General features: G+C 72.8%; 98 protein-coding genes, 2 tRNA genes and 1 pseudogene (1 of these 101 only partly in view). 62 read left to right on the top strand and 39 right to left on the bottom strand.

Features of this window, described 5'->3' with window-relative positions:
- Window positions 1-263: 263 nt before the first annotated feature.
- From rsfS to holA, 14 genes are all read left to right on the top strand, one after another.
- Window positions 264-731, top strand: a complete 468-nt coding sequence (gene rsfS / locus IF99_RS0108585; RefSeq protein WP_007827137.1) for a ribosome silencing factor — start codon at window positions 264-266, stop codon at window positions 729-731.
- A 2-nt stretch (window positions 732-733) separates the two neighbouring features.
- Window positions 734-1,387 carry a histidine phosphatase family protein gene (locus IF99_RS0108590; protein WP_030995772.1) on the top strand — a complete coding sequence of 218 codons (654 nt, stop codon included), beginning with the start codon at window positions 734-736 and terminating at the stop codon, window positions 1,385-1,387.
- Between the two features lie 818 nt (window positions 1,388-2,205).
- Window positions 2,206-2,278: transfer RNA gene (locus IF99_RS0108595), tRNA-Ala, on the top strand.
- 286 nt (window positions 2,279-2,564) lie between these two features.
- Window positions 2,565-2,798, top strand: coding sequence for a hypothetical protein (locus tag IF99_RS0108600; RefSeq protein ID WP_009065228.1), 234 nt, complete (start codon window positions 2,565-2,567; stop codon window positions 2,796-2,798).
- Between the two features lie 184 nt (window positions 2,799-2,982).
- A tRNA-Ala gene (locus IF99_RS0108605) sits at window positions 2,983-3,055 on the top strand.
- Between the two features lie 346 nt (window positions 3,056-3,401).
- The gene (gene leuS, locus IF99_RS0108610; protein ID WP_030995773.1) at window positions 3,402-6,302 is read left to right on the top strand and encodes a leucine--tRNA ligase; all 2,901 of its coding nucleotides are present in this window, start codon (window positions 3,402-3,404) and stop codon (window positions 6,300-6,302) included.
- A gap of 218 nt (window positions 6,303-6,520) precedes the next feature.
- The gene (locus IF99_RS0108615; protein ID WP_030995774.1) at window positions 6,521-7,267 is read left to right on the top strand and encodes a hypothetical protein; all 747 of its coding nucleotides are present in this window, start codon (window positions 6,521-6,523) and stop codon (window positions 7,265-7,267) included.
- Between the two features lie 132 nt (window positions 7,268-7,399).
- The gene (locus IF99_RS0108620) at window positions 7,400-8,245 is read left to right on the top strand and encodes a DegV family protein (protein ID WP_030995775.1); all 846 of its coding nucleotides are present in this window, start codon (window positions 7,400-7,402) and stop codon (window positions 8,243-8,245) included.
- A gap of 377 nt (window positions 8,246-8,622) precedes the next feature.
- Window positions 8,623-9,417, top strand: coding sequence for a ComEA family DNA-binding protein (locus tag IF99_RS0108625; protein WP_234340626.1), 795 nt, complete (start codon window positions 8,623-8,625; stop codon window positions 9,415-9,417).
- Between the two features lie 50 nt (window positions 9,418-9,467).
- On the top strand, window positions 9,468-12,083 hold the full coding sequence (locus IF99_RS0108630; RefSeq protein WP_420705655.1) for a ComEC/Rec2 family competence protein: 2,616 nt from the start codon (window positions 9,468-9,470) through the stop codon (window positions 12,081-12,083).
- A gap of 418 nt (window positions 12,084-12,501) precedes the next feature.
- Window positions 12,502-12,732 (top strand): hypothetical protein, encoded by a 231-nt coding sequence (locus tag IF99_RS34775; RefSeq protein ID WP_234340627.1) that lies wholly within the window; start codon window positions 12,502-12,504, stop codon window positions 12,730-12,732.
- A gap of 466 nt (window positions 12,733-13,198) precedes the next feature.
- Window positions 13,199-14,083: a YceI family protein gene (locus tag IF99_RS0108640; RefSeq protein WP_030995778.1), complete on the top strand. Its 885-nt coding sequence runs from the start codon at window positions 13,199-13,201 to the stop codon at window positions 14,081-14,083.
- A gap of 32 nt (window positions 14,084-14,115) precedes the next feature.
- On the top strand, window positions 14,116-14,406 hold the full coding sequence (locus tag IF99_RS0108645) for a hypothetical protein (RefSeq protein ID WP_051703414.1): 291 nt from the start codon (window positions 14,116-14,118) through the stop codon (window positions 14,404-14,406).
- A gap of 330 nt (window positions 14,407-14,736) precedes the next feature.
- Window positions 14,737-15,720 carry a DNA polymerase III subunit delta gene (gene holA / locus IF99_RS0108650; protein WP_030995780.1) on the top strand — a complete coding sequence of 328 codons (984 nt, stop codon included), beginning with the start codon at window positions 14,737-14,739 and terminating at the stop codon, window positions 15,718-15,720.
- Between the two features lie 713 nt (window positions 15,721-16,433).
- On the opposite strand, the gene rpsT is transcribed toward holA, so the two are convergent.
- Window positions 16,434-16,700, bottom strand: a complete 267-nt coding sequence (gene rpsT / locus IF99_RS0108655) for a 30S ribosomal protein S20 (protein WP_030995781.1) — start codon at window positions 16,698-16,700, stop codon at window positions 16,434-16,436.
- A 256-nt stretch (window positions 16,701-16,956) separates the two neighbouring features.
- Between rpsT and lepA the strand changes: the two genes are divergently transcribed.
- The 4 genes from lepA (at window position 16,957) to hemW (ending at window position 23,156) form a co-directional block, all read left to right on the top strand.
- Window positions 16,957-18,822, top strand: a complete 1,866-nt coding sequence (gene lepA, locus IF99_RS0108660) for a translation elongation factor 4 (protein WP_030995782.1) — start codon at window positions 16,957-16,959, stop codon at window positions 18,820-18,822.
- Window positions 18,823-19,478: 656 nt separating this feature from the next.
- On the top strand, window positions 19,479-21,368 hold the full coding sequence (locus IF99_RS0108665) for an AMP-dependent synthetase/ligase (protein ID WP_030995783.1): 1,890 nt from the start codon (window positions 19,479-19,481) through the stop codon (window positions 21,366-21,368).
- A 209-nt stretch (window positions 21,369-21,577) separates the two neighbouring features.
- Window positions 21,578-21,796, top strand: coding sequence for a hypothetical protein (locus IF99_RS0108670; RefSeq protein ID WP_030995784.1), 219 nt, complete (start codon window positions 21,578-21,580; stop codon window positions 21,794-21,796).
- Window positions 21,797-21,926: 130 nt separating this feature from the next.
- On the top strand, window positions 21,927-23,156 hold the full coding sequence (gene hemW / locus IF99_RS0108675; RefSeq protein WP_030995785.1) for a radical SAM family heme chaperone HemW: 1,230 nt from the start codon (window positions 21,927-21,929) through the stop codon (window positions 23,154-23,156).
- Between the two features lie 22 nt (window positions 23,157-23,178).
- Here the strand turns inward: hemW and IF99_RS0108680 are convergent, their stop codons facing one another.
- The 3 genes from IF99_RS0108680 to IF99_RS0108690 all read right to left on the bottom strand — a co-directional run bounded on the left by IF99_RS0108680 (window position 23,179) and on the right by IF99_RS0108690 (window position 25,844).
- Window positions 23,179-23,793: an HAD-IA family hydrolase gene (locus IF99_RS0108680; RefSeq protein WP_030995786.1), complete on the bottom strand. Its 615-nt coding sequence runs from the start codon at window positions 23,791-23,793 to the stop codon at window positions 23,179-23,181.
- A 293-nt stretch (window positions 23,794-24,086) separates the two neighbouring features.
- Window positions 24,087-24,911 carry a DUF3097 domain-containing protein gene (locus tag IF99_RS0108685; protein WP_030995787.1) on the bottom strand — a complete coding sequence of 275 codons (825 nt, stop codon included), beginning with the start codon at window positions 24,909-24,911 and terminating at the stop codon, window positions 24,087-24,089.
- Window positions 24,912-25,115: 204 nt separating this feature from the next.
- Window positions 25,116-25,844, bottom strand: a complete 729-nt coding sequence (locus IF99_RS0108690; protein WP_030995788.1) for an MBL fold metallo-hydrolase — start codon at window positions 25,842-25,844, stop codon at window positions 25,116-25,118.
- 288 nt (window positions 25,845-26,132) lie between these two features.
- Between IF99_RS0108690 and hrcA the strand changes: the two genes are divergently transcribed.
- From hrcA to IF99_RS0108710, 4 genes are all read left to right on the top strand, one after another.
- Window positions 26,133-27,149 carry a heat-inducible transcriptional repressor HrcA gene (gene hrcA / locus IF99_RS0108695; RefSeq protein WP_030995789.1) on the top strand — a complete coding sequence of 339 codons (1,017 nt, stop codon included), beginning with the start codon at window positions 26,133-26,135 and terminating at the stop codon, window positions 27,147-27,149.
- Window positions 27,150-28,295, top strand: coding sequence for a molecular chaperone DnaJ (gene dnaJ / locus IF99_RS0108700; protein ID WP_030995790.1), 1,146 nt, complete (start codon window positions 27,150-27,152; stop codon window positions 28,293-28,295). It abuts the gene before it with no gap.
- Window positions 28,296-28,700: 405 nt separating this feature from the next.
- On the top strand, window positions 28,701-29,762 hold the full coding sequence (locus IF99_RS0108705) for a nitronate monooxygenase (RefSeq protein ID WP_030995791.1): 1,062 nt from the start codon (window positions 28,701-28,703) through the stop codon (window positions 29,760-29,762).
- A 125-nt stretch (window positions 29,763-29,887) separates the two neighbouring features.
- Window positions 29,888-30,643: a 16S rRNA (uracil(1498)-N(3))-methyltransferase gene (locus tag IF99_RS0108710; RefSeq protein ID WP_030995792.1), complete on the top strand. Its 756-nt coding sequence runs from the start codon at window positions 29,888-29,890 to the stop codon at window positions 30,641-30,643.
- 229 nt (window positions 30,644-30,872) lie between these two features.
- Here IF99_RS0108710 and IF99_RS0108715 read toward each other — a convergent pair whose 3' ends face one another.
- The gene (locus IF99_RS0108715; RefSeq protein ID WP_030995793.1) at window positions 30,873-31,265 is read right to left on the bottom strand and encodes a pyridoxamine 5'-phosphate oxidase family protein; all 393 of its coding nucleotides are present in this window, start codon (window positions 31,263-31,265) and stop codon (window positions 30,873-30,875) included.
- 185 nt (window positions 31,266-31,450) lie between these two features.
- On the opposite strand from IF99_RS0108715, the gene IF99_RS0108720 reads away from it, so the two are divergent.
- The 4 genes from IF99_RS0108720 (at window position 31,451) to IF99_RS0108735 (ending at window position 38,382) form a co-directional block, all read left to right on the top strand.
- Window positions 31,451-34,675, top strand: a complete 3,225-nt coding sequence (locus IF99_RS0108720) for a S41 family peptidase (RefSeq protein ID WP_030995794.1) — start codon at window positions 31,451-31,453, stop codon at window positions 34,673-34,675.
- Window positions 34,676-34,849: 174 nt separating this feature from the next.
- On the top strand, window positions 34,850-35,206 hold the full coding sequence (locus tag IF99_RS0108725; RefSeq protein WP_030995795.1) for a histidine triad nucleotide-binding protein: 357 nt from the start codon (window positions 34,850-34,852) through the stop codon (window positions 35,204-35,206).
- 9 nt (window positions 35,207-35,215) lie between these two features.
- On the top strand, window positions 35,216-36,121 hold the full coding sequence (locus IF99_RS0108730; RefSeq protein ID WP_030995796.1) for a ribonuclease Z: 906 nt from the start codon (window positions 35,216-35,218) through the stop codon (window positions 36,119-36,121).
- 1,253 nt (window positions 36,122-37,374) lie between these two features.
- Window positions 37,375-38,382 carry an adenosine deaminase gene (locus IF99_RS0108735; protein ID WP_030995797.1) on the top strand — a complete coding sequence of 336 codons (1,008 nt, stop codon included), beginning with the start codon at window positions 37,375-37,377 and terminating at the stop codon, window positions 38,380-38,382.
- A gap of 480 nt (window positions 38,383-38,862) precedes the next feature.
- On the opposite strand, the gene IF99_RS0108740 is transcribed toward IF99_RS0108735, so the two are convergent.
- Complete coding sequence (locus IF99_RS0108740; RefSeq protein WP_030995798.1) at window positions 38,863-40,176, bottom strand: MFS transporter; 1,314 nt, start codon at window positions 40,174-40,176, stop codon at window positions 38,863-38,865.
- Between the two features lie 576 nt (window positions 40,177-40,752).
- A complete protein-coding gene (locus tag IF99_RS0108745) occupies window positions 40,753-42,054 on the bottom strand; it encodes a 6-phospho-beta-glucosidase (RefSeq protein WP_030995799.1) in 1,302 nt (433 codons plus the stop codon).
- A gap of 91 nt (window positions 42,055-42,145) precedes the next feature.
- On the opposite strand from IF99_RS0108745, the gene IF99_RS0108750 reads away from it, so the two are divergent.
- A complete protein-coding gene (locus tag IF99_RS0108750; protein WP_030995800.1) occupies window positions 42,146-43,309 on the top strand; it encodes a carbohydrate kinase family protein in 1,164 nt (387 codons plus the stop codon).
- 28 nt (window positions 43,310-43,337) lie between these two features.
- On the opposite strand, the gene IF99_RS0108755 is transcribed toward IF99_RS0108750, so the two are convergent.
- Complete coding sequence (locus tag IF99_RS0108755) at window positions 43,338-43,913, bottom strand: hypothetical protein (RefSeq protein WP_158716582.1); 576 nt, start codon at window positions 43,911-43,913, stop codon at window positions 43,338-43,340.
- Window positions 43,914-44,112: 199 nt separating this feature from the next.
- On the opposite strand from IF99_RS0108755, the gene IF99_RS0108760 reads away from it, so the two are divergent.
- From IF99_RS0108760 to era, 6 genes are all read left to right on the top strand, one after another.
- Window positions 44,113-45,189: a PhoH family protein gene (locus tag IF99_RS0108760; protein WP_078655028.1), complete on the top strand. Its 1,077-nt coding sequence runs from the start codon at window positions 44,113-44,115 to the stop codon at window positions 45,187-45,189.
- A gap of 13 nt (window positions 45,190-45,202) precedes the next feature.
- On the top strand, window positions 45,203-45,700 hold the full coding sequence (gene ybeY / locus IF99_RS0108765) for an rRNA maturation RNase YbeY (RefSeq protein WP_030995803.1): 498 nt from the start codon (window positions 45,203-45,205) through the stop codon (window positions 45,698-45,700).
- Window positions 45,701-45,857: 157 nt separating this feature from the next.
- Window positions 45,858-47,180 carry a hemolysin family protein gene (locus IF99_RS0108770; protein WP_030995804.1) on the top strand — a complete coding sequence of 441 codons (1,323 nt, stop codon included), beginning with the start codon at window positions 45,858-45,860 and terminating at the stop codon, window positions 47,178-47,180.
- Entirely contained in the window at window positions 47,177-47,533 is a 357-nt protein-coding gene (locus IF99_RS0108775) for an MmcQ/YjbR family DNA-binding protein (RefSeq protein ID WP_030995805.1), read from the top strand. The genes IF99_RS0108770 and IF99_RS0108775 overlap by 4 nt, the downstream gene beginning before the upstream one ends.
- Before the next feature lie 168 nt (window positions 47,534-47,701).
- Window positions 47,702-48,055, top strand: coding sequence for a hypothetical protein (locus IF99_RS0108780; RefSeq protein ID WP_030995806.1), 354 nt, complete (start codon window positions 47,702-47,704; stop codon window positions 48,053-48,055).
- A gap of 251 nt (window positions 48,056-48,306) precedes the next feature.
- On the top strand, window positions 48,307-49,248 hold the full coding sequence (gene era, locus IF99_RS0108790; protein ID WP_010274448.1) for a GTPase Era: 942 nt from the start codon (window positions 48,307-48,309) through the stop codon (window positions 49,246-49,248).
- 428 nt (window positions 49,249-49,676) lie between these two features.
- Here era and IF99_RS0108800 read toward each other — a convergent pair whose 3' ends face one another.
- From IF99_RS0108800 to IF99_RS0108810, 3 genes are all read right to left on the bottom strand, one after another.
- Entirely contained in the window at window positions 49,677-50,552 is an 876-nt protein-coding gene (locus IF99_RS0108800) for a GNAT family N-acetyltransferase (RefSeq protein ID WP_030995807.1), read from the bottom strand.
- Between the two features lie 103 nt (window positions 50,553-50,655).
- A complete protein-coding gene (locus tag IF99_RS0108805) occupies window positions 50,656-50,931 on the bottom strand; it encodes a protealysin inhibitor emfourin (RefSeq protein WP_030995808.1) in 276 nt (91 codons plus the stop codon).
- Window positions 50,932-50,991: 60 nt separating this feature from the next.
- Window positions 50,992-52,041 (bottom strand): M4 family metallopeptidase, encoded by a 1,050-nt coding sequence (locus tag IF99_RS0108810; RefSeq protein ID WP_030995809.1) that lies wholly within the window; start codon window positions 52,039-52,041, stop codon window positions 50,992-50,994.
- 463 nt (window positions 52,042-52,504) lie between these two features.
- Here IF99_RS0108810 and leuA point away from each other — a divergent pair, with 463 nt between their 5' ends.
- From leuA to IF99_RS0108825, 3 genes are all read left to right on the top strand, one after another.
- On the top strand, window positions 52,505-54,202 hold the full coding sequence (gene leuA / locus IF99_RS0108815; protein ID WP_030995810.1) for a 2-isopropylmalate synthase: 1,698 nt from the start codon (window positions 52,505-52,507) through the stop codon (window positions 54,200-54,202).
- Between the two features lie 437 nt (window positions 54,203-54,639).
- Window positions 54,640-55,392 (top strand): TerB family tellurite resistance protein, encoded by a 753-nt coding sequence (locus IF99_RS0108820; RefSeq protein ID WP_030995811.1) that lies wholly within the window; start codon window positions 54,640-54,642, stop codon window positions 55,390-55,392.
- A 227-nt stretch (window positions 55,393-55,619) separates the two neighbouring features.
- Window positions 55,620-56,594, top strand: coding sequence for an SDR family oxidoreductase (locus tag IF99_RS0108825; RefSeq protein WP_030995812.1), 975 nt, complete (start codon window positions 55,620-55,622; stop codon window positions 56,592-56,594).
- A 125-nt stretch (window positions 56,595-56,719) separates the two neighbouring features.
- Here the strand turns inward: IF99_RS0108825 and IF99_RS0108830 are convergent, their stop codons facing one another.
- A complete protein-coding gene (locus tag IF99_RS0108830) occupies window positions 56,720-57,382 on the bottom strand; it encodes an NUDIX domain-containing protein (RefSeq protein WP_030995813.1) in 663 nt (220 codons plus the stop codon).
- An 81-nt stretch (window positions 57,383-57,463) separates the two neighbouring features.
- On the opposite strand from IF99_RS0108830, the gene IF99_RS0108835 reads away from it, so the two are divergent.
- Window positions 57,464-58,222 (top strand): DeoR/GlpR family DNA-binding transcription regulator, encoded by a 759-nt coding sequence (locus IF99_RS0108835; protein WP_030995814.1) that lies wholly within the window; start codon window positions 57,464-57,466, stop codon window positions 58,220-58,222.
- A 104-nt stretch (window positions 58,223-58,326) separates the two neighbouring features.
- Here IF99_RS0108835 and IF99_RS0108840 read toward each other — a convergent pair whose 3' ends face one another.
- On the bottom strand, window positions 58,327-59,130 hold the full coding sequence (locus IF99_RS0108840; protein ID WP_030995815.1) for an AraC family transcriptional regulator: 804 nt from the start codon (window positions 59,128-59,130) through the stop codon (window positions 58,327-58,329).
- 55 nt (window positions 59,131-59,185) lie between these two features.
- Between IF99_RS0108840 and IF99_RS0108845 the strand changes: the two genes are divergently transcribed.
- Window positions 59,186-60,472, top strand: coding sequence for a CynX/NimT family MFS transporter (locus IF99_RS0108845; RefSeq protein WP_234340628.1), 1,287 nt, complete (start codon window positions 59,186-59,188; stop codon window positions 60,470-60,472).
- A gap of 220 nt (window positions 60,473-60,692) precedes the next feature.
- Here the strand turns inward: IF99_RS0108845 and IF99_RS0108850 are convergent, their stop codons facing one another.
- The 3 genes from IF99_RS0108850 to IF99_RS0108860 all read right to left on the bottom strand — a co-directional run bounded on the left by IF99_RS0108850 (window position 60,693) and on the right by IF99_RS0108860 (window position 62,692).
- Entirely contained in the window at window positions 60,693-61,133 is a 441-nt protein-coding gene (locus tag IF99_RS0108850) for an SRPBCC family protein (protein WP_030995817.1), read from the bottom strand.
- A gap of 96 nt (window positions 61,134-61,229) precedes the next feature.
- Complete coding sequence (locus tag IF99_RS0108855; protein ID WP_030995818.1) at window positions 61,230-61,844, bottom strand: TetR/AcrR family transcriptional regulator; 615 nt, start codon at window positions 61,842-61,844, stop codon at window positions 61,230-61,232.
- Window positions 61,844-62,692, bottom strand: a complete 849-nt coding sequence (locus tag IF99_RS0108860) for an oxidoreductase (RefSeq protein ID WP_030995819.1) — start codon at window positions 62,690-62,692, stop codon at window positions 61,844-61,846. Before IF99_RS0108860 ends, IF99_RS0108855 begins: the two co-directional genes overlap by 1 nt.
- Window positions 62,693-62,832: 140 nt before the next feature.
- Here IF99_RS0108860 and IF99_RS0108865 point away from each other — a divergent pair, with 140 nt between their 5' ends.
- The gene (locus tag IF99_RS0108865) at window positions 62,833-63,270 is read left to right on the top strand and encodes an MFS transporter (protein WP_030995820.1); all 438 of its coding nucleotides are present in this window, start codon (window positions 62,833-62,835) and stop codon (window positions 63,268-63,270) included.
- Between the two features lie 111 nt (window positions 63,271-63,381).
- Window positions 63,382-63,546 (top strand): annotated as a pseudogene (locus IF99_RS35710) (ISL3 family transposase); the annotation flags it as partial.
- 111 nt (window positions 63,547-63,657) lie between these two features.
- Here the strand turns inward: IF99_RS35710 and IF99_RS35715 are convergent.
- Window positions 63,658-64,296 carry a DUF6461 domain-containing protein gene (locus IF99_RS35715; RefSeq protein WP_420705656.1) on the bottom strand — a complete coding sequence of 213 codons (639 nt, stop codon included), beginning with the start codon at window positions 64,294-64,296 and terminating at the stop codon, window positions 63,658-63,660.
- A 399-nt stretch (window positions 64,297-64,695) separates the two neighbouring features.
- Here IF99_RS35715 and IF99_RS0108870 point away from each other — a divergent pair, with 399 nt between their 5' ends.
- Complete coding sequence (locus IF99_RS0108870) at window positions 64,696-65,271, top strand: DUF6461 domain-containing protein (RefSeq protein ID WP_030995821.1); 576 nt, start codon at window positions 64,696-64,698, stop codon at window positions 65,269-65,271.
- 338 nt (window positions 65,272-65,609) lie between these two features.
- Here IF99_RS0108870 and IF99_RS0108875 read toward each other — a convergent pair whose 3' ends face one another.
- Together IF99_RS0108875 and IF99_RS0108880 are read right to left on the bottom strand one after the other, a co-directional pair.
- Window positions 65,610-65,996, bottom strand: coding sequence for a VOC family protein (locus IF99_RS0108875; protein WP_030995822.1), 387 nt, complete (start codon window positions 65,994-65,996; stop codon window positions 65,610-65,612).
- Window positions 65,993-67,423 (bottom strand): CoA transferase, encoded by a 1,431-nt coding sequence (locus IF99_RS0108880; RefSeq protein WP_234340629.1) that lies wholly within the window; start codon window positions 67,421-67,423, stop codon window positions 65,993-65,995. The genes IF99_RS0108875 and IF99_RS0108880 overlap by 4 nt, the downstream gene beginning before the upstream one ends.
- 66 nt (window positions 67,424-67,489) lie before the next feature.
- Between IF99_RS0108880 and IF99_RS0108885 the strand changes: the two genes are divergently transcribed.
- From IF99_RS0108885 to IF99_RS0108900, 3 genes are all read left to right on the top strand, one after another.
- The gene (locus tag IF99_RS0108885) at window positions 67,490-68,230 is read left to right on the top strand and encodes a helix-turn-helix domain-containing protein (protein WP_030995824.1); all 741 of its coding nucleotides are present in this window, start codon (window positions 67,490-67,492) and stop codon (window positions 68,228-68,230) included.
- A 642-nt stretch (window positions 68,231-68,872) separates the two neighbouring features.
- On the top strand, window positions 68,873-69,424 hold the full coding sequence (locus IF99_RS32160) for a hypothetical protein (RefSeq protein ID WP_234340630.1): 552 nt from the start codon (window positions 68,873-68,875) through the stop codon (window positions 69,422-69,424).
- Window positions 69,425-69,505: 81 nt separating this feature from the next.
- Complete coding sequence (locus IF99_RS0108900; protein WP_030995827.1) at window positions 69,506-70,327, top strand: hypothetical protein; 822 nt, start codon at window positions 69,506-69,508, stop codon at window positions 70,325-70,327.
- Between the two features lie 427 nt (window positions 70,328-70,754).
- On the opposite strand, the gene IF99_RS0108905 is transcribed toward IF99_RS0108900, so the two are convergent.
- Both IF99_RS0108905 and IF99_RS0108910 read right to left on the bottom strand, forming a co-directional pair.
- On the bottom strand, window positions 70,755-70,952 hold the full coding sequence (locus tag IF99_RS0108905; protein ID WP_030995828.1) for a DUF397 domain-containing protein: 198 nt from the start codon (window positions 70,950-70,952) through the stop codon (window positions 70,755-70,757).
- The gene (locus IF99_RS0108910; RefSeq protein ID WP_030995829.1) at window positions 70,933-71,790 is read right to left on the bottom strand and encodes a helix-turn-helix domain-containing protein; all 858 of its coding nucleotides are present in this window, start codon (window positions 71,788-71,790) and stop codon (window positions 70,933-70,935) included. The genes IF99_RS0108905 and IF99_RS0108910 overlap by 20 nt, the downstream gene beginning before the upstream one ends.
- 119 nt (window positions 71,791-71,909) lie before the next feature.
- Between IF99_RS0108910 and IF99_RS0108915 the strand changes: the two genes are divergently transcribed.
- The 3 genes from IF99_RS0108915 (at window position 71,910) to IF99_RS0108925 (ending at window position 74,061) form a co-directional block, all read left to right on the top strand.
- The gene (locus IF99_RS0108915) at window positions 71,910-72,143 is read left to right on the top strand and encodes a hypothetical protein (RefSeq protein ID WP_030995830.1); all 234 of its coding nucleotides are present in this window, start codon (window positions 71,910-71,912) and stop codon (window positions 72,141-72,143) included.
- Window positions 72,140-72,355 carry a hypothetical protein gene (locus IF99_RS0108920; RefSeq protein WP_030995831.1) on the top strand — a complete coding sequence of 72 codons (216 nt, stop codon included), beginning with the start codon at window positions 72,140-72,142 and terminating at the stop codon, window positions 72,353-72,355. The genes IF99_RS0108915 and IF99_RS0108920 overlap by 4 nt, the downstream gene beginning before the upstream one ends.
- Window positions 72,356-72,654: 299 nt before the next feature.
- Window positions 72,655-74,061 (top strand): DUF7507 domain-containing protein, encoded by a 1,407-nt coding sequence (locus IF99_RS0108925; RefSeq protein ID WP_030995832.1) that lies wholly within the window; start codon window positions 72,655-72,657, stop codon window positions 74,059-74,061.
- A 112-nt stretch (window positions 74,062-74,173) separates the two neighbouring features.
- Here the strand turns inward: IF99_RS0108925 and IF99_RS30645 are convergent, their stop codons facing one another.
- Window positions 74,174-75,409 carry an MFS transporter gene (locus IF99_RS30645; RefSeq protein WP_030995833.1) on the bottom strand — a complete coding sequence of 412 codons (1,236 nt, stop codon included), beginning with the start codon at window positions 75,407-75,409 and terminating at the stop codon, window positions 74,174-74,176.
- A gap of 246 nt (window positions 75,410-75,655) precedes the next feature.
- Here IF99_RS30645 and IF99_RS0108935 point away from each other — a divergent pair, with 246 nt between their 5' ends.
- Complete coding sequence (locus IF99_RS0108935) at window positions 75,656-76,567, top strand: LysR family transcriptional regulator (protein ID WP_030995834.1); 912 nt, start codon at window positions 75,656-75,658, stop codon at window positions 76,565-76,567.
- Window positions 76,568-76,661: 94 nt separating this feature from the next.
- Here the strand turns inward: IF99_RS0108935 and IF99_RS0108940 are convergent, their stop codons facing one another.
- Complete coding sequence (locus tag IF99_RS0108940) at window positions 76,662-77,573, bottom strand: aldo/keto reductase (RefSeq protein WP_030995835.1); 912 nt, start codon at window positions 77,571-77,573, stop codon at window positions 76,662-76,664.
- Window positions 77,574-77,685: 112 nt separating this feature from the next.
- Here IF99_RS0108940 and IF99_RS0108945 point away from each other — a divergent pair, with 112 nt between their 5' ends.
- The 4 genes from IF99_RS0108945 (at window position 77,686) to IF99_RS0108960 (ending at window position 80,418) form a co-directional block, all read left to right on the top strand.
- Window positions 77,686-78,288, top strand: coding sequence for a TetR/AcrR family transcriptional regulator (locus IF99_RS0108945; RefSeq protein WP_030995836.1), 603 nt, complete (start codon window positions 77,686-77,688; stop codon window positions 78,286-78,288).
- Between the two features lie 13 nt (window positions 78,289-78,301).
- Window positions 78,302-78,751 (top strand): hypothetical protein, encoded by a 450-nt coding sequence (locus IF99_RS0108950; protein WP_037826634.1) that lies wholly within the window; start codon window positions 78,302-78,304, stop codon window positions 78,749-78,751.
- 4 nt (window positions 78,752-78,755) lie between these two features.
- Window positions 78,756-79,505 carry a DNA repair protein RecO gene (gene recO / locus IF99_RS0108955; RefSeq protein ID WP_030995838.1) on the top strand — a complete coding sequence of 250 codons (750 nt, stop codon included), beginning with the start codon at window positions 78,756-78,758 and terminating at the stop codon, window positions 79,503-79,505.
- Window positions 79,506-79,575: 70 nt separating this feature from the next.
- Entirely contained in the window at window positions 79,576-80,418 is an 843-nt protein-coding gene (locus IF99_RS0108960; protein ID WP_030995839.1) for an isoprenyl transferase, read from the top strand.
- A 134-nt stretch (window positions 80,419-80,552) separates the two neighbouring features.
- Here the strand turns inward: IF99_RS0108960 and IF99_RS0108965 are convergent, their stop codons facing one another.
- The 5 genes from IF99_RS0108965 to IF99_RS0108985 form a co-directional block, all read right to left on the bottom strand.
- Window positions 80,553-81,329: a VOC family protein gene (locus IF99_RS0108965; RefSeq protein WP_030995840.1), complete on the bottom strand. Its 777-nt coding sequence runs from the start codon at window positions 81,327-81,329 to the stop codon at window positions 80,553-80,555.
- 131 nt (window positions 81,330-81,460) lie between these two features.
- Window positions 81,461-81,886 (bottom strand): Fur family transcriptional regulator, encoded by a 426-nt coding sequence (locus IF99_RS0108970; protein ID WP_030995841.1) that lies wholly within the window; start codon window positions 81,884-81,886, stop codon window positions 81,461-81,463.
- Window positions 81,887-81,897: 11 nt separating this feature from the next.
- Window positions 81,898-82,848: a metal ABC transporter permease gene (locus tag IF99_RS0108975; RefSeq protein ID WP_030995842.1), complete on the bottom strand. Its 951-nt coding sequence runs from the start codon at window positions 82,846-82,848 to the stop codon at window positions 81,898-81,900.
- A gap of 24 nt (window positions 82,849-82,872) precedes the next feature.
- The gene (locus IF99_RS0108980) at window positions 82,873-83,691 is read right to left on the bottom strand and encodes a metal ABC transporter ATP-binding protein (protein WP_030995843.1); all 819 of its coding nucleotides are present in this window, start codon (window positions 83,689-83,691) and stop codon (window positions 82,873-82,875) included.
- Between the two features lie 163 nt (window positions 83,692-83,854).
- Entirely contained in the window at window positions 83,855-84,853 is a 999-nt protein-coding gene (locus IF99_RS0108985) for a metal ABC transporter substrate-binding protein (RefSeq protein WP_030995844.1), read from the bottom strand.
- A gap of 288 nt (window positions 84,854-85,141) precedes the next feature.
- Here IF99_RS0108985 and IF99_RS0108990 point away from each other — a divergent pair, with 288 nt between their 5' ends.
- On the top strand, window positions 85,142-86,524 hold the full coding sequence (locus IF99_RS0108990; RefSeq protein ID WP_007827298.1) for a glycine--tRNA ligase: 1,383 nt from the start codon (window positions 85,142-85,144) through the stop codon (window positions 86,522-86,524).
- A 310-nt stretch (window positions 86,525-86,834) separates the two neighbouring features.
- Here IF99_RS0108990 and IF99_RS0108995 read toward each other — a convergent pair whose 3' ends face one another.
- Together IF99_RS0108995 and IF99_RS0109000 are read right to left on the bottom strand one after the other, a co-directional pair.
- Window positions 86,835-91,112, bottom strand: a complete 4,278-nt coding sequence (locus IF99_RS0108995) for a discoidin domain-containing protein (protein WP_030995845.1) — start codon at window positions 91,110-91,112, stop codon at window positions 86,835-86,837.
- Window positions 91,113-91,791: 679 nt separating this feature from the next.
- Complete coding sequence (locus IF99_RS0109000) at window positions 91,792-92,979, bottom strand: acyl-CoA dehydrogenase family protein (RefSeq protein ID WP_030995846.1); 1,188 nt, start codon at window positions 92,977-92,979, stop codon at window positions 91,792-91,794.
- 202 nt (window positions 92,980-93,181) lie between these two features.
- Between IF99_RS0109000 and IF99_RS0109005 the strand changes: the two genes are divergently transcribed.
- Together IF99_RS0109005 and IF99_RS0109010 are read left to right on the top strand one after the other, a co-directional pair.
- On the top strand, window positions 93,182-93,442 hold the full coding sequence (locus IF99_RS0109005; RefSeq protein WP_030995847.1) for a DUF6243 family protein: 261 nt from the start codon (window positions 93,182-93,184) through the stop codon (window positions 93,440-93,442).
- 174 nt (window positions 93,443-93,616) lie between these two features.
- Window positions 93,617-95,845, top strand: coding sequence for an APC family permease (locus IF99_RS0109010; protein WP_030995848.1), 2,229 nt, complete (start codon window positions 93,617-93,619; stop codon window positions 95,843-95,845).
- A 61-nt stretch (window positions 95,846-95,906) separates the two neighbouring features.
- Here the strand turns inward: IF99_RS0109010 and IF99_RS0109015 are convergent, their stop codons facing one another.
- Entirely contained in the window at window positions 95,907-97,361 is a 1,455-nt protein-coding gene (locus tag IF99_RS0109015; protein ID WP_030995849.1) for an MFS transporter, read from the bottom strand.
- A gap of 97 nt (window positions 97,362-97,458) precedes the next feature.
- On the opposite strand from IF99_RS0109015, the gene dusB reads away from it, so the two are divergent.
- From dusB to IF99_RS0109035, 4 genes are all read left to right on the top strand, one after another.
- Window positions 97,459-98,658, top strand: coding sequence for a tRNA dihydrouridine synthase DusB (dusB, locus tag IF99_RS0109020; protein ID WP_030995850.1), 1,200 nt, complete (start codon window positions 97,459-97,461; stop codon window positions 98,656-98,658).
- Window positions 98,659-98,845: 187 nt separating this feature from the next.
- Window positions 98,846-99,628: an SAM-dependent methyltransferase gene (locus tag IF99_RS0109025; RefSeq protein WP_030995851.1), complete on the top strand. Its 783-nt coding sequence runs from the start codon at window positions 98,846-98,848 to the stop codon at window positions 99,626-99,628.
- 136 nt (window positions 99,629-99,764) lie between these two features.
- The gene (locus tag IF99_RS0109030; RefSeq protein ID WP_030995852.1) at window positions 99,765-100,271 is read left to right on the top strand and encodes a helix-turn-helix transcriptional regulator; all 507 of its coding nucleotides are present in this window, start codon (window positions 99,765-99,767) and stop codon (window positions 100,269-100,271) included.
- Window positions 100,272-100,281: 10 nt separating this feature from the next.
- Window positions 100,282-100,692 (top strand): VOC family protein, encoded by a 411-nt coding sequence (locus tag IF99_RS0109035; protein WP_030995853.1) that lies wholly within the window; start codon window positions 100,282-100,284, stop codon window positions 100,690-100,692.
- Window positions 100,693-100,864: 172 nt separating this feature from the next.
- Here IF99_RS0109035 and IF99_RS0109040 read toward each other — a convergent pair whose 3' ends face one another.
- From IF99_RS0109040 to IF99_RS0109050, 3 genes are all read right to left on the bottom strand, one after another.
- Window positions 100,865-102,049, bottom strand: a complete 1,185-nt coding sequence (locus IF99_RS0109040) for a macrolide family glycosyltransferase (RefSeq protein WP_030995854.1) — start codon at window positions 102,047-102,049, stop codon at window positions 100,865-100,867.
- 252 nt (window positions 102,050-102,301) lie between these two features.
- A complete protein-coding gene (locus IF99_RS0109045) occupies window positions 102,302-104,248 on the bottom strand; it encodes a glycogen debranching N-terminal domain-containing protein (protein WP_030995855.1) in 1,947 nt (648 codons plus the stop codon).
- Window positions 104,245-105,528: an MGH1-like glycoside hydrolase domain-containing protein gene (locus tag IF99_RS0109050; RefSeq protein WP_030995856.1), complete on the bottom strand. Its 1,284-nt coding sequence runs from the start codon at window positions 105,526-105,528 to the stop codon at window positions 104,245-104,247. Before IF99_RS0109050 ends, IF99_RS0109045 begins: the two co-directional genes overlap by 4 nt.
- Window positions 105,529-105,909: 381 nt before the next feature.
- On the opposite strand from IF99_RS0109050, the gene IF99_RS0109055 reads away from it, so the two are divergent.
- The gene (locus IF99_RS0109055; RefSeq protein WP_030995857.1) at window positions 105,910-107,172 is read left to right on the top strand and encodes an ROK family protein; all 1,263 of its coding nucleotides are present in this window, start codon (window positions 105,910-105,912) and stop codon (window positions 107,170-107,172) included.
- Window positions 107,173-107,277: 105 nt separating this feature from the next.
- On the opposite strand, the gene IF99_RS0109060 is transcribed toward IF99_RS0109055, so the two are convergent.
- Together IF99_RS0109060 and IF99_RS0109065 are read right to left on the bottom strand one after the other, a co-directional pair.
- A complete protein-coding gene (locus tag IF99_RS0109060) occupies window positions 107,278-108,903 on the bottom strand; it encodes a phytoene desaturase family protein (protein ID WP_030995858.1) in 1,626 nt (541 codons plus the stop codon).
- Complete coding sequence (locus IF99_RS0109065; RefSeq protein ID WP_030995859.1) at window positions 108,903-109,391, bottom strand: SRPBCC family protein; 489 nt, start codon at window positions 109,389-109,391, stop codon at window positions 108,903-108,905. The genes IF99_RS0109060 and IF99_RS0109065 overlap by 1 nt, the downstream gene beginning before the upstream one ends.
- A gap of 160 nt (window positions 109,392-109,551) precedes the next feature.
- Between IF99_RS0109065 and IF99_RS0109070 the strand changes: the two genes are divergently transcribed.
- Window positions 109,552-110,430, top strand: coding sequence for a short-chain dehydrogenase/reductase (locus tag IF99_RS0109070; protein ID WP_030995860.1), 879 nt, complete (start codon window positions 109,552-109,554; stop codon window positions 110,428-110,430).
- A 110-nt stretch (window positions 110,431-110,540) separates the two neighbouring features.
- On the opposite strand, the gene IF99_RS0109075 is transcribed toward IF99_RS0109070, so the two are convergent.
- The 3 genes from IF99_RS0109075 to IF99_RS0109085 all read right to left on the bottom strand — a co-directional run bounded on the left by IF99_RS0109075 (window position 110,541) and on the right by IF99_RS0109085 (window position 112,576).
- Window positions 110,541-111,548 carry an iron-containing redox enzyme family protein gene (locus IF99_RS0109075; protein WP_030995861.1) on the bottom strand — a complete coding sequence of 336 codons (1,008 nt, stop codon included), beginning with the start codon at window positions 111,546-111,548 and terminating at the stop codon, window positions 110,541-110,543.
- Window positions 111,532-111,792 carry a CDGSH iron-sulfur domain-containing protein gene (locus IF99_RS0109080; protein ID WP_051703415.1) on the bottom strand — a complete coding sequence of 87 codons (261 nt, stop codon included), beginning with the start codon at window positions 111,790-111,792 and terminating at the stop codon, window positions 111,532-111,534. The genes IF99_RS0109075 and IF99_RS0109080 overlap by 17 nt, the downstream gene beginning before the upstream one ends.
- A gap of 97 nt (window positions 111,793-111,889) precedes the next feature.
- The gene (locus IF99_RS0109085) at window positions 111,890-112,576 is read right to left on the bottom strand and encodes a HemK2/MTQ2 family protein methyltransferase (protein WP_030995863.1); all 687 of its coding nucleotides are present in this window, start codon (window positions 112,574-112,576) and stop codon (window positions 111,890-111,892) included.
- 682 nt (window positions 112,577-113,258) lie between these two features.
- Between IF99_RS0109085 and ppdK the strand changes: the two genes are divergently transcribed.
- A protein-coding gene (gene ppdK / locus IF99_RS0109090; RefSeq protein ID WP_030995864.1) for a pyruvate, phosphate dikinase crosses the window boundary here: on the top strand, window positions 113,259-113,673 show its 5' end (the start). Its footprint extends 2,381 nt past the window's final position; the window shows 415 of its 2,796 coding nt (coding positions 1-415); its start codon is at window positions 113,259-113,261; its stop codon lies off the right edge, out of view.

Below are 113,673 nucleotides of genomic sequence, written 5' to 3' on the forward strand. Positions count from 1 at the left end.
GGGCAGGGGCGTCCGGCGGGTGAGGGGTGGGGGCTCGGCGTGGCGGGTGAGGGACGGGTGTTCGGCGTGGTGGGTGAGGGGAGGGCGGGTTCTCGGCGCGTGGGCGGGGCGGGGATGACCGGCCTCGGGTCCGGCGCTGTTCCGGTACCGGCTGTCACGTCCTCCGGCCCGGCTCGCGTGACCGCCGTGAAATCCGCCGAGAGGGGGAGGCGGACGGCGTGAGACCCTTGAGGTTGTATGCCCGCCTACCCGAAAGCTGTGCAGTGACCGCCACGGACCGCTCCATCGAGCTGATCAAGGCCGCCTCCCAGGCCGCCGCCGACAAGCTCGCCCACGACATCATCGCGTACGACGTCAGCGATGTGCTGTCGATCACGGACGCCTTCCTGCTGGCCTCCGCCCCCAACGACCGCCAGGTCAAGTCGATCGTCGACGCGATCGAGGAGCGGCTCGCCAAGGACCTCGGGGCCAAGCCCGTCCGCCGCGAGGGGGACCGCGACGCCCGCTGGATCCTGCTCGACTACGTCGACATCGTCGTCCACGTCCAGCACTCCGAGGAGCGTGTCTACTACGCGCTCGAACGGCTCTGGAAGGACTGCCCGGAGATCGACCTGCCCGAGGACGCCAAGGCGACCAAGGGCAAAGGCGCCGAGTACGCGGCCCAGCTCGCCGCCGCTCCCGAGGAGCCGGAGTTCGCGGACTTCGACCGCATCGGCATCGAAGGGGAGTAGCGGTGACCATTCCGGCCGCGCCGCGCGGGCGCCGCATCATCCTGTGGCGCCACGGCCAGACCGCATGGAACCTGGAGCGCCGCTTCCAGGGCGACACCGACGTCCCGCTCACCGAGACGGGCCGCGCACAGGCCAAGCGCGCGGCCCGGCTGCTCGCCTCGCTACGCCCGGACGCGCTCATCGCCTCCGACCTGGGCCGCGCCGCCGAGACGGCGGGCGAACTCGCGGCGCTCACCGGCCTGGAGATCACCTTCGACAGGGGCCTGCGCGAGACCTACGCGGGCAAGTGGCAGGGCCTCACGCACGAGGAGATCCTCGAACGCCACGGGGACGAGTACACGGCGTGGAAGCGCGGTGAGCCCGTACGCCGGGGCGGCGGCGAACTGGAGACGGAGGTCGCCGAGCGCGCGGCCCCCGTCGTCCTCGCCCACGCCGAGAAACTTCCCGAGGACGGCACCCTCGTCGTCACGAGCCACGGCGGCACCATCCGCACCACGATCGGCCGTCTCATCGGACTCCACCCGTACCAGTGGGAGGGCCTGGGCGGCCTCTCCAACTGCTGCTGGTCGATCCTGGGTGAGGGCGCCCGGGGGTGGAGGCTGCTGGAGCACAACGCGGGCACGCTGGCCGAGCCGGTGCTGGGGGATGAGGTTTGAGGGAGTTGGGGGCGGGGCCCGATGGGGGTTGGGGCGGGGTGCCCCCGCTGGGGGTTGGGTGAGGGTGTCCCCGTTGGGGGCTGGGGGAGTAGTGGGTGCCCCGCTGGGGGCTGAGGGCTGAGCTGGGCTCGGGAGGGGGAGGTGGCTGGTGCGCCTGGGTGCGCCGGGGCAGCCCCCACCCTCCCTGGGGGGGCGACCCCGATTCCATCCTTTCGCAGTTCGCAACCCTCTCCGCACCACCCGCCAAAATCTGTGGATAACTCCGGCGAACCCGCGACGCGGCTCACCCTCAGGGGTGATGAGTGTCGGCGCCTGTCCGCTACAGGGAGAAAACGGAACCCGTACGGGGCACAACAGCGCTCGTCGGACGCCGCCCGGGCGGCGTCAGCGCGTCCGGCTTTCGGAGCCCCGCGCCCGCCCCTCCCGCACTGTGTCCGGGCTTCGCGCCCTGCCCCGCGCATCGCGTCCGGCCCCCGCCCCCGGCTCGCACGCTCAGCCCTTGGGCACTCCGCCTGTGCCTCGGGCCCTGCGCCCGGCCCCTGCCGCCCCGCGCCCGGCCCTCCCTTCCCACGCCCAACCCTCGCCGCCCGCGCGTTCGCACCCGGCCCGTACGCGAAGCGCCCCCTCCGCTGACGCACCCCCTGGCGTGCCTGGCGCACCGCCCCCATCAACGACGGGGTCCCCCGCGTCGCCCCGGCTGCCCCCGCCGGTGACCCGCCCCGCACCCCTCCTGGGTGGGGCCCGGACCGGATTTCACTTTCCGGCTGGTCACAGGCTAAAGTTCTTCTTGTCCGGCCCGCGGAGCGGGACGAACGTGCGGGGCTATAGCTCAGTTGGTAGAGCGCTTGCATGGCATGCAAGAGGTCAGGAGTTCGATTCTCCTTAGCTCCACAGGAAAAGGTCCCACCCTCGGGTGGGACCTTTCGCGTTGCCGGGCGCGTACGGCCTCCCGGTCCGGCGGCGTCTCCCGTCGCCGAGCGGAGGACCGTGTCCGTACCGGTATTCCCGCAGGACTGACCCCGCGGCCCGGCCCATGGCAGAATCGGACGTCCGGCAGGGGAGACGGGCCTCAGGAGGGAGCGCGGCATGCCTGTGCACGTCTGCGGGGAGCCCTCTCGCTCTCCCGGAGGCACCCCGGCCTGTGCCGCCCCTCGCGGCGAAGGGCGGAGGTGACCGCTTGGGCGCGCACAGGAGGACGTGCGACTGGTGCGGCAGCGGGACGCCGATCGTCCGCGACATGGAGCCGGTCAGCAGCCGCTACCAGTACTGGTGCGAAGAGTGTGCCCGGGCGCTGATCATCACCGGTGACCCGATCGAGACGTACCGCGAGCTGGAGGGCGAGCCGATCTACGGCCGCCTCCTCGACGAGCACTGCACGCTGAAGCGCTTCTACTCCTTCGCCTCCGCCTGACCTCGGCGTTTCCACCGGAGTCGGTTGCTGGAAGCGGCCCGAACCGGGCATCGCGTCGCTGCCGACAGTGGATTTGGTGGACGGCCGGGGGACCCGCTAAGGTTCTCGATGTCGCCAGGGAAACGGCCCGACCGGCCCGGTGGCACCGACTGTGAAGCATCTCTTCGGAGGTGTCGAAGAGTGCGGGGCTATAGCTCAGTTGGTAGAGCGCTTGCATGGCATGCAAGAGGTCAGGAGTTCGATTCTCCTTAGCTCCACAGTGATTCATCGAGCGGGTCACCCGGTAAGGGTGGCCCGCTTGCCGTTTGTGCTGAGAGTCGGAGTCCCGGGCTCATCTCGGCGCAACCACTTCCCTGCCCCGCGCGGTCCCGCCCCGTCCACGGGCCGGGCATTCCGTGCGAGCGTCGCGGGCTCTGCGGTACCCTGACGCCATGCGTGCCGTACGCCTTCTGCTTAGCGAGCCGCGCTGATCAGTCCCCGCCACCCTTGCTCTCGGTGAGAACCCACCGGGCTTTGTGGCCGGAATCGGCGCGGCGTCCCCTCCTGTGCGAGGGGTTTTTTCGTTTCCGGGAGCAGATGCGATCGATGGAGTCTTGAGAACCGATGAGTCAGACGAACCCCTCCGCAGCCGGGCCCGCCGGCGCCGCCGAGACGGCCGCGCCGCACCGCTACACGGCGGCCCTCGCCGCCGACATCGAGGCACGCTGGCAGGACTTCTGGGACGCCCACGGCACGTACGAGGCCCCCAACCCCACGGGTGACCTGGCCGGTTCCCCCGAACTGGCCGCACGCCCCAAGAAGTACGTCATGGACATGTTCCCGTACCCCTCGGGCGCCGGGCTGCACGTCGGCCACCCGCTGGGCTACATCGCCACCGACGTCTTCGCCCGCTACCAGCGGATGACCGGGCACAACGTCCTCCACACGCTGGGCTTCGACGCCTTCGGGCTGCCCGCCGAGCAGTACGCGGTGCAGACCGGCACCCACCCCCGTATCTCCACCGAGGCCAACATGGCCAACATGCGCCAGCAACTGCGCAGGCTGGGCCTCGGTCACGACAAGCGCCGCTCCGTCGCCACGATCGACCCGGAGTTCTACCGCTGGACGCAGTGGATCTTCGTCAAGATCTTCAACTCGTGGTACGACACCGAGGCCGGCAAGGCGCGCCCGATCGAGGAGCTGATCGAGCAGTTCGCCGCCGGTACCCGCCCCACCCCCGACGGCCGCCCGTGGGCGGAGCTGGACGCCACCGAGCGCGCCGACCTGCTGAGCGAGTACCGCCTCGCCTACGCCTCCGAAGCGCCGGTCAACTGGGCGCCGGGCCTGGGCACGGTCCTGGCCAACGAAGAGGTCACTGCCGACGGCCGCTCCGAGCGCGGCAACTTCCCCGTCTTCAAGGCGAAGCTGCGCCAGTGGAACATGCGCATCACCGCCTACGCGGACCGCCTGATCGACGACCTGGACGGGCTGGACTGGCCCGAGGCGATCAAGCTCCAGCAGCGCAACTGGATCGGCCGCTCCGAGGGTGCCCGCGTCGACTTCCCCGTCACCACCGCCACGGGCGAGGCGCGGGACATCACCGTCTTCACCACCCGGCAGGACACCCTGTTCGGCGCCACCTACATGGTCCTCGCCCCCGAGCACGAGCTCGTCGAGGAGATCACCGCCGCGAGCTGGCCCGAGGGCACCCGCGAGGCGTGGACCGGGGGGCACGCCACCCCCACCGACGCCGTCGCCGCCTACCGGGCCCAGGCCGCGGCCAAGTCGGACGTCGAGCGCCAGGCCGAGGCCAAGGACAAGACCGGTGTCTTCACCGGCACCTTCGCGACCAACCCCGTCTCGGGCGAACGCGTCCCCGTCTTCATCGCGGACTACGTGCTGATGGGCTACGGCACCGGCGCGATCATGGCCGTGCCCGCCCACGACAGCCGTGACTTCGCCTTCGCCCGCGCCTTCGAGCTGCCCCTGCGCTGCGTCGTCGCGCCCACGGACGGCCGCGGCGAGGACCCCGCCACGTGGGACGACGCCTTCTCCTCGTACGAGGCGAAGCTCGTCAACTCCGCGAACGAGCACATCAGCCTGGACGGCCTCGGTGTCACCGATGCCAAGGCGCGGATCACCTCGTGGCTGACCGCGCGGGGACTCGGCGAGAGCACCATCAACTACCGGCTGCGTGACTGGCTGTTCAGCCGTCAGCGGTACTGGGGTGAGCCCTTCCCGATCGTCTACGACGAGGACGGCATCGCCCACTCGCTGCCCGAGTCGATGCTGCCTCTCGAACTGCCCGAGATCGAGGACTACTCGCCGCGCACCTTCGACCCGGACGACGCCACCGCCGAGCCCGAGACCCCGCTCTCGCGCAACGAGGACTGGGTCAACGTCACCCTCGACCTGGGCGACGGGCCGCGCACGTACCGCCGCGAGACCAACACCATGCCCAACTGGGCCGGTTCGTGCTGGTACGAGATGCGCTATCTCGACCCGCACAACGAGCGGCAGTTCGTCGACCCCGAGATCGAGCAGTACTGGATGGGGCCGCGCGAGGGCATGCCGACCGGCGGCGTCGACCTCTACGTCGGCGGCGCCGAGCACGCCGTGCTCCACCTGCTGTACGCGCGTTTCTGGTCCAAGGTGCTCTTCGACCTGGGCTACGTCTCCTCCGCCGAGCCGTTCCACAAGCTCTACAACCAGGGCATGATCCAGGCCTTCGTCTACCGCGACAGCCGCGGCGTCGCGGTGCCCGCCGCCGAGGTGGAGGAGCGCGACGGGGCGTACTACTACCAGGGCGAGAAGGTCTCGCGCCTGCTCGGCAAGATGGGCAAGTCGCTGAAGAACGCGGTGACGCCCGACGAGATCTGCGCCGAGTACGGGGCCGACACGCTGCGCCTGTACGAGATGGCGATGGGTCCCCTGGACGTCTCGCGTCCCTGGGACACGCGCGCGGTCGTCGGCCAGTTCCGGCTGTTGCAGCGCCTGTGGCGCAACCTCGTGGACGAGGCGAGCGGTGCCCTGACGGTCACCGAGGACGCGCCGGACGAAGCCACGCTGCGCGCGCTGCACAAGGCGATCGACGGCACGCGCCACGATCTGGAGGCGATGCGGTTCAACACGGCGATCGCGAAGATCACCGAGCTGAACAACCACCTGACGAAGGCGGGCGGCCCGCTCTCCCGCCCGGTCGCCGAGGCGCTCGTACTGATGGTCGCGCCGCTCGCGCCGCACATCTCCGAGGAGCTGTGGCGGCGCCTCGGGCACGAGGACAGCGTCGTCCACCAGCCCTTCCCCGTCGCCGACCCGGCCTATGTCGTGGACGAGACCGTGACGTGCGTCGTGCAGATCAAGGGCAAGGTCAAGGCGCGCCTGGAGGTCTCCCCGGAGATCACCGACGGCGACCTGGAGAAGATCGCTCTCTCCGACGAGCGCGTCGTGGCGGCCCTGGGGGGCGCCGATGTCCGCAAGGTCATCGTGCGGGCCCCGAAGCTGGTCAACATCGTGACGGCCTGAACCGGGACCGTGCGAAGCGGTAGGCGCCCGGACGGCGCGAAGGACACCGGCGACACGGTGCGTGATCACGTTCATGCACACAGCGTGCGTGATGTTCACGCACCGTGTCTATAGGGGTTTTCCCCTAGGGGGTGGATCAGGGTTCGCGAGGCCCCTGATCCACCCTTCGCCGTTTACCTTGGAGAAGTACCGCGTGACCGCCGGTGGAAGGGGACCCGATGTCAGCCGTGCTCATCGTCCTAGCGTTGCTCTTCGTGCTGTTCGTCGCCACCGGCGCCTACGTGGTCGTCAAGGTGGCGGGCGCGGCCAAGCGCGGCGTGGACCGCACGGTGCACCAGGCCCGCAGGGCGGTCGAGGACTCCACGCTCAAGGCGCGCTCCTACGCCCGCCCCGGCCCGCACGGGGAGATCGCCGGGCTGCGGCTCTCGCTGCGGAACTCGATGAGGGCGACGCAGGAATCCCTCGCCGCGCGGGCGGGCGACGACGGTGGTCTCGCCGAGTCCCGCGACCTCTTCCGCCGCCTGAGCGTGCACGGGCACGCGCTGGACGACGAGTTGCGGCGCCTGGAGAACGACCCGGACCGCGCGGCGCTCGCCGCCGAACTGCCCGCGCTCCGCGACCGTACTCAGAAGATCGTGCGAGCGGCGGACGGCCTGCGCCACGCCCTCAGGGACCGCGCGCACCACGAAGCGGACGACGAGCTGGACGCGCTGAGCCGGCAGATCGACATGGAGACCGGTGCCCTGCGCCACTGGGCGCCCGCGGAAGGCCCCGAACCGGCCCCGCAGCCCTGGCCGGCCGCGCCGGCAGTGCCGGACGCCGACACGGTGGCGCAGCGCTGGGACGACGGTGCCGCGCCGACTTCCGGGCAGGCCCCGCCGCCCTCGCTCGACCGGCCGCGGCCCGCACCGCACCCGTGGGAGCGTCTCCTGAAGAAGCCGCAAGAGCAGCCCCGCCCGGAGTGACATACGGGCGGCCTCGCCCCGCCTGCCCGCTGTGGCCCTCACCGTCCCTGTCACTCCCTTTGCCCCTCTCACCCTCCTAGCTGGGTGGGGGCGGGCTGCCAGGGGCTGCGCGGGCCAGGTAACCTCCGAGCCATGTCACGCCATGTCGCGATCGTCACTGATTCCACGGCCTACCTGCCGCCCGGGACGAGTGCGCGACACGGCATCACCTCCGTGCCCCTGACGGTCGTGCTCGACGGCAGCGCGTACGAAGAAGGGGCGGAGATCTCGCCCGGGGCGCTCGCTCAGGCCCTGCGCAAACACCGTCCCGTGACGACGTCGCGGCCCGGCCCCGAGGCGTTCGCGCGCACCTACCATCGGCTCGCGGAGGACGGGGCGTCCGCCATCGTCTCGCTGCACCTGTCCTCAGAACTCTCCGGTACGTACGACGCGGCCGCCCTCGCGGGACGGGACGCCGCGGTGCCCGTGCGCGTCGTCGACACCGGTGCGGTCGCCATGGCGCTCGGCTTCTGCGCGCTCAGCGCCGCCGAGCAGGCCGCGGCAGGCGGTACGGCCGAGGAGATCGTGGCGGCGGCCGAGAAACGTGCCGCCGGCACCTCCGCGTACTTCTGCCTCGACACCCTCGACCACCTGCGGCGCGGCGGCCGGATCGGGACCGCGCAGGCGCTCCTCGGTTCCGCTCTGGCGGTGAAGCCGCTGCTCCAGCTGACCGGGGGCCGGGTCGAGCCGCTGGAGAAGGTCCGCACCACGGCCAAGGCCGTCGCCCGTCTGGAAGAGATCGTCGCAGAGCGCGCGGGGGCGGGGCAGGTGGATCTCGCCGTCCATCACCTGGACGCCGCCGACCGCGCCGAGGCCCTCGCCGAGCGGTTGCGCGCCCGCGTGCCGGGGACGGTGTCGCTGTACGTGAGCGAAGTGGGCGCCGTGATCGGCGCGCACACCGGGCCGGGGCTGCTGGGGGTCGTGGTCTCTCCCCGCTGAGCGACTCTTCCCCGCTGATTGGTCACTCCCCGTGCTCGGCCGCTGAGTTGCGCATCAGGGGAAGTTATCCACAGGGGAGTTGGTCTCTGCCGCGGGTCGTCGCTCACTCTCATCACTCTCTTGCGTGAGAGAAAAATCGGGTTGCGCGAAGTTATCCACAGATTTCGTTCTCGGGGCGAGCGGTGTCGTAGGCGTCGATTACGTTCGGTGACATGGAACGACGTACAGACACCAACGCTGCGCTCGCACTCGGAGCTTCCGGACCGACGTACGCGGGGCTCGGGGAGGCGCCGTGGGCCCGGCACGCGGCAAAGGCACCTCCGCGAGGGGCGCCGGGACCGGGAACCTCCGCCGCCGGTTCGCCGTTCCGGCGCGGGATGAGTGCGGTCGCCGACCACCTCCCGTTGTGGCTGCGGTCGCGCTTCGCGCTCGAACGACGAGGAGCGCTGGCCCTGGCAGTCGTGCTGCTCGGCCTTCTCGCTTTCGCCGTCCAGCACTGGTGGTCCGCCCGTCCGCAGCCGGTCGCCGTTCCCGCGGCCGAGCACGCGACGCCGGTCGGGGCGACAGCCGTGGACGGGGCGCAGGCGAAGGCCACGCCTTCCGGTGGCCGGACGGAAGGGGGCGGGGGCACGGACGAGGGCGGTGGCACGGAGGGGGATCGGGGTGCCGGTCCGGCTCCCGGGGCGGATCGCGGCGCGCTGGTCGTGGATGTGGGCGGGGAGGTGCGGGAGCCCGGGGTACGGAGGCTGGCGCAGGGTTCCCGGGTGGAGGACGCACTGCGAGCGGCCGGAGGGGTGCGGAAGGGCGCGGATCTCCAAGGGCTCAATCGCGCACGCCCGTTGGTCGACGGTGAGCTGGTCTGGGTCGGCTCCCCGCCGTCGGGGGGCTTCGCCGCCGGGCCGGGGGCGAAGCCGGGACAGGCGCCCGCCTCGGACGGCGCGGGTACGGGTGGTGCTACGGGCGCGGGCCCGGCTCCGGGGGCGCCCGTCTCGCTCAACGCGGCCTCGCTGGATCAGCTCGACGGTCTCCCCGGGGTCGGTCCCGTCCTGGCCCAGCGCATCCTCGATCACCGTGTCACGCACGGTGGGTTCGGCTCGGTGGACGAGTTGCGCGAGGTGACCGGTATCGGTGAACGGCGCTTCGCCGAACTGCGGGAGTACGTGCGGCTGTGAACGGGGTCAAGGAACGCGGACGACGGAAGGAGGCCGTCGCGAGGGAAGTGATGGGGACCAGAAGCGTCAGGGGTGCGGGTGCGACCGCGCCCGGGGAGGAGGAGGGGTCCGGTGAGGTGTTGGCCGGGCCTGGGACCAAGAGCGAGGTGTCGGCCGGGCCCGGGAGCAAGGGGGCGGGTCGCCAGGAGGGTGTGGATCTGCGGCTTGTGCTCCCCGCGCTGGGGGCCTGGGGCGCGGCAGCCCTCGTGCTGGGGCTGTCGGCTTGGGCCGGGATCTGGATCGCGGTGGTGTGCGGGGCGGTCGGTGGGGGATTGCTGCTTCTCGGTGGGAAGGGTGAGAGGACGGGAAGGGGTGAGAGCGGGCGGCGCTGGATGGTCGCGGCCGTGCTCGTGTGCATCGGCGCAGGAGCGGCGTCGGCAGCCGTGGGGAGGGCCGACGTCGAGCGAGGGCCCGTGCCGGGGCTGGCGCGGGACGGTGCGGTGACGGAGGCGGTCGTCGAGGTGACGGGTGAGCCCCGTGCGCGGCCACCGGCGGTGCGGGGAGGCAGGGAACTGCCGGGAGAACTGCTGTGGGAAGGGGAGGTGCGGGAGGTCGAGGTGCGGGGCGGGCGGATGGTCCGGGTACGGACGCCGGTGCTCGTGGTGGTGGACGGTGTCATGGAGCCGGGGCGGGAGAAGAAAGCGCGGGAGTGGTCGCGGTTGCTCCCCACGACGCGGGTGCGGGCCCGCTTCCGGTGGGCTTCTCCGTGGGCACCGGGGCAGCGGGCGGCGGCCGTGGCGCGCGTACACGGCGAGGCGGGGCCCGTCCTGGTGGGACAGCCTTCCGTGGCGGAGCGGCTGGCGGGCAAGCTGCGCGATGGCCTGCGCGGGGCGGTGGCACCGCTGCACCCGGACGCGCGCGCCTTGTTGCCGGGACTCGTCGTGGGCGACACCTCCGGGCTGACGCCGGAACTCGAACGGGTCTTCCAGGCCACCGACTTGACCCACCTCCTCGCGGTCAGCGGGGGAAACTTCGCGGTCCTGCTCGCACTGCTCCTCGGGCCGCAGGGGCGGGCCGCGCTGGCGGAGCGGGGTGGGCTCGCTCCCCGGCTCGGTCTGTCGTTGCGGGGGACGGCGGCGGCAGGGGGTGCGCTGTGCGCGGGGTTCGTGATCGTGTGCGGGGCGGAACCGAGTGTGGTGCGGGCGGCGGGGTGCGGTGCGGTGGCGCTGATGGCGCTCGCGACCGGGCGGCGCAGGTCGATGGTGCCGGCACTCGCGGCGGTGGTCCTCGCGCTCGTGTTGTGGGAACCGTGGCTGGCGAGGAGTTACGGCTTCGTCCTCTCGGTCCTCGCGACGGGCGCCCTCCTGACGGTGGCGCCGTCCTGGAGCGCGGCACTGCGGCGGCGCGGGGTGCCGTCGCGGCTGGCGGAAGGGCTCGCGGCGGCGGCAGCGGCGCAGGCGGTGTGCGCTCCGGTGGTGGTGCTGCTCTCGGAACGGGTGAGCCTGGTCGCCGTGCCGTGCAACCTGCTTGCCGGGCCTCTCGTCGCCCCGGCCACCGTGCTCGGCTTCGGCGCGCTGGTGCTCGCGCCACTGGGACAGACGCCCGCCCAGGCGCTGGCCTGGTGCGCGGGGTGGCCGGTGCGGTGGGTGGCGGGGGTGGCGCGTGCGGGCGCCGCGCTGCCGGGAGCGGGGATCGCGTGGCCCGGTGGCTGGGTGGGGGCAGGGCTGCTCGCGGGGACGGTGCTGGTGCTCGTCCCCCTCGGCAGGACGGTCCTGCGCTCGCGGTGGCTGGTGTGCGGGTGCGCGCTGCTCCTGGTGCTGGTCGTGGTGCGGCCGGCGCCGGTGACGCGGGTGCTGGGAGCTTGGCCGCCGGCCGGTTGGCGGTTCGCCATGTGCGACGTGGGGCAGGGGGACGCGACCGTCCTCGCCGCAGGGGTGGGGACCGCGGTGGTGGTCGATGCCGGGCCCGATCCGGACCGGGTGGCCGGGTGCCTCGACCGGCTCGGGGTGCGGCGGGTGCCGCTTGTGCTGCTGAGCCACTTCCACGCCGATCACGTGGCGGGGCTGGAAGGGGTCCTGCGGGGCCGGGCGGTCGGGGCGGTGCAGACGACGGCTCTGGCGGAGCCCGCGGGACAGGCGGCGGCGGTGCGGCGTACGGCGGCGGAGCAGGGCGTCCCCGTCCTCACCGCGGCGGCGGGCGAACGGCGGGCGGTGGGAGGGGTGAGCTGGGAAGTGCTGTGGCCGCCCGCGGGTGGTGGCCTGGTCGGCGAGGAGGGGCCCAATGACGCGAGTCTCGTGCTGTCGGTGCAGACGGGCGGAGTGCGGCTGTTGCTCGCAGGGGATGTGGAACCGGCTGTGCAGCGGGAGTTGCTGCGGCGCCCCGGCGGTGCCCCGCGCGTGGACGTGCTCAAGGTCCCGCACCACGGGTCGGCCTATCAGGAGGGGGAGTGGATGCGGCGGGTGGCGCCCCGGGTCGCGTTGGTCTCGGTCGGGGCCGACAACGGGTACGGGCACCCGGCTCCTCGTACTCTCGACGCCCTGCGCGCTGGCGGAGCGCTTGTCGAACGGACCGATCAGCACGGGGGCTTGGCCGTGACGGAAGGTCCTGCTGCAGGGCGGAACGGTGGGCGGGAAGGGGATGGTGAGAGAAAGGGGGCGGTGCGGCTGGGGGTGTCCAGGGAGCGGTAAGAGCGGGCGTGGGACGGCGCGGTGGGGAGTGTGGTGGAGGGGAAAAGGGGTGGAAGACAGGGCCGGAGAGTCCGGAGGGACCGGAGGAGCAAAGCACGAGGGAATGACCGCGAGCGGAGAAGTTGCGGTCGCGACGGGTGCGCGGCCTGGCGCGCTGGTGACTGGGGTGGGGTGCGCGGTGGGGAACCGGGTGGTGCGCCGACTGGCGATCTTCGGGGTGGGACATCGCGTTGACCTCGTGTAACGCGTACGGGGCGCGGAGGGAGGGGGGTGAGGAGGAAGAAGCGAGCGAGGCGATCCGGGCGGAACGCGCGGAGTACGGGACGGGCAGGGCGGCGTGCGCAGCGATCGAGGCGGACGCCGCGGACACCGGAACGCAAGAGGGGGCTTCGCGCAGGAGGAGGGCCGGTTCGGCTCAGTGACTGCTCTGGCGCTGTGTCACTGGGAGGCGGCCGAATCGGGGCTGCTCGACGTGACCGTGGAGAGCTTCGACGGGCACTTCGCGGTGCACGCGCGGGAAAGCTGGCTGATGGCGAGGGGGTTCGGGAGGTGGTGCAGGTGGTTCAGGGGCCTGCACGGCAGTGTGCGGATGGTGGCGCTCGCGAGTGTCCCCACGGCTGGCCATCTGCCGGACGCGGCGAACAAATAGGCGCCGGAAAGGATCACTCGTGGCGGCGCGGGGACTGGCCGGGCCCGGCGTCGCGGGAAGGTGCTCACCCCGGAGCTTGTCGGCACCGGGCGGACGCCGGAGGAGACACGGGGCGTGACGGGAGCGTGTGGGCGCCGCGATGCCGCTCGGGCGGCTCGGACTCCCGTACGACACCGCGCAGCTCGTCGACTTCCTGGGTGCGCCGTGCGGGCAGGGGAGCGACGGGCAAGTGCTCATGAGCGACGGTGGGATATACCTGAGGGAGAGGCTGGGATTACCCCACGTAACGGAAGTGAGCTGGGAAGACGCCAACTGGAATGCCAAATTCAGGTCAAAGAGGGGAGCTTGGGGGGTCTCCGGCATTCCTGCGATGTGGTCCCGTGTTGCCTCGAAAGCCTCAGCAGTGGTCGAATGTTTGAGCCTGAAGCGGCTCAAATCGATCACGAAAAGCAGGGGTGTCCGGTAGATGTTCGGCCTGGGGACGAAGAACCGTGTGAGTGGCGGGCGTGGGAGGACGGCGCTCGCGGAGGCGGTTCTCCCGGACGGAGCGGGGCTGTTCAGCTGCCGGGTGCTCGATCCGGTCGGCGAGCCGCTCGCCGGGGCGGAGTGCTCACTCACCGATGAGCGGGGGCGGAAGATCGCCACCGGGGAAGCCGATCCCTTCGGTTCCTTCGTGGTCTCGGTCCGGGAGGGTGGGTACCGGCTCGCGATCGGGAGTGAGGGATACACGCCGCACCGGGGCGATGTCCTCGTACGGGACGGGGAGCACACCGACCTCGGGGCGCTCACTCTCCAGGTGGCGGCGCCGCCCGCGTTGCCGGCGCCGGGGGACTGGGAGATCGACCCGGCGCACTCGTCGATCGCGTTCACCGCGCGGCACATCGGGCTCGCCCGGGTGCGGGGGAGGTTCAACACCTTCGCCGGGGTCGTACGGATCGGCGAACGCGTCGAGGACTTCGCGATGCACGTGCTGATCGACGCGGCCTCGATCGACACGAACGTGCAGATGCGGGACGACCACCTGCGCTCCTCGGACTTCCTCGACGTGGGGGCGTACCCCACGCTGGAGTTCTACAGCGATCGGTTCACGCACCGGGGCGGGGGTCGCTGGGGCGTCACCGGCGCGCTGTCACTCCACGGGGTGACGCGTACGGTGACGCTCGACGTCGACTACCTCGGCCAGGGCAACGGCATGGAGGGGGAGCAGCGGGCGGCGTGCCGGGCGACGACCGAACTGCACCGAGACGACTACACCGTGAGCTGGCAGACGATGCTCGCGCGCGGGATCGCCGTGGTCGGCCCGACCATCACCATCGAGCTGGACGTCCAGGTCGTCCCGAAGCAGGGGTGAGGTGGCGGGCGGTTACGGACCCCGTGGGCGGGATGGCCCGGAGCGTGCGGCAGGATTTCCGCGTGACCGACGAGAACGACCTGAACGTGGCGCACGTACTGGTGCTGCCCGACCGTGACGCCGCCGAGGAGGCGGCCGAGGAACTGGCCCGCCGCTATGAGCTGGGGGCCGAGCCGGAGATCGTGCGTGAGGCCCTGGCCGGTGAGGACGACGCCGAGGACGCCCAGTGGCTGATCGTGCTCCCCGAAGAGGCCGGGGAGTTCGAGGCGCAGGAGCTGGACGAGTTCGCGCGCGAGTGGGACGGCTGGCGCGAGACGCCCTGACGGCGGAGCACGGGCGGCGCTGAGGGGGCACGGGCCGCGCTGAGGGTGGGTACGGGCCGCGCTGGCGGTGGGCACGAGGCGCGCTGACGGCTGACGCGAGACACCTTGACGACGCGCGCGGGCCGCCCTGACTCTCGCAACGAGACGCCCTGACCCCCGCCACGAGGCACGCGGATGGCCTGCGCGGGACGCCCTGATGCCCGGCACCGGGCGCCCCTGTGCGGCCGGTTCGAGGCACCGTGACTGCGAGAACGGGAACCGTGACCGCGGGCGGGTGGCCCTCGGCAGGAGCGGGGTCGTTGTCGGTGGCGCGTGGGATGCTTGGCCCTGATGGCCAGGAAAAACGCTGACGACGACCCGCTCGCTCCGCTCACGCTCGCCGTGGGGCAGGAGGAGTTGCTGATCGACCGCGCGGTGCGGCAGGTGGTGCTCGCCGCGCGGGCCGCCGACGCCGACACCGATGTGCGCGAACTCACGCCCGACCAGCTCCAGCCCGGAGGGCTCGCCGAGCTGACGAGTCCCTCCCTCTTCGCGGAGCGCAAGGTCCTCGTCGTGCGGAACGCGCAGGACCTCTCCGCCGACGCGGTCAAGGAGGTCAAGGGCTATCTGCCCTCGCCCGTGGACGAGGTCGTGCTGGTGCTGTGCCACGCGGGCGGGGCCAAGGGCAAGGGGCTGCTCGACGCGGCGCGCAAGGCCGGGGCGCGGGAGGTCCCCTGCCCGAAGATGACGAAGCCGGCCGACCGGCTCGCCTTCGTCCGCACCGAGTTCCGTACGGCGGGACGTGCGGCGACGCCCGAGGCGTGCCAGACGCTCGTGGACGCGATCGGCAGCGATCTGCGCGAGCTGGCCGCGGCGGTCTCGCAGCTCACCGCGGACGTCGAGGGCACGATCGACGAGGCGATCGTCGGGCGGTACTACACGGGCCGCGCGGAGACGTCGAGCTTCACGGTGGCCGACCGGGCCGTGGAGGGCCGGGCCGCCGAGGCGCTGGAGGCGCTGCGCTGGTCGCTCTCCACGGGCGTCGCTCCCGTCATGATCACGAGCGCGCTCGCGCAAGGAGTACGGGCCATCGGCAAGCTCTCCTCGGCGCGGGGCGGGCGCCCCGCCGACCTGGCCCGCGAGCTGGGCATGCCCCCGTGGAAGATCGACCGGGTGCGGCAGCAGATGCGCGGATGGACTCCGGACGGCGTCTCCGTCGCGCTCCGTGCGGTGGCCGAGGCCGACGCGGGGGTGAAGGGCGGCGGCGACGACCCGGAGTACGCCCTGGAGAAGGCCATCGTGACGATCGCCCGCGCGGCACGCTCCCGCCGCTGAGCCGACCCGGTCCAGCCACGTCGGCGCCAGGTCGCCCCCGGGTCGGCCGGTTCCCCGGGTGCGAGCGCTCGGCGCCGTTCGCGGACAACCGGCGGCGGCACCCGCCCGAGGCCGCAGCCGGAAACCATCAGCAGAGCGGCCGAGATCCGCCAGCAGTGGCCAAGATCTGTCGGCAGGACTCTGACCAGCGAAACTCGTGGTCCTCGGGGTCGCTCAAGATCACGACGACCCCCTCCTCGTACGCGTGGGCCCGGCCTACCCGTGGCCCGGCGTCGAGGGGCCCGGGGCGGGGCGAGACGCGAGTTCCGGGAGACCGTGACGCGTTCCCCGCCCAGGCAGTCGGCGGGGTCGGCCGCCTGGCGGCGGTCGGCCGCTCGTCGGCGGGTTCGGCCGCCCCGGCCCGTCGGCTCGCCGTGCCCGCAGCACCCCCGCGTGGCGACCGGGCCGGTACCCCCGGTGGCCACCTGCCAGTACCCCGGTGGCCGTCGTGCCGACAATGCCGAGAACCCCGCCCCGTCGCGTGGACGGTGGCGGGGTTCTCGGTCGAGTCCTGTGTGCCTTCGGCGGTGAGGAACCGGCGCGATCCCGCACCCGCGTGGCGAACGCTAGGCCGCATACGGGATCTGTCGGGACGGGACGGGGAGCGGTAGAGAGGGCCCGCTGGGTCCCCGCCGTCCCGGGGACGACGGTCGGTGCCGGAAGGCGGAGGAGGCTCAGCCCTGGAGGGAGGCGGCCTTCGAAGCAAGCGCCGACTTCTTGTTGGCGGCCTGGTTCTTGTGGATGACGCCGGAGGAGACGGCCTTGTCGAGCTTGCGCGTGGCGACACGCGTCAGCTCCTGGGCCTTCTCCGCGTCACCCGCGGCAGCGGCCTCGCGGGCCTTGCGGATCGCGGTCTTGAGCGAGGACTTGACGGCCTTGTTGCGCAGGCGCGCCTTCTCGTTCGTCTTGTTCCGCTTGATCTGGGACTTGATGTTCGCCACGAAAGAGCCTTTTCAGCTGCAAGCGCGCGGCCGGAACCGCGCGAATGTTTCGGTTGAGTGCGCGTGTCCCCGAAGCTGAGAGGGCTGGGAGACACACAGTGCACCAGGCTAGCAGTCGCTCCCTGAGCGGCCCAAACCGCCTGTCGCCCGTCGCGCATGGGACGATGGGTGTCTGCATATCCGACCGACTGCCCGAAGCCCGAGCCAGAGGCGGCCGGCCGCTCCGTGCCGGACGCCTCAAGAATCAGGACCCCGCGTGCCCGCGACCCCTCTCCATGTGCCCGAGCCGAGCCGTACCGACCCGGCGCTGATCAGGAACTTCTGCATCATCGCGCACATCGACCACGGCAAGTCCACGCTCGCCGACCGGATGCTCCAGCTGACCGGGGTGGTGGAGCAGCGGCAGATGCGCGCCCAGTACCTCGACCGCATGGACATCGAGCGGGAGCGCGGCATCACGATCAAGTCGCAGGCCGTGCGGCTGCCCTGGGCCCCCAGCGAGGGGGAGGGGCAGGGCAGCACCCACATCCTCAACATGATCGACACCCCCGGTCACGTCGACTTCACCTACGAGGTCTCGCGCTCGCTCGCCGCCTGTGAGGGGACGATCCTCCTCGTCGACGCGGCCCAGGGCATCGAGGCGCAGACCCTCGCCAACCTCTACCTGGCGATGGAGAACGACCTCACGATCATCCCGGTCCTCAACAAGATCGACCTCCCGGCCGCGCAGCCCGAGAAGTTCTCCGAGGAACTCGCGAACCTCATCGGCTGCCGGCCCGAGGACGTGCTCAAGGTCTCCGCGAAGACCGGTGTGGGTGTCGAGGCGCTGCTCGACCAGGTCGTCGCGCAGATCCCGGCCCCGGTCGGGGTCAAGGACGCCCCGGCCCGCGCGATGATCTTCGACTCGGTGTACGACTCGTACCGCGGCGTCGTCACGTACGTGCGTGTCGTGGACGGCCAGCTGAACAAGCGCGAGCGCATCCGCATGATGTCGACCGGCGCGACCCATGAACTGCTCGAAATCGGTACGAACTCGCCTGAAATGCTCGCCGCGGATGGTCTCGGCGTCGGCGAGGTGGGGTACCTGATCACGGGCGTGAAGGACGTGCGGCAGTCCAAGGTCGGCGACACGATCACCAGTCAGTCCAAGGGCGCCGAGGAGGCGCTCGGGGGCTACAAGGACCCGAAGCCCATGGTCTTCTCGGGTCTCTATCCGCTCGACGGCTCGGACTACCCGGAGCTGCGCGACGCTCTCGACAAGCTCCAGCTGAACGACGCCGCGCTCGTCTACGAGCCCGAGACCTCCGCCGCGCTCGGCTTCGGCTTCCGCGTGGGCTTCCTCGGGCTGCTCCACCTCGACGTCATCCGTGAGCGGCTTGAGCGCGAATTCGGTCTCGACCTGATCGCGACCGCGCCCAACGTGGTCTACCGAGTGATCATGGAGGACGGCACCGAGCACACCGTCACCAACCCGAGCGAGTTCCCCGAGGGGAAGATCGACGAGGTGTACGAGCCGGTGGTGCGGGCCACGATCCTCGCGCCGAGCGAGTTCATCGGCTCGATCATGGAGCTGTGCCAGGGCCGCCGCGGCGTCCTCCTCGGCATGGACTACCTCTCCGAGGACCGCGTCGAGATCCGCTACACGCTGCCGCTCGCCGAGATCGTCTTCGACTTCTTCGACCAGCTCAAGTCCAAGACGCGCGGCTACGCCTCGCTCGACTACGAGCCCACGGGCGAGCAGACCGCGCAGCTCGTCAAGGTCGACATCCTCCTGCACGGCGACAAGGTCGACGCCTTCTCGGCGATCACCCACCGTGACGCCGCGTACGCCTACGGGGTCCGGCTCGTCGCCAAGCTCAGGGAGCTGATCCCGCGCCAGGCCTTCGAGGTCCCGGTGCAGGCCGCGATCGGCTCCCGGGTCATCGCCCGCGAGACGATCCGCGCCATCCGCAAGGATGTCCTCGCCAAGTGCTACGGCGGCGACATCTCCCGCAAGCGGAAGCTCCTGGAGAAGCAGAAGGAGGGGAAGAAGCGCATGAAGATGGTGGGGTCCGTGGAGGTTCCGCAGGAAGCCTTCATCGCCGTCCTCTCCAGCGACGAGCCCAGCGGCAAGAAGAAGTAGCCGCGAGCGCCCGCCCTCCGGCGGGACGGTCGCCGAACCGGTTCCGGCCCGACGGGCCCCGCACGCCTTGTGGCGCGGGGCCCGTTGTCGTACGGGGGTGCCTGTGAGCCGTGCGGAGCCGCCCTCCGGCGCGCGAGGCGAGCAGCCCTGCGGTGCGTGCTGGGGCTGCCCCGGCCTGGGAGGGGCAGCCCTCTCCGGCCCGTGCGGGGTGCCGGTGGGCTCCTCCGGCCCGTACGACGGCTCCTCCGGTCCGTACGAGGCCTCCTCCGCCCCGTACGAGGGCTTCCCTCCGCCCGCGCTGCGGCCTCCTCCGCTCCTCACGGCGCCCCCCTCCAGCCCGTCCCGCGCCCCCCTCGCGCGCCCCGTCCTGTGCTGCCGCGCCCCAATGCGCCCTCGCCCGCCGTGCGCCGGAAGCCCGGTACCTGGCCACCGCGCCGGATGCCCCGTACCGAAAGCGGAGCCGGGGCGGAAGGGGTGGGAGGGGCGGGTGTCGTGAACAGAGCGAGTGTCAGGCCCTTACGCGCAGGCCAGGCTCGTTCTACTCTGATCACCGTCCCTTAGTTACTCGCCAGTTAAACAACGCGCAGGAACGCTCAGTACACGTCTCGAACCATTCACTACCAGTCGCACGCAGAGTCGCGGGCCCGGAGGATGTCGTGAGCGACACACAGACCATGATCGAGAACCGTCCGCCCTCCGTGGCGCACCTCTTCCTGGAGCGGGTCGCCGCGACCCCGGACGCGGAGGCGTACCGCTACCCGGTGCCGCCCGCCTCCGGCGAGGGGCCGTCGGACTGGGCCTCGCTGACCTGGGCGCAGGCCGCCGAGCGCGTCGAGCGGATCGCGGCCGGTCTCATCGCGCTGGGCATCGAGCCCGAGCAGCGCGTCGCGCTCGCCGCGGCGACCCGTGTGGAGTGGATTCTCGTCGATCTCGGCATCATGTGCGCGGGCGCGGCGACCACGACCGTCTACCCCTCGACGAACACCTCGGAGTCGGCGTTCATCCTCGCCGACTCCGACAGCCGCGTGGTCTTCGCGGAGGACGCGACGCAGCTCGCGAAGGTCCGCGAGAGCCGCGCCGGGCTCCCGGCGCTGCACCACGTCGTCGTCCTCGACGAGGAGGGTGTCACGGCGGACGCCGCGGACCCGGACGGCTGGCTGCTCACCCTCGCCGACCTGGAGAAGCGCGGCCAGGAGCACCTTGCCTCGCACCCGGAGGCGATCAAAGAGCGCGTCGAGGCGATCACGAGGGATCAGCTCGCGACGCTGATCTACACCTCGGGCACGACAGGCCGCCCCAAGGGTGTGCGCCTGCCGCACGAGTGCTGGTCCTACATGGCCAAGGCGATCAAGGCGACGGGGATGATCGTGGAGGAGGACGTCCAGTACCTGTGGCTGCCGCTCGCGCACGTCTTCGGCAAGGTGCTCACCTCCGGGCACATCGAGGTCGGTCACGTCACGGCCGTCGACGGCCGCGTGGACCAGATCATCCTGAACCTGCCCGTCGTCCGGCCCACCTACATGGCCGCCGTACCGCGCATCTTCGAGAAGGTCTACAACGGCGTCGCGGCGAAGGCGCGCGAGGGCGGCGAAGCCAAGTACAAGATCTTCCAGTGGGCCGCCGAGGTCGCCCGCGAGTACGCGAAGACCTCGCAGGACAACTTCCGCCGCACCGGGACAGCGACCGTCCCCTTCGGCCTGCGCGCGAAGCACGCCGTCGCCGACCGGCTCGTCTACGGCAAGATCCGCGAGGCGATGGGCGGCAGGCTGCGCGCCGCGATCTCCGGCTCCGCCGCGCTCGCCCCCGAGATCGGCTTCTTCTTCGCCGGGGCCGGGGTGCACATCCTGGAGGGGTACGGGCTCACGGAGTCGAGCGCGGCCTCGTTCGTGAACCCGGGCGAGGCCTACCGCACCGGCACGGTCGGCAAGCCGCTGCCTGGCACGGAGGTGCGGATCGCGGAGGACGGCGAGATCCTGCTGCGCGGCCCCGGCATCATGGCCGGCTACCACGGGCTGCCCGAGAAGACCGCCGAGGTGCTGGAGCCCGACGGCTGGTTCCACACGGGCGACATCGGAGAGCTGTCCGTCGACGGCTACCTGCGGATCACCGACCGCAAGAAGGACCTCATCAAGACCTCCGGCGGCAAGTACATCGCCCCGGCCGAGGTCGAGGGCCGGTTCAAGGCGATCTGTCCTTACGTGTCGAACATCCTCGTCCACGGCGGCGACCGGAACTTCTGCTCCGCCCTCATCTCGCTCGACGAGGACGCGCTGCTCGCCTGGGCGAAGGACAACGGGCTCGGCGACAAGCCGTACGCGGAGATCGTGGCCGACGCGAAGACCGTCGAGATGGTGGACGGGTACGTGCGGGAGCTGAACGAGGGGCTCCAGCGGTGGGAGACCGTGAAGAAGTTCCGGCTGCTGCCGAGGGACCTCGACATCGAGCACGGGGAGCTGACGCCGAGCCTCAAGATCAAGCGGCCGGTGGTGGAGCGGGAGTACGGGTACCTGCTGGACGAGATGTACGCGGGAACGCGGGAGGCGTGAGTCGCGGGGTGTGGGTGGGGCGCGGGGTGGCAGGCAGGGGCGCGTCCCCTCCGTGACGAAGCTCCTGTTCCGGGCGGAGCTGTCCGGTTTCCGCCGGTAACCGGACAGCTCCGCTCCGCGCTTCCTCACCCCCGGAGGGGCCGGTGATGCGGCCGGCCGGATTTGCCCGTGGGCGTGCATCGCGCATCCGTTCGCTGCATGATCGTCGTATGAACTCCTCCTCCGCGCCTGTCGTCGTCCATCCTCCCGGGAGCGATGGGGGGCGGCGCGTGCAGGTGGACGGGGAGGTCCTGGGAGTGGCGTACGGGGTCGCGGATCTCGTGGAGTTCCTGCGGCGGGCGGGGCTGGAGGACGCCGAAGGGGCCGTCGCCGCCGACAAGGGGTTCATCGAGTGGCGGGGCGAGGGGCCCGGGGAGTGGATCGCCTGAGGCGCGTCCGCAGAGGACTTCGCGGCCCTAGGGGCTGTCTTCAATCTCGCCTCGTCGCCCGCAGGGCGGCCGCGCGGCGTCCGGTGCGTGCTCTCGGCGTGCCGGCCGGAATCCGTCGTACTGGGCGTACTTGTCCGCACTTCCCGACGGTGAGCCCGTGCCCGAGAACGGGGCGCTTCCGGCGCAGGCCCTGGACGGGGCCGCCGCGCGCCCGCTCGGCTTCTACCTGCACGTGCCCTACTGCGCCAGCCGCTGCGGGTACTGCGACTTCAACACCTACACGGCGAACGAGCTGCGCGGTACGGGAGGCGTGCTCGCCTCCCGCGACAACTACGCCGACACCCTCGCCCAGGAGATCCGCCTCGCACGCGAGGTGCTCGGCGAGGACCCGCGTCCGGCCCGTACGGTCTTCTTCGGCGGCGGTACGCCCACGCTGCTGCCCGCCGCCGACCTCGTACGGATGCTCGCCGCCGTACGGGACGAGTTCGGCCTCGCGCCCGACGCCGAGGTGACGACCGAGGCGAACCCAGAGTCCGTCGACCCCGCCTATCTCGCGACCCTCCGCGAGGGCGGCTTCAACCGGATCTCCTTCGGTATGCAGAGCGCGCGCCCGCACGTCCTGCGCGTCCTCGACCGCAACCACACCCCCGGCCGCCCCGAGGCCTGTGTCGCCGAGGCGCGCGCGGCCGGATTCGAGCACGTCAACCTCGACCTCATCTACGGCACCCCCGGCGAGAGCGACGCGGACTGGCGCGCCTCGCTCGAAGCGGCGATCGGCGCGGGGCCCGACCACGTCTCCGCGTACGCCCTCATCGTCGAGGAGGGCACGGGCCTCGCCCGCCGCATCCGGCGCGGCGAGATCCCCATGACCGACGACGACGAGCACGCCGACCGGTACCTCATCGCCGAGGAACTCCTCGCGAAGGCCGGTTTCAGCTGGTACGAGGTCTCCAACTGGGCGACCAGCGAGCCCGCGCGCTGCCTGCACAACGAGCTGTACTGGCGCGGCGCCGACTGGTGGGGCGCGGGACCGGGGGCGCACAGCCACGTCGGTGGCGTCCGCTGGTGGAACGTGAAGCACCCCGGCGCCTACGCCGCCGCGCTCGCCGAGGGCCGTTCCCCGGGCGCGGGGCGCGAGCTCCTCGGCGAGGAGGACCGCCGCGTCGAGCGCGTCCTCCTGGAGCTGCGACTGCGCGAGGGCTGCCCCCTCGACCTCCTCCTCCCGGCGGGTCGCGCGGCGGCGGCACGCCATCTCGACGACGGGCTCCTCGACCCCGAGGCGTACGGCAAGGGGGCGGCCGTCCTCACGCTGCGAGGGCGGCTGCTCGCCGACGCGGTGGTACGGGACCTCGTGGACTGACCCCCGCCCGAGGCCGACCGGCTCAGCTTCCGGTGTACAAGTGTGCGCGTATGCGTGCGAAGGTTTCCGCGTTGCCTGAGGTGCCGGTGAACAAGTGTGCACTCATTCCTGCCGCCTTCGCCGCCGCGATGTTCGCCGCGACGTCGTCGACGAAGAGGCAGTCCCGGGCCCGTACGCCCAGCGCCTCGCACACGGCCGCGTAGGCGCGCGGGTCGGGCTTGGCGAGCCCGGTCTCGTGAGAGTACGAGAGGTGCTCAACGAGCGTGTCGAAGCCGTAGTGCGCCGCCTCGCGCTCGCGCGCGCCGACGAAGCTGTTGCTCAGGATGCCGAGGCGGCAGCGACCGCGCAGGCCCCGGACGAAGCCGATCAGCTCGGTGTTCGGGGTCCCCAGGTACTCCGCCCACAGGTCGCCCATGAAGGCGTCGAGCCCGGCGGTGTCGAGCCCGAGCCGCACGGCCACCTGCTCCCGCACCGCCCACTCGTCGATCCGCCCGACCGCCCCTGCCTCCCACACGTCCGCCATCCGCGCCTCCACCGCCCCGGGCGCGAGCCCGAGCCGCTCCTCCCAGCGCGCCACCCACCCCGTCGCGGGCGTGTGCTCAAGGACGCCACCGATGTCGAGCACGAGCGCTTTCATGCGTGTGTTCCTCCCTCTCGCCGGAGCGACTGCCCGCCCCCTCGTGGCAGCAGACTGGGGTCTGCCCCGGGGGAAAGATCAAGGCCGGGAGGAACTTTCTTCCTGCGAGCGGGTGCCGATCACGAGTCCGTGGGGGCTGATCACGAGGTCCGAGGGGGCCTCGGCCACGAGGTCCGGTTTGCCGAGGAGCCCGGGCGGGCCGTGGCGCTCGCCCGGACACGGGACGTGGGGACTGGGGCAGGAGGCCGGGACCCGGTCACCCCGCACGAGCGCGCCGACGGCCTGAGAAGCGGTCAGGTCTGCTCAGGGGCCGTCACGAAGTCGATCAGTTCTTCCACGCGGCCGAGCAGTTCCGGTTCCAAGTCCTTGTACGAGTGGACACGGGAGAGGATGTGCTGCCAGGCCGCGCCCGTGTTCTCCGGCCAGCCGAGGGCGCGGCAGATGCCCGTCTTCCAGTCCTGCCCGCGCGGGACGCGGGGCCAGGCGGCGATGCCGACGGAGGACGGTTTCACCGCTTCCCAGATGTCGATGTACGGGTGCCCCACGACCAAGGCGTGCGGGCTCGCGACCTCCGCCGCGATCCGCGCCTCCTTCGAACCCGGCACGAGGTGGTCCACCAGGACACCGAGCCGCGCGTCGGGACCCGGCGCGAACTCCTCGACGATCGCCGGGAGATCGTCGACGCCCTCCAGGTACTCGACTACAACCCCTTCGATCCGCAGGTCGTCGCCCCACACCCGTTCCACGAGCTCCGCGTCGTGCCGCCCCTCCACGTAGATCCGTCCGCCTCGCGCCACGCGCGCCCGCGCGCCGGGGACCGCGAGGGAACCGGAGGCGGTCCGCGAGGGGGCCGCCGGAGGCGCGGCGGTGGGCCGCACGAGCGTGACGGCGCGGCCCTCCAGGAGGAAGCCGCCCTCCGTGAGCGGGAAGACCCGCGTCTTGCCGAAACGGTCCTCCAGCGACACCACGAGCCCCTGCGCCGACTTCTCCCAGCCGGTCACCGCGCCGCAGAAGCCGCTTGACACCTCCTCCACGACGAGATCCCGCTCCAGCGGCACCTGGGGGACGGTCCGCCGCTTCTTCCAGGGCGGGGTGAGGTCGGGTGAGTACGCGCGCATTCCTAGGACGATAGGAACGTACGGCCGTCCGGGCGACCACGACACGCCGTACGGACCCGGGGTGCCGCGCACGACACGCCGACGCCGGGCCCTCCCGGCACGCCCATCCCGCCCCGCGCCCGCCCCTGCTCCCGGCACGACGTTCCGCACGGCCGTTCCGCGCCCGACACTCCGCCCCGCGCGCCCGTTCCGTGCCCGCCCCGCTCACGACACGCCGAACCGCCGCGCGAGCGCGTCGCGCTGACGCCGTACGAACGCCGCGTCCACGAGCGCGCCGTGCCCCGGCACGTACACCGCCTCCTCGCCGCCCAGCGCGAGCAGCCGGTCCAGCGCCTCGGGCCACCGCGCCGGCACCGCGTCGGGCCCCGCCTGCGGCTCGCCCGATTCCTCCACGAGATCTCCGCAGAAGACCGCGGTCCGCTCGCCCGGCACCACGAGCACCAGGTCATGGCCCGAGTGCCCGGGCCCGACGTTGGCGAGCAGCACGCGCCGCCCGCCGCCGAGGTCGAGCGCGAACTCGCCGCTCACCGCCTGGTCGGGCCCTCGCAGCAGCGCTGCGGCCTTCCGCGCCTCGACGGCGTCGAGCCCGTGCAGCACCGCGTCCTCGCGCAGCGCGGCACGGCCGGACTCCGTGCCGAGGAGCGACTCGGCGCCCACCGCCGCGTACACCGGGGCCTCGAAGGCCGGTGCGCCGAGCACGTGGTCGAAGTGCGGGTGCGTCAGTGCGAGATGCGTCACGTGCGTACCGTCCCCGAGGAGGCGCTCGGCCGCGCGCCGCACCGCCTCGCCCTGTGCGAGGCTCGCCCCCGGGTCCACGAGGAGCGCCGCGCCCTCGCCCCGTACCAGCCCCGCCGTGCAGTCCCAGCCGGGCAGCCGCAGCCGTGCCACGCCCGGCGCCGGGTGCTCCCACTCCGGCAGTTCGGTCCACTCCATCGCGCTCCCCGCTCGTCGGTGGCGGTCCGGCAGCCGCTGCCGCGCACCCGCCCGCTACGCCGCGTCCCCACTGTCCCTGCCGACACCCTGCCCCGTTCCGTCCCGCTCACCCCGGTACGGGTACCACGCGCGGGCGGCGGGCCCCGGTGAAGTGCCACAAAGCGCTGCCCGGCCTTGCCCGGGGCCCACCGTACGGCCGTACACTGGCCGGGGAAGTTCTGGCACTCAGACAGGGCGAGTGCCAGGCCCGGACCGGAGGCTCCGGCCGGGGGCCAGGGAGGTGGCGGCGTGCTCAGCGAACGCAGACTCGAAGTCCTGCGCGCCATCGTCCAGGACTACGTCGGCACCGAGGAGCCGGTCGGCTCCAAGGCGCTCACCGAGCGGCACAGGCTCGGCGTCTCTCCGGCCACCGTGCGCAACGACATGGCGGCCCTGGAGGACGAGGGATACATCGCCCAGCCGCACACCAGCGCGGGCCGTATCCCCACCGACAAGGGCTACCGCCTCTTCGTCGACAAGCTCGCCGACATCAAGCCGATGACCGCGCCCGAGCGCCGTGCCATCCAGAATTTCCTGGACAGCGCGGTGGACCTCGACGACGTCGTGGGCCGTACCGTACGGCTGCTCGCGCAGCTCACGCGGCAGGTCGCGGTCGTGCAGTACCCCTCGCTGACGCGCTCCACCGTGCGGCACGTCGAGTTGCTCTCGATGAGTCCCGCGCGCGTCATGCTCGTGCTGATCACCGACACGGGCCGCGTCGAGCAGCGGATGATCGACTGCCCGGCGCCGTTCGGCGAGACCTCCGTGGCCGATCTGCGGGCCCGGCTCAACAGCCGGATCTCCGGGCGTCGTTTCGCCGACGTCCCGCAGCTCGTCCAGGATCTGCCCGACTCCTTCGAGCAGGAGGACCGCGGCACGGTCGCCGTCGTCCTGTCCACGCTGCTCGAAACGGTCGTCGAGGAGACCGAGGAACGCCTCATGATCGGCGGCACGGCGAACCTCGCGCGCTACGGGCAGGACTTCCCCCTCATGATCCGGCCGGTGCTCGAAGCGCTGGAGGAGCAGGTGGTGCTCCTGCGGCTGCTCGGCGAGGTCAACGACCCGCGGATGGCGGTCCGCATCGGTCATGAGAACGCCTACGAGGGGCTCAACTCCACCTCGGTCGTGTCGGTCGGCTACGGTTCGGGCGGCGAGGCAGTCGCCAAGCTCGGCGTGGTCGGACCGACCCGCATGGACTACCCCGGAACGATGGGAGCGGTACGCGCAGTGGCTCGTTACGTCGGACAGATCCTGGCGGAGTCGTAAGTGGCCACGGACTACTACGCCGTACTCGGCGTGCGCCGCGACGCCTCCCCGGACGAGATCAAGAAGGCCTTCCGCCGGCTGGCCAGGGAACTCCACCCTGATGTCAACCCCGACCCGAAGACCCAGGAGCGGTTCAAGGAGATCAACGCCGCCTACGAGGTGCTCTCGGACCCGCAGAAGAAGCAGGTCTACGACCTCGGCGGCGATCCGCTCTCGCAGGCCGGTGGCGGTGGCGGGGCCGGGGGCGGCTTCGGCGGCGCGGGCTTCGGGAATTTCTCGGACATCATGGACGCCTTCTTCGGTACGTCCCAGCAGCGCGGACCGCGCTCGCGGACCCGCCGGGGCCAGGACGCCATGATCCGCCTGGAGATCGACCTCAACGAGGCGGCCTTCGGTACCACCAAGGAAATCCAGGTCGACACCGCGATCGTCTGCGCGACCTGCAACGGCGAGGGCGCGGCTCCCGGCACCTCGCCGCAGACCTGCGACATGTGTCGCGGACGCGGTGAGGTCTCGCAGGTCACCCGGTCCTTCCTGGGCCAGGTCATGACCTCGCGGCCCTGCCCGCAGTGCCAGGGCTTCGGCACGATCGTGCCGACCCCGTGCCCCGAGTGCGCCGGTGACGGCCGCATCCGGTCGCGGCGCACGCTGACCGTGAAGATCCCGGCCGGGGTCGACAACGGCACGCGCATCCAGCTCGCGGGCGAGGGCGAGGTCGGCCCGGGCGGCGGCCCCGCGGGCGACCTCTACGTCGAGATCCACGAGACGGCCCACTCCGTCTTCCAGCGGCGCGGCGACGACCTGCACTGCACGGTGACGATCCCGATGACGGCCGCCGCGCTCGGTACGAAGGTGCCGCTCGACACGCTCGACGGGACCGAGGACGTCGACATCAGGCCGGGCACGCAGTCGGGCCAGTCCGTGCCGCTGCACGGGCGCGGGGTCACGCATCTGCGCGGGGGCGGGCGCGGTGACCTCATCGTGCACGTGGAAGTGCAGACGCCGGGGAAGCTCGACGCGGAGCAGGAGCGGCTGCTGCGGGAACTCGCGAAGCTCAGGAACGAGGAACGGCCCACGGGGCAGTTCCAGCCGGGGCAGCAGGGGCTTTTCTCGCGGCTCAAGGACGCGTTCAACGGGCGTAGCTGAGGGGAGTCGGCGGAGGCGGGGCGGCGTCGCGGGACGCTGCCCCGGACTCCGGGCTGCGGGCCGGGGGCTTCGGGGCCGGGGGCTTCGGGTCTGGAGCTCCGGGCCGGGGGCTTCGGCCCTGCCCCGGGGGCCGTTGCTGGGGCGCTGCCCCGAGGCGCCGGTTTTTAGGGCACTGTCCCGGGGGCCAGTTCTGGGGCGCTCTCCCCGGGGGTCCGAGTCTGGGAGGCTGCCCGAGGTGGCGGTTCTGGGGCACTGTCCCGGCGCATGTCCCGGCGCCGATGCTGGGGTGCTGCCCCCGTCCCCGCTCCCCAAGCGCCGGAGGGCTGGACATCGGGGGCCTTCTGAAAGACGCCCCGTGTCGGGTCCCGTGAACGCGGCTGGTGCGGCTCGTGGGACGATTTCGGGATGTCCTCTGTGTTCGGCGAGTTGTTGCGCCATCCCGTTGTGCAGGCTCCCATGGCCGGGGGTGCCTCCTGTCCGGAGCTGGCCGCCGCCGTGTCGGAGGCCGGAGGGCTCGGCTTCCTCGCCGGCGGGTACAAGAGCGTCGCGGCGGTACAGGACGAGGTGCGGCGCACCAGCGAGCTGACCGGGCGTCCCTTCGGGGTGAACCTCTTCCTGCCTCAGCCCGAGGCGGACGCCGACGCCGTCGAGGCGTACGCGGACGGGCTCGCGGAGGAGAGTGAGCGGTACGGCGCCCCGCTCGGTGGCCTCCCGGACGGCGCGCTCGACGACTTCTTCGACGCCAAGGTCGCCGTCCTCCTCGCCGAGCCCGTCGCCGTCGTCTCCTTCACCTTTGGCTGCCCCAGCCGCGACGTGCTCGACGCCTTCCAGCGTGTCGGCACGCTCACGGTCGTCACCGTGACCACGCCCGAGGAGGCGCGCGCCGCGCAGTGGGCGGGGGCGGACGCGCTGTGCGTGCAGGGTGTCGAGGCCGGGGGCCACCAGGGCACCCACCACGACGACCCCGCCACGGACGGCTGCGGGCTCGGGCTCCTCAGCCTCCTCGAACAGGTCCGTCAGACCGTGCCGTTGCCGTTCCTGGCGGCCGGCGGGCTCATGCGCGGTACGCAGATCGCCGCCGTGCTCGCGGCGGGGGCCGAGGCCGCGCAACTGGGCACCGCCTTCCTGCCCTGCCCCGAATCCGGGGCGCACCCGGTCCACAAGACCGCGCTGACGAGCCCGCACTTCACCCGCACGACCCTCACGCGGGCCTTCTCGGGCCGTCCCGCGCGTGGGCTCGTCAACCGTTTCGTACGGGTGCACTCGACCGAGGCCCCGGCCGCGTACCCGCGCGTGCACCACCTGACGGCGGGGCTGCGGCGTGCCGCGGCGGGCGCCGGGGACGCGGACGGCATGGCACTCTGGGCCGGGCAGGGCCACCGCCTGGCCCGTACCGTCGCCGCCGGGCGCCTCGTCGAGACGCTCGCCGCCGAGACGCGCGCGGCGCTCACGCCGTTGGAGCGCTGAGGCCCTTACTCCTGCACCCTTTACCCCTGCCCCCGAACCCCTGCCCCCGAACCCCTGCATCCCGCGTCCCCTGGCTCCGTGCCCCGGTGCTGTGCCCGTGACCTCGTACCGCTGAAAGGAGCGGCATGACCGCCGCCGTGTTCCTCGCCCCCCGGCTCGCCGAAGAGGCCGTGCCCGGCGGGGTCTTCGTCCTCGACGGGCCCGAGGGGCGGCACGCGGTCTCCGTGAAGCGGCTGCGTCCCGGAGAGGAGATCGTGCTCAGTGACGGGGAGGGGCGGTGGGCACCGTGCGTCGTGACGGCGGCCGAGGGCAAGGACCGGCTGAGCGTCGAGGTCGGTGAGCTGCGCGAGGAACCGGTACCGAGTCCACGGCTCGTCGTGGTGCAGGCGCTGCCCAAGGGAGACCGTGGGGAACTCGCCGTCGAGACGATGACCGAGACGGGTGTCGACGCGATCGTGCCGTGGCAGGCGGCCCGGTGCGTGACGCAATGGCGCGGCGACCGGGGCGCGAAATCCCTCGCCAAGTGGCGGGCGACCGCACGCGAGGCGGGCAAGCAGTCCCGCCGCCCCCGGTTCCCGGAGATCGCCGAGGCCGTCTCCACGAAGGAGGCGGCGGCCCTCCTCGCCCGCGCGGCGCTCGCCGTCGTCCTCCACGAGGACGCCGGGACCGCGAGCGCCCCGCTCGCCACGCTGCCGCTCCCCGACGAGGGCGATATCGTCCTCGTCGTCGGTCCCGAGGGCGGCGTCGCCCCCGAGGAGATCACGACCTTCACCGCGGCCGGCGCCCACGTCTGCCGCCTGGGCCCCTCCGTCCTGCGCACCTCGACAGCGGGCACGGCGGCGGTGTCGCTGCTGTCGGGGCGGACGGGGCGGTGGGGGTAGAGCGGGACGGCGCGCGGTGCTGCGTGGGACGTGCGGTGCGGTGTGCTGACTGGGCGGGGAGGCCGGGCGGGAGCCGGGGCGGCCCTCCGCGCCAGGCGCGCCCCGGTCACGGCCCGCGCCCACACCTCCGGGGAGATCCTGGCCGGGGCCTTCCCCGAGGGGAACGTCCGGGAGGAGTACGAGCAGTACGTGGTCAGTCCCGCCGTCGCCGGGCGGCGATCCACGGCCCTCAGTCCGCGAGGGAGGCCGGGGTCCAGTCCCGCACGGCTATCTCCAGGAGCACCCGGCGCTCTCCCGGGCGGGCCGGTATCGCTGGGTCCCAGCCGTATTTGGCGAGGAAGGACTCGCGTACCCGCGCGGGGAAGCCGGTGCGGTGCAGGCGCGCGTCGCCTTCCGCGACCAGTGGTTCGGGGCCGTCCAGGGCGAGCGTGGCCCGTGGCCGTCGTGCGAGCAGGCGCACCAGGGTGCCGCCCGCCGCCGCGCCGATCCACCACACGCCTTCGAGGACGACGAACCACGTGGCGCGCACGAGGGGCGGTCCTTCCGCCCGGGCAGCGCACAGCCACACGGTCCGCGCCGTACGCAGCCGTTCCTGAGCCGGGTTGTTCTCCGTCGTCGTCACGAGATCAATCCCAACCCCTGCGAGGCCCGCGCGGAAGCCTTCGCAGCGAATCTGTGGATAACTCCGAGTAATCGATTAATTCGCTCACTCGAACGAGTAACGGCTGTCGCGACTTCTCCTGAGTTATCCACAGCTTGCCCGGCAGGCCCTGTCCCCTGTCCGTCACCGTGCTTAGGGTGGTTCTTGTGACACAGCCTGCCTACCTACGGTTTCCGCACATCCATGGCGAGTTCATCGCCTTCACCGCCGAGGACGACGTCTGGATCGCCCCGCTCGACGGAGGGCGCGCCTGGCGCGTCAGCGCCGACAACGTTCCCGTCCAGCACCCGCGGATATCTCCCGACGGCGCCACGGTCGCCTGGACCTCGAAGCGCGAGGGCGCCCCCGAGGTGTTCGTCGCGCCCCTGGAGGGCGGACCGGCCCGCCGCCTCACCTACTGGGGCAGCAACAAGACGTCCGTACGCGGGTGGACCCCCGAGGGCGACGTCGTGGCGATCACGTCGCACGGCCAGGCCTCGCTGCGCCGCACCTGGGCGCACGCCCTGCCCCTCGACGGCTCGGCGTCCCGCCGCCTCCCATACGGCCCCGTCGGCGCACTCGCCTACGAGCCGGAGGGCGCACGCGTCCTGCTCGGCTCGGTCTCCATGGGCCGCGAGGCCGCGTGGTGGAAGCGCTACCGGGGCGGTACCGCGGGGAAGTTGTGGCTCGGGCCCGACGCCGAGGGCGCCTGGCAGCGGGTGCACGCGGACCTGGACGGCAATATCGAGGACCCGCTCTGGGTGGGCGGTCGCATCGCTTTCCTCTCCGACCACGAAGGCGTCGGCGCGCTCTACTCCTCGCTTCCCGACGGCAGCGACCTGCGCCGCCACTCGCCGGTCGAGCCCGACGGCTTCTACGCCCGCCAGGCCGCCACCGACGGCACCCGCGTCGTCTGGTCGAGCGCGGGCCGGCTGTGGATTCTCGACGACCTGGAAGGCGCCGAGCCGCGCCTGCTCGACATCGGCCTCGGCGGCCAGCGTGCCGACCTCCAGCCCTTCGCGATCTCCGCGTCCCGCTGGCTCTCCGCCGCCCGTCCCGATCACACGGGTCGCGGCAGCGCCGTCCTGGTGCGTGGCGCCGTGCACTGGGTGACGCACCGCGACGGGCCGGCACGCGTCCTCGCGGGCGAGCAGGGAGTACGGGCCAGGCTGCCGCGTACCTTCCGGCTCGACGGGGAGGAGTGGGTCGCCTGGGTGACCGACGCCGAGGGCGAGGACGCCATCGAGTTCGCGCCCGCCACCGGTACGGCTCCCGGCACCGCCCCGCGCCGCATCGCGCGCGGCAAGCTCGGCCGCGTCCTCTCCTTCACCGTCGCCCCGGACGGCGAGCGGCTCGGCGTCGCGAGTCACGACGGGCGGGTGCTGCTCGTGGAGCGGTCCTCCGGCGAGGTGCGCGAGGTGGACCGCAGCGAGAACGGGGACGCGAGCGGACTCGTCTTCTCGCCCGACTCCACGTGGCTCGCCTGGTCCCACCCGGGCCCCGACCCGCTGCGCCAGCTCAAGCTCGCGCACGTCTCGGACCTCGCGCCCGTCGAGGCGACCCCGCTGCGCTTCAAGGACTACAGCCCCGCCTTCACCCCGGACGGCAAGCACCTGGCGTTCCTCTCGGACCGCGCCTTCGACCCGTTGTACGACGCGCACAACTTCGACCTCGCCTTCATCGGCACGACCCGCCCGCACCTCGTCACGCTCGCCGCGACGACCCCCTCGCCCTTCGGCCCGCAGCGGCACGGCAAGCCGTTCGAGACGCCCGACAAGGAAGGCACCCCGGAGGCCGGCGAAGGCGGTGGTCCGCAGACCCGCATCGACGTGGACGGTCTCGCCGACCGGATCGTGCCCTTCCCCGTCGAGGCCGGCGAGTACTCCTCGCTCCAGGCCGCGAAGGATGGCGTGCTCTGGCTCAGCCACCCCGTCTCCGGCGTTCTCGGCACCTCCGGCGCGGGACCCGACGATGACGGCGCCAAGACGAGCCTGCTCCGCTGGGACTTCCCGCAGCAGCGCGTCGAGGAACTCTCCGGCGACGCCCACTCGTACGCGGTCACGGGCGACGGCAAGCGCGTCCTGCTCCGCGGCGGGGACAAGCTCCGCGTCGTGCCGAGCGACCGCCGCGCTCCGGGCGACGACGACCACGAGAACAACGTCGCCGTCGACCTCGGGCGGATCCGCCAGGTCGTCGATCCCGCCGCCGAGTGGCGGCAGATGTTCGACGAGACGGGCCGCCTCATGCGGGACAACTTCTGGCGCCCCGACATGGGCGGCGTCGACTGGGACGGCGTCCTCGACCGCTACCGGCCGGTGCTGGAGCGCGTCGCGACCCACGACGACCTCGTGGACCTCCTGTGGGAGGTGCAGGGCGAGCTGGGCACCTCCCACGCGTACGTCACCCCGGCGGGCCACGGGCACGGTGCCCTGCGCGCCGGGCTGCTCGGCGCGGACATCTCCCGGCACGAGGACGGGCAGTGGCGCATCGACCGCGTCCTGCCCTCCGAGACCTCCGACCCGCACGCCCGCTCCCCGCTCGCCGGCCCCGGTATCGCGGTACGGGCCGGGGACGCGCTTCTCGCGGTCGGCGGCCGTCCGGTGGACCCGCTGCTCGGCCCGGGGCCGCTCCTCGCCGGGACGGCCGGTCACGTCACCGAGCTGACCATCGGTCCGGCGGACGGCGGCGAGCCACGGCACGTCGTCGTGGAGCCGCTGCGCGACGAGGAGCCCCTGCGCTACCACGACTGGGTCGCGGACCGCCGCGCTTACGTGCACGAGAAGTCCGGCGGACGGCTCGGCTATCTGCACGTGCCGGACATGGTCGGTTCCGGCTGGGCGCAGCTCCACCGCGACCTGCGGGTGGAGATCGCCAAGGAAGGGCTTGTCGTCGACGTCCGCGAGAACCGGGGCGGGCACACCTCGCAGCTCGTCGTCGAGAAGCTCGCCCGGCGCATCATCGGCTGGGACCTGTCGCGCGGCATGCGGCCGACCAGCTACCCGGAGGCGGCCCCGCGCGGACCCGTCGTCGCGGTCGCCAACGAGTTCTCCGGCTCGGACGGCGACATCGTCAACGCGGCGATCCAGGCGCTGAAGATCGGGCCCGTCGTCGGGACGAGGACCTGGGGCGGGGTCATCGGGATCGACAACCGGCACGGGCTCGTGGACGGAACGTCCGTCACGCAGCCCAAGTACGCCTTCTGGTTCGAGACGGTCGGCTGGGGCGTCGAGAACCACGGGGTGGACCCGGACGTGGAGGTCGTCGTGGCACCGCAGCAGTACGCGGCCGGGGAGGACCCGCAGCTCGACGAGGCCATTCGCTTGGCGCTGGCCGGGCTGGAGGAGACACCGGCCAAGACGCCTCCCGCCCTGCCGGGGGGTGGCGGACAGTAGTTGACCCGGACCGGGGTGGGCCTCGCAGCTCCGCCCCGGTCCTCGGTCCCCGGTTTCGGGCCCGGCCCCGTCTCCGGATTCGGTCTCCGCCCCGGTCCCCGGTTTCGAGGCCGTGGCTGGGGACTGGTGTGGCTAACATTTCTTCGATGTCGTTGCGTGAGAGGAGTGTCCTTCATGGCAGGTGAGCCGGAGTCGGATTGCTTGTTCTGCAAGATCGTGGCGGGGGAGGTGCCGGCGACTGTGGTGCGCGAGGACGAGCACACCTTCGCGTTCCGGGACATAAACCCGCAGGCGCCCACGCACGTGCTCGTCGTGCCCAAGGCGCACTACCCCAACGCCGCCGCTCTCGCCGCTGACCCGAAGCTCAGCGCCGCTCTCCTCACGGCGGCCGGTGAAGTCGCCACGCAGGAGAAGGTCGACGAGTCCGGGTACCGGATCGTGTTCAACACCGGTGCGGGGGCGGGGCAGACGGTCTTCCACGTGCACGCGCACGTCCTCGGAGGGCGTGGGTTGCAGTGGCCGCCGGGCTAGGGCGGGGCCATGGCGGGGCGTGAGCTTGTCGTTCTCGGGACCGCGAGCCAGCTGCCCACGCGGCGGCGCGGGCACAACGGTTATGTCCTGCGCTGGGACGGGGAGGCGTTCCTCTTCGATCCCGGCGAGGGCACGCAGCGTCAGATGACCCACGCGGGGATCTCCGCGACGGCGCTGCACCGGGTCTGCGTCACCCACTTCCACGGGGACCACTCGCTCGGCCTGGCGGGGGTGATCCAGCGCATCAACCTCGACCGGGTCCCGCACCCGGTGTACGCGCACTACCCGGCGAGTGGTGAGGAGTACTTCCAGCGGCTGCGGTACTCGACCTCGTACTACGAGAGCGTCGGGATCACCCCCGTCCCCGTGCACGAGGAGGGCGTGCTGGTGACGACTCCCGCGTACACCCTGGAGACGCGACGGCTCAGCCATCCCGTCGAGTCCTTCGGCTACCGGCTCACCGAGCCGGACGGGGTGCGGATGCGGCCCGAGGCGCTGGCGGCGCACGGCATCGAGGGACCGGACGTGGGGCGGTTGCGGCGGGAGGGCGTGCTGCGCGGCGTACGGCTGGAAGAGGTCAGCGAAGTGCGGCGCGGGCAACGCTTCGCCTTTGTCATGGACACCCGTTTGTGCCGGGGCGCCGAGGAGTTGGCCGAGGGCTGCGACCTGCTCGTCATCGAATCCACCTTCGCCGACGAGGATGCGGCTCTCGCAACCGAACACGGCCACCTCACCGCCGGACAGGCCGCCGCGCTCGCCCGCGACGCCGGGGTGAGGCACCTCGTGCTGACCCATTTCTCACAGCGTTACGAGGACCCCAGTGTTTTCGCGCGGCAGGCCCGCGCGGCCGGTTACGAGGGCGGCCTCACCGTCGCCGAGGACTTCGACCGCGTCCCCGTGCCCTCGCGCCTCTGACTCCCCGCGAGGAGGCGACGGGCGCGGGTGCGGCGTCGGTCGACGGCTCCGCTTCCACTCCCAGGCGGGCACCTGCTGTGCCTGGGGACCACGGCACGGCACCGCGATGGGGTGGGTGTCTCCGACCTGGAGGCCGCGAACTCGGCGCGGCGACCCGGGAGCCCGGGGAGTCGGCGGGTGCCGACGACCGGATCGAGCGGCCGCGGACGACGATCGGTGAGTTGCTGCGGCGGACAGGCGTGGCGCGGGCCTCGTTGCGCGCCCGTGGGGGCCCGGGGGTGGTCGAGGCGGAGGACGGCACGATCCGCCTGGGGAGGCGCTGCGGCAGTGGCCGATAAGGTCTGCGGGCCTGCGTCCACTCCCTCGTCGCGAGGGTTCCGCGCCTTGCATCGGCCATCACGACCGGCGTCGGCTGCCGTTCGGGTCCGTGCCGCTGGTGGGGTCTGCGCCGGTGGTGGGGTCCCCGGCCTTGGGCACGGCCGGGCCGTTCGGGTCCGGGCGGCTGATTGGGCCCGTGCGGCGGTGAGGCCTGTGGGCCTGGTCGCGCGCACGCCACCGGGCGGGGGCCCGTGCCACCCCGTGCCGATGGTTGGGCCGTGGCGTTGGTCGCGTGCCGCGCCACCGGTCGGGGGGTTCGTGTCGCTCTTGGGGGGGCGTCGGTGGGTCGTGGTCCTGGTCGTGCCCACACCATTGGTCGGAGGTCCGAGCCGCGGTAGGTTCCCCCTGGTCTTCCCTGGCCTTGGCCGCGGCTGCGCTGCCGCTTGGGTCGGGCCATGGTCCTCGTCACAGCCGCGCCGCCGGTCGCCAACAGGGCGAGCAAGGGCCGGTCACGTCCCCCGTTGAAATCGGACCGCTGGCCCCTTCGTTCGCCGCTGCCCCGTTGGTCACCCGAGGGGGCGCGTCCCGCGTCGGCCCCGGGCCGTTCCATCCCCGGTTCGTTAGGCCCTATCCCTTTGCCAGGCCCCTCCCTTCCTCCAACTGGCTGCCCACCTGGGCGGCAGGCCGCCCGGGCGGCCCAGCTGTAGTCCTGCTGCCCCGCCTCACCCCGTCGCCTACCGCTCAGTCCCTGCCGTCACGCCCCCATCGCTCCGCTCCCCGCCCGTGGCCGCAGCCCCGCCTCCGCGTCCTCTCGCACCTGGCCCGCGACTCACCTCGTGCCACGCCCGTAGCTGCCGCGAGCCACGCCTCGCCCGTCCCCTCGCACGTGGTCCACGCCACGCCTCGTGCACCTGTGATTCCCGTAGAATCTTCGGATGCCCACTTCCATACCCATCCCCAAGGCGGAGCTGCACCTTCACATCGAAGGCACCCTCGAACCGGAGCTGGCCTTCGCGCTCGCCGCTCGCAATGGGGTCACGCTCAGCCACGACGACACCCTCGCGCTGCGCAGCGCCTTCGCCTTCGAGGACCTCCAGTCCTTCCTGGACCTCTACTACGAGCTGATGGCGGTCCTGCGCACGGAGCGTGATTTCGAGGAGCTTGCCGACGCGTATCTGGAGCGGGCGGCCGCGCAGGGGGTGCGGCATGCCGAGATCTTCTTCGACCCGCAGGCTCACACCTCGCGCGGAGTGCCGTTCGGGACCGTCGTGGAAGGGCTCGTGCGGGCGCTCGATCGGTCGGTTGAGCGGTACGGGATGAGCACCCGGCTCATCATGTGCTTCCTGCGCGACCAGCCTGTCGCCTCCGCGCTCGCGACGCTGGCCGAGGCCGAGCCGTATCTCGACCGCATCACCGGCGTCGGTCTCGACTCGGCGGAGCTGGGCAATCCGCCGGGGCCCTTCCGCGAGGTGTACGAGCGGGCCGCCGCGCTCGGGCTGCACCGGGTCGCGCACGCGGGCGAGGAGGGCGGCCCCGAGTACGTCACCGAGGCGCTCGACGCACTCGGTGTGGAGCGCGTCGACCACGGGCGCCGCGTCCTGGAGGACTCCGCGCTCGTCGCACGGCTCGTCCGCGAGCAGATCCCGCTGACGCTGTGCCCGCTCTCGAACGTGCGGCTGCGCGGAATCGACACGATGGAGCAGCACCCCCTGCGGGACATGCTCGACGCGGGCCTGAAGTGCACCGTGAACTCCGACGACCCCTCCTACTTCGGCGGCTACGCGCAGGACAACTTCGACGCCGTCCGAACGGCGCTCGGTCTCACCGAGGACCAGGAGCGCACCCTCGCCCGCAACTCCTTCGAGGCCGCCTTCCTGGAGGACGACGAGGACCTGCGCACGCGATACCTCAAGGCCGTCGAGGAATACCGCTTCCAGGGCTGAGACGGAGACGGCGCGGGGAGGGGGCGGGCTGTCGCTACGGGTACGGACGGCCCCCTTCTCCTCGTATCCTCGCCGCCCTGCGCCGCCGCGCCGCGTCTGTCGCGTCCGCCCCTGCGCCGCCGAGCCCGCCGAGCCCGCCGCGCCGCGCAGCCGCGCCCACGCCCCGCCCTCGCCGTGCTCACCGAGCGGTCGGCGCCGTCGAGTTCGCCGCTGTCGCGCCTGCCGGGTCCGCTCGCGCCCTCGCATCCCCCGTGACCCTCCCGGCCCCTACCCCCACCCCTCCGGTCCACCGCATCTGCCGCTGCGCTCCCCGCTGCCGCGCGCCCGCCCAGCGCCCGGCGCGTCGAACTCACCCGGCGGCGCGCCCGTAGCGCCATCCGCCGTCACGCGCCGCGACGCCGTGCCCGGACTGCCGCGCCTCCCGGCGCCGCCGAGGCCCCCCGCCCCGCCACGCCCGCCGTGTGCCGCCCCCGCCCCCCTTCAACCCCCCACCCGCTCCGCTCCCGCCGTGCCGAAGTCGGCGCGGGCGGGGTCGGGCGCCGGGACAGGGATCTCCGTGATCGTCTGTTCGGGGGCGCCGATCCGCGGGATCGTGCCGGAGGGGGCGCCGGCGCGGGCCGCGACCAGGGCGGCGCTCGGGCCGCCTCTGCGGCGTACCGCGCCCGGCAGGAGCGGGCGCCCGCCCGTGTGGAGCGCGACGGCCGTGAGGGGCACCGCGAGGAGGAGCAGGGCACCCGCGAGTACGAGGCCCATGCCGGTGAAGCCCGCCGACTCGACGAGCAGGCTGCCGGTGACCGGGCCGCAGGCCACGCCGAGCGCGGACGCCGAGCCGACGAGCACCGCCCAGCGCCCGCGCGGGTCGAGCGAGGCGGCGAGGCCGATGAGGTAGGAGAGGACGACCGGGTAGCCGGTGTTCCACAGCACTTCGCCGCCCGCGAAGGTCCCGAGCCCGCGCGCCGACGCGCTCACCGCGATGCACGCGGCGATCACGACCGTGCCGAGTCCGATCGGGGCCGCGCGTCCGGCCCGCGAGCCCAGCGCTCCCGCGCCGAGCACTCCGAGGAGCCCGCCGCCGAGCGCGACGGCGAAGACCACACCGACCGCGACCTCGCCGAGCCCCGCCTGCTCCGTGCCGATCCGCCCGCTCACGCCCCACAGCGCGTTCTGCGCGAGTGACCAGCCCGCGACCGAGAGCGCGAGGACGAGCCCGGAGCGGCGATGGGGGAGCCGCCCTGTGGTCACCGGGACCGTGCTGTCCGCCGGGCGGGAGCCGGCGAGCCCGCGCGTCGCGGGCCACACGAGCAGCGGCACGACGGCGAGCGCGAGCAGCGGAAGCCGGTGGCCCGGGCCGAAGTGGGGGAGTGTCAGGTAGAGCGCCCCCGCGGCGGCCGAGACGGAGAGGAGTCCGGCCGACGAGGCGCGGTGCGGGTCGCGCAGCGACGCGATGCCGGAGGCGGCGACGGTCGTCGCCGTGCCCGAGCCGAAGCCGCCGAGCACGACACCGAGCACGACGAGCGGCAGCACGCCGCTGAGCGCGGCGAGCCCGTAGCCGAGCGCGGACAGGAGCAGCCCGGCGCGCGCGACGCGGCGCGCCCCGAAGCGTTCGACGCGGGAGGCGAGCGTGAATCCGGCGCTCGCCGAGCCGAGCAGCAGTCCGCTGCCGACGAGTCCGGCCTGCGCGGGGGTGAGACCGAGCCCCGAACCGATGCGCGGGACGACGGTGGGCAGCAGGTAGGAGGCGAGATAGCCGCCCGTGAAGAGGGCGACGAGGGGCCTGGGGGAGCGCGGAGACACGGGCGGCTCCAGAGCGGGTGCGAAGCGATGGGGGGAGGGCCCTTCCCGCGGTTCGGGGCAGCACGAGGCAACCCGGAAGGGCGGTATGGGGAAAGGGAGTTCGCCACCGAACGCCGGGGCCTCGGGGCCGGTGGGAGGGCCGGTGCCGGGGCTGTGCGACGGGTGCGCGAGGCAATTTGTATCAAGCGGTTTCGGCACCCGAAAGCCGGGCTGATGTGAGTCAGGTCACGTGATGTTTGCTATGGGGCGGAAGGGGTAAGCGGGCCGGTTCGCTCGCCCAGGACGGCGCGGAAGAGGGGCCGTCAACTCCTCTTTCGCTAGCCCGAGTTGTCGTATGCGCCCGAAGTGCGCCGGGTCCGGGAGCCCTCGTGCGCTGCTCCGCTCCCTCGTGCCTCAGCGGCCGACGACACGCACCGCACCGGGCCCGTCCCGCAGCCCCGGCCTCCGGGCCAGATTTTCGCCACGCAGGCCGGGCTCACCCCACAGCCGCGCCCCCAGGCGCCCCCCACCGCCACGCCCGGGCCCACCCCCCAGCCACACCCCCCGGGCCCACCTCACAGCCGCGCCCCACCCGGCTCAGCCCTTCGCCGCGCACTCCAGGATGCGGGCCGCCACCGCCGGGGAGTCCACCAGCGGATGAAGGGCCAGCGCGCGCAGGGCCGCCGTGCGGTCCTTGAAGAGCGCCGCCTCGATCGTCGCCCGCTCGACCGCCTTGAGCTGGAGCATCAGCCCGAGTTCGGCCTCGCCGAGCGGGGCGCACGGCAGGGGGTGCGCGCCGCGCGCGTCCACCTCGCACACCGTCTCGATGACGGCGTCCGGCGGCAGCTGGGGCACCGTCGTCCCGTTCGGCACGTTCAGGATCAGCCGTGTGCCGCGCGCGTCACCCGCGATCGCCCGCATCAGCGCGAGCGCCACCTGGTCGTAGCCGCCGCCCGCCAGGTCCTCCTCGTCGCGCTCCCAGCCGCCGCTCGCCTCGCGGCTCTCCGCCATGTACGTCTCCTCGCGCTCCCTGCGCGTCGCCTCCCACAGCGCGTACGCGCGGGAGGGCTCGCGCGCGGCGGCCGCGAAGAACGCCTCCTGCTGCTCGCGCAGGAACTCCCCGCGCGTCGCGCCAGCGGCGCGCACCGCGGCGAGCGCCTCGCGGCGGAAGTAGTAGTAGTGCAGGTACTCGTTGGGCAGCGAGCCGAGCGCGCGCAGCCAGTCGGCGCCGAAGAGCCGCCCCTCCTCGAAGGACTCCAGGGCCGTACGGTCCGCGAGCAGCGCTTCGAGCAGGTCCGTGCCGTCCGCCGCGCGCAGGGCGCGCAGCCAGCCGAGGTGGTTGAGCCCGACGTACTCGTACGAGACGGAGCCCGGCGCCGCCCCGGCCGCGCGGGCCGCGCGCCGGACGAGACCGACGGGCGAGTCGCAGATGCCGATGACGCGCTCACCGAGCACCCCCGCCATCGCCTCCGTCACGGTCCCCGCCGGGTTGGTGAAGTTGATGACCCAGGCCTCGGGGGCCACGGCCCGTACCCGCTCCGCGATCTCGACCGCGACCGGCACCGTGCGCAGTCCGTAGAGGACTCCGCCCGCGCCGACCGTCTCCTGACCGAGCACGCCCTCGGCGAGCGGTACCCGCTCGTCGGCGACACGCCCGGCGGTGCCGCCGACGCGGATCGCGGAGAAGACGAAGTCGGCGCCGCGCAGCGCCTCGTCGAGGTCACCGGCGGTGCGGACGCGGGGGCCGCCGCCGGGAAGCTGCTCCAGGACCGCGCGGATCACACCGAGGCGCACCGGGTCGCTGTCGTGGAGCGTCAGCTCGTCGACCTCGCCGCCCGCCAGTGCCCCGTACACGAGCGGCACCCGGAAGCCGCCACCGCCCAGAATCGTCAGCCTCATGATCCGGAACGTACCCCACGGCGCGCTCCTCGCACCCCGCGCCCATCGGGCACACTGGCCGCAATCGCACCGACCAGGGGAGGCACGCACCGTGAGCACCGATCCGTACGGAACCGGTCCCGCCACCCCCCGCGCCGCCGCCCGCCTCGACCCGTGCGCGGCCCCGCGTATCGACCCGCTCGCCGCGATCCGCGACCCCGCCGGGCCCGTCTGCGACGTCTACCTCACCGGGACCGTCTTCCTTGACATCATCTTCACCGGGCTCGACTCCGCGCCCGTGCGCGGCACCGAGTCCTGGGCGCGGGGCATGGGCTCCAGCCCCGGCGGTGTCGCGAACATGGCGACCGCGCTCGCCCGGCTCGGGCTGCGCACCTCGCTCGCGGCGGCGTTCGGCGACGACCACTACGGCGAGTACTGCTGGGACGCGCTCGCGCAGGGCGAGGGCATCGACCTGACGCCCTCGCGGCGCGTCGCGGGCTGGCACTCGCCCGTGACGGTCTCGATGGCCTACGAGGGCGAGCGGACGATGGTCTCGCACGGGCACGACGCGCCGATCCCCGCGCCCGCGCCCGAGGACGTGCCGCCCGCGCGCGCCGCCGTCGCCTCGCTCGCGCCGGGGCGCCCCGCGCCGTGGATCGCGCACACCGCCGCGCGCGGCACCCGTGTCTTCGCCGATGTCGGCTGGGACGAGTCGGGACGCTGGGACCTCGGGGCCCTCGGCGACCTCGGTCATTGCGAGGCGTTCCTGCCGAACGCGGAGGAGGCGATGCGCTACACGCGGACCGAGAGCCCGCGCGCCGCCGCGCACGCCCTCGCCGAACACGTCCCCCTCGCCGTCGTCACACTCGGTACGGAGGGCGCGTACGCGGTCGACGCGCGGACGGGCGAGAGCGCCGACGTCCCCGCGATCCGCGTCCCGGCGCTCGACCCGACGGGCGCGGGGGACGTCTTCGTCGCCGGCTTCCTCACCGGCAGCCTCGCCGGCTGGCCGCTCGCCGACCGCCTCGCCTTCGCGGGTCTGACCGCCGCGCTCTCCGTCCAGGAGTTCGGCGGCTCGCTCTCGGCCCCCGGCTGGGCGGAGGTCGCCACGTGGTGGCGCCACGTCCAGGCGTACGACGACCAGGACCCGGCGGCGCTGCGCCGCTACGCCTTCCTCGACGCCCTCCTGCCGGGAGCGGGCACGAGCGCGACCTGGCCCCGGCGCCGCGCGGTGCCGACGATCGGCTTCCGGGCGGGAGGCGGGGGAGCGGGCTGAGACGCGGCGGCCCGGCGCGCGGGCGGCCTCACGCGCGCGGCCCCCGCTCGGCGCCGCCGTGCCCCGTACCGTCTCCCGCCCGCCGGGCCGCCGTCTCCTCCCGTGCCGCCGTCTCGGCCTGTACCAGCCGGGGCTCCCAGTACCGCGCCTGGGCGGTCGTCAGCAGCGGCAGTCCCGCCCCCACGAGCAGCGCGCCGAGCGCCCACCACCCGGACATCGCTCCACTCACCAGTCCCCAGCACCCGGCGCCCACCGCCAGGACCGCGCAGCCCCGGGCGCCCCACCGCTGGTTGCGCAACAACACGCGGCGCCGGGCCGCGACCCGCGCGAGCAGTTCCGGGCACGCGGTCGCCTCGCCCCGGCGCAGGGCTCGCTCCAGGGCCGCGTGCTTTTCCCGGGGGACCCCGGCGGCACGCGCTCCGAGCCGGTCGGCGAAGAAGGTCTGGCAGACGGCCCACAACGGTGCGTAGACGAGCCACCAGGCTGCGCGCTCCCAGCCCAGCCACACTCCGGCGATCAGCCAGAGGAGGGCGGCGATCCCCAGGTGCGCCCCGAACACCGCCCAGCGGCCCACCTTTTCTCCGCCCCGCCGTCCGTCGCCCATGCGCGTCCCCCCGTCCGGACACCGCAGGTACCCCCTCCCGCTGCCGGAAACCCTCCCGGAAGCCCTTCCGGAAACCCGTGCGCCCCGCGAGGGAAAAGGCCTGCGGTGTTGTCGGCGAGGGGTCGTAGGCTTGGGCCAAGAGGTTTTCGACCGGCGAGGACCTGACACAGGAGGTATGCGCAGGCCACAGTGCCGGCCCATGACTCAGACACCCACAGCCCACAGCCCTGAGCGTTCCACCGCTCGCATCACCGTCCCGGCGAAGCACCCCATGGTGACGGTCCTCGGCTCGGGCGATTCGCTGCTCCGCGTCATCGAGAGCGCCTTCCCCGGCACGGACATCCACGTCCGGGGCAACGAGATCAGCGCTCAGGGACCCGCCGCCGACATCGCCCTCCTCCAGCGCCTCTTCGACGAGATGCTCCTCGTGCTGCGCAGCGGACAGCCGATGACCGAGGACGCCGTCGAGCGTTCCATCGCGATGCTCCGCGCGAGCGGCGCGGGCGAGCCAGGGGGTGAGGAGCACCCCGCCGAGGTCCTCACCCAGAACATCCTCTCCTCGCGCGGGCGCACCATCCGCCCCAAGACGCTCAACCAGAAGCACTACGTCGACGCCATCGACAAGCACACGATCGTCTTCGGCATCGGCCCCGCCGGTACCGGCAAGACGTACCTGGCGATGGCCAAGGCCGTGCAGGCCCTCCAGTCGAAGCAGGTCAGCCGCATCATCCTGACCCGCCCGGCCGTCGAGGCCGGCGAACGCCTCGGCTTCCTGCCCGGCACGCTCTACGAGAAGATCGACCCCTATCTGCGTCCCCTGTACGACGCCCTGCACGACATGCTCGACCCCGACTCCATCCCGCGCCTCATGGCGGCCGGGACGATCGAGGTCGCGCCGCTGGCGTACATGCGCGGTCGCACGCTGAACGACGCCTTCATCATTCTCGACGAGGCGCAGAACACGAATCCCGAGCAGATGAAGATGTTCCTCACCCGCCTCGGCTTCGAGTCCAAGATCGTCATCACCGGCGACGTCACGCAGGTCGACCTGCCCGGCGGGACGAAGAGCGGGCTGCGGCAGGTGCAGGAGATCCTGGAGGGCGTGGACGAGGTCGCGTTCTCGCGGCTCAGCTCGCAGGACGTCGTCCGGCACAAACTCGTGGGCCGGATCGTTGACGCGTACGAGAAGTACGACCATGCCCACGAGCGCGAGCAGGACCAGAGCCGCCGGAGCGGCGGGCGCGCGCGGGGCGGCCACGACGGAAACGGGAAGTAGACCGACCAGCACCATGTCGATCGACGTCAACAACGAGTCCGGCACCGAGGCCGACGAGGAAGCCATCCTCGACATCGCCCGGTACGCCCTCGGCCGCATGCGCATCCACCCGCTCTCCGAGCTGTCGGTGATCCTCGTGGACGGCCCCGCGATGGAACAGCTCCACATGCAGTGGATGGACCTCCCGGGGCCCACCGATGTCATGTCCTTCCCGATGGACGAGCTGCGTCCCCCGGCGAAGGACGACGAGGAGCCCCCGCAGGGGCTGCTCGGCGACATCGTGCTGTGCCCCGAGGTCGCCGAGCGCCAGGGCCGCGAGGCGCCCACGGAGCACTCCATGGACGAGGAACTGCAACTCCTCACCGTCCACGGAGTGCTCCACCTGCTCGGCTACGACCACGAGGAGCCCGACGAGAAGGCCGAGATGTTCGGTCTCCAGCAGGCCATCGTGGACGGCTGGCGCGGGGAGCGCGGGCTCACCGGAGCCTCGCCGGCCCCGACGGTGTCATGAGCGCGCGAACCGACGGCGTGGTGAGCGCCGTCCCCGACCGCGTCCTGAGGCCGGGCCCCGGCGGTGCCCCGCGCGCCACCCGGGCCGACCGTTTCCCGGGCGCCGGGCCGGCCCGCGCCACGCACCGGCGAGAGCCGGGCTGTCCGGGGGGCGTCGCGTGAGCTACCAGCTGATCAGCGGCGCCGTCGCGCTCGTCGTCGTGGCCTGGCTCGCCGCCTGCGCCGAGGCCGGGCTCGCGCGCGTCTCCAGCTTCCGCGCCGAGGAGGCCGTACGGTCCGGGCGGCGCGGCAGCGCGCGCCTCGCCCAGGTCGCCGCCGACCCCACCCGCTACCTCAACGTGGCCCTGCTCGTCCGGGTGGCCTGCGAAATGGCGGCGGCGGCCCTCGTCACGTACGCCTGCCTGAAGGCGTTCGACGAGACGTGGTCCGCGCTGCTCGTCGCCATCGCCGTGATGGTCCTCGTCAGCTACGTCGCCGTCGGCGTCTCGCCGCGCACGATCGGCCGCCAGCACCCGCTCAACACGGCGACGGTCGCGAGCTACGTCCTCGTACCGCTCGCCAAGGTCATGGGTCCCGTGCCCCCGCTCCTCATCCTCATCGGCAACGCGCTCACGCCCGGCAAGGGCTTCCGGCGCGGTCCCTTCGCCTCCGAGGCCGAACTGCGGGCGCTCGTGGACCTCGCCGAGAAGGAGTCGCTCATCGAGGACGAGGAGCGCCGCATGGTGCACTCGGTCTTCGAACTGGGCGACACGCTCGTGCGCGAGGTCATGGTGCCCCGCACCGACCTCGTGTCGATCGAGCGGTTCAAGACGATCCGGCAGGCGCTCACGCTCGCGCTGCGCTCCGGCTTCTCGCGGATGCCGGTCACGGGCGAGAGCGAGGACGATGTCGTCGGGATCGTCTACCTCAAGGACCTCGCCCGCAAGACGCACATCAGCCGCGACGCCGAGTCCGAGCTGGTCTCGACCGCGATGCGCCCGGCGACCTTCGTGCCCGACACGAAGAACGCGGGCGACCTGCTCCGCGAGATGCAGCAGGAGCGCAGCCACGTCGCCGTCGTCATCGACGAGTACGGCGGCACGGCGGGGATCGTCACGATCGAGGACATCCTGGAGGAGATCGTCGGCGAGATCACCGACGAGTACGACCGCGAACTGCCTCCCGTGGAGGATCTCGGCGAGGGTCGCCACCGTGTCACCGCGCGCCTGGGAACGGACGACCTCGGCGAGCTGTACGGCATCGAGGAGTACGACGACGAGGACGTCGAGACCGTCGGCGGGCTCCTCGCCAAGGCACTGGGCCGCGTCCCCATCGCGGAGTCCTCGGCCGTCGTCGCGCTCCCCGACGGGCGCGAGCTGCGCCTGACGGCGGAGTCCTCGGCGGGCCGCCGCAACAAGATCGTCACGGTGCTCGTGGAGCCTGTCGGCGAGGGTGCGGAGCCCCGCGCGGAAGACGCGCTGAGCAAGGAGAACGCGGGATGAAACCGGCGGCGCTGCGCGCGCTGTGCCTGTCCTTCAACGCGGCGGTCGAGGAGTTCCCGTTCACCCCGGAGATCTCGGTCTTCAAGGTCAACGGGAAGGTCTTCGCCCTCACCGACCTCGGCGCCGAGCCCCTCACGGTCTCGCTCAAGTGCGAGCCCGAGGAGGCGGTGCGGCTGCGCGAGGCCCACCCGGATGCCGTCGTGCCGGGGTGGCACCTCAACAAGCGGCACTGGAACACGGTGACGGTGGGCGCACTGCCCGCCGCGCGGGTGCGGGAGATGGTGGAGGACTCGTACGACCTGGTGGTGGCGAAGCTGCCGAGGGCGGAGAGGCTGAAACTGGACCGGCCGTGAGCCACGGTGTCCGGTACGCCTGATCCGGTACGGGGGCGAGGGCAGCCAGCGCACCGGCTCTCGCGGAGGCGGGGGACCGGGACGGGGCGCCGAGGGCGGGGCGCGTGGTCGCGTCGCGCGTCGGGGCTCGCGCGTGGGGGCGTCGCACGGCTCCGTATGCTCGGCGGCATGAGTGAGAGCAGCGCGCTGGACCCCGAGGACGCCAAGATCATCACGCTCGCCCGTTCCGCGCGGGCCCGCAACCAGGTGCCGGAGGGCGCGGCGGTGCGGGACGAGACGGGGCGCACGTACGTGGCCGGGACCGTCGCCCTGCCGAGCCTCGCGCTGAGCGCGCTGCGCACGGCGGTCGCGATGGCGGTCGCCAGCGGCGCGGAGTCGCTGGAGGCGGCGGCGGTCGTGACGGCCGCCGAGTCCCTTCCGGCCGAGGACCTCGCGGCGGTCGCCGACCTCGGCGGCGCCGGTACGCCGGTCTTCCTGGCGGGCCCCGACGCGGTGCTGCGGGAACGGCTCGCGGCGGGCTGAGCGGCGGGGACGGCGGAGGACGGTACGGGGGCCGGGCGGTGGGTGCGGGTAGCGGCTCGGCCCGATCGGGTGGCTGTGCCGGGGCCCAAGTCGGCCCCACCGGAGGGCGGCGCGCGGTTCCGCCGGAGGGCTCAGGTCGGGCTTCGCCGCACAGGCACGGCGGCTCTTCCGCACCGGGCGCGGCGGCTTCGCCGGGAGGTGCGGGGCGGCCCCGGTCGGCGGCACTCGGCGGATCGGGGAGAATGGGCCGTATGAGCGAACCCTCCACCGCCCCCGCCGCCCCGCACCGCGCGGGTTTCGCGTGCTTCGTCGGCCGTCCCAACGCGGGGAAGTCGACCCTGACCAACGCACTCGTGGGGCAGAAGGTCGCCATCACCTCGAACCGCCCGCAGACCACGCGGCACACGGTGCGCGGCATCGTGCACCGTCCGGAAGCGCAGCTGATCCTGGTCGACACCCCCGGGCTGCACAAGCCGCGCACGCTTCTCGGCGAGCGGCTCAACGATGTCGTCCGGGCCACCTGGGCCGAGGTCGACGTGATCGGTTTCTGCCTCCCCGCCGATCAGAAGATCGGGCCCGGTGACCGCTTCATCGCCAAGGAACTCGCCGGGATCAAGCGGACCCCGAAGGTCGCGATCGTCACGAAGACGGACCTCGTCGACAGCAAGCGGCTCGCCGAGCAGCTCATGGCGATCGACGCGCTCGGCCGCGAGCTGGGCTTCGAGTGGGCCGAGATCGTGCCCGTCTCCGCCGTCGAGGGCAAGCAGGTCTCGCTCCTCGCCGACCTCCTCGTCCCGCTCCTCCCCGAGAGCCCCCAGCTCTACCCGGAGGGCGACCTCACCGACGAGCCCGAGCAGGTCATGGTCGCCGAGCTGATCCGTGAGGCGGCGCTCGAAGGCGTACGGGACGAGCTTCCGCACTCGATCGCGGTGGTCGTCGAGGAGATGAACCCGCGCGAGGGCCGCCCGGCCGACAAGCCGCTGCTCGACATCCACGCGAACCTCTTCATCGAGCGCTCCAGCCAGAAGGGCATCGTCATCGGCCCGAAGGGCCAGCGGCTCAAGGACGTGGGCACGAAGTCGCGCCGCCAGATCGAGGCGCTGCTCGGCACGCCGGTCTTCCTGGACCTGCACGTGAAGATCGCCAAGGACTGGCAGCGCGACCCGAAGCAGCTCCGCCGACTGGGGTTCTAGGGCCAACGCCGTTCAGTTAGGGCGGGGCCCGGGACGTCAAGGGCGCCTCCGCGAAGTCCCGCACCGCAGCGCCCACGGCGCCCGGCACGCACTCGCGCCGCACCCGCCCCAGAACCGAGGGGATCCGGAAGCGGCACACCGAGAGCACGCACCGGACACGGCGAGCCCTCCACAGGACTTCGCGGACACCCCCTCACCCCGGACCAGCACGGACGGCCGGGACGGCCCGCTCACGGTCACGCGGGCCTGGACACGGTGCTCACGATCCGAGGGGCTACTCCCGGCCGGGGCGCGCCTCCGCAGCGCGCGGTCCCCGGGGGAAGCCCTGCCCCCGGGGACCGCCGCGCCTGCCACCGCTCCCGCTTCCCCCGCTCACGTCCCCCCGCCGCGTGCCCCGCGCCGACCCCGCCCCCCGGCCCACGGACCCGTCACGCCCCCCGCCCCGCTCCCGCCTCCCCCGCCTCCAGCAGGGTCGCCAGGCGCCGGAAGCCCACCGCCTCGTAGATCCGGGCCACTTCCTCGTCCGCAGCCGTGAGGAACATCGTGCGCAGGCGGCGGGAGCGGGCCTCCGCGATCAGGGTGCGCAGGACGGCGGAGGCGTGGCCCCTGCGGCGGGCCTCGGGGAGGGTGGCCACGGCGATGATCTCGGCGAGGTCGTCCAGCGTGTTGAACTGGCCCGTGGCGACGGGGCCTTCGGAGGTCTCGGCGATCGCGAGGACGCGGGTGCCCGCGTGGATGCGGCGGGCCGCCTCGGCGGCCTCGCGGCGCAGGCCGCCGGAGGCGAGGAGCACCGCGACGGAGGCGCGGCCCTCGGGGCCCCGGTCCGTGCCGGGGTAGGCGAAGCCGACGTGCGCGACGGCGATCGCGTGCTCGACGCGCCAGTCGTTCGACGCGAGGAGCCGGGCGTCGGACGGCGGCACGGGAGCGGACACCGCCGCGCGGGCGTCGTCCCCGCAGGGGTCGATGAGCAGCACCGGGCGCTCCCGGACGACCAGGCCCGCCTCCTCGCAGGCGGCCCGCAGCGCCGGAGCCGTCTCCGCCAGCCACTCCAGGCCGCGCGGCGCCTGCCGTTCCCGCTGGGTGCGCAGCAGGTCCGCCACCTCCGCCGCCGTGAAGGCCCGCCCCCGTTCGGCCGGGTGCGGGCGCGCGGGGAAGGCGCCCTGGTAGGGCTGAAGGTGCAGGACGAAGGGACCGTACCGCTCACGGACGCGGCACAACTGGCGCGCGACTGTCTCGTGGAACCACTCGACGCGCGCCACGACGGGATCGGTGGCGCCGCGCGGTGGTACGGGTCGTGAGGCCATGGAGGACATTCAAGCCCCCGGCCGGCGGACCCGTCGCCCCCCGCCAGCGGAGCCGTCGCCCCGGCCGGCGGACCCGTCGCCCCCGGCCGGCGGACCCGTCCGCTCAGGCCCCTTCCTTGAGCACCCTCCGGAACAGCTCGCGCTGGGCCTCGCCCAGCCGGGGGTCGGCCGCGTGCACGGTGCGGCCGTCGACGGTGAGCGTGTAGCGGAAGCCGTCGGGGACCCCGCTCGGGGGCTCGTCGGCGCCTTCGCGCAGCGCCTGTTCGGCGAGCGAGTGCCACCGGGACGCGTCCTCGGCGCCCTCCGCGCTGTCGGTGTCGATCACCCCCGTTCGCCGTCCGCCCGCGAAGCCGCCCGTCCGTGTCACCTCGATGCGCATACCCATGGACCTACCCCGTCCGCCGTGCCGAGCACCGTCCGCTGCCTGCGAAGCCCTCGCTCACGACAGGGAGACCCCCACCTCCGACCACGCCTTCGTGACTGCCTCCTTCTCGTCCGCGCCGTCCGCCGCCCTGCTCGTGAGCGCCGCGAACTCGGCGAAGTCCGCCGTCGAGGACAGCTCGCCGCCGGTGAGCACGTCGAACCAGATGCGCCCGGCCCGCTCCCAGGCGTAGCCGCCGAGCGAGGTGGCGAGGAGGTAGAAGGCGCGGTTGGGGATGCCCGAGTTGATGTGGACGCCCCCGTTGTCCTCCTCCGTCTCCACGTAGTCGTCCATCGAGGCGGGCTGCGGGTCCTTGCCGAGCACGTCGTCGTCGTACGCGGTGCCCGGAGCCTTCATCGAGCGCAGCGCGGTGCCCTCGACGCCGGGGGCGAGGAGTTCGTCGCCGATGAGCCAGTCCGCGTCCTCGGCGCGCTGCTGCTTCGCGTACTGCTTGACGAGGGAGCCGAAGACGTCCGAGACCGACTCGTTGAGCGCTCCGGCCTGCCCCTGGTACTCCAGGTTCGCCGTGTGCTGGGTGACGCCGTGGGTCAGTTCGTGGCCGATGACGTCGACGGGGAGGGTGAAGTCGAGGAAGATCTCGCCGTCGCCGTCGCCGAAGACCATCTGGTCGCCGTCCCAGAAGGCGTTGTTGTACTCGCGGTCGTAGTGGACGCTCGCGACGAGCGGCAGACCGCGCCCGTCGATGGAGTCGCGGCCGAAGACCTTGCGGTAGAGGTCGAAGGTCGCGCCGAGCCCCGCGTAGGCGCGGTTGACGCTCGCGTCGCGTGTCGGCTCCTGGCCCTCGGCGCGGACCTTGTGGCCGGGGAGGCGGATGCCGTGCCGGGCGTCGTAGATGGTGCGGTCCGGGGTCTCGGAGGCGGTCGGGTCCCCGGCCGGCGCGGCGAGTGTGCGCGCGAGCGCCGTCTGCCGCCGCTGGTGGCGGCGGCCCGCGTCCTCGTCGAGCGTGCGGCGCGCGGTGGCGTGGCCCGCCCGCGCGAGGTGGTCGAGCAGATGCGGGGGGACGATCGTGCAGAAGGGCTGGTGCGGGAGGTGAAGGTGAGTGTTCATGCACTCACGGTTACCCTGACCTTGCGTACTGTCACAAATCGTGCGGGACTTTCGTACGAACGAGGGACATATCACGGATGGAGGTTTGGATCATCCCAGTCCCGAGAGCTGATAATGGGACCGACGGAGCCGGACGATGGAGTCATGCCTCGTCCCGCATGGTGATACGGAGTCTCGCGCCTCGCGGGACTCGGCTAAGGTGCGGAGCATCATGCGTTTCGGGCTGCTTCTTCTTAGCTGCCGCGGCGAGGGTCTGTAGTCGTAGGCCGACCCCCTCCCCGCGGAGTGAGGTGTTGCGGTTTTTCCGCCCCGTCGGCCCCCTCAGCCTCAGCGGACTTCAGAGGAGCCCACGCACATGACCACGAGCGAGCCCACCGCCACCGTTCCCGCGCAGCAGAATGCCGCGGACGGCTCCGGACGGAAGCCCCTCAGCAACACCGCTCACCTCCAGGCCCCCTCCGGGATGCCCTTCCACCGCTACGGCCGCTACGAGCAGGTGGAGATCCCCGACCGCACGTGGCCCGAGAAGCGGATCACCAAGGCCCCCCGCTGGCTCTCCACCGACCTGCGCGACGGCAACCAGGCCCTGATCGACCCCATGTCGCCCGCCCGCAAGCGCGAGATGTTCGACCTGCTCGTCCGCATGGGCTACAAGGAGATCGAGGTCGGCTTCCCGTCCTCCGGGCAGACGGACTTCGACTTCGTGCGCTCCATCATCGAGGACCCCGAGGCGATCCCCGAGGACGTCACGATCTCCGTGCTGACGCAGGCCCGTGAGGAACTGATCGAGCGGACCGTCGAGTCGCTCGTCGGCGCCCGGCGCGCCAACGTCCACCTGTACAACGCCACCGCGCCCGTCTTCCGCGAGGTCGTCTTCCGGGGCAGCAAGGACGACATCAAGAAGATCGCCGTCGACGGCACCCGGCACGTCGTGGAGTACGCGGAGAAGCTGCTCGGCCCCGAGACCGTCTTCGGCTACCAGTACTCGCCGGAGATCTTCACGGACACCGAACTGGACTTCGCGCTGGAGGTCTGCGAGGCGGTCATGGAGGTGTGGCAGCCCGGTCCCGGCCGCGAGATCATCCTCAACCTGCCCGCCACCGTGGAGCGTTCGGCCCCCTCCACGTACGCCGACCGCTTCGAGTGGATGTCCCGGCACCTGTCCCACCGCGAGCACGTCGCGCTCTCCGCGCACCCCCACAACGACCGCGGCACCGCCGTCGCCGCCGCCGAACTCGCCGTCATGGCGGGCGCCGACCGCGTCGAGGGCTGCCTGTTCGGTCAGGGCGAGCGCACCGGGAACGTGGACCTGGTGACCCTCGGCATGAACCTCTTCTCGCAGGGCGTCGACCCGCAGATCGACTTCTCGGACATCGACGAGATCCGCCGCACCGCCGAGTACTGCAACCAGATGGAGGTGCACCCGCGTCACCCCTACGCGGGCGACCTCGTCTACACCGCCTTCTCCGGCTCCCACCAGGACGCCATCAAGAAGGGCTTCGAGGCGCTGGAGAACCGGGCCCGCGCCGAGGGCAAGGATGTCGGCGACGTCGAGTGGGCCGTGCCGTACCTGCCCATCGACCCGAAGGACGTGGGCCGTTCCTACGAGGCCGTGATCCGCGTCAACTCGCAGTCCGGCAAGGGCGGTATCGCGTACGTCCTCAAGAACGACCACAAGCTGGACCTGCCGCGCCGTATGCAGATCGAGTTCTCGCGCATCATCCAGGCGCGCACGGACGCCGAGGGCGGCGAGGTCACCCCGGCCGAGATCTGGGACGTCTTCCAGGACGAGTACCTGCCCCGCCCCGCCAACCCGTGGGGCCGCGTACAGGTACGCGCCGGGCAGACCACCGCGCAGACGGAGAACGGGCTGGACAAGCTCACCGTGCAGGCCGTGGTGGACGGTGTCGAGACCGAGCTGACCGGCAGCGGCAACGGCCCCATCTCCGCGTTCTTCGACGCGCTCCAGGGCGTCGGCATCGACGCCCGCCTGCTCGACTACCAGGAGCACACGCTGAGCGAGGGCGCGAGCGCGCAGGCCGCCTCGTACATCGAGTGCGCCGTCGGCGACCGCGTCCTGTGGGGCATCGGCATCGACGCCAACACCACGCGCGCCTCGCTCAAGGCGGTCGTCTCCGCGGTCAACCGCGCGGGCCGCTGAGCCCCTTGCCTCCGCGGGGGTGACCCGGGCGGTACGGGGATGACCTCCCCGTACCCCGCCACCCCCGCTCCGGGCGCGCCGCACGGGCCGCCGACCGCCTCCGTGCGACGCCCCCGGACCCGGCCGACTATCCCCTCGGCCGTCAACCGCCGTCCCCCACGCCTCACCCCCCGCGCGGGAGTTCGCGCTGTCATGACCACGCAGGCCCCGCAGGGTTCACGTCCTGTCGGGGCCTGCGGTCACTCTCGGCCAGGTATCGACCGAGTAACGCCGGGGTACTGACGTCATCACGGCGATGTGGCTAACATCACGCCAAGGCGTCGGACACCCGGCGCCACCGTGCGGGGCATCCCGGTCCCCGTGCGCACAACGGGTTCGCCCGTGGGCAGGACGAGCGCGGTGCGAGGACGCACGCGCGCCGAACAGGGAGGTGCGCCGTGGCACGAGCCGGAGGCAGGGGCGAGGACCGTCACCAGCGGTCGGGGACCGGACCACACCGCACGCCGCCCGCCCGCTACGGCCCGCTGCGGCTGCGGACGCGCTGGAACGTCGAGAGCGACGGCGAGTTCTTCTGCCCCGACTGCGGCGGCGACCGCGCCTACGTGCGCAAGACCGGGAACCAGTACGTCGCCTTCCTCGGTGTCCCGCTCCTCCCGCGCGGTACGACGGGCCCCGTCGTCGAGTGCGGTGCCTGCGCCGCCGAGTACGGCGTCGAAGCCCTCGAACACCCCACGACGGCCCGGTTCGGCGCCCTGCTGCGCGACGCCGTGCACACCGTCGTCGTCGCCGTGCTCGCCGCGAGCGGCACCGCCTCGCGCTCCACGATGGACGCCGCCGTCGCCACCGTCCGCGGCGCCGGCTGGACCGACTGCGAGGACGACCAGCTGTACGCCCTCATGCGCGCCCTCGCCGAGGACCCCGGCTCCCCGGTCTGTCCCGACGACCCCGCCGAGGCCGAGACCGCTGCCCTCACGCTGGCCATAGAGCTGCACGAGTCCCTCGACCCGCTCGCCCCGCACCTCGCGACACTCGGTCGCGCCTCGATCCTCCTCCAGGGCGCCCGCGTCGCCCTCGCCGACGGTCCCTACACCTCCGCCGAACGCGAGGCGCTGAACGTCGTGGGCGCGGCCCTGCTCCTGGACACGGACGAGGTCGGGCGGCTCCTGGAGGAGGCGAAGACGCCGTCCTGAGGCGGCGGTCCGGGCGGGGGAAGTGGGACATTCCAGGGAATCCGGGATTCCGCGGAGAACGCGTCAGTTCCCTTGTGCTGAAGGGGAGACGGCCGTCGGCGCGCGTTGTCCTGTCCCGCGGGGCGGTCTCGGAGAGCCGGGGGTTTCTCGCCCGGCGCGGCCACCGGCGCGGGACACGTGCGGGTTCCCGGAAAAGGTGACAGGTTCTGGCGGGATGGGCGTCCACGATGGACGGCATGGACCACATCACGCGGGAACAGCAGCAGTCTGCGGCGGCGGGGGAGCGGCCCCTCGCCGACAGGATCGCCCTCGTCGCGGGGGCGACGCGCGGGCTCGGCAGGGCGATCGCCGTCGCGCTCGGCGAGGCGGGGGCGACCGTCTACGTGACGGGCCGCACGACCCGTACGCACACGAGCGAGGTCGGGCGGCCCCAGGAGACGATCGAGGAGACCGGGGAACTCGTCACGGCCGCCGGGGGTACCGGGATCGCCGTGCCGACCGACCACCTCGACGAGGAGCGGGCCCGCGCGCTGTTCGCGCGGATCGAGGCGGACCACGGGCGGCTCGACATCCTCGTCAACGACCTGTGGGGCGGCGAACACCTCGTCGCGGAGCACGTGTTCGGCAAGAAGAGCTGGGAGACGCCGCTCGCGGACGGTCTGCGTATGCTCGATCTCGGCGTCCGCTCGCACGTCATCACGGCGGGCCTGGCGCTCCCGCTCCTGATCCGCTCCGACGGCCCCGTGCACGTCGAAGTGACGGACGGTACCGCCGAGTTCAACGAGCGGTTCCGGGACAACCTGTACTTCGACATCGCCAAGACCACCCCGCACCGCATCGCCTTCGCCCTCTCCGAGGAGCTGGCCCCCTTCAACGGGACGGCGCTCAGCGTGAGTCCGGGCTTCCTGCGCTCCGAGCAGATGCTCTCCTTCTTCGGCGTCACGGAGGAGAACTGGCGCGAAGCCGTCGCCCAGGAACCGCACTTCGCGATCGCCGAGTCCCCCTTCTACCTGGCCCGCGGCCTCGCCGCGCTGGCGGCCGACCCCCAGCGCGCCCGCTGGTCGGGCACCTCGGCGTCGAGCGCCGAACTCGCCAGCGCCTACGACCTGACCGACGTGGACGGCAGCCGCCCGGACTCCTTCGCGTACTTCCGGGACGTGGTGTTCGGGGGGAAGAAGGGGGTGGCGGAGGACTACCGGTAAGGCCCGAAGGGGGGGGCGGTGAGGAGCGGGGCCGCCAGGTGAGGGTGTGGGGGCGCCTGTGGGGCGGGGCGCCCGGTCACCGCCCACTGCCTGGCCGCCCACCGGCGACCGCCCGCCCCGGCCCGTCACCTCCGGAACGGCCCGTCCAGCGCCGCCCACTGGAGCAGCATCACCGTCTTCGCGTCCGCGATGCGGCCGTCGCGGATCATCGACAGCGCCTCCGCGAAGGGGAGTTCGAGTACCTCGATGTCCTCTCCCTCCTCCACGAGGCCGCCGCCGGGAGTCACGCGGTCCGCGGGGGTGTACGGGGCCGCGTAGAAGTGGAGGCGTTCCGTGACCGAGCCGGGGCTCATGTACGTGTCGTAGACGTGGGTCAGGCGGCCGAGGCGGACGCCGAGTTCCTCCTCCGCCTCCCGGCGGATCGCCGTCTCCGGGCTGTCCGCGTCGAGCAGGCCGGCCGCCGCTTCGACCAGCATCCCGTCCGGGTGCTCGTTCACGTAGGCCGGGTAGCGGAACTGACGCGTCAGCAGGACGCGTTGGCGCTCGGCGTCGTACGGGAGGACCACCGCGCCGTCGCCCCTGTCGTACGTCTCGCGCTCCTGGGTCTGCCAGCGGCCGTCCCTGCGGCGGTACGCGAATCGCGTACGGCGCAGGACGTGCCACCCTTGCGAGGTCAGCGCGACGTCCTCGACCACGACGTCCGGGTTGCGGTCGAGACCGCGCCCCGCCTGGTCGAGGCCGGTGCGGCCGCGGTGGTCGGGGATCTCGATGCCGGGGCGTTCTGCCACGGTGGCTCCTGGGAGTGCGTCGGAAGGGCGGACGAGCGGTAGACTACGCGCAGGAACGTGCAAGAGCAGGAGAGAATGTGGATGCTTGCCGCTGAACGCCGCGATCACCTCCTCGGTCTGCTGACGAACGAGGGCAAGGTCATCGCGAAGGACGTCGCCGCGGACCTGGGTATCTCCGAGGACAGCGTGCGCCGCGACCTCCGCGACCTTGCCGCCGAGGGCCTGTGCCAACGCGTGTACGGGGGTGCCCTTCCCGTCTCGCCCGCCGTCGCCGGCTACACCGCGCGGCAGGCCGTCGCCCCGGACGGCAAGCGAAAAGTCGCCGCGCTCGCCGCGAAGCTCATCCGCCCTGGTGGCGCGGTCATCCTCGACGGCGGCACGACCGCCCTCGCGCTCGCCCGCGCCCTCCCGCACGAACTGCCCTGCACGGTCATCACGCACAGCCCCACGATCGCCGCCGCGCTCCTCGACCACCCGCGCGCTGAACTCTTCCTCCTCGGTGGCCGTCTCTTCAAGCACTCGGCGGTCACGTGCGGCGCCGCCGCCGTCGAGGCCGCGCAGAACGTCTCGGCCGACCTGTGCCTGCTCGGCGTCACCGGGGTCCATCCCGAGGTCGGCCTCACGACGGGCGACGCCGACGAGGCGGCCATGAAGCGCGCCCTCGCCTCGCGCGCCGCCGAGACCTACATCCTCGCCTCCTCCGAGAAGATCGGCACGGCCTCCCGCTTCCGCGTCCTGCCCTGGCAGAAGATCACCGGACTCATCACGGACGCCGCCCCCACCGACCCCGTGCTCGCCCGGCTCACGGGCCTGGGAGTGGAGATCCTGCGAGCGGGCTGAGGGCGGGGAGTGGCGGCACGGATTCCGAGTGGAGGTGCGGGTGCGGCTGCGGGTGGCGCTCGGTGCCAGGCGTTCGCGGTGGTGAGCGGGGGCGGGGGACGGATTCAGCCGGTCTCGGTGTGGAGCTGGCGGTTGCGGTAGCGGCCGGGGGTCTCGCCGACGAGGGCGGTGAACGCCTCGATGAAACTCGTCGCGTTGGCCCAGCCGCAGGCGAGAGCGGTGTCGGTGACGGACTTCCCCGCCGCGAGCCGGGCGAGCGCGTGGTGGACACGCAGTTGCGTGCGCCACTGGTGGAAACTCATCCGCAGTTCCTGCCCGAAGAGCCGGCTGAGCGTCCGCTCGCTCGCCCCGACCCGCGTGCCCAGTTCGGCGAGCGTCTGCTGGTTGGCGGGGTCGGCGTAGAGGATGCCGGTCAGCGCCCGCAGCCGGTCGTCGGCCGGCTCGGGCAGGTGGAGCGGCTGCTCGGGCGCCGCGGTGAGCTCGTCGACGACGACCGCCTGGAGCCGGTCGACCGCCTCCGGTGTCCGGCCGCAGGGCTCCGCCTCCGCCGCCCGCCCGCCCGGGCCCGCCTCCTCCGCCGTGAGCGCGAGCAGGGCCTCGCGGGCGAGCGCGGAGACGGTCAGCACGGCCGGATGCGCGGGAAGCCGGGCGGCGAGCGCGTCGAACAGGAAGAGGATTCGCATGTCCGCGTCGCCGTGCGCGGTGTGGTGGTGCGCGAAGGCCGCGGGGGTCCACGCCACCCGGGTCGGCGGGGCGATCCACGTACCGCCTGAGGTGGTCACCGAGAGCACGCCGGTGGCCGGATAGACCAGGTGACCGTGGTCGTGGGCGTGGGTGGGCAGCCGCTGCCCGTGCGCCAGGACGATGCGGCCGCGTTCCACGGGATGAAGATGGCGGGTTTCCCTCATAGGTTGGCATCCTATCGGTAGTCCGCCGTGCGGGCCTCGCCGGAGAGTGGACGGCATGAACAGCCCAGTGACCTCTCAGGCCCCGGTGGCGTCCCTTTCGGCGCCCCGGGAGCCGTCCCTCCCCGGTCCGGCCGGGGCGCGCACCGTGCGCGCCGCGGTCGCGTTCGGACTGGCCGCGCTGAACCTGCGCGTCGCCGTCGCGTCCCTTTCCCCCGTCCTGCGGGAGGTGCGGCACGACGAACACCTCTCGTCGTTCGGCGCCGGAGCCCTCTCGACGGTGCCGGTCGTCTGCTTCGGGGCCTTCGCGTACCTCGCGCCCCGGCTCACCCGCCGCTTCGGTCCCCACCGCCTGCTGTGGTGGGCCCTGCTCGCCATGGCCGGTGGCATCGTGCTGCGCTCGGTCCCGGGGGTGTTCGCCCTGTTCGGCGGGACCCTGATCGCCGGGGCGGCGATCGCGGTCGGCAACGTCCTCATGCCCCAGCTCATCAAGCACGACTTCGCCGGCCGCGCCGGGCTGATGCTCGCCTGCTACTCCCTGGCCCTGTCCGGCGGAGCCGCGCTCGCCGCGGGCGTGGTCGTCCCGCTGGAGTCGGCCACCGGCTGGGGCTGGCGGCAGGTGCTCGCGCTGATGGCGATCCCGGCCCTCGTCGCCGCCCTGGCCTGGCTCCCCGAACTGCGCCTGCCGGAGCGGCGTTCCGCGAACCGCCGACGACAGGGGCCGGTGGAGCGGGGCGGAGCCGACGCCGCCGCCCCCACGCTCAGGGCGCTGTGGCGCGACCGCACCGCCTGGGCGGTGACCCTCTACATGGGCCTCCAGTCCCTCGGCTACTACGCGATCCTCTCCTGGCTGCCGACGCTCCTCCAGGACCACGGCATGAGCGACAGCCAGGCCGGATGGATGCTCTCCTTCTCCAGCTTCCCCGGCATGGTCGCGTCCTTCGCGGCGCCCTGGTTGCAGCACCGGCTGCGCCCGGCCTTCCTCGCGCCGCTGGTGGGCGCCCTGCTGTGCGCGGCCGGTTTCGTCGGCCTGCTCACGTCCCCCGTGTCGGGCGCCTACCTCTGGATGACCCTCCTCGGACTGGGGCAGGGCCTCGCCATCGGCCTCGCCCTCGGCTACATCGTCGCCCGCTCGCCCGACGCGCACCACACGGGCCAGCTCTCGACGATGGCGCAGGGCGCGGGCTACCTCATCGCCTGCCTCGGCCCGCTCGGTCTCGGCCTGCTGCACTCCGTGAGCGGGGGATGGTCGCTGCCGATCGCGGTGCTGCTCGCCCTGCTCGTCGTGCAGACCGCCACAGCCTTCGGCGCGAGCCGCGACCGCCACGTCCTGGAGTCCTCCTGAGGAACCGGGGGCTCGGGGGGTAGTGAAGAGCCGGAACAAGCGGGGGACTTGTGTTCCGAAGGGGCGCGTCCGCCGGAACACGCGGCAGGGCCGCCCGTCTCCTCGCGATCCACGCGAACCCGTCGAGCGGTCTCCTGCCCCGGCGGGAGTGGCCCCGGGGCACCGCCCCGCCGCCTCCCCGCACGGGGGCTCCCGGTCCGCCGGGACCCCCGTTCCGCCTCTACACGTCGTGCCGTTCCCGCCCCGCCTCCAGCTCGGCGAGCTTCTGGAACTCGCCCAGGTCGTAGTTGGCGAGCGTCGAATCGAGATTGGTGAGGGCCCCGACGCGCTCGACGAAGCCCTCGGGCTCGTACTCGATCTGGAGCGTGACGCGGCTCTCCGTGGCGCTCAGCCGGTGGAAGGTGACCACCCCGGCGTGGTGCACGCCCTCGATCGTGCGCCAGGCGATGCGCTCGCCCGGGACGACCTCGGTCAGCTCGGCGACGAACTCCTTGTCCACGCCGGGCAGGGCGAGTTGCCAGACGAAGGTCACCTCGTCGGTGCGCTGGACGTGCTTGACGTGGCTGAGGAAGTCGGGCCAGCGCTCCACGTCCTCCCACAGCGCCCAGCTCACCGCCACCGGGGCCTTGATGTCGACAGCTTCGAGCAGAGAGGACGCCATGGGGAACTCCTTGTTCGCGGGGAGGGCCGGTCGGCCGCTCCCCGCGCGCGTACCCCGTCCCGCCCGGAACTTTCCGGGGCGTTCCTCGCCTCCTGCTCAGGGCGCCAGACCGGCGCTGGTCAGCCAGATGTGGGCGCATGTCGCCGACGCGTCCTGGAGCTTCTCGCCGGATTCCTGTGAGGCGTGGTAGAAGGTCCGCTCGATCATCCAGCACAGGGCGCGTGCCATCGCTGATGCCTGGTCGGGCGCGGTACCCGCCTGGATTCCGGCGCGTTCGAGTACGGCGGTGATGGCCGCGATGAACAGGTCGGCCGTGTGGTTCCACAGCTCGCCGATCTCCGGCACGGTCAACGACAGGTCGATCGCCGTGCGCATGACCAGGCCGTGCTCGTTCCACAGCTCGACCGTGCGCCCCATGGCTGCCGCGATGGCCCGGCGGGGCTCGTCGGCCTCAGCGGTGGCCCTCGACCGCTCCCACAGGTGCGCGACGGTCCGGGCCACGAGTGCCGTGACCACTTCCTGCTTGGAGCCGTAGTAGAAGTACAGCGCGCCGCGGGTGATGCCGGCGCCCTGGGCGATGTCGCCGACGGTCATGGCGTCGTAGCCCTTGCGCGCGAGCAGGGATTCGCAGGTGTCGAGGATGGCCCGCTCCCGGACATCGCCCTTGCGCTCGGTGGCGCGACGGCTCCGCGCGGGCTGGTGACCGGGCATCAGAGCTGCGCGCCGTCGGCGAAGTCGGTCGTGCGGGAGAGCGCCTCCCAGGCGCGGATGTCCTCGTCCACGGCCGTGCGGGCGGCGGTCACCAGTCGCAGCGCGTCCGAACCCAGGAGGAGGTGGGCGGGCGGCTGCTCGACCGAGGCGATGTGCACGAGGGCTTCCCCGGCCTTGGCCGGATTGCCCAGCTGGTTGCCGCTGGCCTTCTGCCGCGCTTCGCGGATGGGGCCGAACAGCGCGTCGTAGTCGTCGACGGTCCGCGCGGCGCGTGTCATGGACCGTCCGGCCCAGTCGGTGCGGAAGGAGCCGGGCTCGATCGCCGTCACGTGGATGCCGAACTGCGCGACCTCCTTGCCCAGCGCCTCCAGGATGCCTTCCAGAGCGAACTTGCTGCCGCAGTAGGCGGACATGCCGGGCACGGCCATGAGCCCGCCCATGGAGGTGACGGCCATCAGGTGTCCGCGGCGACGCCGGCGCATGGGGGGCAGCGCCGCCCGCAGCGTGGCCACCGCCCCGAACACGTTGACCTCGAACTGCCGCCGCACCTCGGCCAGCGGGGTTTCCTCGAAGGTGCCCTCCAGGCCGTAGCCCGCGTTGGCGACGACGACGTCCAGCGGGCCGACGCTCTGCTCCACCTCCGCGAGCACCCCGTGGACGGCGTCATCGTCCGTCACGTCCAGCAGGCGCCCGTGAGCGTCGCCGGGCCTGAGTTCCTCGAAGGCCCGCAGGTCCTTCTCGGAACGGACTGTGCCGACGACGGTGTGCCCCGCGGCCAGGGCGGCCTCGGCGAAGGCACGCCCGAGGCCCGTGCTGACGCCGGTGATGAGCCAGTTCTGCTTCCGCACTGTTCCTCCAGAGAGGTCTTGCGAGGAGCCGGAGCGCTCCTGGCGCCCAAAATTCTACACGGTGTCGATTTTTGCCGTCACGGTGTCGATTCCGGGCTCACCGGATGGGGCGCTCGCGGGGAGGAGCGCTCAAGGCAGCCTTGGCCTGGGCCGGCTCCTCCTGGGTGCAGGGGCGTCTGCTGGAGCATTACCCCCGCCACCGCTTGGTTGTGGCCGGCGCACTGGCGCAGGCAGCGGCAGTCGCCCTCGCGGTGGCCGGGACGCTTTCCGCAACGCCCGCGTACACCGCGGCATCGGCGATGGTCGTCGTGGCGATCGGCATGGGCATGTACGCCCCATCCCTCACCGCGCTGTCGCTCACTCACAGCCCACCCGGTCGGCAGGGCTACGCCGGCAGCGCGATGCAGACCAGCCAGAACCTTGGCCAGATAACGGTGTTGGGCCTCTCCTCCGCCTTGCTCAACGCCTGCCTCGGCGTCGGCTCGACCGATACCCTCGGCTACAGCGCCGCCTTCGGGGTGCTGCTCGCACCGTGCACCCTGGCGGCTCTGCTCGCCACCCGCGCGCGCAGCACCTGAGTCCCTGCCTCTCCCGGCAGTGCCGTCAGTTGTCCTCGGCGTCAGCGAGTCAGACGGGCACCGCCTGCCTCCGAAAACGGTCGACAAACGCTGTCCGTAAAGAGGCTCTGGCTCAACTTCCTTGCCGCCGGTATCGACCGTGATCGCGACGCCGTGATCGCCGGCCTCACTTTGCCCCGGAGTTTCGGCGTCGGCACGTCAACCGGAAGAAGATGCTCAGGCGGCAGATGTTCGGCCGGGCCGGCTTCGCTCCTGCGGAAAAGAGGTCTCCTGGCCAGGAGACCACACCCGCCCATAGCGCTCGTAACACGAACATGTGCGGGTCTTCTTGAGGCGTCTCCAGCAGATCAGGCTGCGGGCGAGGGAGACGAAGGTGTGGTGTAGATATCAGGGGGTCGGGAAAGCGGGTAGCGGTCGGCCCAGAGGTCTGGGATTCTCTTGCGTATCTCTTGGGTAGAGAAGCGGAGGGTCCGGTCGTTCGAGGGCGTCTCGGTCGGGCTCGTCAACTATCACCGAAAGCAGCGGCCCGCGAAGTATTTCCGTAGTGATTTCCTGGCCGACGCACCGGGCAATGACGTCCAGGCATGCAGCAATCGAGTCCATGCCGGCGGAGGTGAGTGCGTGGATCCTTTGGGAGAATTGGTGCGAGCTATGCCCACGGACGCTAGGTGGGTATCCCGGCTCGAACCACTCGATAACTCTTCCATTCACTACACAATGGAATACCGTCAGCGCTTTCGCTGTCCGGAATAGGATGATGGATTCGGTGTCTATAGACAGATCGCGCATCACTCCGTTCGTGAATCCGATTGGGTCCTCGAACTCGATACAAAAACCCCATTCGCCCAACGAACCCGAGCGCAGTACGGTGCCCAAAGGGGGAGCGTCGGGCGTGTCTTGTGAGAGTAGTTGTCTGGCCGCACCTTCGTCAGCCCTATAGATGCGGATTATCTCTGCTGGGCTTCTGTTCAAGGAGAGAGTCAAGTAGAATTGCTCGGAATCTCCCAAGCGCCAAGAATGAGACATCGATGTTCCCGTGAAGTGTGTGATGGCTGGCCCCGAACGCCCGCGGCAAGAATCGTCCCAGGTGAGCGGCGGGACATGTCGCTGTCAGGTTACGTCAGAGTAATCGGATACGAAGACGTGGGATGGGTCTTTTTCGATCAATCGCTGGTCTTGGGTGACGTTGCTTCACGCGCCATGCAGGCGCGGTTGAGCTGGTCGAAGGTGTCCCCGGTGAGGCGGTGACGGCAGGGAGCGAGGAAGGGGGTAGTCGGCTTGATGCCCAGCCGGGACAGGCCGAGGCTCGTTGCGGAGTCGTCGACGCTCCGTCTCGGCCGACTGTTCTTCCGCCCTGATTCTGCCTCGCATGGGTGGCGTACTGTCGTATCCGGCCGCTGCCGGGTGCTGAGGGACGGAGCTGTTATGGACCGCTTGTCCGAGGTGCTGAGCAGTGAGTACTTCTGTGTGACGGCGGTGCGGGGTCTCGCGTTGCCGGATCTCCTTGAGCGCTTGGAGGTCGTGCGCCAGGGGAATTTGCCGGAATACCGGCTGGATGAGGCGATCGGGCATCTGGGGTTCGACAGCTGGGGCGTCCGGATCTACGCGCCCGCCAGTGAGGAATGGGTCTACCTGGTCGACGTGAACGGACAAACGGGTGTCGCGCACATGGAGCCGGTGCTACGGCGGCTGTCCCGAGGAACGGAGGCGATCAGCGTGTGGTCACTTCTCGGCTCGACCACGCATGTGACCCAAGCTCGTGACGGCGAGATCATCGCTACCTGCGACACGTGGCTGTTCGAGCCTGCGAGCGGATCCGCCCCCGACCGCCTCAATGCGGCTCTGCGGCGTTCCGGCTTCTTTCTTGAGGATGAGCCGGAGGAATTCGACGACGCACGCGCGGCCCTGGAAGCGGTGGAGCATGAGTTCCGTCTTCGGGTGGAAGCCGGTGCTGTGATGGGGCCGCTGCCCACCGTTTTCATCTCCCCGCAACTGAGCTGAACGGCAGGCAGCGACTTTCACCGGTAGGTCAGGCCGATGTGACCCTGAGTCAGAAACCTGTCACGTCATCCGTGGAACTTCCAAGTGCCCCAAGGACGTGCAGGACGAGCCCTGTGACGAGTTCCCCTTCGCCGGTAGCCAGGAGAGCGGCGTCCTCAACTGCATCGCCCATGGCAAGGACCGCGCGCAGGTAACGGCAGTTCGCGCAGATATTACGGTGACTTGGTCACTGACTGGCCCACCGTGGCCACGCCCTCTCGGCACCTCACCGCGTGCGTACCGCGAACTGTTCCGGCGTGACGTGCGACGTGAGGTGGCCGCCGAGCGCTCGGGCCACGTCAGCGGTCCTCGCGCGGGTTGCTCAGTTCGATCAGGTTCTGGTCCGGGTCGCGGATGTAGACGCTGGTGATCGGCCCGGTGGCGCCGGTCCGTTCGACGGGCCCTTCCTCCACCCCGATCCCGTGGGCGCGCAGTTCGGAAACGACGTCCGCGAGGTCGTCGTCGACGATCAGGCACAGGTCGGCGCTGCCCGGCGTGGGACGGGCGGCCTTGGGCTCGAACTCGTGTCCCACCGGATGGAGGTTGATCTTGCTGACGCCGAAGGTGAGCGCTGTCCGGCCACCCGCGAAAGTGACGGCCCGCAGGCCGAGCCGCGCGTAGAAGGCCACGCTCACGTCGATGTCGGCCACGGTCAGGACCAGGTGGTCGAGCCGGTTGATCCTCATCGGCGCTCCTGCCAGTCGAGGGTGTCCGCACCCAGGGGCCGGGCCGGGCCGGGCGCCGGTGTGGGCATACCGCTGAAGCGCAACGGCAGACCTGGTTGGACGACCGTCCCGAACGGGCCTTCGGTGGTGACGACCGGGATCGACGACGTGGTCGGGCGGGGCAGGCCGGCGACGTCGGATCGCGGGAACTGGCCGAGGTCCTGCACCCACATGCACACCTGCGCCAGGTCCACGCGGACGCGCCAGGATCCGCCTTCGACGGCTCGTCGGCGTAGTGCCGCCACCATGGCCGCCGCACCGAGATACGCGGCCAGGTAGTCGTTGAGCAGATGCGTGGGCGGCAAGGACGGGCGATCGGTCCACTCCTCGTAGGAGAAGCCGGTCGCCGCGCAGGCGAGCTGATCGAACCCGCCGCGCTGACCCCACGGCCCGTCCGCTCCCCAGCAGTGGTACTGGACGGCAACGATTCCCGGCCGCATCCGCGCCACGTCCTCGGCCCCGAAGCCCCGGGCGGCCATGCCGCGATAGGAGTCGACATAGACGTCGGCTTGCGCGGCCAGGTCCTTCACCCGGGCCGCCTGGCCCGGGTCGCGCAGGTCGCAGAAGGCGTTGCGCTTACCGCCGCCGGTCAGGATCGCCATCGCGATCGGGTCCGGCAGGTCGGGCCGCGAGAGGTGCAGGGTGTCGGCACCGAACGTGCTCAGTAGCTGTGTGGACACCGGCCCGGCGATGACATGGGTGTTGTCCAGCACCCGCAGCCCGTGCAGCGGACCGCCCGGTCCGGCGGCGGGCAGGGGAACCGGGTCGGCGTCGGCGATCCGCTCGACCTGCACCACCGCACGGCCCAGCAGGTGCCGGCCTGCGGGATGGGAGCGCCACTCGTCCGCGGTGCGCACCACGGCGCACACGCCCCCGGCGTCGCACACCGCGTCCTCAAGAGCGAACGCGTCCCAGTGGGCGACCGCCTCGGCGATGCGGTCCTTGACGGGCGGCACGTTCAGCACCGTGCACACCGCATCGCGCTGCCGGGGGTACGTGGTGATGAGGAAGATCCACCGATCGTCGCGGGCCCGGTAGAAGTCGTTGTTCCCCAGCGCCGACGGGTCCTCCGCGATCCGTGCCGTCGGCACCCCGTTGGTGGTGCCGAGGTAGGCCGCGCGAAGCTGATCGATCGCCTGCTCGACACTGACCGACACCTGCTGCGGGGCGGCGCCGCCGTCCTCCAGGAGACCGGCGAGCTGGTGACCGAACGCGGCGATCGCCGCGGCCGACGCCTCGCCGAGACGGTGCACGGATGGCACGAGCGGATCCGCGCCGACGATCCCCACCGTCGATCGAGGCAGCCGCAGGGGGCTCAGCAGGCGGGTCAGGTCCGTGGCCGCCCGATGCGCGTTCATGGTCTGTGATGTCGAGGAAGTGGAGGTCACCTCCCGATTATGGGGACATCTGCGGCCACTCCTGCCTGGATTGCGCATATACGGAAGACTGCTGCCATGGCTCCTGCACCACCGCGTCATCGCACCGTGGCCCGCGTCGACCGCATTCTCGAGGTGGTGGCCCGCAACCATCGGCTCACCCTCAGCCAGATCGCGCACGCCACCCAGGCCCCGGTGAGTTCGACCAAGGACCTTCTGGATGAACTCACTGCCTGCGGCTATCTGGTGTGCCGCGCCAAACGCTACGAACCCGGACCACGGCCCTTCGTTCTCGGCCTCGTCGGCGAATGGGCGAGTCCGGCGGGCATCGACCACGCCGAGCTGGCCCGGCTCAGCGAGGCCGCCCGCGCACCCCTGCTGCTCGCCGTGCTCGCGGGAACCCAGGTGTACTACCTCGACCACGCCGGTCCCCGGGCTCCGAAGCGGCTGCAGGACCCTGTGGACCAGCACCAGCCGCGTACGGTCCTGCGCACGGCGGCGGGCCGATTGCTGCTCGCTCTCGGAGCACCTCTGGCATCGAACGTGCTCGTCGGCCTCAAGGACAGCGACCCGGCCGGCTTCGCCTCCTTCGAGCAGGAACTACCAGCCATCCGCCGCGCCCGCCTGGCCCGCAGCGACGGGCTGGCCGATCCTGACATTCGTGCCATCGCCGTCCCGGTGCAGGTCGGCGACCACGTACCGGCCGCCGTCGTCGTGACCGGCCGCCGCCGCGGCACCAACGACCGCAGCCTCGCACTCGACGCCGCCACTCGCCGATTGGCCACCGCGATGAGAGCCAGGAACGAAGGCGCCACGTGAGCGTTCCGTCGGCCTCCAAACGGAGAACCGTGCGTCATCGCTGATCACACCGACGGTTGATCAGCCCAGCGGGCTGCCGTGTGAGCGCTGGGGTCTGCGGCAGGCGCCCGTGGGAGGGGCGGCCATGTCGGAGTGCCGGCAAGCCTGTTGGCGACGGACAAGACCACTGTCACGCTCACGCCCTCGCCGGAGCCGGGGTCGCCGCCGGCTGACAAGCCCGGGAGCCCGTACCCGGTGGCGGCGAAGCGCGGCCGGACCGGCGTGGCGAAGGACGGGGCACGCCGAGCGATCCCCGGGATCGCGCCCCACCTGGCCGGTAGGCCGCTCCATCCGGCGCGATCGGTCGAGCTGGTGGCGGGTCAGGATGCGAGGGACCGTCGGGGCGGGTATGGCCAGGATCGGTCCGATGCGTGCGGGGCCGAGCTGGTCATCGGCGGCGTGCGCAACGGGCTGCCCGGGGACTCGCTCGTCGCGTTCGGCTGGGGTCACCTGATCGGGGTCCACCTTGAAGAAGCTCACTGTTCGGCGCTTTAGTGTCCGATCCGTGCGTATGGCGATGCCGACCCGCTTCCAGAGAGCCCCGCAGCACTGGGTGGCGAGGGCGCCTGCGCACGGCTCCGCACCCGAACAAGGAGTTACTCCATGCGCCTGCGCACTCCGCTGACGTCGATGGCCCTCGCGGCTGCTCTGCTCGGCCTTTCCGTCTCACCTTCCGCGGCCGTCGCCCCTTCCGTGAAGGGCCCCGGCGCCTTTGTCACCAACGGGGACCGCGTACACATCTCAAGTACCCCTCCCCGCACGGCATCCGCCCATGCCTGGTGGACACACGTCGCCGGCCCCGGCACCAAGGCCAGGGTCACCATCTGGCTCCAGGTGAAGGCTGCCAAGAAGGGCAGCAAGTGGCACTCCGTGGCGAAGAACTCGAAGAACCTCAAGTCCGGCAACGGCGGCAGCGGCCGCAGAGTCGTCGCACGCAAGAAGTGCGCGAACCAGAGCAAGCGCCAGTGGCGCACCATGATCGACGTGGACCTGATCGGCGTCGCTGACACCCCGGAGAAGGCGTACACCAAGGCGGTCACGCGTAAAGTGCGGAGCTTGAGGCCCCGAGCACGTAGCGCGCCATGCACGGAGAGCGGAAAGCGAACGCCGTGCCCCCGCGGAGGCGCCTATGAACTCGAGGCTCGACGCCGCTGATGAGGGGGTGGCCCCCCCGCCCCCACGGGTGCGGGGCCCCCGACCCGGGCCTTTCACCCGTTAGATCCTGGAGTAGGGACCATGAGCGACACCGGTCTGGACGCCACCTTCATCGTCGGGCTTCACGGAGTACTCGACAAGCACCCCTGGATCGAACAGGTCAACGCCGAATTCGATCTCGACGAGGACGTGTTCAGCCTCGCCGTGCGGCGCGCGTCCGCTTTCGCCTGGAGTTCCACGGCGTTGACCGACGAGCAGACCGCGAACCTCTGGGACCACAACGACGCCGGCGGCGACTGGACCCCGGACGGAGCCGTCCGTCAGCTCGCCTGGCTTCAGGCATCGCTTCCCCGGCCCGCCCACATGCCCGGAAGGGCTCGACGGGAACCTCGCCTGCCGGTCCTGCCCGTGCTCACCGTGCTCGTGGACGCGCTCCGCCGGGTGGGCACCGTGCGGCTCACCGGCACGCACACCCTCGCGCCGCTCCACCGCACGGGAGACGCGCGCGTCGCCCTCGCGGAGAACGCCGACTGGTACACCCTCGCCAATCCCGCCGACGCGACCACACTGACGGTCACGGTGTCCGCGCTTCCCTCGCTTCGCCTCGCCGAGCGGGCCGACGAGATCCGGGAAGCGGCGCTCGCCCGCACGTACGGCAACATGCGGGTGGCCACCCGCAAGCCCGCCACCGCGGCCGCGACGCCTGGGCTCGCCCGACCGCTCGCGGGGATGGTGCAGGCCGAGCGCCTGCGCCTCGCACTCGCCTTCCGGTGCGATGTACGGGAGTGGACCACCGACGTGGCGGCTTGGACGACCGAGGTCTTCGCGGACTCGATCCGGGCGGTGACCGGGCTCTCCGGCCTTGTCCTCATCGCGGTGTCTTCGGACCCGGCCGCGGCCTGACCGGCGTCCGTCCCACCGCGAGAACGCTCAACCCGCCGCCCGCCCTTCCCCTCGCTCATTTATGGGACAGCCGTGAGGGATGCAGGCGGTGCCGGGGCTATGCCCTGGTGCCGCTCGCGCGCTCGGCGTCGGGGGCGGGGCCGGTGAGCTGGGTGCCGGGACGTGCGTACGGGAGCCGTTGAGGCGGAGGCGGGTCGGCGTGGCTCGGTGAGCCTCCCCGGACGGCCGGAGAGGTGCGGCGCGTTCGGCCCGCCCCGGCTGAGCGAAGCGGGCTGAGGCGGAAGAGAGAGGAAACCGCGTCGAGGATGCTGCCGCCCGGCCCTGCCTCGGGGGTGAAAGCTGCCCTTCGTGCCGTCGTCCGGGAACCGGGTCGACGGTCTCGCACGCGGTCCCCCCGAGCCGGACCACCTGCGAGCCGAGTCCCGCCTCAGCGGGTCCGGTCGGCGGCGAGGTGGGAGAGGAAGGCGGACCAGGCGGGGGCGGCGAAGCTGAGGAGAGGGCCGGTGGGGGACTTGCTGTCGCGGGCGGCGCAGCCGGCGGGGGAGGCGGCTACTTCTACGCACTGGCCTCCGTCGGGGGCCGAGTAGCTCGACTTGCGCCAGTTGTCATTCACGCTGTCGTGCACTGTCTGGGCTTCCTTGGGTGAGGGATTCGATGTACTCAAGTGAAGCGTCGGGCGAGAGCGCCGCACTCCTGAGCTGAGCGTAGACCTCGAACGCCTCCTCAAGGACTTCTCCTTCGTCGCGCGTGATCCCGTTGCACAACGCCTCTGTGTGGAGAACAGGCGGCAAGTCCCTGAAGCGCAAGATGGTGAAGGAGTCCAGCATCACGCTCGTCGCACCGACCGAGATGGGAAGCACCTGGATGACTGCCCGCTTCGAATGGATCTGGTCGATCAAGTGGAGCAGTTGTTCGTGCATTGCTTCCGCACCACCTACCGGAACCCGCAGCGCCGTTTCTTGCAGGACGGCCCAGAGGCGCAAGTGGTGCGGTGGTCCGAGAAGGTCGCCCCGTTCCATGCGCCTCTCCGTGAGGTCCGCGATCTCTTCATCATCGTTGGTCGCGTACGGCCGGTAGGCGTGAAAGAGCGCTTCGGCATAGCGCCGCGTCTGAAGAATGCCGGGAATGCGATTGGACTCGTAGACGTAGGCGCCCTCGGCCTCCTGCTCCAGGTCCAGGAAGGACATGACGTGCGGCGCGAAGACTGGCTGGTTCGTGATGAGCTTCTGGACGAAGCGCGAAAAGGTCCCGCCCGTCTTCAGAACCTCGTCGAGCCGGTCCGCCACATCCGCTTTCGGCTTGCGGCGTCCTGCCTCGAACTGCGCGATGTAGCTGGCGGACACGTACACGAGTGCCGCCAATTCGGCCTGGGTGAGCCCCGAGCCCTCGCGCAGTCTCCGCAGCTCCTCCCCGAAGTACTGCCAGGTGAGAAGGCGGAGAGGGTCGCCGGGGGAGATGGCCATGTGTCGGCTCCTTCACAAACCCAGTGTCAAGCGGTGGCTACTTCACAAGCTAGGCCGAGCGCAAGAGCCTTGTAGGGCGGAATCCGCGAAACGACCCGATCTATCTACGAGGTGCAACCATGCCCCCCAACTCCTCCCACCACGCCTCCGCTTGCGTCTCCGAGGCCGAGGACGCCGTGGCCGAGCTGCGGGCCGCTCTCGCCGCCAACGGCCTCCGGCTTCCCTCGCTCTCGCTCGATCTCGCCTCCGTCGCCCGTGAGTCGCCGTGTCCGCACGTCACTCTCGGTGGGTGTTCGCCCGAGCTTGCCGCGCGGCTCGCCGCCGTGTTGCGGCGGAAGGCGGTCGTGGCGTGACGTTCAAGGTCGGGGCCTACGTGGTGGACACCGTCACCGGTACGGTCGGCATCGTGGAGGCCGCCGCGCCCGAGGTCGTCGTGCTGCGGCCCATCGGGGGCGGCCCCTTCTGGGGGCGCGGGACGAGTGAGGTGCGGCTCGCCGAGACGATGGAGCGCCTGCGGGCCGAGACCCTGTACCTCAACGCCCGCAGCCGGGGTGAGCGGCTGTAGTCCGGTGCGGCGACGGGCGGGCGCGGAGTCAATGCGGCGCCCGCCCGTTCGTCCTTCCGGGGGCGAGCGGCAGGCTGTTTCCGGTCAGTACGGGGGAAGCGCACGAGGGGCGGGCGCCCACCGGGGCGCCTGTGCCCGTACGGCGAGGGGCCTGCCCCGCCCCCGGAGCGGAAACCCGTGGCCGAAACCACGCCGCCACACTTGGCCAGTGCTTGCGTACCGCGCTGTACGGGCCCGTGCCCGCGCGCTGTAGTGCTGCTCCGCAGCGGCCCCGGCCGCCGAAGTGAAGGGGGAGCACCATGACCACGCCTTCCGCCCCGCTCAGCGTCAGCCTCGTCAACGGCAGCTTCGAGGCGCCCGTCGTCAGCGGGTACGAGATCCTGCCGGACGCCTCGCAGCCGCAGGCGCCCAAGTACGTGCCGGGATGGCGCACGACCGCCACCGACCACATGGTGGAGATCTGGCACACGGGCTTCAACGGTGTCCCGTCCACGGACGGCGCGCAGTTCGCCGAACTCAACGCCAACCAGGTCTCCACGCTCTACCAGGACCTGCCGACCACGCCGGGGACGAAGCTGTACTGGCGGCTCTTCCACCGGGGGCGGCAGGGGCGCGACACGATGGCGCTCGACATCGGTCCGGTCAACGCGCCTGTCGAACAAGGGCGGTTCACGGACGGCAACACCGCCTGGGGCCGCTACACCGGTACGTACGTCGTCCCCGCCGGGCAGGCCCTCACCCGCTTCGCCTTCCGCTCGGTCTCGGCCGCCGGGGGCAACCAGGGCGTCGGGAACTTCCTCGACGGCATCTTCTTCGGCACCGCGCCCCTCGTCGAGCTGAGCAAGATCGCGGTGCCGCAAGGGCCGTTGGACGTCGGCGACGTGCTCACGTACCGCGTCACGGCACGCAACGAGGGCGGCGGGGCCGCCGAGAACCTCGTCCTCACCGATGTCCTTCCCCCTCACACGACGTACGTGCCGGGGTCGCTGCGGATCGTCGACGGGCCCGGCGCCGGGGCGAAGACCGACGCGCGCGGCGACGACCAGGCGTACTACGACGACGCCGCCCACGCTGTCGTCTACCACCTCGGTACGGGCGCGAGCGCGGTGGCGGGCGGGAGCCTCGCCAACACCGCTGAGCTGCCCGGTGGTTCGACGATCGAGTACCGCGTGCGGATCGATCTCGCGGCCGGGGGCACGCGGCTCGTGAACACCGCGAGCGCGACATACGAGAACCGGCTCGGCGAGCAGCCGGAAACGCTCATCGCGACCTCCGGCGAGACGGCCACGGAGGTGAACCCGGCCGCCGACCTGTCCCTCGTGAAGTCCGCCGACGTCACATGCGTCACCGTGGGGCAGACGGTCACGTACCGGCTCACGGTGCGCAACGCGGGGCCGAACAGGGCGACGGGCGTCGTCGTCGCCGACCGGCTGCCCGGGAGCCTCGCCTTCCTCTCCGCCGAGGCGCACCCCGGGAGCTGGGACCCCGGGGCAGGGCGCTGGACCGTGGGCGGACTGGCGGCGGGCGCGAGCGCGACGCTCGTCGTGCGGGCGAAGGCGACGCGCGCGTGCCGTCTCAGGAACACGGCGACCGTGACCGGCCGCGAGCTGGACCCGGTACCGGGGAACAACACGGACGGCGTCGTCGTGTGCGTGGACCCGGCGCCGACGTGCTGCGATCCCTGTGCGTCGCTGGGGAGTTGCTGAGGGGAGGGGCTTTCGGTGTGAGTCCCTCCGGCGGGTGCGCTTCCGGCGGGGCCGCTCCCGGCGCGGGCGTGCCCGGCGGGAGCAGCCGGGCGGCACGGGCGCACGCGGCGCCTCACCCCTCGGCGGCCACCGCCTCCCCCCGCGCCCGTCCCCGGTCCCGCCCCGGCAGCAGCAGTACCGGCGTCGCCAGTAGCGCGAGGCCCGCCAGGCCGAGGGCGGCGCGCGGGCCCGTCCAGGTGGCGAGCAGGCCCCCCGCCGCCGTCAGCACCGCGATCGCCGTGCTCGTGCTCACCGTCCAGGCGGCGAGAGTGCGGGCCACGAGGTGCCGCGGGGTGAGGTCGAGGCGGCGCGTCGCGAGGAGCGGGTTGAAGATCCCGCAGCACGTGATGAGCCCGGCCTCCACCACCATCACCAGGACGAGCCCCGCCGGCCCGGGCCCCACCCCTGCGAGCCCCACCGGCCAGCACACCCGCAGCACCCCCGTCACGCGCAGCACGCGGCGCGCCCCGTACCGCCGCGCGAGCGGTCGCGCCACGCGCGCCCCGAGCAGCCCGCCCAGACACGGCACGGCGAAGGCGAGCCCGTACTCCCACGGCGCGTAGCCGAGCCGCCCGAGCAGCAGCACGGCGAGCAGCGGCTCCGTCGCCATGAGCAGCCCGTTGACCGCGAGGGTGTTGAGGAACAAGGGGCGCAGCGCGGGCTCGGAGAGCAGATGGCGCCAGCCCGCGAGGAGCGCGGTGGCACGCGGCGTCTCGGGGTCCCGTGCGGGCTCCGGCTCCGTACCGCCGATCGCCCGCAGCCCGAGGGCGGAAAGGAGGTAGCTCACGGCGTCCGCGAGCACCGTCGTCACGGGCCCGAGGACGCCGATCGCCGCGCCGCCGAGCGGAGGGCCGAGCACGGTCGCGCTCCATGTCGTCGCCTCGAAGCGGCTGTTGGCGAGGAGCAGTCCGTCCGGCGGCACGAGCCACTTCAGGTACGCGCCGCTCGCCGCGCGGAAGGCGATGTCGGCCGCCGCCGTCACGACCGAGACGAGCAGCAACTGGCCGAAGGAGAGCACCCCGCACGCGTACGCGAGCGGCACGCTCAGCAGTGCTCCGCAGCGTACGAGGTCCGTCGCGACCATCACGGGCCGCTTGCGCCGGAACTCGACCCACGGCCCCAGCGGCACCGCGAGCAGCGCCCCCACCGCGCGCCCGGCCGCCGCGAGCAGCGCGACGCGACCTGGGCCCGCGTCGAGCACGAGCACCGCGAGCACGGGAAACGCCCCGAATCCGAACCCGGTCCCGTACGCGCTCACCGCGTACGCGCCCCACAGCCACCCGAACGACCGCCCCAGCCGATCCCTCACCCGCCCACCACTCCCTCGCCGCCTGTTCCGACCTGCGGCATCCAAGCGGCCGGAGGAGGCGCGCGGCAAACAACCGGAGGGGGAGCGGGGACAACCGGGGGTTGTGCGGGGACGCGGGGGCCACCCAGGCGTCCGCTCCCGAGGCCGGTACTCGCTCCACTCTGCGGGGGCCCGCCCTCCCGGGTCCCCGGCTCCCGCACCGGCGGCCCGGCACAACCCCTGGTTGTCCCCGGTAGGCTCCCGCGGATGGATCTCGATGGGGTGCGCACCTTCGTCGCCGTCGTCGACGGCGGGCGGTTCCGCGACGCCGCGGCCGTGCTCGGGGTGACCCAGCAGGCCGTGTCCAAGCGGGTCGCCGCGCTGGAGGGGCGGCTCGGGGTGCGCCTCTTCGCACGCGGGGCGCGGGGGGCCTCGCTCACGCCCGAGGGGGCGGCGTTCCTCCCGTACGCGCGCGAGTTGCTGCGCGCCGAGACGCGCGCGCTCGACGCGGTACGGGCGGAGCGCCGCCCCCTGCGCGTCGACGTGATCGGGCGCAGGCTCGCCCCCGCCGCGCTGCTGCACGCCTTCTCGCTCGCGCACCCCGAGGCCGCGCTCGACGTCGTGACGCTGGAGGACGCCGTGCCCGCGCTGCGCGAGGGGAGCGTGGACGCGAGCTTCCGGGCCGTCCCCGTACCGCTCGCGGGACTCGCGCACGTGCGCGTGCACGACGAGCCCCTCGAACTCGTGACGGGACCCGGGCACCCCCTCGCCGCCGCCTCCGAGGTGAGCCCCGCGAGGCTCGCCGGCCACCGCCTGTGGATACCGGGCCTCGTCCCCGGCACCGAGTGGGCCACGTACTACGCCGACCTCGCCGCCGCCTTCGGCCTCACGATCGTCCGTTCGGGCCCCGGCGCCGAACCCCTCCTCGACACCCTCGCCCACGAGCCCGCGCTCGCGACCCTCGTCGGCGCGGGCACCCGCCTCCACTGGCCCCCGGGGCTCGGTCTGCGCCGCGTCCCGCTCACCGCCCCGGCCCCCGTCTACCCCCACGCCCTCCTGTGGCGCCGCACCAACCCCCACCCGGCCCTCGCCACCCTGCGCGCGTGGCTGGCGGGCAGGGCCGCGAGGGAGGAGCGGGGCAAAGGCGCGGGCGAGACGTGGGCGCCGGAGTGGGCGTAGGGGAGGGCGCGGAGAGGCCCGGCCGGGCGTCGCGGGCCCGGCGGCACGCGCCGCCGTCCGCGCCTCTCCGCACGGGACCCGCCCCGCTCGGCGCTCAGCCGATCCGTACGTCCGAACTCCGGGACTCCACCGCGTCCAGCGCCGCCATCGCCGCCTCGTCGAGGACGAGGGACCCCGCCGCCGTGTTCTCCTCCAGGTGCGCGACGCTCGCGGTGCCGGGGATGAGCAGCGTGCCCGGGTGGTGGTGCAGGAGCCAGGCGAGGCCGACCTGCGAGACCGTGGCGCCGAGGTCGTCGGCGATCCGTACCGCCGCGACCTCCTCGGAGACCTTCGGCAGGCCCGGGAAGGCGCCGCCGAGCGGGAAGTACGGGACCCACGCGATGCCCTCCGCCGCGCACACCGCGAGCACGTCCTCGGCGTCCCTGCCGACCAGGCTGTACGCGTTCTGCACGCACACGATCCCCGCCGGAAGCGCCTGGCGCAGCACCTCGGCCGTCACGCTGCTCAGCCCGATCCCGCCGATCTTCCCCTCGTCGCGCAGCGCGGTCATGACCGCGAGCTGGTCGTCGAGCGGCACGATCTGGTCGCCCTCGGCGCGCAGGCCGGGGCCGGTGTCGGCGCGGCGGAGGTTGACGACGTCGATGCGCTCGCGGCCGAGCGTGCGCAGGTTGTCCTCGACGCTCGCGCGCAGTTCGCCGGGACGCTGCGCGAGACGGAGCGGGACCGGCCCCTCCGGCTCCGGGTCGGCGCCGACCTTGCTCACGACCACGACGTCCCCGGCGTCCCCGAACGCCTCGCGGATCATCTCGTTGACGTGGCCGAAGCCGTAGAACTGAGCGGTGTCGACGTGGTTCACGCCCAGTTCGCGGGCGCGGCGCAGCAGGGCGACGGCGGCGGGGCGGTCGGCGCGGAGCCGTTCGAGCTGCATCGCGCCGTAGCCGACCCGGGCGACGGTGCGGGCGCCGAGCGGCGCCGTGCCGCCGGGGGCGGGGGAGTGCTGGTTCATGGGGTCCTCCTGCGAGGGGTACGGAGAAGACAGACGTGGGACCATGGAACGAAGCGGAGGTCCCTCCGCTCATGTGAACGACCGTAGCACTCTTACCGGAGGAGCCTCCGCTTTGCCCGCCGCCCCGTCGTCCCGCGCCTCCGCTTCCGGAGCGCCCCGCGCCCCCCGCGCCGATGCCCTGCGCAACCGCGAAAAGCTCGTCGAGGCGGCCCGGAACGCCTACGCCGTCGCCAGCGAGGGCGGCCCCGAGGCCACCCTCGAAGGCATCGCCAAGGCGGCGGGCGTCGGCATCGGCACGCTCTACCGGCACTTTCCCGACCGCGAGGCGCTCGTCGAGGCGGTGTACGCGGCCGAGCTCGACGCGGTCGTCGCGGCGGCGGCCGGACTCGCCGCGAGCGAGCCCCCCGAGCGCGCGCTGCGGGCCTGGTTCGGCCGGTACGGGGAATTCGTCGCCGCCAAGCGCGGCATGGCCGACACGCTGCGCTCCGCCTTCGACGCGGGCCGCCTCACCCCCTCCACGACCCGTTCCCGGGTCACCGAGGCGGTCGGTGTCCTCCTCGAAGCGGGCGCGAAGGCGGGCGTCCTGCGCGACGACGTCCGCCCCGACGACGTCACCGCCCTCCTCCTGGGCGTCTTCCTCTCGGCCGGCCCCCGGGGCGAGCAGACCCCCCGCCTCCTGGACCTCCTGGTGGACGCCCTGCTGCCGCGCGCGTAGGTACGGTCGGCGTATGAAGCGGTGGGGGAGTGCGGCGGGGCGAGGAGGGAGCGCGGCGGCGTGGTGCCGGGGGCTGTACGTGGCGGGTTTCGCCGAGGGGACCGTGGCCCACGTCGTCGATCTGGCGCGGGGCGGCCTGGACGCCTACGAGAACTTCCCGTACGCCCCGGTCCGGGCCCTGTTCCTCGCCCTCGTCGTCCTCGACCCGCTCGTCGTCCTCCTGCTCCTGCGGGCCCCGGTGGCCGGGGTGGCGGCCGGGGCGCTGGTGATGGCGCTCGACCTCGCGGCGAACCTGACGGCCAACGCGGGCGACCTCGCCGCGGCGCCGCTACGGACCCTGCCGGGGATGGCGCCGCTGCTGCTCTTCGGTGCCTTCGTGCTCGCCACGGCGTGGCCCCTCACCCGCGCGCTGGGCAGGAGAGCACCGGCGCTCCAGGAAGGCGGGGCCGACGCAATAAAATGAGCGCATGAGTCTGTTCCGCGACGACGGCATCGTGCTGCGCACCCAGAAGCTCGGCGAAGCGGACCGGATCATCACGCTCCTCACGCGCGGGCAGGGACGGGTGCGGGCCGTGGCACGCGGGGTGCGGCGGACGAAGTCGAAGTTCGGGGCGCGCCTGGAGCCGTTCTCCCACGTCGACGTGCAGTTCTTCGCGCGCGGCAGCGAACTGATCGGGCGCGGGCTGCCGCTGTGCACGCAGAGCGAGACCATCGCCCCGTACGGCCGCCACATCGTCAGCGACTACAGCCGCTACACCGCCGGCACCGCGATGCTGGAGACCGCCGAGCGCTTCACGGTCAACGAGGGTGAGCCCGCGATCCAGCAGTACCTGCTCCTCGTCGGCGGCCTCCGCACCCTCGCCGAGGGCAGCCACGCCCCCGCCCTCGTCATGGACGCCTTCCTGCTCCGCTCCCTCGCCGTCAACGGCTACGCCCCGAGCTTCGGCGACTGCGCCCGCTGCGGCCTCCCCGGGCCCAACCGCTTCTTCTCCGTCTCCTCGGGGGGAGCGGTCTGCGGCGACTGCCGGGTGCCCGGTAGCGTCGTACCCTCCTCGGAGACCCTGATCCTGCTCGGCGCGTTGCTGACCGGGGACTGGGCCACCGCCGACGCCTGTGAGGCGCGGCACGCCAGGGAGGGCAGCGGGCTCGTCTCCGCCTACCTCTCCTGGCACCTGGAGCGCGGGCTGCGCTCGCTGCGCTACGTCGAGAAGCAGTAGGACGGCAGCCGCCCGCACGGCACACCGCCGTCAAGATGCACCGTCGTTGAAAGATGCGGAGACAGCACCCATGGCAGTACGCGGGATTCTCGGACGCCAGCGCCGCGAGTACCGGACCCCCGATCCGCACCCCTCCGGAGCCGTCCCGCCGAAGCTCCCCTCCGAACTGGTCCCGGGGCACGTCGCGATCGTCATGGACGGCAACGGCCGCTGGGCGAAGGAGCGCGGGCTGCCCCGTACCGAGGGCCACAAGGTCGGTGAGTCGGTCGTCATGGACACCATGAAGGGCTGTCTGGAACTCGGCATCAAGAACATCTCGCTCTACGCCTTCTCCACCGAGAACTGGAAGCGCTCGCCCGAGGAGGTCCGCTTCCTCATGGACTTCAACCGCGAGGTCATCGCGCGCCGCCGCGACGAGATGGACGCTCTCGGCATCCGCATCCGCTGGGCCGGGCGGATGCCGAAGCTGTGGAAGTCGGTCGTCAAGGAACTCCAGATCGCCCAGGAGCAGACCAAGGAGAACGACGCCCTCACGCTCTACTTCTGCGTCAACTACGGGGGGCGCGCCGAGATCGCCGACGCCGCCCGCCGTCTCGCCGAGGACGTCGCCGCCGGGCGCCTCGACCCGGGCAAGGTCAGCGAGAAGACCTTCCAGCGGTACCTCTACTACCCGGACATGCCGGACGTCGATCTCTTCCTGCGTCCCAGCGGGGAGCAGCGCACCTCGAACTTCCTGCTCTGGCAGTCGAGTTACGCCGAGATGATCTACCAGGACGTGCTGTGGCCGGACTTCGACCGCCGCGACCTGTGGCGCGCCTGCGTCGAGTACGCCAAGCGCGACCGCCGCTTCGGCGGCGCGGTCCCCAACGAGCAGTTGCTCGCGATGGAAGAGGGGATGCGCGGGCGCGCCTAGGCGAGAGTGCGGGGCGGGTACGGGCGCGGCGCGCCGCCTTCGCGGGCGGCCCCGTCACCCCGGACCGGCCCCGCGCTCACCCGCACCGGCCCGGCTCACCCCGCACCGGACCGCTCACCCCGGCGCGCCCCGGCTCAGCCCCGTACGAGGCCGAACACCGTGCCGTCCGGGGCCCGCAGCGCCGCGCGGCCCGCGCGTGCCGTGGGTTCGCCCTCGACGAGGAGCGTCGCGCCGCCCGCGAGCGCGGCGGCCACCGCCCGGTCGAGGTCGCCCGCGAGGAAGTCGGGCTGCCAGCGCGGGCGCGGGCGCTTGGCGCCCGTGCGCAGCGGGGAGACGGAGAGCAGCGGGCGGGTGCCGCGCAGCAGGAGCGTCGCGTCCGGCGGGGCAGGGTGGGCCTTCGCGCCGAGGACGCGGGTGTGGAAGGCGAGCGCGTCGGCCGGGTCCGGGGTGTGCAGGCGGTAGCGGACCGCCTCGGTGAGCGCGGCGCCGGGTCCCGGCTCCCACAGCGTGACGCCGAGGCCCTGCCGGTCGGCGGCGAGAACGCCCCGGCCGCCTTCGAGCGGCAGCGGGCCCACCGCGACCGTGCCGCACAGCGCGCGCACCTTCTCGGCAGCGGCCCGCACGTCGGGGACCGTCAGGCACGGGGACCACACGCCCGGCCCTGTACCGGTGTAGGAGCGGCCCACCACGAGGACCTGGGAGCCGTGCGCGTCCAGTCCGCGCCACAGGCCGCCGGGGCCGCCGCCGGGCTCGAAGCGGAGACCGAGAACCTTCGCGTAGAAGGCGCGGGCCCGCTCGGGCGCCGGGGACTGGAGCGCGGCCCAGGCCGCGCCGGAACGCGGCGGGGGAACGGCGGCACGAGCGGGACGCGGTAGCGGGCTCGTCACAGGAGTGGCGACGCTGTCTGGCACGGGGACCTCCGGGGTGACCGGACACGGGTGATCCCCGCCTACCCGGAGGAGAGCGCCTCAATCATGCGAATCCCCCATGGAGTGGCCCACCTCACAGGCTCCGCGCGCTCCGTTGACGCCTCCCGGCCGCCTTACGCGCGGGCCTGGCCCGCCGCGTGGCAGTCACCGCACGTCCCGAAGATCTCCACCGTATGGGCGACTTCCACGAAGCCGTGCTGGGCTGCCACCGTCGCGGCCCACTCCTCGACCGCCGCGCCCTCGACCTCCACGGCCTTGCCGCAGCTCCGGCAGACGAGGTGGTGGTGGTGCTGCTCCGTGGCGCACCGGCGGTAGACCGCCTCGCCCTCCGCGTTGCGCAGCACGTCGACCTCGCCCGCGTCGGCGAGGGACTGGAGCGTGCGGTAGACCGTGGTGAGGCCGACCGAGTCGCCCCGGTGCTTGAGCATGTCGTACAGGTCCTGGGCGCTGCGGAACTCCTCGACCTCGGAGAGGGCCGAGGCCACGGCGGCGCGCTGCCGGGTCGAACGCCCCCGTACCGGGGGTCCAGCGGTGGTCACCGGTTGCCTCCTCACGTCTGCTGGCTGGTCATTGTGCCAGGTGCGGCGGTGCCCGAGCCGCCGCCGACGCCCGCGACGTGCTCTTCCGGCCGTGCGTCCGTGCCCGGTTCCAGCGGGCATCCGGCCGGGTCGGCAACCGCTTTCGCCCTGGCCTGGCGGCGCGCCAGCGGCGTGGCGAGGAGCGCGAGCACGACGAACACGGCGATCGCGAGCAGCACGATCGTGCCGCCGGGCGGGAGGTCCTGGTAGTACGAGAGCGTCGTGCCGCCGAGCGTCGTGACGACACCGATCGCGACCGCGCCCGCGAAGGTGAACGCGAAGCTGCGCGTGAGCTGTTGCGCCGCCGCGACCGGGATCACCATGAGCGCGCTCACCAGGAGCAGGCCCACGATCCGCATCGCGACGGTGACGGTCGCCGCCGCGGTGACGGCGACGAGCAGGTTGAGCAGCCGCACGGGCAGCCCCGTCACGCGCGCGTACTCCTCGTCCTGGCTCACCGCGAAGAGCTGCCGCCGCAGTCCCACCGTGACCAGCACGACGAAGCCCGCGAGCACGCACACGGCGACGACGTCGCTCGGCGAGACGGTCGAGAGCGAACCGAACAGGTACGAGGTGAGGTTGGCGTTCGAGCCGGCCGGGGCGAGGTTGGTCAGCACGACGCCGCCCGCCATGCCCCCGTAGAAGAGCATCGCGAGCGCCACGTCGCCGCGCGTGCGCCCGTACCAGCGGATGAGTTCCATCACGATCGCGCCGCCGACCGAGACGGCCGCCGCCGTCCACAGCGGCGAGGCCGAGAGCAGGAAGCCGAGGCCGACGCCGGTGAGGGCCACGTGCCCGATGCCGTCGCCCATGAGGGCCTGGCGGCGCTGCACGAGGTAGATGCCGATGGCGGGCGCGGTGATGCCGACGAGCACGGCCGCGAGCAGCGCGCGCTGCATGATGACGGACTGGAGCATGTCCATGGTTCGCTCTGCCTTCCTCGCCGCTCAGCCGAGCAGCCCGCCGCGGACCGGTTCGGCCGCGCCGGAGTGGGGGTGGACGTGGTCGTGGCCGGGCAGCGCGTGCTGGCCGACGGCGCGCGGGGGCGGCCCGTCGTGCACCACGCAGCCGTCGCGCAGGACGACCGCGCGGTCGATGAGCGGTTCGAGCGGCCCGAGTTCGTGGAGCACGAGGAGCACGGTCGTGCCGCGCTCGACCTGGGCGGCGAGCGTGCGGGCCAGGACCTGCTGGCTCTCCAGGTCCACGCCCGCCATCGGCTCGTCCATGACGAGCAGTTCGGGCTCGCAGGCGAGCGCGCGGGCGATCAGGACACGCTGGTGCTGGCCCCCGGAGAGCGCTTCGACGGGGTCCTTCGCGCGGTCCGCCATCCCCACCTCTTCGAGCGCGGCGCGTATCGCCGCGCGGTCCGCGCGCCCGAGGAACCCGAGCCTCGCGCGCGCGAGCCGCCCCGAGGCGACGATCTCGGAGACGGTCGCGGGGACGCCCCCGGCGGCGGTCGTGCGCTGCGGTACGTACCCGAGGCGCGCCCAGTCGCGGAACCGCCTGAGCGGGGTCCCGAACAGCTCGACACCGCCGCCGGTGACGGGCACCTGCCCGATCGCGGCGCGCACCGCCGTCGACTTGCCCGAGCCGTTGGCGCCGAGCAGCGTCACGACCTCGCCGCGCCGCACCCGCACGTCGACCCCGTGCAGGACGGGGCGCGCGCCGAGCCGCGCGGAGACCTCGCGCAGCGCGAGCACGGTCTCCCGGCCGTCGCCGGGCTCGCCGCGGTCGTCGTCCGCGCCGGAGCGGGGTGAGGGAATCATGGGCGCGCCTCCTGGGAGCGAAGTGCGGGTGCGGTGGGGCGGAACGAGGTGACGGGCGGGACGGGCGCGGACGCGGCCGGCGCTGTGGCACGCGCGCGGGGCCGGGGAGGGCCGTCCGGCGCCGTAGGGCCGGGGGAGCGGCCGTCCGGCGCCGGACGGCCGCTCAGGAGGCTCCCAGCGCCTTCTGGAGCGCCGTGAGGTTCGCGTGCATGACCTCGATGTAGTCGTCGCCGCGCGAGGCGTCCGTGATGCCCTCCAGCGGGTCGAGCACATCGGTCCTGAGACCCGAGTCGCTCGCCACGGTCTTGGCGGTGCGGTCGGAGACGAGTGTCTCGTAGAAGACGGTCGTCACGTCGTGGGCCTTCGCGATCTCGCGCAGCTCCTTCATGCGGGCGAGGCTCGGCTCGCTCTCGGGGTTGAGGCCCGCGATGGCCTCCTCGGTGAGGCCGTAGCGCTCGGCGAGGTAGCCGAAGGCGGCGTGCGTCGTGAGGAAGACCTTCGTCTTCGTGTGCTCCAGGCCCTCGCGGTAGTCCGCGTCCAGCTCGGCGAGTTTACCGACGAGGGTCTTCGTGTTCTTCGCGTACGTGTCCGCGTGGTCGGGGTCGGCCTTCTCCAGCTCCTTGCCGACGCCCTTCGCGAGCTGCGCGTAGCGGACGGGGTCGAGCCACACGTGCGGGTCCTCGCCCCCCTCGCCGCCGTGGTCGTGGTCGTGCTCCTCGCCGTGGTCGTGCTCCTCGGCGTGCCCGCCGACCTCCGTGCCGTGCTTCTCCAGCGTCGTGAGCGAGGTCACGTCGAGCTTGTGCTTCACCGAGGACTGCGCGGCGACGTCGTCCACGGAGGGCTGGAGGCCCTTGAGGTAGAGGAGGACGCCGGAGTTCTCGACCTCGACGGTCTGCTTGGCGCTGATCTCCAGGTCGTGCGGCTCCTGGCCCGGCTTGGTCAGGGTGTCCACGTCCACGTGGTTCCCGCCGATCTCCTCGGCGAGGTAAGTGAGGGGGTAGAACGCGGACGTGATCCTGAGCTTGCCGTCCTCGTTCGAGCCGGAGCCGGTGGAGGAGCAGGCGGCGAGGACACCCGCGCCCAGGACGGCGGCGAGGGAGCCGGCGACGGCGCGGAGGGATATGGGGGAGCGGCGGCGGGAGCTGGGCTTCATGACACTCATTTTCAACAAAAGTGGAAACGATTGTCAATTACGAGAGTGGTGGGCGTCCGGACGCGCTCCGTGACCGGCCGAGGCATCCGCCGCCCGACCCGTCGGCACGCCCCCGGGGCGGTGGGCGGACCGCGTCCGACGCACCCGCCGGGGCGGTGCGCACCGCCCCGGAACCGCGTGCCGGGGAACCGATTTGGTCCGGGGTGCGGGGCCGCCGGTAACCTGAGGCATTCGCTGGGCAGTGGCGGGCTCGCCGGGCCCAGAAGACCGCTTCGTCGTCGTAATGAAGAGAGCACCGTGGCCGCCGACAAGATCGACACCATCGTCAGCCTGAGCAAGCGCCGTGGCTTCGTCTACCCCAGCAGCGAGATCTACGGCGGCCAGCGCGCCGCCTGGGACTACGGGCCCCTGGGTGTCGAGCTGAAGGAGAACATCAAGCGCAACTGGTGGCGCTACATGGTCACCTCGCGCGACGACGTGGTGGGCCTCGACTCCTCCGTCATCCTCGCGACCGAGGTCTGGGTGGCCTCGGGCCACGTCGCGACCTTCAGCGACCCGCTCACCGAGTGCACCTCCTGCCACAAGCGCTACCGCGCCGACCACCTGGAGGAGGCGTACGAGGAGAAGCACGGCCACCTCCCCCCCGGCGGCCTCGCCGACCTCAACTGCCCCAACTGCGGCAACAAGGGCACCTTCACCGAGCCCAAGCAGTTCTCCGGCCTGCTGGAGACGCACCTCGGCCCCACGCAGGACACCGGCTCGGTCGCCTACCTGCGCCCCGAGACCGCGCAGGGCATCTTCACCAACTTCGCCCAGGTCAAGCTGACCTCCCGCCGCAAGCCGCCCTTCGGCATCGCGCAGATGGGCAAGTCCTTCCGCAACGAGATCACGCCCGGCAACTTCATCTTCCGCACCCGCGAGTTCGAGCAGATGGAGATGGAGTTCTTCGTCAAGCCGGGCGAGGACGAGAAGTGGCAGGAGTACTGGATGGAGCAGCGCTGGAACTGGTACACGGGCCTGGGGCTGCGCGAGGAGAACATGCGCTGGTTCGAGCACCCGAAGGAGAAGCTCTCCCACTACTCCAAGCGCACCGCCGACATCGAGTACCGCTTCCAGTTCGGCGGCTCCGAGTGGGGTGAGCTGGAGGGCGTCGCCAACCGCACGGACTACGACCTCTCCGCGCACGCCAAGGCGAGCGGCCAGGACCTCTCCTACCGCGACCAGGAGGCCGGCGAGAACTGGACGCCGTACGTCATCGAGCCCGCCGCCGGTGTCGGCCGCACGATGCTCGCCTTCATGCTCGACGCGTACGCGGAGGACGAGGCGCCCAACGCCAAGGGCAAGCTGGAGAAGCGCGTCGTGATGCGCCTCGACCCGCGCCTCGCCCCGGTCAAGGCGGCGGTGCTCCCGCTCTCGCGCAACCCGGAGCTCTCGCCGAAGGCCAAGAGCCTCGCCGCCGCGCTCCGCCAGCACTGGAACATCGACTTCGACGACGCGGGCGCCATCGGCCGCCGCTACCGCCGCCAGGACGAGATCGGCACGCCGTTCTGCGTCACCGTCGACTTCGACACGCTCGACGACAACGCGGTCACCGTGCGTGAGCGCGACACGATGAAGCAGGAGCGGGTCTCTCTCGACCAGATCGAGGGCTACCTCTCGGCGCGCCTCATCGGCTGCTGAGCCACCGCGGCGCCGGGCCGCCCGCCCCGTACGCACGGGAGCGGGCGGCCCGGCGCCGTCCTGGCGCCCTCCGGGAAGGCGAGTCGCGGGAGCGAGCCCTTCTGCGTGGCCTGCGCCTTCGGCGAGGGCTGTTTCCGTGCCTTCGCCGAGGGAGACGGAGCCCCATCGGCGGGTGAGGGCCGAGCCGCCCCACCGGCAGGTGGGAGCGGCACGCGTCCGTGGCCGGGGGCGGCACGCGGGCGGGGCCCGCTCTCCCGTGGGAGCGGGCCCCGCCGTCCTGCCTTCCCTCCGTGCTCAGGGGTGAGGGTGCTCAGGGGGTGACGTTGATCTTGAAGGTCGACGTCGTGTTGCGGATGTCCTGCGCGTTGCCCGACATCTTGAGGTTCTTGAAGGTCGCCTCGCCCACCGCCGGGCCCTGGCCCGGTTCGGGGAGCTCGTTGGCCCAGATGCCCCAGCCGGACTTCGCGTCGAAGGCGTCGCCGCTCTTCTTGGAGTTGGTGATGGTGATGTCGGTCAGGATCGTGTCCTTGACCGGGAACTGCGGCTGGCCGCCCACGTAGTTGGTCTGGAACATCACGCCGCCGTACGTCGAGTCGTTGATGTCGACGTTGGTGACGCGGATGCCCTGGAAGACCTTCGACGCGGAGAACATCCAGATCGCCGGGAAGACCTGCGAGCCCCAGAAGTGGCCACCGGTGCGTTCCAGCGTCACGTTCTCGACGGTCGTCGGTTCGGTCCCGAAGCCGTTCATCGGGTAGCCGAAGTCGAGCGAGGAGATCGTGATGCCGGAGTACACGAGGGTGTCCGCGATCCGGATGTTGCGGAAGGTGTTGCTGTAGCCGCCGTAGACCGCGAGGCCCGCCGCACGCCAGGTGAGCGTGGAGGTCAGGTTCTCGAAGACGTTGTTCTTCTCGTCGGCCCCGCCCGCGTCGATCGCCGAGAACAGCGCGAAGCTGTCGTCGCCGGTGGCCCGGGCGTCGTTGTTGACGACGTGGTTGTCCGTCGATCCGTTGGTCATGTTGACGCCGTCGGCGAACATGTCACGGATGCGGGAGTTCTTGATCGTCATGTTGTCGGTGTTCGCGCCCCAGTAGAGGCACACCATGTGCTCGACCCAGATGTTGTCGATGGTGATGTCCGAGACGTTGGAGAAGTCGAACACCTTGCCGGGACCGTCGATCCGGGACGTGTAGTTGCCGAAGTAGGCGAACCCGGCGAACGAGGAGCCCTTGGCGCTCGCCTCGGCGCGGAAGCCGATGTCGGTGTTCTCCTGCGACGAGGGTGCGTGGAAGCGGGTGAACCAGGGCCCGGCGCCGACGACCTGGACCGCCTTGCCGTAGACCTGGAACTTGCTCGACGTCTCGTAGTCACCGGCGGGCAGGTAGACGCCGACGAGCTTGCCGGTCGTGTCCATGCGGACCTTGTCCAGGGCGTTCTGCACGTCCTGGTGCGAGAAGCCGGCGGGGACGGTGTACGCGGCCGGGTCCGGGTTGGCGGCGGCGGTCGCCAGCTCGGTGTTGACGAAGTCGATCGCGTACGTGGAGGAGTTGGCGGCGTCCTTCTGGAGGCGGATCTTCGAACCGGCCGGCACGGTCTTGCCGAGCTGGAGGTTCGCCTCGTCGTAGATGTGGCGCGGGGCGCCGGAGCCCGCGTCGTTGCCGGGCGCCGTCTCGTTGCCGTACAGCCAGGCGTACTTCGACGTGAGGTCGATGGGCTTGAGGAACTGGCCGTCCACGTACACGTTCAGTGTGGTGGTGGTGCCGTCCGGGACGGAGAAGCGGGTGACCAGGGTGTTGGTCGCGGCCCGGGTCGTCCACTCCACGTACTGGCCGGTGCCGGAGAGGGTCACGGCCTTGCGCCCGCTCGCCTCGCCCGCCACGTCGCCGATGGTGCGGTTGGGGCCGACCACCTTGGCGCCACCGCCGAGGGTGCCGTCCTCGGCCTCGTACATGTCGTACGGCATGTTCGCGCCGCGCCCGATGAAGAGCGCCTGCTCGGTGGTGTTGTTGTCCCGCTTGACCGGGAGTTCGTTGGCGTCGGCCGCGATGACGGTCCTGACGGTGAACTTGCCGTTGGCGGCGGTCCAGGAGCCGAGGTTCACGGCGGAGGTCGTGGACCCGGCGGCGATCGCGCCGTTGTAGGCGCCGGTCAGGGTCTTGACGGTGGTGCCCGAGGCGTCCTGGATCGCCAGTGTCACGTTGTGGGCGCCGGAGGCCGAGGTCTGGGTGCCCTGGTTCTTGATCGCGACGCTGAAACTGACGTTCTGCCCGGCGGTGGCGCTGGAGGGCGACCAGGAGACGGGGGACGCGAGGAGGTCGGAGCTGGAGACCGGCTTGACCACGAGGGCGTCGGAGCGCGTGAAGGTGTTGTTCGACTCGTTCTGCTCGACGACCTTGTTCGACGGGTCCACCTCGGCGCTCAGCGGGTAACTGCCCGCGTCCCGCGCGCCGATGCTCGCCGTGACCGTCTTCGACTCGCCGGCCGCGAGCGCGGGGACGTCCGCCGTGCCCGCCTTGGTCCCGCCGAGCGAGAAGTCCAGGTCGGTCGCCTTGGCGGCCTTCGTGCCGCTGTTGGTGACGGTCGCGCTCAGGCTGATCGCGTCCGACTCGACCGGCGCGGCGGGCGAGTTGGTGATCCCGGTGACCTTGAGGTCCGGGTTGGCCGCCGGGGTGCCGATGACCTGGAACTCGGCGACCTGCGCGCCCGGGGCGCCCGTGTTCTTGGTGAACTTGAGCTGGACGTCGGCGGCGGAGCCGGTCACCGGAATGGTCACCGTGTTGCCGCTGCCCGGGTCGAAGGCGTAGTCCTTCGCGGCGGCGAGGCTCGTGAAGGAGGTGGCGTCCTGGTCACGGCCGAGCACCTGGATGTTCTGGGTGCGCGAGGACCAGGCGGCGTCCGGGGTGAGCTTCACGACGACCTGGCCGAGGTCGGCGTTCGCACCGAGCTTCGTGGTCAGCGTCGCCGGGTACGAGCCGCCCCCGCTCTCCCAGTAGGTGCTGGTGAGACCGTCGTTGGCGTTCGCCGCGACGAAGGTGAAGGTGCTCGACGAGGCCTCGATCGGCTTGCCCTGGGCGAGGTTCGAGCCGGAGCCACTGGTGGAGCCGGGGCGCGTGACGCTGTTGCTCGCGACGGACACGTTGCCCGCCGCGTCCTTCGCCTTGACGTAGTACGTGACGGTCGTCGCCGCCGAGGGCTTGTCGGTGTACGTGAGGACGTCCCCGGCGACCGACGTGACGAGCTTGTCGTTCGCGTAGACGTCGTACCCGGTGACCTTGACGTTGTCGCTCGCGGCCTGCCAGGTCAGCTTCACGTCGGAACCGGACTGCGTGTACGCCAGGTTGCCCGGCGCGGTCGGGGCCTGCGTGTCGCCGCCCTGGCCCTTGCGGGTGACGCTGTTGCTGTTCGGCGAGACGTTCCCTGCCGCGTCCTTGGCGCGCACGTAGTACGTGACGTCCGTGGAGGCGGGCTGGTTGTCGGTGTACGTCAGGACGTTGCCCGCCACGCTCGCGCGGAGCAGGCCGTTGGCGTAGATGTCGTAGCCGGTGACCCCGGTGTCGTCGCTCGCCGCCTTCCAGTCGAGCTTGATCTGCCCGGAGGCGGGCTCGGTGAAGACGAGGCCGGAGGGTGCGGTCGGCGCCTGCGTGTCACCCGTCGCGGGCCCGTAGACCTCCAGCTCGGCGAGCTGCCCGGCGGGCCAGCCGGTGTTGGCGGTGACGAGGACGCGTACGTACCGGGTCGTCGTCGTGTCGAAGGAGATGTCCGCCGACTGGTCGCTGTTCGCGTCGAAGGTGTAGGCCTTCGAGGCGGACAGGTCCGTGAAGTTCTGGTTGTCCGTCGAGCCCTGGATCTTCAGCGTCTGCTGGCGGCTCGGCCAGCCGCTCGGCAGCCGCAGCGCCACCTGGTTGACCTTGACGGAGGAGCCGAGATCGACCTGCACCCACTGCGGGAACGCGTTGTTCTTGCTCTCCCAGTAGGTGGCGCGGTTGCCGTCCCCGGCGTTGGCCGCGCCGTAGACGTCGGCGTGGCCCGACTCGCTGAAGGTCTTGCCCTGGGCCAGGTTGGGGCTCGCGGCGGCGGTCGTGCGGACCTGCATCTCGGCGAGCTGCCCCGTCCCCGTCACCGAGTTGGCGGTGAACTCGGCCCGTACGTACCGGGCGAGCGTGGCGGGCACGGAGACCTTGACGGTGTTCCCGTTGGCCGGGCCGAAGGTGTACCGCGCGGACGACTTCAGCGTCGCCCAGCTCGTGCCGTCCGCGCTGCCCTGGAGGGCGAGCGTCTGCTCGCGGCTCTCCCAGTTCGGGGGAAGCCTGAGGACGACCTGCTTGACGCGCTTGGCCTTGCCGAGGTCGGTCTGCACCCACTGCGCCGACTTCTCGCCGGCCTGCCAGTAGGTCGAGGCGTCGCCGTCGGTCGCGTGGGCGGCGGAGTGCTTGCCGAGGGTGCTGCCCGCCGTGGTGGTGGCGGGGGCGGCGCCGGGTCCTCCGGCGGCCTGGGCGCCGAGGGCCGGCAGCCCGAGCACCATGACCCCGGAGGCGAGCACGGCGCTCGCCGTACGGCGTCTCCAGCGCCTGGACGCGGATCTTGACATCGCGGGGGTCCCTCTCTGCGGGGCCTCGTGCGCGGGGGCGCGCGAGGGCGGCTCATGGAACAGGGGGCAGAGCGGTGGCCCCGGCCGGGACGAGCGGCGGGGAGGCCGCCCGGACCGCACGGGGCCGGGCCGCCGGGCCCGGAGGAGGGCACGGCGGCCCGAGCGGGTGAACTCATGTTCTTGCGCTCGATTATTGGAATATTGCAGAGAGTTGTAAGGCGGTCTACGGGTGGGACGGAGGAATTTGCCCCGACCGACCGTCAGGAGAGCGGATGAGGGGGGCGGTCGGGGCCTCCCCGTCATGACCCGGAATCGTTCTTTCGCGCACGGCGCTGACACATCCGCACTCCGCCGGGGACGCCTTCGAAGCTGGCGGCAGCACGTCAGACCAGGGCGGTCGCAAAGCGGTTGACGTTCCGCAAGCCCACCCGGAGCGCGCCTTGCCTGACGCCCCACCCGACCCCCGGGCTCGGTGCGGTCGGCGTTCCGGGCGCGGGCTCCTGGGAGACCTTCCAGTTCGTGGCGACGCTCCTCGGGGGGCGCTGGGCCCCTCCACCCGAGCTTCACGGGGGGCAAGGACTTCGGCGTCAACGGCTTCACGCTGGCGGGGGAGGGGGCTGAGGGCCGGTTGGGTGGTAGGGGGCGGGCGGGCCGGGGCGGTGGGCCGCCCGCCTCCGTCTCATCGCAGCGCCGACTCGCCCGTCAGTGCCTGGCCGATCATCAGCGTGTGCATCTCCGCCGTGCCCTCGTAGGTGAGGACCGATTCGAGGTTCGCCATGTGGCGCATGACCGGGAATTCGAGCGAGATGCCGTTCGCGCCGAGGATCGTGCGGCTCGTACGGGCGATGTCGAGCGCCTTGCCGACGTTGTTGAGCTTGCCGAGACTCACCTGCTCGGGGCGCAGCCCCACCGAGTCCTTGCGGCGGCCGAGGTGCAGCGCGAGCAGCGTGCCGTTGGTCAGCTCGACCGCCATCGACGCGAGCTTCGCCTGCGTGAGCTGGAAGCCCGCGAGCGGCTTGCCGAACTGCTCGCGCTCCTTCGCGTACGCCAGCGCGGTACGGAAACAGCTGCGCGCCGCGCCCAGGGCGCCCCAGAGGATGCCGTACCGCGCCTCGTTGAGGCACGACAGCGGACCGCGCAGCCCCGTGACGTCCGGGAGCACCGCGTCGGCGGGCAGCCGCACCCCGTCGAGCAGCAGCTCACTCGTCACCGAGGCGCGCAGCGAACCCTTGTGCTTGATCGGCGGCGCCGAGAAGCCGGGCGCGTCCGTCGGCACGACGAAGCCGCGCACCCCCTCCTCGGTCCGCGCCCACACGACGGCGACCGAGGCGACCGAGCCGTTGGTGATCCACATCTTGCGCCCGTCGAGCACCCAGTCGGAGCCGTCGCGGCGCGCCCGTGTGCGCATCCCGCCCGGGTCCGAGCCGTGATCGGGCTCGGTGAGCCCGAAGCAGCCGATCGCCTCGCCGGTCGCCATGCGCGGCAGCCACTCCCGCTTCTGCTCCTCGCTCCCGAAGCGGTGGATCGCGTACATCGCGAGCGAGCCCTGGACGCTCACGAGCGAGCGCAGCCCCGAGTCCGTCGCCTCCAGCTCCAGACACGCGAGCCCGTACTCCACGGCGCTCGTCCCGGCACACCCGTAGCCCTCCAGGTGCATCCCGAGCAACCCCAAGGACCCCAGTTCCCTGGCAAGTTCGCGCACCGTTGGCAGCTCGCCGCTCTCGTACCACCCGGCGATGTGCGGCTCCACGGAGGCGTCGCACACCTGCCGCACCGTCTGCCGCACCGCCTTCTCCTCGGGGCTCAGCAGGTCGTCGATCCCCGCGAGGTCCAGCGGGTCGGACTTCGGGGCGGTCCTCTTGCTCATACGTCGTCCTCCTGATGCGGGTGCGTGCGGCCGCCATCCTCGCGCGCGGGGCCGTCGCTGGGCAGGCCCCGAAAACGTGGTGCGCGGCACGTCCGGGGTCGGCTACCGTCTTCCCATGTTCTTCATGACGCCGATCTACGAGTGAGCGCGCGCGGGCACGGCCCGCCCCCCACCCCACCTTCCCCACGATCGGAGTCGAGTCATGGCCAAGAGCCGTAACAATCTGCTGGGCGTAGGCGGCCAGCGCGGTCACCTGCCGAAGAACGGCGGCCCGGGTTCGGGCGGCCCGCACGGCGCGGGCGACCGCCAGGCCGCCGAGACCCGCAAGCAGGAGCTCGCCCGCCGGATGCGCGAGCGCCTGACGGGCACGGAGCAGGCCGCCACGGACGCTTCCGAGTCCCGGACGGACGCTTCCGAGTCCGGGGCCGGTACGGAGCAGGGCGCCGCCGAGCCGCGCGCCTGACCCCCCGCACGCACGACCGAGGCGCCCCGCACACCGTGCGGGGCGCCTCGCCGCGTCTCCCCCTCCTCGTTCCAGGCGCACGGGGAAGGGCGGGAGAGCACCGGGTGGAGACGCACGGAGCCGCGCGCGGCGTTTCGCCCGCTTTCGCCCGTTCCGCTCGCCACACTGTGGCGGGTGAACGCGTCACGCCAGGGCGGAGACGAGGATCCCGGTCTCCCGCGCCCCTCCCAGCTCCTGCCACCCCTCGACCCCGAACAGCTCGACGTGCTCGCCGAGTTGGGCCGCCGCTGGCCGCGCCTGGCCCCGTACCGCCCGCGGACGTACGAGTCGCTGCCCGTCGACCCCGACCTCGGCGAGTTCCGCCGCGCCGAGGTGGGCCGCGGCCCCTTCGGCCGCCTCGCCCCCGTCGGCCCCCTCGCGCCGCCCCGCACCGAGGACCGCGAGGGCGAGGAGACCACCGACGCGAGCCCCGAGAAGGCGGGCCCCACTCCTCTCCACCGCGCCCGCCGCCTCCTCCTCGGCGCCCCCCTGCGCACCACCACGCTCGCCCACGAGAGCACGCGCAAGCTCGTCGCGCTGCCGGTGCTCGCCGCCGACGCGCTCTCCTCGGTGGCGTACGGGCCCGAGGCGCTGCTCGCCGTGCTCGTGCTCGCGGGCTCGGCCGGGCTCGCCTGGGCGCTGCCGATCGCGGCCACGATCGCGTTCCTCATGCTCGCCGTCGGAGCGTCGTACCGGCAGACGATCCGTGCCTATCCGCACGGCGGCGGCTCGTACATCGTGGCGAGCGACAACCTCGGGCGCATGCCCGGACTGCTCGCCGCCGGTGGGCTCCTCATCGACTACGTGCTGACCGTCGCCGTCTCCCTCTCGGCCGGGATCGCCGCCGTCACCTCCGCGCTGCCCGCCCTGCGCCCGGCCGTCGTCCCGCTCGGGCTCGCCACCGTCGCGGTGCTCCTGCTCGGCAATCTGCGCGGCGTCCGGCAGGCCGGGATGATCTTCGCGGCGCCGACCTACGCCTTCCTGATCGCCGTCGTCGCCCTCGTCGTCTCCTCCCTGGTCGACGCGGCGCACCGCGACTTCGTCCCCGTACCGCCCACGCTCCCGCACGCCACCGAGGGCGTCAGCATCCTCCTCGTGATGCGCGCCTTCGCCTCCGGCTCGACGGCGATGACGGGGATCGAGGCCATCTCCAACGCGGTGCCCGCCTTCCGTCCCGTGCGCTGGCGCAACGCGCGCACGACGCTCACGTGGATGATCGGCCTGCTCATCGCGCTCTTCGCGGGCGTCGTCGCGAGCGCGCACTTCAGCGGCGTCGTTCCGGGGGGCAATCAGACGATCCTGTCGCACATGGCGCGCCTGACCTTCGGGCCGGGCTTCCTCTACGGGTACACGCAGGCGGCGACGGCCGCCGTGCTGCTCCTGGCCGCGAACACCGCGTACAACGACTGCCCGCGCGTCCTGCACCTGCTCGCGCGCGACGACCACGCCCCGCACCTGTTCCAGCGCCAGGGCGACCGGCTCGCCTTCAACAACGGCATCACCGCGCTCTCCGTGACCGCCGCGCTCGTCTTCGTCGCCTTCGACGGCCAGACCGCCGCGCTCATCCCGCTCTACGCGGTCGGCGTCTTCCTCGCCTTCACGCTCTCGCAGGCGGGCATGGTCGTGCACTGGCACCGGCGCCGCACCGAGCCGCACCGCCGCAAGAACCTCCTCTTCAACGCGACAGGCTGCGTGCTCTCGGGGCTCGTCCTCGTGACGGCGGCGGTCACGAAGTTCCTCGAAGGCGCCTGGGTCGCGCTCCTCGCCATCGCGGCCTTCGTCGTGCTCGCCACGCGGGTGCGCGGGCACTACGCGCGGGTCCGCGCGGCGCTGCGGCTGCGCCCGCAGGCGGTGACGCACGTGGACGCGCGGTTGCTGGCGGCCCGGGCGGAACCGGAGCGGGAGGGCGCCCGCGAGGAGGGCCCCGCCTGCCGGGACGAGGAGGAGGAGACACCGCAGCAGGTACGGCACCTGACCGTCGTCGCCCTCGCCGTGCTCGACCTCTCGGGCCTGCGCGCCCTCGCCTACGCGGCCTCGCTCGGACAGCCGCTCCTCGCCCTCCACATCAGCCCCGACGAGGAGGAGGCCGACCGCTTCCGGGAGTACTGGGAGCGCTGGGGCGACCACGTCCCGCTGCACGTCGTCCTCTCCCCGTACCGCGCCCTGATCGCCCCGCTCGTGCACTACATCGCGACCCTGCACGCCCAGCGCCCCGAACTCACCATCACGGTCGTCCTCCCGGAGATCGTCCCCCGCCACCCCCACCACCGCCTCCTGCACAGCCACGACGCGGCCCGCCTGCGCCGGGCGCTGCGCCCCCTCCCGAAGATCGTGATCACGGAGGTGCCCTTCCACGTGCCGTAGCGTCCGGGGCGAGGGTGGGGCCCGGGGCAACGAGGGGCGCCGTCCCGTGCCGCTGCCTCGCTCAGCCGACCGTCGCGCCCTCTTCGTGCCGCTGCGCCGCCTCTTCGAGGCGCGCCGCCGCGCGCCGCGCGCTCTCCCCGGCCCGCCGCCCCGAGGAGACGAGGCCCAGCACCAGCACGGCGGCCCCGCACCCGGTGAGCACCCACCACGCCGGGCGCGCCGCGGCCGTGAAGGTCTCGGCGTACCGCGAGGGCGTGATGCCCGAGGCGAGGATCGCCCCGAGGAGCGCGACGCCGAGCGCCGAGCCCGTCTGGCGGCTCGTCGAGGCGACGGCGGCGGCGACCCCGGCCTGGGAGCGGGGCATCCCGGAGACGGCCGTGTTGGTGATGGGCGCGTTGACGAAGCCGAAGCCGAGGCCGAAGAGCACGAAGGCGACGACGAGGGTCACGGTGTGGGTCTGTCCGTCGAAGGCCGCGAAGAGGACGCCGCTCGCGGTCATCCCGAGCCCCGCGATCAGCAGCGGCACCCGCGTGCCGCGCGCCCCGACGAGCCGCCCCGACAGCGGCGCGCTCACGAAGGTCACGGCGGCCATCGGGAGCATCCACAGCCCGGCGTGCAGCGCGCTGTAGTGGCGGACGTTCTGGAGGTAGAGCGTGGAGAGGAAGAGGAAGCCGCCGAGGCCCGCGAAGCCGCACACGGCGATCACGGTCGCGCCGCTGAAGGGCAGGCTCCGGAAGAAGCGCGGGTCGATGAGCGGTTCGGGCCTGCGCAGCTCGTACGGGACGAGCAGCGCGACCGCGAGGACGGCGAGCACCGCGCAACCGAGCACGAGCGGCGAGGTGAGGCCCGCGTTCGGGGCCTCGATGATGCCGAACGTGAGCGCGGCGAGGAGCACGATGACGAGGAGCTGCCCGACCGGGTCGGGGCGGCGCCCGTGGGGAGCGCGCGACTCGGGCACGTACAGCGACAGGAGGACGAGCGCGGCGATGCCGATGGGCAGGTTGAGCCAGAAGATCGAGCGCCAGCCGACGCTGTCGACGAGCACCCCGCCGATGATCGGGCCCGCCGCCATCGAGAGGCCCACGACGCCGCCCCACACGCCGATCGCGCGGGCGCGCTCGCGCGGGTCCGTGAAGGTGTTCGTGATGATCGACATCGCGACCGGGTTGAGCATCGAGCCGCCGACGGCCTGCACCATGCGGAAGACGACGAGCAGCCCCAGGTTCGGGGCGATCGAGCAGAGCGCCGAACCGACCGTGAAGACGATCAGGCCGATGCGGAAGACGCGGCGGCGGCCCACGCGGTCCGCCGTCGAGCCGGAGAGCATGAGCAGCGAGGCGATGACGAGCGTGTAGGCGTCGATCGTCCACTGGAGCCCCGAGACGCTCGCGTGGAACTCTCTTTGCAGGTCGGGGAGGGCGACGTTGAGGACGGTGTTGTCCAGGGAGACGATCAGAAGGCTCATGCAGCAGATGGCGAGGACGGCCATGCGCCGCCGGTGACTCAGCTCGGGCATGAGCGGTATCGTAAATCATTAGTACGCTTTACTAACTAATGACCGGGCCTGTGGACAGCCGACTTGGCCCCCGGCGGCGGTACGTGACAATGGAGCCATGTCCTCCGCAGTCCCCCTCGCCCCCGCAGCCGCCGAAGCCACCGGGCCCACGCCGCCCCCCGCCCCGGCGGGCACGCCCCTGGCCATCGGCCCGCACCCGGTCAGCCCACCCGTCGTGCTCGCCCCCATGGCCGGGATCACCAACGCGCCCTTCCGCACCCTGTGCCGGGAGTTCAGCGGCGGCAAGGGCCTCTTCGTGAGCGAGATGATCACGACCCGCGCCCTCGTCGAGCGCAACGAGAAGACGATGCGGCTCGTCCAGTTCGGCCCCACCGAGACGCCCCGCTCGATCCAGCTCTACGGCGTCGACCCGGCCACGGTCGGCAAGGCGGCCCGCATGATCCGCGAGGAGGACCTCGCGGACCACATCGACCTCAACTTCGGCTGCCCGGTGCCGAAGGTCACGCGCAAGGGCGGCGGCTCGGCCCTCCCGTACAAGCGGCACCTGCTGCGCGCGATCCTGCGCGAGGCCGTCGCGGGCGCGGACGGGCTCCCGGTCACGATGAAGATGCGCAAGGGCATCGACGACGACCACCTCACCGCGCTCGACGCGGGCCGCATCGCCGTCGACGAGGGCATCACCGCGATCGCCCTGCACGGCCGCACCACGGCCCAGCACTACGGCGGCACCGCCGACTGGGACGCGATCGCGCGCCTCAAGGAACACGTCCCCGAGCTTCCCGTCCTCGGCAACGGCGACATCTGGACCGCCCAGGACGCCCTGCGCATGGTCCGCGAGACCGGCTGCGACGGCGTCGTCGTCGGACGCGGCTGCCTCGGCCGGCCCTGGCTCTTCGCGGACCTCGTCGCCGCCTTCGAGGGCGGCCCGCGCCCGGCTCCGCCCGGCCTGCGCGAGGTCGCCGCCGTCATGCTGCGCCACGCGCGTCTCCTCGGCGAGTGGCTGGAGGACGAGGAGCGCGGCGTGATCGACTTCCGCAAGCACGTCGCCTGGTACCTCAAGGGCTTCTCGGTCGGCTCCGAGAAGCGCCGCGCCCTCGCCACGACCTCCACCCTCGCCGAGCTGGAGGAGGGCCTGCACGGCCTCGACCTCGACCAGCCCTGGCCCGCGGCGGCCGAGGGTCCGCGCGGGCGCACCTCGGGCAACAACAGGGTCGCCCTCCCCGACGGCTGGCTCGACGACCCCTGGGACTGCGCGGCCCTGGGCGAGGACGCGGAATCGGAGACCTCGGGAGGCTGAGGCGGGCCGGGGACGGTGGAGGGAAGCGCGGGGTGGCCGAGGGGCGGTCGCGCACAAAGAGGCGCCGAAAGGGCATTGTGCCTGGCCGGACAGATGCGATCATGAGCTGACACGAGTATCAATGCGAGCTCGTGGGACTTGAGTTGCAGAGGAAGGCACGCCGATGAGTTCTCCCCTCGACGACCGTATGCAGCGCCTTGAGCAGGAGCTCAACACGAGCGTGCCCCACTCCGCACGGATGTGGAACTACTGGCTCGGCGGCAAGGACAACTACGAGGCGGACCGCAAGCTCGGCCAGTACATGGCCGAGACGTACCCGCAGATCAAGGAGATAGCCCGCGCCTCGCGCGCCTTCCAGGCCCGCGCCGTGCGCTACCTCGCGGGCGAGGCCGGCATCCGCCAGTTCCTCGACCTCGGCACGGGCCTGCCCACCGCCAACGCGACGCACGAGGTCGCCCAGTCCGTCGAGCCCACCGCGCGCATCGTCTACGTCGACCACGACCCGATCGTCCTCGCCCACGCCCGCGCGCTGCTCACGAGCGGCCCCATGGGCGCGACCGACTACGTGCACAGCGACCTCGCCGACGCACCGGCCGTGCTCGCCGAGGCCGCGCGGACCCTCGACCTGACCCAGCCCGTCGGTGTCCTCATCCTCTCCACCCTCGGCCACGTCCCGGACAGCGACGCCGCCCAGGCCCTGCTCCGGTCCTACCTCGACGCGCTCCCCTCGGGCAGCCACCTCGTCCAGTGCGACACCATCGAGACCCCCGAGACGAAGGCGGCTTCCGAGGACTACGAGGAGGGCGGCGCGATGGCCTACCGCTCCCGGCCGCGCGACGAGATGGAGCGCTTCACGGAGGGCCTGGAGCTCGTGGAGCCCGGCTTCGGCTCCATCGACCTGTGGAAGCCGGAGGCCCCGCTCGACCGCGAGCCCATCGAGCAGTGGGGCTTCGTGGGCCGCAAGCCGTGAGGCTCCGCAAGGCGTGAGCGTCCCTGAGCCTTGAGGACGCAAGCCCTCAGGGTCCCCGAACCCTCGGGGCCCAGTCCTGAGGCCGCGCGGGCCGTGAGCGGGCGCCGCTGTCGGTGGTTCGTGGCACGCTGGCCGCATGACCACTTCACCGCGCACGGGGGGCGGCGGGGCCGAGGCGCGCAGGCTGCGCGACCTCGCCGTCCTGCGGCGGGTCCGGGACCGCATCGACCGCGAGTACGCGAGCCCGCTCGACGTCGAGGCCCTCGCGGGCGGCGCGCACATGTCGGCCGGGCACCTGAGCCGGCAGTTCCGCCTCGCCTACGGGGAGCCCCCGTACGCGTACCTCATGACGCGGCGCATCGAGCGCGCGATGGCGCTCCTGCGGCGCGGCGACCTCGGCGTGACCGAGGTGTGCTTCGCGGTCGGCTGCTCCTCGCTCGGCACCTTCAGCACCAGGTTCACCGAACTGGTCGGTATGCCGCCGAGCGTCTACAAGGAGCGGGCGGCCGAGGGCGCGGCGGCGGGGGAGAACGCGGGCGCGGGGGCGGGTGAGGGAGCGGCGGAGGGCGTTCCCGCCTGCCTGGCCAAGCAGGTCACCCGACCGGTCAGGATTCGAGAAGCGCCCGGTCCCGGCCCCGCCTAACGTCGAAGGCATGGACCTCACACTGCACACCACAGTCCTCCCGCACACCGACCCCGAGGCCTCGCTCCGCTTCTACCGCGACATCCTCGGCTTCGAGGTGCGCAAAGACGTCGGCCAGGGCGCGATGCGCTGGCTCACGGTCGGCCCGAAGGGCCAGGACAGCATCTCCCTCCTCCTCGCCCCGCCCGCCCTCGACCCCGGCATCACGGACGAGGAGCGGCGCACGATCAACGAGATGATGGCGAAGGGCACGTACGGCTGGATCCTCCTCGCGACGAAGGACCTCGACGGCACCTTCGGCACGCTCTCGCAGGCGGGCGCCGAGGTCGTCCAGGAACCCGTCGAGCAGCCCTACGGCATCCGCGACTGCGCCTTCCGCGACCCGGCGGGCAACCTGATCCGCATCCAGGAAGTGGGCTGAGCGCGGGGGTGCGGGGGCGTTCCGCGTGAACGCCCCCGCACCCCCGGCCCTCCCGTCCGAGGCCCCGCTGCCAGCACGGTCGCCGTCATCAGTCACCGTCGCCGCCAGCGGGGGCTCTCATGGATCACCGCCGCTGCCAGCGCTCTCCGCCGCTGTCAGCGGCCCCTCGCTGTCAGCGGCCCGAAGCTGCCTTCAGCTCCGCCTCGATGAGGTCGGCCGCCCGGGACGTGCCGCCCTCCCTGAGGGCCTCTTCGCGCAGCCGCGACGAACGCCGGGCCACCTCCGGGTCGCCGACCAGGTCGAGCAGCGCCTCGCGCAGGCGCTCCGCCGTCGCCTCCGCCGTGTCGACGCGGTGGGCGATGCCCAGTTCGACGAGGCGGTCCGCGTTCGCGAACTGGTCGACGGCCTGGGGCACCGCGATCATCGGGACGCCCGCGAGCAGCGCCTCGCCGCAGCCGCCCATGCCCGCGTGCGTCACGAAGGCGTCGGCGGAGGCGAGGATCGCGCGCTGCGGGACCCAGGAGCTGACTTCGAAGTTGGCCGGTACGGGGCCGAGTTCGGCCGGGTCGACGTACTTGCCGATCTGGAGGACCACGTGCCACCCCGCCAGCTCGCCGAAGGCCGCGATACAGGCGCGGTAGAAGGCGGGCTGCCGGGTGTACGCGGAGCCGAGCGAGACGAGCAGCACGCGTTCCGCGTCGGCCGGGCGCTCCCAGGTCTCGGCGTCCGCGTCGAAGCACGGCCCCACGAAGGTCACGACGTCCGTGTTCACGCGGTCCGCGTGCGGCTGCATCGCGCGCGGCACGAGGGCGAGCGAGCGCGCGGGCGGGCCCATGAACGTATCGACGTCCCGTGTCGTCGTCCCGCACTCCGCGAGCCAGCGCGCGAAGCGCTCCTCGTAGGCGTCCGCTCCGGGCAACGCCTTGATCTGCGCGCCCACTTCCTCCGCGTACCCGTCCCACCCGACGAACGCGGGCGAGAGCTGCACGAGCGGCCTGCCCTGCGTCTCGGCGAGCGCGCGGGCGTGGTAGGCGCCGATGTCGTAGAGGTACAGGTCGGCGGGGTCGCTGTCGTAGGCGGCGCCAAGCTGCGGAAGCGACTGGACACCGTCGTCCAGGAAGAGGCCCATGGCGGCGATGGGGTCCTCGGGCCACTCGTTGTCCACGTGCGGCAGCACCGAGGCGACGGGCACGAGCGTGGCGCCGGTCGGCTCGACGAGGTGGGCGACGGAGGGGGCCGTCGCGTACGTCACCCGGTGGCCGCGGGCGACCAGCTCGCGCACGATGTCCAGGCTCGGCCGCATGTGGCTCACGAGGGGGGCGCACACCATGGCGATGTGGGCAGGGGCAAGTGGCATGGGAACACACTCGTTTCAGTTCTACGGGGTCTACAGGGGCAACGCGTGCCGACGCACAGGCCTGCGGGGCCGGGCGGCACGTGGCGGGGGAGGAGGCCGGTGAAGGCCCGCTCGCTTCAGCCGTAGATCTGGAGGAAACGCATGTGGACGACTCTAGGACGCGGGACGCGGGGGCGCACGTCCTTTTTCGCGCCCCCGCGCCCCGCACCCCGCGCCCCGCGGCCCCGTGCCCCACGCCCTTCTGCCCCTTGCCTACCCCCCGCCCACCGCCGTCAGCAACGCCAGCGGTGCCGCCGCCGACCGCGACTCGCGCACGCACGCGTACGGTGCCGCGACCGGGAGCGGGTGCCGGGTCCGCTCGTACCCCGCCAGGACCTCCGGGAGGCGGTGGTCCTCGTGCGCCGCGGCCTCCGTGAGGCCGTGGGCGAGGCGCAGGGCCTCGTCGTGGAGGCCGTAGCGGGCGAGACCGAGGGCGAGGAGGGCGTTGTCGTGCGGCCAGACCGCGCCCCGGTGGTAGGCGAGCGGGTGGTACGCGGCCTGTCCGGCGGCCAGGGTCCGTACGCCCCAGCCCGAGAAGAAGTCCGGCGCGAGCAGACGGCGGCCCACTGACTCGCCCCACTCCTTGTCGAGCAGCCCCGACCACAGCAGGTGCCCCGCGTCCGAGGCGAGCGCGTCGAGTCTGCGCCCGTCCTCGTCGAGCGCGAGCGCGGGGAAGGAGTGCTCGGGCATCCAGAAGTCGCGCTGGAAGCGGTCGCGCAGATCGGTCGCCGTCTGGTCGAGCAGGTCCGCGTACACCGGGTCGTCCCACACCTGCCGGGAGAGCCGCGCGGTACGGCGCAGGGCGTCGTACGCGTACCCCTGGGCGCCCGCCGTCAGGACCGGGCCGCTCGGGCGGGTCCCGTCGGCCGCGCAGATCGCGCCCGGCGTGTCGCGCCAGTTCTGGTGCGCGAGCCCGCCCTCGTCCGCGCGGTGGACGAGGTAGCCGCGCGAGGTGAGCCCGCCGTGGTCGAGCATCCACGTCACGGCGGCGCGCGCCTGCTTCTCCAGGCGCCGCGCCGCCGTCCTGTCGCCGGTCCGCTCGGTGTACGCGCCGAGCAGGACGAGGAAGAGCGGCGTCGCGTCGACGGAGCCGTAGTAGCGGCCGAAGGGCACCTGCCCGAAGTGCGCGAGTTCCCCGTGCCGCACCTCGTGCACGATCTTGCCCGGCTGGGCGACGCGCGCCGCCGTCTCCTCGGTGGCCTGCGCGGCGGCGAGCGCGGCGAGCGTCGCCGCGGCCGGTTCCGGGCGGTAGGGGAGGAGGAAGAGCGAGGTGAAGAGCGCGTCACGGCCCAGCAGCGTCTGGAACCAGGGGGCTCCGGCGGCCGGGACCCGCAGCGGCTCCCCGTCCGGGCCCGCCGCGGGGACCTGGAGCGCGGCGAGATCCGCGAGCCCCCGTGCGCACGCCGCGCCCAGCTCGGGCCAGCCCGCGGCGAGCGCCATGCCCTCCGTGTAGTCCGCCGCCTCCTCGGCGAGCAGCCGCGCCGCCTCGCGCGGCGAATCCGGGACGACGGGCGGGGTGAGTCCGCCGTTCCCCAAGGCCCGTACGCGCAAGGTGACTTCGGCTCCGCCGCCCGGCTCGCAGTCGAGCCGCCACACGAGCCGCCGGGCCCCCGTGCCCGTCTCCTCGACGGCGTCGGGGGCCGGTTCGGCGGTCACCGCGGTACGGGCCTGCCAGTCGCCCCGCCGGTAGCGGAATTCGAGCGCCCCGTCCTCGGTCAGCTCCCTGCCCCGTACCGCCCCGGGCTTGCTGTACGTGCGATGGTCGGCCCGCAGCTCGAACTGGTCGCTGAAGTCCGCGTCGACGGTGAGCGCGAGCCGGACCGTGAGCGGCCCCTGGCGGTTGCTCAGGAGCCGCACTGTCTCCACGAACGAGCCGTCCACGACAGCCTGTTCGCGGAAGAGCGTGTACGCGGGCGGCTCGGTGCGGCTGCCGTGCGGGCTCAGCACACTGCGCAGCGTCCCGCTGCCCGCGGCCGGGGCGAGCACCTGCGGCACCCGGCCGTCCACGGTGAGCTGCCAGCGGCTGAGGTGGCGCGCGTCCCGTACGAAGAGACCGTCCGGGGCCGTGCCCCGCGCCCCCGTGATGTCCCCCGCCGCGTCGACGGCGGCGAAGCTCGACCCGTGCACGAGCGTGCGCCGGCCGGTGTCCTCCCTGTTCACTCCCCAGCCCCTTCCTCGGCCAGCAGGTCGAGACAGAGCGCGGCCGTCCAGCCGAACTCCCGCGCCCCCAGCCCCCGCCCCGTGGCCGGATCGACGTACTCCGCGAATGCCGTCGCACCCGCCGTCCGGAGGAACGCTTCCCGCAGCGCCGCGGCGCCCGCCGGGTCACCGTGCTGCCGAAGCCCGCGCAGCAGCAGCCAGTTGACGTTGAACCAGGCGGGACCCCGCCAGTAGCGGCGCGGGTCGTGGGCGGGGGACGTCAGATCGTGACTCGGTACGAGCGGGCCGCGCGTGCCGAGCCCGAAGCGCGGCCCGCGCAGGGTCGCCCGCAGCGTCTCCGCGATCCCCTCCGGCAGCCAGGGCAGCACGAGCGGCAGCAGCCCGGCGGCCCCGCACTCCGGTGGCCGCGCCGCCTTCCCCTCCAGGTCCCGGCTCAGGAACAGCCCTGCCCCCGGCTCCCACAGCCGCTCGACCAGCACCTCAGTGAGCTGCCGCGCCCGCCGGGTGCGGGGCCCCGGGTCCTCGCCGAGTTCGGCCGCGATCGCCGCGAGCGCGTACTCCGAGGCGATGAGGAGCGCGTTGAAGCCCGGGTCCTCGACCGCGAACCGCGCCCCGTCGGGCCGCGCGGCCCGGTCCGCGTAGCCGCTGTCCCGGTAGGCGGCGGCGAGCCGCACGTACCGCCCGTAGTCGAGATCCGTCGGCCGGTCAGCGGCGCTGCCGTGGTCGAGGTCGGCGCGCCGGTACGAGTCGCGCGGGGCCGGGACGACGCGCGCGAGCGGCGCGTCCCAGCACGGGCTGTTGTCCATGCCCGACTCCCACGGATGGACGAGCGCGGCGAGTCCGGCGCCGCCCAGGTCGCGGGCCTCGCGCAGGTAGCGGTGCCATGCCACGAGCCGGGGGTACATCCGGGCGAGGAAGGCGCGCGAGGCGGCGTCGCGCGGCGCGGCGCGGTGCACGAGCCACACCGCGAGCGCGTGCACGGGCGGCTGCACGATCCCGGAGGTCTCCGGTGCCTGCGGCGCGGGGGAGGCGTGCGAGGAGCGCCAGAAGTCGGGGCCCGGGAAGTAGGCGTCGAGCGGGACGGCCGGGTTGAAGACGATGTGCGGCACACGGCCGTCCGCCCACTGCGCGGTGAACAGGGTCTCGATCTCGCGGCGCGCCCGCGCCGGGTCGAGCCGCCGCAGGCCGATCGCGATGAAGGCCGAGTCCCACGACCACTGGTGCGGGTACAGGGCGCGCGAGGGCACGGTCGACGCGCCCGTCCGGTTCGCTTCGAGCACGGCGGCGGCAGCGCGCCACAGGTGGCGCGGCGCACTCGTACGTTCACCCGTACGGGGACGCGGATGGGATGCGATCCGGGGCGCGGGGACGCGGGGCGCGCCGGGGTGCGGGGGAGGGGCGGAATCCGGGGGAGCCGCCGTCGCGGGACCCGGAGCGCCCTGGTGGGGGAGCTCGACGGGCCCCGCGTGCCGCGGGAGACGGCTGGGACGGCTGGTGACTCGGGAGGTGGGTTCCACGTAGCGCTCCCCGGGGAGGTCCTGGGACAGTCCGGGCACACGAAGGCCCGGGCCCGCGGTACCGGGTACCGTAGGTTACGTCTATTTAACACGCAGAACTTACTGTGTAATGCGAACTTGGCGAACGCAAGGGGGTCGGGCACGGTGGCTAACCAGGCGAGCGCGGGGGATCTGCTCCAGTTGGTGCGCACGGGGTCCGCGACGACCCGTGGGGACCTCCAGCGCGTCACCGGGCTCTCGCGGGCGACCGTCGGCCAGCGCCTCGACCGGCTCTTCCGCGCGGGCTGGCTCCGCGAGGGCGACGCGGCACCGAGCGCGCCCTCGCCGCAGGGCGGGCGTCCCTCGGTCCGTCTGGAGTTCGACGACCGTCATGCCCTCGTCCTCGCGGCGGACCTGGAGACCCGTCACTCCCGCGCCGCCGCGCTCAGCCTCACGGGGGACGTGCTCGCCGAGACGAGCTGGCCGCTCCTCCTCTCGGAGGGGCCCGAACACGTCCTCGGCGAACTCGGCGCGCGCTTCGCGCGGCTGCTCAAGGACGCGGGCCTCGACCCGGCCGCCGTCTGCGGCATCGGCGTCGCCGTGCCCGGCCCCGTGGACAGCGCGAGCGGCACCCTCGTGGACCCGCCGATCATGTCCGGCTGGGGCGGCTTCGACCTGAGCGGCCGGCTCGCGCGCGCCTTCGCCGAGGCGAGCGGCGCGGCCGGGTTCGCGGGGGGCGGCGCGGCGGGCGGCGGGGCGGGTCGTGCGGAGGGCGGGGCCGCCGTGCCCGTCCCCGTCCTCGTCGAGAACGACGCCAACCTCATGGCCTACGGGGAACAGCGCACCGGCTGGCCGGAGTGCCGCGCCTTCGTCCTCGTCAAGGTGTCGACCGGGATAGGGGCGGGGGTCGTCGTGGACGGCGCCGTCTACCGGGGCGTGGACGGCGGCGCGGGCGACATCGGGCACATCAGGGTCCCGGCCGGGGAGGGGCTGGACTGCATGTGCGGGGCGCAGGGCTGCCTCGCCGCCGTGGCGAGCGGCCGGGCCCTCGCCGCGCGGCTCCGCGCGGTGGGCGTCCCCGCCGCCTCGGGCTCCGACGTCCGCGCCCTCCTCGCCGAGGGCCACCCCGAGGCCGCGGGCCTCGCCCGCCAGGCGGGCCGCCAGGTCGGCGAGGTCCTCGCGACCGTCGTGACCCTCCTCAACCCGGGCGTCCTCATGATCGCGGGCGACCTCGCGGGAACCCCCTTCCTCACCGGGGTCCGCGAACTCCTCTACCAGCGCGCCCTGCCCCGCTGCACGGCCCACCTCGACGTCGTCACCTCACGCCTCGGCGACCGCGCCGCCCTGGTGGGCGCGGCCCACCTCGTCGTGGAACACCTCTACGCCCCGGGACGGGCGGAGGAACGCCTGACGGCGCTGGGGGTGTAGGACGGCGTACGCGCCCCGTCCGCGCGGGCCGGGGGAAGGCCACGCTGCCCCCGGCCCGCGCTCCGCCGCTTCCGCCCGGCTTCGGCTGCCCTCCTCCGGCGTCCCTCACCCCGTCCGCCGTCCCTCCCTGTCCCTCCGCGTCAGGTGCCGTTGCAGCGCGCTCAGCGGGGTGCGGGCGACATGGGCCCGTACCGCGGCGCGCGCGGCGTTGGCCCCCGGGGCGCCGTGGACGCCGCCGCCGGGGTGGGCGGAGGCGGAGGCGAGGTAGAGGCCGTTGACGGCGGTCTCGGGACGGCCGCTGCCGGGGAGCGGGCGGAAGACGAGTTCCTGGTGCATCGCGGCCGTGCCGCCGTTGATCGCCCCGTTCCGCAGATTCGCGTCGAGCGCCTGGAGCGTGGGAGGCGCGAGGATTCGCCTGGCCCTGATCAGCGCCCGGAAACCCGGCGCCCAGCGCTCCACCTCCCGCTCCACACGATCCGCCATCGTCTCCGCCTGCGCGGTGGTCCACCGCCCGTCGAGACCCTCGTCCCCGGCGTCCGTCTTCACCACGTGCGGCACGTGCGTGTACGCCCAGCACGACTCCGTACCGGCGGGGGAGCGCGAGGGATCGGCCGTGGTCATCTGGCCGAAGAGGAGGAAGGGGCGGTCGGGCACGGCGCCGGTCGCGAGCTGCGCGGCGAAGCGGGTGAGGCCGTCCACCCCGTCCGCCAGGTGCACCGTGCCCGCTCCGGTCGCGGCGCCCGCGGTCCAGGGGACGCGGCCGTCGAGCGCCCAGTCCACCTTGAACGTCGCGAAGTCCCACTGGAACCGCTCCAGGTCGGCGAGCACCCGCCCGGGCAGGTGCTCCGCGCCGACCAGGTCCCGGTAGAGCGTGGGGGCCGGTACGTCCGCGAGCACCGCCCGCCGCGCCCCGACCGTCGCGCCGTCCGCCGTCCGCACCCCGGCGGCCCGCCCGCCGCGCACGAGCACCCGCTCGACCCGGCTCCCGCACCGCAGCACTCCGCCGCGCTCGGTGAACCGCCGGACGAGCGCCGTCGTGAGCGCCTGCGCCCCGCCGGCCGGTACGGGGAACCCGTAGGTCTGCCCGAGCATCGACATGAGCCAGCCGTAGCCGCCGCTGCCCGCCGCCTCCGGGGCCAGGTCGGCGTGGAGCGCGTTGCCCGCGAGCAGCACCCTGCCCCCCTCGCCCCGGAACTCCTCCTCGCCCAGACGCCGCACCGGCAGTACGAGCGAGCGCGCGAGCCGCAGCCCGCCGCCCGCCTTCACCTGCCGGGCGAGCCGCAGCCCCGCCCGCACCGGCGGGAACGGTGTGAAGAGCGCGCCGATGAGATCGGGCCCCACTCGCCGCCAGGTCCGGTGCAGCCCGAGCCACGCCTCGCCGTCACCCGGCGTCAGCGCGTCCAGGGCCGCCGCCGTGTCCTCGGGCCGCCGTTCCAGGACCGCGCACCCGCCGTCGGGGAGGGGGTGGGCGAGGACGCGCGGGGCGTGGCTCCAGCGCAGCCCGTACCGCTCCAGGCCGAGCCCTGCCAGGACGGGGGACGCGGCGGCCAGCGGGTAGAAGGCGCTGCCCACGTCGCTCACGTAGTCCGGGTGGACCCCGCGGTCCGAGCGCACCGCGCCCCCGGGGCTCTCCTGCTCCTCCAGGACCTCCACGCTCCAGCCCGCGTCCACGAGGAGGTTCGCGGCCACGAGCCCGTTGGGCCCGCCACCGATCACCACGGCGTCCGGCATCACACGGCCCCCCGCGGCCGGGCCGCCGACCCGCCCGCGCGCGTGCCCCGCCGCTCGTCCCGCGCCGCGACCGTCTTGGCCAGCCGCGAGAGCATGAGCCGGTTCCGGAACTGGCTCAGCGCGTCCACGACCGAGTTGTGGAGCAGCCCCCCGGGCCCGCGCAGCGGGTGCTCGTCGAGCAGGACGAGCGTGTCCCCGCCCCACTCGCGCAGGTCGAGGGCGATCCGCGCGGTCCCCAGGGCGCCGCTGTCGACCTCCAGTTCCAGGATGCCGGGCGGCTCGCAGCGCCGGACGTAGGTGTGCCCCTTCGCCGACCAGCGGCCCACGCGCACCCGGTACGCGATGCTCGACCCGACCTCGGGCCAGTTCCCCTCGTCGGGCGCCGAGCGCTCGGTGCCCACGACCCAGTCGCCGTAGCGCGCGCCGTCCGCGAGGACGGCCCACACCTCGTCCCTGGGCCGCTCGATCAGCTTGTGCCGTACCGCCATGACCACTCTCCGTCCCGCCGGTGCCTGATGGGCGATGGGTGCCCCTCCTGACCGGCCTCACGTGCGCCTTTCGCCGCCCCCTCACCCGAACGCGGCCGATTCGGCGGCTGGCAGGGGGGTACTCCCCGGCTCCGTCCCCCCTCAGCCGGAAGGCCCGGTCATGCCCCCCACCTCGCCGCTCGGCGGCCGCACGGCCGTCGTGACCGGAGCCGCGCGCGGGATCGGCGCGCTCCTCGCCCACGCCCTCGCGGAGCGCGGGATGCGCCTCGCCCTGCTCGGCCTGGAGGACGAGGAGTTGCGGGCCGTCGCCGCGGGACTGCCCGGCCCCGCCGCGGCCTTCTCCGCCGACGTGCGCGACCCCGAGGCCGTCGCCCGCGCGGCCCGGCAGGCCGAGGAGCGCTTCGGACCCCCGTCCGTCGTGGTCGCGAACGCGGGCATCGCGGCCGGCGGCCCCTACCTCGACGGCGCGGTGCGCACGTGGCGGGACGTCCTCGACGTGAACCTCGGCGGCAGCGCGGTCACCGCGCACGCCTTCCTCCCCGGCCTGCTCCGCACGCGCGGCTACTACCTCCAGGTCACCTCGCTCGCCGCGCTCACGCCCTCGCCGCTGCTCGCCGCCTACTGCGCGTCGAAGGCGGGCGCCGAGATGCTCGCGCACTGCCTGCGCACCGAGTACGCGCCCCGGGGCGTCGGCGTCGGCGTCGCCTACTTCAACTGGGCGGACACGGACATGATCCGCGCGGCCGACACCACCGAGGCGCTCCACGCCCTGCGCTCCCGCCTCCCCGGCCCCGCCGGGGCCACGGCCCCCGCCGCCGAGGTCGCCGCACGGCTCGCGCGGGGCATCGAACGCCGCGCCCGCTCCGTCTACGCCCAGCCGTGGCTGCGCCTCGCCCGCGCGGGCCGCGCCCTCGCCCCCTGGGCCATGGGCCCCCTGACCTCGTACCTCTTCGGCTCCGCGGGCCCCGGCGCGGCAGGTCCCGCGACGGGCCCGCTGGGGGCGGGGGGCCGCGCGGCGCGGCGGACGGGCGGACGCTGAGCCGGGGAGGGCGCGGGGACGGGGCTGCCTCTCCGCCCCTGGTCCCACCGCCCCGGCCCTCGCCGCCCCTTGGTCCCACCGCCCCGGCCCTCCCCGCACCCGGGCCCTCTTCAGCCCCGGAGCGCCGAACGTCCCGCCCGCCAGGACTCCAGGAGCCACTGCCCGAGACGGTCCTCCAGGAAGACCGTCGCGTCGGCGCCGAAGGCGATGTCCGCCTCCAGGCGCGGTTCCTCGGCGAGCAGGCCGCCGATCACCTCGCGCCGCACGACCTGCTCGTGCACCGCGTCCGCCTCGACGTGCTCGGCGTAGAAGCGCTCGGCGGCCGGGCCCGCGCCCGTGCGGCGCATCGCGGCGGCGAGGCGGCGGGAGCCGGGCGAGGACGTGACCTCGACGCAGGCGAAGTGGCCGACGAGCGCGCCGCGCAGCGCACGGCGCAGGCCGAAGAGCGTCATCATGTTGACGATGGCGAGCGCGGGGGCGGGGGCCGCGTCCACGTAGTGCCCGTACCGCGTCTCCAGCCCGAGGTCCGCCATGAGGTCGGCGAAGAGGCGCGCGTGCACGTTCTCCGCGCGTCCCGCCCCGTACTCGTCGTACTCGACCGCGACCATCCCGGCCTTGGCCCGGCCGGACAGCCGCGGGATGACCCAGGCGTGCGGGTCGCCCTCCTTGAGGTGGTAGAGCGAGCGCAGCGCCGCGTACTCGCGCAACTGCTCGCGCGTGCCCTCGTGTTCGAGGTGGTAGGCCACGCTCCCGCCGTGCTCGACGGGTTCCACGAGCAGCTCGGCGAAGGTCTCCTCCACCGTCCGCCCGCCGGGCACGTCGGCACGCAGGGCCCCGAGGAAGCGTTCCTCCAGGGCCTGCCGCAGGGGCATCAGCGCGGGGTCCCACTCGCGGTCGTCGGGCACTCCGGCGAAGCCCCGGTAGTGCAGTTCGTACAGCGCGTAGAGCGCGAGGTGCAGGTCCTCGCCGTACGGGTCCGCCGTCGCGGCACCCGCCGTGTCGACGGCCCGGGACGCGCCCGGCGCGGCGAGCGCCGCGCGGACGCGCGCCGAGAGGGGGCCGCGCGCCGCGGGGAGCGCGGGTTCCGTACGGGCGCTGGGGTCAGCGGTCGTCGTCACGGCGCGCCTCCTTCCCCCGAGGGCGGCGCGCCGGGCGGGCGTGCCTCCGGTGGCTGGTGTCGCACCACGGGTACGAACGGCTGCGGCGGCACGTGCACACCGCCACGACGAAGCGGTCGGACACCGCTACCGTCCCGTCCTCCATGACCACTTCCACGGGCCCTTCGATCAGCAGCGGTCCCTCGCGGTCGATCGTGACCCGCCGCGAGCCGGAGCCCTCCCGCGCGGCAACGCCCCCGGCCACCCGTGCCGTTCCTTCCCCGGCCACCCGCGCCGTCCCTTCCCCGGACTGCCGCTCCGCGTCGCTCACGCGGGGCAGCGCCTCGTTCCCCTTCGGCCGCTCACTTGCGTTCGGCACGGATCACCACCAGTTCCTCCATCTCCTCGCCGGCCTTCAGCAGCCCTTCCTCGCGCAGCCACCCGAGCCGCGCCCGCGTCACCGGGCCGAAGGGCACATGGCAGCGGTCCGCCACCTCGCCCCGCAGACCCGCCTCGGCGAGGCGCCGCAAGGTCTCCTCGGTGCGGCACATGCCCGAGTGCACGAGCAGCAGCACGCCGTGGGCCGAGAGCACCCGCCCGGCGTGCGCGCACACCCGGTCCAGGGTCTGCCTGCCGCCCGGACCGGCGTCCCAGGCGAGCGCCGCCGAGTGGTCGCGCCCGCGTACCGGCCCCGGGGCCGGTACGTACGGCGGATTGCTCAGCACGAGGTCGAAGCGCTGTCCGCGCACCGGGCCCGAGAGGTCCCCGCGCAGCACCCGGACCCGCTGCCGGGCCCGCGCCGCGTTGAGCCGCGCCGAGAGCACCGCCCGCCAGGACAGGTCGGTCGCGGAGACGTGCGCGCCCCGCAGCGCGGCCAGCAGGGCGAGCGCGCCGCTGCCCGTGCACAGGTCGAGCACCCGTGTGCCCGGACCGATCGGCTCGTCGCCCAGCACACGCGCGAGCAGGTGGGTGTCGGCCTGCGGGGCGTAGACGCCCGGCAGGGTCCACAAGGCGCTCAGCGCGGGCGGGCGGGGAGGAGCGGTCGTCATGGGGCTGACCTCCGGAGGGGTGGGGACCGGGGCGGTCCTCGGCCGGGCGACGTGGCCGTTCCAGGCTCCGCGCACCTGTCACGGAGCGCCACTCGGACCGCGACGCCCCACTGGGTACCCCCTCGGCCGCACCTCACGCGTCCTGGACGGGGAGCGTCCACCGGCGCCTCGCCAGCTCACGTTCCGTGACCAACGACGCGCCGTGCCACGCCGGAACCCGCTCCGCCTGCCTCTCGCTTCCCTGTGTGGCACTGGATGTCCTGTCCGGTGCGTCAGTGCGGGCGACCCTGCTCTCCCACGCACGCGTGTCCGCATCGTGGTCCGTCCGGGGCACGCGTTCCGCGTGATTCGCGCCACGTCTGAGAAGGGTTTAACTCATATGAGCGAAGGAGGGAGGCTTTCGGCTCCCGAAGAATGGCACCCCGTGCCACCCTGCGCGTCTTCAGGAGATGAACGCATCTGACGACAACCCCTGCTCAGGTGAGCGAAATGGACCGGAGGCGTTTCTTCCGCTTACAGGGCTTGAAGCGCGCGCCGCTCCTCCCCCGTCCCGGATGACACTTTCGATCTCCTGGCGGGCGGCGCATTGTGCCCGCACGACCCGCAGGTCCAGGTGCCGGACCACCTTGGATCTGGGTATGTTCCTCGCCGTCAGGGCAGTCAGCCGCGAGGAGTCAGTCCCGTGTCGTCAGCAAAGCAGCAGCGCCCCGAGGCCGCAGGCCGTGCCGGTGCGGGCACGCCCGTCGCCTCCGTCCCCGAGACACCGCGCGAGGCGCGGGAGACGCCGAAATTCGTCTACGACTTCACCGAGGGCAACCGCCACCTGAAGGATCTCCTCGGCGGCAAGGGCGCGAACCTCGCAGAGATGACGAACCTGGGCCTGCCGGTCCCGCCCGGATTCACCATCACCACCGAGGCGTGCAAGACGTACCTGGAGAGCGGCAAGGAGCCCGCGCCCCTGCGCGACGAGGTGAGTGCGCACCTCGACGCGCTGGAGACGGCGATGGGCAAGCGGCTCGGCCAGGCCGACGACCCGCTGCTCGTCTCCGTACGCTCCGGCGCCAAGTTCTCGATGCCCGGCATGATGGACACCGTCC

The sequence above is a fragment of the Streptomyces sp. NRRL F-5630 genome, from assembly GCF_000719475.1.
GTDB lineage: Bacteria > Actinomycetota > Actinomycetes > Streptomycetales > Streptomycetaceae > Streptomyces.

What these genes read in the sequence shown, in the direction of transcription:
- IF99_RS0108940 (WP_030995835.1), bottom strand. Translation starts at nt 77,573, where the DNA reads ATGAACCAGCACTCCCCCGCCCCCGGCGGCACGGCGCCGCTCGGCGCC.
- IF99_RS0108730 (WP_030995796.1), top strand. Translation starts at nt 35,216, where the DNA reads ATGGCGGGGCGTGAGCTTGTCGTTCTCGGGACCGCGAGCCAGCTGCCC.
- IF99_RS0108835 (WP_030995814.1), top strand. Translation starts at nt 57,464, where the DNA reads ATGCTTGCCGCTGAACGCCGCGATCACCTCCTCGGTCTGCTGACGAAC.
- IF99_RS0108915 (WP_030995830.1), top strand. Translation starts at nt 71,910, where the DNA reads ATGCCCCCCAACTCCTCCCACCACGCCTCCGCTTGCGTCTCCGAGGCC.
- IF99_RS0108850 (WP_030995817.1), bottom strand. Translation starts at nt 61,133, where the DNA reads ATGGCGTCCTCTCTGCTCGAAGCTGTCGACATCAAGGCCCCGGTGGCG.
- holA (WP_030995780.1), top strand. Translation starts at nt 14,737, where the DNA reads ATGGCCAGGAAAAACGCTGACGACGACCCGCTCGCTCCGCTCACGCTC.
- IF99_RS0108625 (WP_234340626.1), top strand. Translation starts at nt 8,623, where the DNA reads ATGAGTGCGGTCGCCGACCACCTCCCGTTGTGGCTGCGGTCGCGCTTC.
- IF99_RS0108615 (WP_030995774.1), top strand. Translation starts at nt 6,521, where the DNA reads ATGTCAGCCGTGCTCATCGTCCTAGCGTTGCTCTTCGTGCTGTTCGTC.
- IF99_RS0108960 (WP_030995839.1), top strand. Translation starts at nt 79,576, where the DNA reads ATGGCAGTACGCGGGATTCTCGGACGCCAGCGCCGCGAGTACCGGACC.
- IF99_RS0108870 (WP_030995821.1), top strand. Translation starts at nt 64,696, where the DNA reads ATGGACCGCTTGTCCGAGGTGCTGAGCAGTGAGTACTTCTGTGTGACG.
- dusB (WP_030995850.1), top strand. Translation starts at nt 97,459, where the DNA reads ATGTCCTCCGCAGTCCCCCTCGCCCCCGCAGCCGCCGAAGCCACCGGG.
- ybeY (WP_030995803.1), top strand. Translation starts at nt 45,203, where the DNA reads ATGTCGATCGACGTCAACAACGAGTCCGGCACCGAGGCCGACGAGGAA.
- IF99_RS0108985 (WP_030995844.1), bottom strand. Translation starts at nt 84,853, where the DNA reads ATGAGTGTCATGAAGCCCAGCTCCCGCCGCCGCTCCCCCATATCCCTC.
- IF99_RS0109070 (WP_030995860.1), top strand. Translation starts at nt 109,552, where the DNA reads ATGCCCCCCACCTCGCCGCTCGGCGGCCGCACGGCCGTCGTGACCGGA.
- IF99_RS0108935 (WP_030995834.1), top strand. Translation starts at nt 75,656, where the DNA reads ATGGATCTCGATGGGGTGCGCACCTTCGTCGCCGTCGTCGACGGCGGG.
- IF99_RS0108705 (WP_030995791.1), top strand. Translation starts at nt 28,701, where the DNA reads ATGTCCTCTGTGTTCGGCGAGTTGTTGCGCCATCCCGTTGTGCAGGCT.
- leuS (WP_030995773.1), top strand. Translation starts at nt 3,402, where the DNA reads ATGAGTCAGACGAACCCCTCCGCAGCCGGGCCCGCCGGCGCCGCCGAG.
- IF99_RS0108840 (WP_030995815.1), bottom strand. Translation starts at nt 59,130, where the DNA reads ATGAGGGAAACCCGCCATCTTCATCCCGTGGAACGCGGCCGCATCGTC.
- IF99_RS0108810 (WP_030995809.1), bottom strand. Translation starts at nt 52,041, where the DNA reads ATGAACACTCACCTTCACCTCCCGCACCAGCCCTTCTGCACGATCGTC.
- IF99_RS0108995 (WP_030995845.1), bottom strand. Translation starts at nt 91,112, where the DNA reads ATGTCAAGATCCGCGTCCAGGCGCTGGAGACGCCGTACGGCGAGCGCC.
- IF99_RS0108910 (WP_030995829.1), bottom strand. Translation starts at nt 71,790, where the DNA reads ATGGCCATCTCCCCCGGCGACCCTCTCCGCCTTCTCACCTGGCAGTAC.
- IF99_RS0108710 (WP_030995792.1), top strand. Translation starts at nt 29,888, where the DNA reads ATGACCGCCGCCGTGTTCCTCGCCCCCCGGCTCGCCGAAGAGGCCGTG.
- IF99_RS0109000 (WP_030995846.1), bottom strand. Translation starts at nt 92,979, where the DNA reads ATGAGCAAGAGGACCGCCCCGAAGTCCGACCCGCTGGACCTCGCGGGG.
- IF99_RS0108690 (WP_030995788.1), bottom strand. Translation starts at nt 25,844, where the DNA reads ATGGAGTGGACCGAACTGCCGGAGTGGGAGCACCCGGCGCCGGGCGTG.
- IF99_RS0108755 (WP_158716582.1), bottom strand. Translation starts at nt 43,913, where the DNA reads ATGGGCGACGGACGGCGGGGCGGAGAAAAGGTGGGCCGCTGGGCGGTG.
- IF99_RS0108725 (WP_030995795.1), top strand. Translation starts at nt 34,850, where the DNA reads ATGGCAGGTGAGCCGGAGTCGGATTGCTTGTTCTGCAAGATCGTGGCG.
- IF99_RS0108825 (WP_030995812.1), top strand. Translation starts at nt 55,620, where the DNA reads ATGGACGGCATGGACCACATCACGCGGGAACAGCAGCAGTCTGCGGCG.
- IF99_RS0108645 (WP_051703414.1), top strand. Translation starts at nt 14,116, where the DNA reads ATGGCCCGGAGCGTGCGGCAGGATTTCCGCGTGACCGACGAGAACGAC.
- IF99_RS0108800 (WP_030995807.1), bottom strand. Translation starts at nt 50,552, where the DNA reads ATGGCCTCACGACCCGTACCACCGCGCGGCGCCACCGATCCCGTCGTG.
- IF99_RS0108680 (WP_030995786.1), bottom strand. Translation starts at nt 23,793, where the DNA reads ATGAAAGCGCTCGTGCTCGACATCGGTGGCGTCCTTGAGCACACGCCC.
- IF99_RS0108685 (WP_030995787.1), bottom strand. Translation starts at nt 24,911, where the DNA reads ATGCGCGCGTACTCACCCGACCTCACCCCGCCCTGGAAGAAGCGGCGG.
- IF99_RS0108670 (WP_030995784.1), top strand. Translation starts at nt 21,578, where the DNA reads ATGAACTCCTCCTCCGCGCCTGTCGTCGTCCATCCTCCCGGGAGCGAT.
- IF99_RS0108760 (WP_078655028.1), top strand. Translation starts at nt 44,113, where the DNA reads ATGACTCAGACACCCACAGCCCACAGCCCTGAGCGTTCCACCGCTCGC.
- IF99_RS0108875 (WP_030995822.1), bottom strand. Translation starts at nt 65,996, where the DNA reads ATGAGGATCAACCGGCTCGACCACCTGGTCCTGACCGTGGCCGACATC.
- IF99_RS0109040 (WP_030995854.1), bottom strand. Translation starts at nt 102,049, where the DNA reads ATGCCACTTGCCCCTGCCCACATCGCCATGGTGTGCGCCCCCCTCGTG.
- IF99_RS0108900 (WP_030995827.1), top strand. Translation starts at nt 69,506, where the DNA reads ATGAGCGACACCGGTCTGGACGCCACCTTCATCGTCGGGCTTCACGGA.
- IF99_RS0109025 (WP_030995851.1), top strand. Translation starts at nt 98,846, where the DNA reads ATGCAGCGCCTTGAGCAGGAGCTCAACACGAGCGTGCCCCACTCCGCA.
- leuA (WP_030995810.1), top strand. Translation starts at nt 52,505, where the DNA reads ATGCCCTTCCACCGCTACGGCCGCTACGAGCAGGTGGAGATCCCCGAC.
- IF99_RS0109065 (WP_030995859.1), bottom strand. Translation starts at nt 109,391, where the DNA reads ATGGCGGTACGGCACAAGCTGATCGAGCGGCCCAGGGACGAGGTGTGG.
- IF99_RS0108925 (WP_030995832.1), top strand. Translation starts at nt 72,655, where the DNA reads ATGACCACGCCTTCCGCCCCGCTCAGCGTCAGCCTCGTCAACGGCAGC.
- IF99_RS0109060 (WP_030995858.1), bottom strand. Translation starts at nt 108,903, where the DNA reads ATGCCGGACGCCGTGGTGATCGGTGGCGGGCCCAACGGGCTCGTGGCC.
- IF99_RS0108855 (WP_030995818.1), bottom strand. Translation starts at nt 61,844, where the DNA reads ATGCCCGGTCACCAGCCCGCGCGGAGCCGTCGCGCCACCGAGCGCAAG.
- IF99_RS0108885 (WP_030995824.1), top strand. Translation starts at nt 67,490, where the DNA reads ATGGCTCCTGCACCACCGCGTCATCGCACCGTGGCCCGCGTCGACCGC.
- IF99_RS0108950 (WP_037826634.1), top strand. Translation starts at nt 78,302, where the DNA reads ATGAAGCGGTGGGGGAGTGCGGCGGGGCGAGGAGGGAGCGCGGCGGCG.
- IF99_RS0109085 (WP_030995863.1), bottom strand. Translation starts at nt 112,576, where the DNA reads ATGACGACCGCTCCTCCCCGCCCGCCCGCGCTGAGCGCCTTGTGGACC.
- IF99_RS0109035 (WP_030995853.1), top strand. Translation starts at nt 100,282, where the DNA reads ATGGACCTCACACTGCACACCACAGTCCTCCCGCACACCGACCCCGAG.
- IF99_RS35715 (WP_420705656.1), bottom strand. Translation starts at nt 64,296, where the DNA reads ATGTCTCATTCTTGGCGCTTGGGAGATTCCGAGCAATTCTACTTGACT.
- IF99_RS0109015 (WP_030995849.1), bottom strand. Translation starts at nt 97,361, where the DNA reads ATGCCCGAGCTGAGTCACCGGCGGCGCATGGCCGTCCTCGCCATCTGC.
- IF99_RS0108630 (WP_420705655.1), top strand. Translation starts at nt 9,468, where the DNA reads ATGGGGACCAGAAGCGTCAGGGGTGCGGGTGCGACCGCGCCCGGGGAG.
- IF99_RS0108620 (WP_030995775.1), top strand. Translation starts at nt 7,400, where the DNA reads ATGTCACGCCATGTCGCGATCGTCACTGATTCCACGGCCTACCTGCCG.
- IF99_RS0108845 (WP_234340628.1), top strand. Translation starts at nt 59,186, where the DNA reads ATGAACAGCCCAGTGACCTCTCAGGCCCCGGTGGCGTCCCTTTCGGCG.
- IF99_RS0108980 (WP_030995843.1), bottom strand. Translation starts at nt 83,691, where the DNA reads ATGATTCCCTCACCCCGCTCCGGCGCGGACGACGACCGCGGCGAGCCC.
- IF99_RS0108735 (WP_030995797.1), top strand. Translation starts at nt 37,375, where the DNA reads ATGCCCACTTCCATACCCATCCCCAAGGCGGAGCTGCACCTTCACATC.
- recO (WP_030995838.1), top strand. Translation starts at nt 78,756, where the DNA reads ATGAGTCTGTTCCGCGACGACGGCATCGTGCTGCGCACCCAGAAGCTC.
- IF99_RS0108805 (WP_030995808.1), bottom strand. Translation starts at nt 50,931, where the DNA reads ATGCGCATCGAGGTGACACGGACGGGCGGCTTCGCGGGCGGACGGCGA.
- IF99_RS0108745 (WP_030995799.1), bottom strand. Translation starts at nt 42,054, where the DNA reads ATGAGGCTGACGATTCTGGGCGGTGGCGGCTTCCGGGTGCCGCTCGTG.
- IF99_RS0108640 (WP_030995778.1), top strand. Translation starts at nt 13,199, where the DNA reads ATGTTCGGCCTGGGGACGAAGAACCGTGTGAGTGGCGGGCGTGGGAGG.
- IF99_RS32160 (WP_234340630.1), top strand. Translation starts at nt 68,873, where the DNA reads ATGCGCCTGCGCACTCCGCTGACGTCGATGGCCCTCGCGGCTGCTCTG.
- IF99_RS0108775 (WP_030995805.1), top strand. Translation starts at nt 47,177, where the DNA reads ATGAAACCGGCGGCGCTGCGCGCGCTGTGCCTGTCCTTCAACGCGGCG.
- IF99_RS0108975 (WP_030995842.1), bottom strand. Translation starts at nt 82,848, where the DNA reads ATGGACATGCTCCAGTCCGTCATCATGCAGCGCGCGCTGCTCGCGGCC.
- IF99_RS0109030 (WP_030995852.1), top strand. Translation starts at nt 99,765, where the DNA reads ATGACCACTTCACCGCGCACGGGGGGCGGCGGGGCCGAGGCGCGCAGG.
- era (WP_010274448.1), top strand. Translation starts at nt 48,307, where the DNA reads ATGAGCGAACCCTCCACCGCCCCCGCCGCCCCGCACCGCGCGGGTTTC.
- IF99_RS0109005 (WP_030995847.1), top strand. Translation starts at nt 93,182, where the DNA reads ATGGCCAAGAGCCGTAACAATCTGCTGGGCGTAGGCGGCCAGCGCGGT.
- IF99_RS0108780 (WP_030995806.1), top strand. Translation starts at nt 47,702, where the DNA reads ATGAGTGAGAGCAGCGCGCTGGACCCCGAGGACGCCAAGATCATCACG.